64 protein-coding genes and 1 riboswitch (1 of these 65 only partly in view) are annotated in these 82,642 nt (G+C 73.3%); of the genes, 36 read left to right on the top strand and 28 right to left on the bottom strand.

Going from position 1 to position 82,642, the window contains the following annotated elements:
- Positions 1 to 50: 50 nt before the first annotated feature.
- Positions 51 to 1,604, bottom strand: a complete 1,554-nt coding sequence (locus AB0B01_RS08140) for an MFS transporter (protein WP_361714135.1) — start codon at positions 1,602 to 1,604, stop codon at positions 51 to 53.
- A 142-nt stretch (positions 1,605 to 1,746) separates the two neighbouring features.
- Between AB0B01_RS08140 and AB0B01_RS08135 the strand changes: the two genes are divergently transcribed.
- The 3 genes from AB0B01_RS08135 to AB0B01_RS08125 all read left to right on the top strand — a co-directional run bounded on the left by AB0B01_RS08135 (position 1,747) and on the right by AB0B01_RS08125 (position 3,818).
- Positions 1,747 to 2,349, top strand: a complete 603-nt coding sequence (locus tag AB0B01_RS08135) for a TetR/AcrR family transcriptional regulator (protein ID WP_361714120.1) — start codon at positions 1,747 to 1,749, stop codon at positions 2,347 to 2,349.
- Positions 2,350 to 2,418: 69 nt separating this feature from the next.
- On the top strand, positions 2,419 to 3,129 hold the full coding sequence (locus tag AB0B01_RS08130; RefSeq protein ID WP_361714117.1) for a ribonuclease HII: 711 nt from the start codon (positions 2,419 to 2,421) through the stop codon (positions 3,127 to 3,129).
- Positions 3,130 to 3,188: 59 nt separating this feature from the next.
- Positions 3,189 to 3,818: a hypothetical protein gene (locus tag AB0B01_RS08125; protein ID WP_361714114.1), complete on the top strand. Its 630-nt coding sequence runs from the start codon at positions 3,189 to 3,191 to the stop codon at positions 3,816 to 3,818.
- Positions 3,819 to 3,919: 101 nt separating this feature from the next.
- Here the strand turns inward: AB0B01_RS08125 and AB0B01_RS08120 are convergent, their stop codons facing one another.
- Together AB0B01_RS08120 and AB0B01_RS08115 are read right to left on the bottom strand one after the other, a co-directional pair.
- Positions 3,920 to 4,546 (bottom strand): hypothetical protein, encoded by a 627-nt coding sequence (locus AB0B01_RS08120; RefSeq protein WP_361714111.1) that lies wholly within the window; start codon positions 4,544 to 4,546, stop codon positions 3,920 to 3,922.
- 214 nt (positions 4,547 to 4,760) lie between these two features.
- Positions 4,761 to 6,920, bottom strand: a complete 2,160-nt coding sequence (locus tag AB0B01_RS08115; protein WP_361714109.1) for a RecQ family ATP-dependent DNA helicase — start codon at positions 6,918 to 6,920, stop codon at positions 4,761 to 4,763.
- A 122-nt stretch (positions 6,921 to 7,042) separates the two neighbouring features.
- On the opposite strand from AB0B01_RS08115, the gene AB0B01_RS08110 reads away from it, so the two are divergent.
- The 7 genes from AB0B01_RS08110 (at position 7,043) to AB0B01_RS08080 (ending at position 17,499) form a co-directional block, all read left to right on the top strand.
- Positions 7,043 to 8,320, top strand: a complete 1,278-nt coding sequence (locus tag AB0B01_RS08110) for a DUF4192 domain-containing protein (RefSeq protein WP_361714106.1) — start codon at positions 7,043 to 7,045, stop codon at positions 8,318 to 8,320.
- A 257-nt stretch (positions 8,321 to 8,577) separates the two neighbouring features.
- The gene (locus AB0B01_RS08105; RefSeq protein ID WP_361714103.1) at positions 8,578 to 10,545 is read left to right on the top strand and encodes a glycogen debranching N-terminal domain-containing protein; all 1,968 of its coding nucleotides are present in this window, start codon (positions 8,578 to 8,580) and stop codon (positions 10,543 to 10,545) included.
- A 68-nt stretch (positions 10,546 to 10,613) separates the two neighbouring features.
- The gene (locus tag AB0B01_RS08100; protein WP_361714100.1) at positions 10,614 to 11,360 is read left to right on the top strand and encodes an NUDIX domain-containing protein; all 747 of its coding nucleotides are present in this window, start codon (positions 10,614 to 10,616) and stop codon (positions 11,358 to 11,360) included.
- Between the two features lie 140 nt (positions 11,361 to 11,500).
- Complete coding sequence (locus AB0B01_RS08095; RefSeq protein WP_361714097.1) at positions 11,501 to 13,372, top strand: ABC transporter ATP-binding protein; 1,872 nt, start codon at positions 11,501 to 11,503, stop codon at positions 13,370 to 13,372.
- A 191-nt stretch (positions 13,373 to 13,563) separates the two neighbouring features.
- Positions 13,564 to 14,451, top strand: a complete 888-nt coding sequence (locus AB0B01_RS08090; RefSeq protein ID WP_361714094.1) for a FadR/GntR family transcriptional regulator — start codon at positions 13,564 to 13,566, stop codon at positions 14,449 to 14,451.
- 409 nt (positions 14,452 to 14,860) lie between these two features.
- On the top strand, positions 14,861 to 16,435 hold the full coding sequence (locus AB0B01_RS08085) for an RNA polymerase sigma factor (RefSeq protein WP_361714092.1): 1,575 nt from the start codon (positions 14,861 to 14,863) through the stop codon (positions 16,433 to 16,435).
- 98 nt (positions 16,436 to 16,533) lie between these two features.
- The gene (locus AB0B01_RS08080; RefSeq protein WP_361714089.1) at positions 16,534 to 17,499 is read left to right on the top strand and encodes a serine protease; all 966 of its coding nucleotides are present in this window, start codon (positions 16,534 to 16,536) and stop codon (positions 17,497 to 17,499) included.
- 148 nt (positions 17,500 to 17,647) lie between these two features.
- On the opposite strand, the gene AB0B01_RS08075 is transcribed toward AB0B01_RS08080, so the two are convergent.
- Positions 17,648 to 17,881: a hypothetical protein gene (locus AB0B01_RS08075; RefSeq protein WP_243631750.1), complete on the bottom strand. Its 234-nt coding sequence runs from the start codon at positions 17,879 to 17,881 to the stop codon at positions 17,648 to 17,650.
- 445 nt (positions 17,882 to 18,326) lie between these two features.
- On the opposite strand from AB0B01_RS08075, the gene AB0B01_RS08070 reads away from it, so the two are divergent.
- From AB0B01_RS08070 to AB0B01_RS08060, 3 genes are all read left to right on the top strand, one after another.
- On the top strand, positions 18,327 to 20,447 hold the full coding sequence (locus AB0B01_RS08070) for a DNA topoisomerase IV subunit B (protein ID WP_361714086.1): 2,121 nt from the start codon (positions 18,327 to 18,329) through the stop codon (positions 20,445 to 20,447).
- 148 nt (positions 20,448 to 20,595) lie between these two features.
- Positions 20,596 to 21,078, top strand: coding sequence for a DUF485 domain-containing protein (locus tag AB0B01_RS08065; RefSeq protein ID WP_361714083.1), 483 nt, complete (start codon positions 20,596 to 20,598; stop codon positions 21,076 to 21,078).
- The gene (locus AB0B01_RS08060) at positions 21,075 to 22,667 is read left to right on the top strand and encodes a cation acetate symporter (protein WP_361714080.1); all 1,593 of its coding nucleotides are present in this window, start codon (positions 21,075 to 21,077) and stop codon (positions 22,665 to 22,667) included. Before AB0B01_RS08065 ends, AB0B01_RS08060 begins: the two co-directional genes overlap by 4 nt.
- A gap of 32 nt (positions 22,668 to 22,699) precedes the next feature.
- Here AB0B01_RS08060 and AB0B01_RS08055 read toward each other — a convergent pair whose 3' ends face one another.
- The 3 genes from AB0B01_RS08055 to AB0B01_RS08045 all read right to left on the bottom strand — a co-directional run bounded on the left by AB0B01_RS08055 (position 22,700) and on the right by AB0B01_RS08045 (position 26,603).
- Entirely contained in the window at positions 22,700 to 23,398 is a 699-nt protein-coding gene (locus AB0B01_RS08055; protein ID WP_361714077.1) for a response regulator, read from the bottom strand.
- Positions 23,395 to 25,020 carry a sensor histidine kinase gene (locus tag AB0B01_RS08050; protein WP_361714074.1) on the bottom strand — a complete coding sequence of 542 codons (1,626 nt, stop codon included), beginning with the start codon at positions 25,018 to 25,020 and terminating at the stop codon, positions 23,395 to 23,397. The genes AB0B01_RS08055 and AB0B01_RS08050 overlap by 4 nt, the downstream gene beginning before the upstream one ends.
- A 323-nt stretch (positions 25,021 to 25,343) precedes the next feature.
- A complete protein-coding gene (locus AB0B01_RS08045) occupies positions 25,344 to 26,603 on the bottom strand; it encodes a citrate synthase (RefSeq protein ID WP_361714071.1) in 1,260 nt (419 codons plus the stop codon).
- 55 nt (positions 26,604 to 26,658) lie between these two features.
- Here AB0B01_RS08045 and AB0B01_RS08040 point away from each other — a divergent pair, with 55 nt between their 5' ends.
- The gene (locus AB0B01_RS08040) at positions 26,659 to 27,825 is read left to right on the top strand and encodes a citrate synthase/methylcitrate synthase (RefSeq protein WP_361714068.1); all 1,167 of its coding nucleotides are present in this window, start codon (positions 26,659 to 26,661) and stop codon (positions 27,823 to 27,825) included.
- A 14-nt stretch (positions 27,826 to 27,839) separates the two neighbouring features.
- Positions 27,840 to 28,991, top strand: a complete 1,152-nt coding sequence (locus tag AB0B01_RS08035) for a GTP-binding protein (protein WP_361714065.1) — start codon at positions 27,840 to 27,842, stop codon at positions 28,989 to 28,991.
- Here AB0B01_RS08035 and AB0B01_RS08030 read toward each other — a convergent pair.
- Together AB0B01_RS08030 and AB0B01_RS08025 are read right to left on the bottom strand one after the other, a co-directional pair.
- The gene (locus AB0B01_RS08030; RefSeq protein WP_361714132.1) at positions 28,988 to 31,060 is read right to left on the bottom strand and encodes a restriction endonuclease; all 2,073 of its coding nucleotides are present in this window, start codon (positions 31,058 to 31,060) and stop codon (positions 28,988 to 28,990) included. The two genes, AB0B01_RS08035 and AB0B01_RS08030, sit on opposite strands and share 4 nt — an antisense overlap.
- Before the next feature lie 123 nt (positions 31,061 to 31,183).
- Positions 31,184 to 33,637: a DNA topoisomerase IV subunit A gene (locus AB0B01_RS08025; protein WP_361714062.1), complete on the bottom strand. Its 2,454-nt coding sequence runs from the start codon at positions 33,635 to 33,637 to the stop codon at positions 31,184 to 31,186.
- Between the two features lie 220 nt (positions 33,638 to 33,857).
- Between AB0B01_RS08025 and AB0B01_RS08020 the strand changes: the two genes are divergently transcribed.
- From AB0B01_RS08020 to AB0B01_RS08005, 4 genes are all read left to right on the top strand, one after another.
- The gene (locus AB0B01_RS08020; protein ID WP_361714060.1) at positions 33,858 to 35,261 is read left to right on the top strand and encodes a pitrilysin family protein; all 1,404 of its coding nucleotides are present in this window, start codon (positions 33,858 to 33,860) and stop codon (positions 35,259 to 35,261) included.
- A 20-nt stretch (positions 35,262 to 35,281) separates the two neighbouring features.
- Entirely contained in the window at positions 35,282 to 36,649 is a 1,368-nt protein-coding gene (locus tag AB0B01_RS08015) for a pitrilysin family protein (RefSeq protein ID WP_361714129.1), read from the top strand.
- A 184-nt stretch (positions 36,650 to 36,833) separates the two neighbouring features.
- A riboswitch (cyclic di-AMP (ydaO/yuaA leader) is annotated at positions 36,834 to 36,992 on the top strand.
- Between the two features lie 13 nt (positions 36,993 to 37,005).
- Positions 37,006 to 37,800: a M23 family metallopeptidase gene (locus AB0B01_RS08010; RefSeq protein ID WP_361714057.1), complete on the top strand. Its 795-nt coding sequence runs from the start codon at positions 37,006 to 37,008 to the stop codon at positions 37,798 to 37,800.
- A gap of 214 nt (positions 37,801 to 38,014) precedes the next feature.
- Positions 38,015 to 38,680 carry a GntR family transcriptional regulator gene (locus tag AB0B01_RS08005; protein ID WP_361714054.1) on the top strand — a complete coding sequence of 222 codons (666 nt, stop codon included), beginning with the start codon at positions 38,015 to 38,017 and terminating at the stop codon, positions 38,678 to 38,680.
- A 281-nt stretch (positions 38,681 to 38,961) separates the two neighbouring features.
- On the opposite strand, the gene AB0B01_RS08000 is transcribed toward AB0B01_RS08005, so the two are convergent.
- Entirely contained in the window at positions 38,962 to 39,243 is a 282-nt protein-coding gene (locus tag AB0B01_RS08000; RefSeq protein ID WP_048477591.1) for an HPr family phosphocarrier protein, read from the bottom strand.
- Positions 39,244 to 39,427: 184 nt separating this feature from the next.
- On the opposite strand from AB0B01_RS08000, the gene AB0B01_RS07995 reads away from it, so the two are divergent.
- From AB0B01_RS07995 to AB0B01_RS07975, 5 genes are all read left to right on the top strand, one after another.
- Entirely contained in the window at positions 39,428 to 42,280 is a 2,853-nt protein-coding gene (locus AB0B01_RS07995) for a GNAT family N-acetyltransferase (RefSeq protein ID WP_361714051.1), read from the top strand.
- A 41-nt stretch (positions 42,281 to 42,321) separates the two neighbouring features.
- Positions 42,322 to 42,918 carry a DUF5998 family protein gene (locus AB0B01_RS07990; protein ID WP_356848460.1) on the top strand — a complete coding sequence of 199 codons (597 nt, stop codon included), beginning with the start codon at positions 42,322 to 42,324 and terminating at the stop codon, positions 42,916 to 42,918.
- Positions 42,918 to 44,120 (top strand): nucleotide pyrophosphatase/phosphodiesterase family protein, encoded by a 1,203-nt coding sequence (locus tag AB0B01_RS07985; RefSeq protein WP_361714048.1) that lies wholly within the window; start codon positions 42,918 to 42,920, stop codon positions 44,118 to 44,120. The genes AB0B01_RS07990 and AB0B01_RS07985 overlap by 1 nt, the downstream gene beginning before the upstream one ends.
- Before the next feature lie 65 nt (positions 44,121 to 44,185).
- Positions 44,186 to 44,836 (top strand): thymidine kinase, encoded by a 651-nt coding sequence (locus AB0B01_RS07980; protein WP_361714045.1) that lies wholly within the window; start codon positions 44,186 to 44,188, stop codon positions 44,834 to 44,836.
- 85 nt (positions 44,837 to 44,921) lie between these two features.
- Complete coding sequence (locus AB0B01_RS07975) at positions 44,922 to 45,494, top strand: GNAT family N-acetyltransferase (protein ID WP_361714043.1); 573 nt, start codon at positions 44,922 to 44,924, stop codon at positions 45,492 to 45,494.
- On the opposite strand, the gene AB0B01_RS07970 is transcribed toward AB0B01_RS07975, so the two are convergent.
- Genes AB0B01_RS07970 through AB0B01_RS07955 form a run of 4 tightly spaced genes read right to left on the bottom strand, consistent with a single transcriptional unit; the run spans position 45,470 to position 49,605 of the window.
- Positions 45,470 to 46,237 (bottom strand): nucleoside 2-deoxyribosyltransferase domain-containing protein, encoded by a 768-nt coding sequence (locus AB0B01_RS07970; protein WP_361714041.1) that lies wholly within the window; start codon positions 46,235 to 46,237, stop codon positions 45,470 to 45,472. The genes AB0B01_RS07975 and AB0B01_RS07970 overlap by 25 nt on opposite strands.
- The gene (locus tag AB0B01_RS07965) at positions 46,227 to 47,102 is read right to left on the bottom strand and encodes an alpha/beta hydrolase (RefSeq protein WP_361714039.1); all 876 of its coding nucleotides are present in this window, start codon (positions 47,100 to 47,102) and stop codon (positions 46,227 to 46,229) included. The genes AB0B01_RS07970 and AB0B01_RS07965 overlap by 11 nt, the downstream gene beginning before the upstream one ends.
- Entirely contained in the window at positions 47,099 to 48,094 is a 996-nt protein-coding gene (locus AB0B01_RS07960; RefSeq protein WP_361714037.1) for a macrolide 2'-phosphotransferase, read from the bottom strand. Before AB0B01_RS07960 ends, AB0B01_RS07965 begins: the two co-directional genes overlap by 4 nt.
- Positions 48,091 to 49,605: an AMP-binding protein gene (locus AB0B01_RS07955; RefSeq protein ID WP_361714035.1), complete on the bottom strand. Its 1,515-nt coding sequence runs from the start codon at positions 49,603 to 49,605 to the stop codon at positions 48,091 to 48,093. The genes AB0B01_RS07960 and AB0B01_RS07955 overlap by 4 nt, the downstream gene beginning before the upstream one ends.
- A gap of 70 nt (positions 49,606 to 49,675) precedes the next feature.
- Between AB0B01_RS07955 and AB0B01_RS07950 the strand changes: the two genes are divergently transcribed.
- Positions 49,676 to 51,259 (top strand): CocE/NonD family hydrolase, encoded by a 1,584-nt coding sequence (locus tag AB0B01_RS07950; protein WP_361714033.1) that lies wholly within the window; start codon positions 49,676 to 49,678, stop codon positions 51,257 to 51,259.
- Here the strand turns inward: AB0B01_RS07950 and AB0B01_RS07945 are convergent.
- The 9 genes from AB0B01_RS07945 to AB0B01_RS07905 form a co-directional block, all read right to left on the bottom strand.
- Entirely contained in the window at positions 51,224 to 52,303 is a 1,080-nt protein-coding gene (locus AB0B01_RS07945) for a glycosyltransferase (protein ID WP_361714031.1), read from the bottom strand. The two genes, AB0B01_RS07950 and AB0B01_RS07945, sit on opposite strands and share 36 nt — an antisense overlap.
- A gap of 56 nt (positions 52,304 to 52,359) precedes the next feature.
- A complete protein-coding gene (locus AB0B01_RS07940; RefSeq protein WP_361714029.1) occupies positions 52,360 to 53,592 on the bottom strand; it encodes an ATP-grasp domain-containing protein in 1,233 nt (410 codons plus the stop codon).
- Entirely contained in the window at positions 53,585 to 54,289 is a 705-nt protein-coding gene (locus AB0B01_RS07935) for a PIG-L deacetylase family protein (protein WP_361714027.1), read from the bottom strand. The genes AB0B01_RS07940 and AB0B01_RS07935 overlap by 8 nt, the downstream gene beginning before the upstream one ends.
- Positions 54,286 to 56,319 (bottom strand): NAD-dependent epimerase/dehydratase family protein, encoded by a 2,034-nt coding sequence (locus AB0B01_RS07930; RefSeq protein WP_361714025.1) that lies wholly within the window; start codon positions 56,317 to 56,319, stop codon positions 54,286 to 54,288. The genes AB0B01_RS07935 and AB0B01_RS07930 overlap by 4 nt, the downstream gene beginning before the upstream one ends.
- A 65-nt stretch (positions 56,320 to 56,384) precedes the next feature.
- Positions 56,385 to 57,134, bottom strand: coding sequence for a hypothetical protein (locus AB0B01_RS07925; protein WP_361714023.1), 750 nt, complete (start codon positions 57,132 to 57,134; stop codon positions 56,385 to 56,387).
- A 7-nt stretch (positions 57,135 to 57,141) separates the two neighbouring features.
- The gene (gene vioC / locus AB0B01_RS07920) at positions 57,142 to 58,176 is read right to left on the bottom strand and encodes an arginine beta-hydroxylase, Fe(II)/alpha-ketoglutarate-dependent (protein ID WP_361714021.1); all 1,035 of its coding nucleotides are present in this window, start codon (positions 58,174 to 58,176) and stop codon (positions 57,142 to 57,144) included.
- 128 nt (positions 58,177 to 58,304) lie between these two features.
- Positions 58,305 to 60,221 carry an amino acid adenylation domain-containing protein gene (locus tag AB0B01_RS07915; protein ID WP_361714019.1) on the bottom strand — a complete coding sequence of 639 codons (1,917 nt, stop codon included), beginning with the start codon at positions 60,219 to 60,221 and terminating at the stop codon, positions 58,305 to 58,307.
- The gene (vioD, locus tag AB0B01_RS07910; RefSeq protein WP_361714017.1) at positions 60,218 to 61,378 is read right to left on the bottom strand and encodes a capreomycidine synthase; all 1,161 of its coding nucleotides are present in this window, start codon (positions 61,376 to 61,378) and stop codon (positions 60,218 to 60,220) included. Before vioD ends, AB0B01_RS07915 begins: the two co-directional genes overlap by 4 nt.
- A gap of 21 nt (positions 61,379 to 61,399) precedes the next feature.
- The gene (locus AB0B01_RS07905; protein WP_361714015.1) at positions 61,400 to 62,791 is read right to left on the bottom strand and encodes a lysine 2,3-aminomutase; all 1,392 of its coding nucleotides are present in this window, start codon (positions 62,789 to 62,791) and stop codon (positions 61,400 to 61,402) included.
- Positions 62,792 to 63,275: 484 nt separating this feature from the next.
- Between AB0B01_RS07905 and AB0B01_RS07900 the strand changes: the two genes are divergently transcribed.
- The 6 genes from AB0B01_RS07900 to AB0B01_RS07875 all read left to right on the top strand — a co-directional run bounded on the left by AB0B01_RS07900 (position 63,276) and on the right by AB0B01_RS07875 (position 72,574).
- Positions 63,276 to 63,929, top strand: a complete 654-nt coding sequence (locus AB0B01_RS07900) for a helix-turn-helix transcriptional regulator (RefSeq protein WP_361714013.1) — start codon at positions 63,276 to 63,278, stop codon at positions 63,927 to 63,929.
- A gap of 69 nt (positions 63,930 to 63,998) precedes the next feature.
- Positions 63,999 to 65,732, top strand: coding sequence for a carbamoyltransferase C-terminal domain-containing protein (locus AB0B01_RS07895; RefSeq protein WP_361714011.1), 1,734 nt, complete (start codon positions 63,999 to 64,001; stop codon positions 65,730 to 65,732).
- A complete protein-coding gene (locus AB0B01_RS07890; RefSeq protein ID WP_361714009.1) occupies positions 65,729 to 67,465 on the top strand; it encodes a condensation domain-containing protein in 1,737 nt (578 codons plus the stop codon). Before AB0B01_RS07895 ends, AB0B01_RS07890 begins: the two co-directional genes overlap by 4 nt.
- 32 nt (positions 67,466 to 67,497) lie before the next feature.
- The gene (locus AB0B01_RS07885) at positions 67,498 to 69,030 is read left to right on the top strand and encodes an AMP-binding protein (RefSeq protein ID WP_361714007.1); all 1,533 of its coding nucleotides are present in this window, start codon (positions 67,498 to 67,500) and stop codon (positions 69,028 to 69,030) included.
- The gene (locus AB0B01_RS07880) at positions 69,027 to 70,718 is read left to right on the top strand and encodes an ABC transporter ATP-binding protein (protein WP_361714005.1); all 1,692 of its coding nucleotides are present in this window, start codon (positions 69,027 to 69,029) and stop codon (positions 70,716 to 70,718) included. Before AB0B01_RS07885 ends, AB0B01_RS07880 begins: the two co-directional genes overlap by 4 nt.
- Entirely contained in the window at positions 70,715 to 72,574 is a 1,860-nt protein-coding gene (locus tag AB0B01_RS07875; protein WP_361714003.1) for an ABC transporter ATP-binding protein, read from the top strand. The genes AB0B01_RS07880 and AB0B01_RS07875 overlap by 4 nt, the downstream gene beginning before the upstream one ends.
- A 91-nt stretch (positions 72,575 to 72,665) precedes the next feature.
- On the opposite strand, the gene AB0B01_RS07870 is transcribed toward AB0B01_RS07875, so the two are convergent.
- The gene (locus AB0B01_RS07870; protein WP_361714001.1) at positions 72,666 to 73,463 is read right to left on the bottom strand and encodes a VOC family protein; all 798 of its coding nucleotides are present in this window, start codon (positions 73,461 to 73,463) and stop codon (positions 72,666 to 72,668) included.
- A 178-nt stretch (positions 73,464 to 73,641) separates the two neighbouring features.
- Here AB0B01_RS07870 and AB0B01_RS07865 point away from each other — a divergent pair, with 178 nt between their 5' ends.
- Positions 73,642 to 74,505 carry a sulfurtransferase gene (locus AB0B01_RS07865; protein ID WP_361714000.1) on the top strand — a complete coding sequence of 288 codons (864 nt, stop codon included), beginning with the start codon at positions 73,642 to 73,644 and terminating at the stop codon, positions 74,503 to 74,505.
- A gap of 95 nt (positions 74,506 to 74,600) precedes the next feature.
- Here the strand turns inward: AB0B01_RS07865 and sepH are convergent, their stop codons facing one another.
- The 3 genes from sepH to AB0B01_RS07850 all read right to left on the bottom strand — a co-directional run bounded on the left by sepH (position 74,601) and on the right by AB0B01_RS07850 (position 78,696).
- On the bottom strand, positions 74,601 to 75,626 hold the full coding sequence (gene sepH / locus AB0B01_RS07860) for a septation protein SepH (protein WP_361713999.1): 1,026 nt from the start codon (positions 75,624 to 75,626) through the stop codon (positions 74,601 to 74,603).
- Positions 75,627 to 76,169: 543 nt separating this feature from the next.
- Positions 76,170 to 77,492 (bottom strand): D-arabinono-1,4-lactone oxidase, encoded by a 1,323-nt coding sequence (locus AB0B01_RS07855; protein WP_361713997.1) that lies wholly within the window; start codon positions 77,490 to 77,492, stop codon positions 76,170 to 76,172.
- Positions 77,449 to 78,696, bottom strand: a complete 1,248-nt coding sequence (locus tag AB0B01_RS07850) for an MFS transporter (protein WP_361713995.1) — start codon at positions 78,694 to 78,696, stop codon at positions 77,449 to 77,451. The genes AB0B01_RS07855 and AB0B01_RS07850 overlap by 44 nt, the downstream gene beginning before the upstream one ends.
- A gap of 174 nt (positions 78,697 to 78,870) precedes the next feature.
- Here AB0B01_RS07850 and AB0B01_RS07845 point away from each other — a divergent pair, with 174 nt between their 5' ends.
- Both AB0B01_RS07845 and AB0B01_RS07840 read left to right on the top strand, forming a co-directional pair.
- Complete coding sequence (locus AB0B01_RS07845) at positions 78,871 to 80,034, top strand: ferrochelatase (RefSeq protein WP_361713993.1); 1,164 nt, start codon at positions 78,871 to 78,873, stop codon at positions 80,032 to 80,034.
- Between the two features lie 16 nt (positions 80,035 to 80,050).
- Positions 80,051 to 80,854 carry an inositol monophosphatase family protein gene (locus AB0B01_RS07840; protein WP_361713991.1) on the top strand — a complete coding sequence of 268 codons (804 nt, stop codon included), beginning with the start codon at positions 80,051 to 80,053 and terminating at the stop codon, positions 80,852 to 80,854.
- A gap of 116 nt (positions 80,855 to 80,970) precedes the next feature.
- On the opposite strand, the gene AB0B01_RS07835 is transcribed toward AB0B01_RS07840, so the two are convergent.
- A complete protein-coding gene (locus AB0B01_RS07835) occupies positions 80,971 to 81,138 on the bottom strand; it encodes a hypothetical protein (protein ID WP_356848478.1) in 168 nt (55 codons plus the stop codon).
- 279 nt (positions 81,139 to 81,417) lie between these two features.
- Between AB0B01_RS07835 and AB0B01_RS07830 the strand changes: the two genes are divergently transcribed.
- Positions 81,418 to 82,071, top strand: coding sequence for a response regulator transcription factor (locus AB0B01_RS07830; protein ID WP_030036265.1), 654 nt, complete (start codon positions 81,418 to 81,420; stop codon positions 82,069 to 82,071).
- 5 nt (positions 82,072 to 82,076) lie between these two features.
- Positions 82,077 to 82,642, top strand: the 5' end (the start) of a protein-coding gene (locus AB0B01_RS07825) for a HAMP domain-containing sensor histidine kinase (RefSeq protein ID WP_361713989.1). The gene runs 682 nt beyond the window's last position; the window shows 566 of its 1,248 coding nt (coding positions 1-566); the start codon lies at positions 82,077 to 82,079; the stop codon falls past the right edge of the window.

Raw genomic sequence — 82,642 nt, 5'->3', positions numbered from 1 at the left:
GGCCGGGGGAGGGGATCCCGCGGCCGGGCCTGCCGTACGGGGCGCCCGGTTCAGGCCGGCGGACCGGCCTCGGCGGCGGCTCCGTTGAGCGCGGCCAGGTCGCTCTTGCGTACCCGGATCACGATCAGCGCGGTGGCCAGGGCGAGCCCGGCCATGGCCACGGCCGCCGTGAAGGCGGTGGAGATGCCCTGGGTCAGGACGAGGTCGCCCCAGGGGTCGGGCAGCCGTCCGGTCTGCTTGAAGGCCGCCAACTGATCCGGATCCGCGTGCTCCAGGAAGGCCGGTACCTGCTGGTGCGCCTCGTTGCGGCTCGACGTGCCGAAGACGGTGACCAGGATCGACAGCCCGAGCGAGCCGCCTACCTGCTGGCTGGCGTTGAGCAGCCCGGAGGCCGCGCCGGCTTCCCGCTGGGCCACTCCGGAGACGGCGGTGAGGGTCAGGGTCACGAAGTTCAGGCCCATGCCGAAGCCGAACAGCAGCATCGGCCCGAGGACTCCGGAGACGTAGGAGCTGTCGGTCCGGATGAGGGTCAGCCAGGCGAGGCCGACGCCGGTGAGCGCGGATCCGGCCACCATGAAGGGCTTGGGGCCGAGCCGCGGCAGGAAGCGCTGCGAGAGGCCGGCGGCGGTGATGATCGCCGCGGTTACCGGCAGGAAGCCGAGTCCCGACTGGATCGGCGAGAAGCCGAGCACGTTCTGCACGAACTGGACGATGAAGAAGAACATGCCGAACATCGCGGCGGCCAGGCCGAGCATGATCAGGTACGTTCCGGCCCGGTTGCGGTCGGCGAACATCCGCAGCGGGATGATCGGCTCGTGGGCCCGTGCCTCGATGGACACGAACAGCGCGAGCAGGACGACGGCCGCGGCGAACGAGACGAGGGTGAGCCCGTCGCGCCAGCCGTCCTCCGAGGCGCGGATGAACCCGTAGACCAGGGAGGCCATGCCTCCGGTGGAGGTGAGGGCGCCGGCGATGTCGAACCGGCCCGGGTGGCGCTCGGACTCGGTGATGTACAGCGGGGTGAGCACGGCGATCAGCAGGCCGATCGGCACGTTGACGAAGAGCACCCAGCGCCAGTCGAGCCATTCGGTCAGCATGCCGCCGGCCAGCAGGCCGATCGCGCCGCCGCCCGCGGAGACGGCGGCGAACACCCCGAAGGCACGGTTGCGGGCGGGCCCTTCGGCGAAGGTCGTGGTGATCAGGGCCAGCGAGGTCGGCGACGCGATCGCGCCGCCGACCCCCTGGAGGGCGCGGGCGGCCAGCAGCTGCCAGGGCTCCTGGGCGAAGCCGCCGAGCAGGGAGGCCAGGGTGAAGAGCAGGATGCCGGTGAGGAAGACCCGGCGGCGCCCGAGGATGTCGCCGGCCCGGCCCCCGAGCAGGAGCAGGCCTCCGAAGGCGAGCGTGTACGCGCTGATCACCCAGGAGAGGTCGGTGGTCGAGAAGGACAGCGCGGTCTGGATGTGCGGGAGTGCGATGTTCACGATCGTCGCGTCGAGGACGACCATGAGCTGACACGCGGCGATGACGGCGAGCGCCACGCCGGGGCGCCCTTCCCGGCGGGCGGCGCCCGGTATTCGGGACGGGGCGAGTGGAGAGCTTTTCACCGTGGTACCCCCCATAGTGAAATAGTGAACGCATCCGTTCACTGGGGGCTCCACGGTAGGAGACCGCAGTTAGTGAACGCAACCGTTCACTAAGGCTGAAAATGCGTGCGAGCGGCGCCGGGGCCGGTCGGAGGTAGGGGTGATGGTGGGTTCGCGCTGGTCGGTCACGCCAACGGGGCGCAGACGGGGTCCGGAACTCGAACGGGCCATCCTCGACGCCGCCTTGGAGCAGTTGAGCACCGTTGGCTGGAACGCGCTCACCATGGAGGGGGTCGCGGCGGCCGCCCACACCGGCAAGGCCGCCCTCTACCGGCGCTGGCCCTCGAAGGCGGACCTCGTGGCCGAGGTGCTGCGGACCGGGCTGCCGCCGGTCGGGGTGATACCCGACCTCGGATCGATCCGGGACGACCTCTTCCGGTTGTGTGTGCGGATGCGTGATGTGATGGAGTCCCGGGCAGGTCAGGCCCTGCGAGCAGTCCTTCACGAATGCGACCACGCCCATGCGGACCGCTTCCATGACGTGATCCGGGCAGGCCTTCACGAGCCCGCCCACAGGCTGATCGGCGAGCTCGTCCGGCGCGGCATCGCGCGGGGGGACGTCCGCTCGGACGCGACGGGTCCGCTTGTGGTCGACGTGATTCCGGCGATGCTGATGTACCGCGCGAAGGTGTGCGGGAGCGAATGGGCCGATCCGGACATCGCGGAATTGATCGACCAGGTGATGGTCCCGCTGCTCAGGGCGTGAGGCGTCGGGCGGACTGCGCCCGGGCCGGGGTGTGCAGGCGGCGCGGGGCGGCGTAACCTTGCTGGCGCCATGCCGTACGAAGCACCCACCCACACCGTCGAGCGCTCGATCCGCGCAACCACCGGCGCCAAGATCATCGCCGGGGTCGACGAAGTCGGACGCGGGGCCTGGGCCGGTCCGGTCACCGTGTGTGCGGCGATCACCGGTCTGCGCCGGCCGCCCGAAGGGCTGACCGACTCCAAGCTCCTCACCCACAAGCGACGCGACGCGCTCCTCGACGTCCTGGAGAAGTGGGTCACCGCCTACGCCCTGGGCCACGCCTCCCCGGAGGAGATCGACCAACTCGGGATGACCGCCGCACTGAGGCTCGCCGCGGAGCGCGCCCTGGGGGCGCTGCCGGTACGGCCCGACGCGGTGATACTCGACGGCAAGCACGACTACCTCGGCCGCCCCTGGCAGGTCCGTACGGTGATCAAGGGCGACCAGTCCTGCGTCGCGGTCGCGGCGGCCTCGGTGATCGCCAAGGTCAGGCGCGACCGGATGATGGCCCAACTCGGTGAACTCGGCGGCGGTTTCGAGGACTTCGCCTTCGCCGACAACGCCGGCTATCCCTCGCCGGTGCACCGGGCGGCGCTGGAGGAGCGGGGGCCCACGCCCTACCACCGGCTCTCCTGGGCCTACCTCGACGCGCTGCCCCGCTGGCGCCACTTGAAGAAGGTGCGCCGCAGCGAGGAAGCGTTGGAGCTGGAAAACGGAGGCCAACTCGGCTTCGATTTCTGATCGCACCCACGTGCCACCCGCCGGTACGTTTCGTACCGGTGTTTGATAGACATCAACTCATGCCTCTCACCCCCGAGGAGCCTCAGATTCACGAGAGTGCCCAGGGTCCCCGCGTCACCCCGGCCGCGAGCCGCACCGCGCAGACCCCCCGCCCCGTACCTGGTCCGCGTCCCGCCGCAGTTCCGCGGCCCGGGCGCCCCGGTCCCGCCCGGCCCGCACCGCCCGCGCAGCGCGCGCCGCAGGCCGCCACCCCGGGACCCGCTTCCGCAGCCACGACCGCACCGTCCGTCTCGGCGGCGGTGCCGCAGATCCAGCTGATCCCGGCCTCCGCCGAGGGTGCGCTGGACGCGGCCGAAGAGGCCGTCGACCTGCTGCTCGACACCGGGCGCGCGCCCGGTGACATCCTGGTGCTCACCACCGGCGACCCGCACCCGTGGGCCGCCCACGAACTGTCCTTCGGCGAGGCCGCGTACTGGGCCCAGCACGATGCCCGGGACGACGTCTTCTACGCGGATGCGGTGCAGGTCAAGCGCGCCGCCGGCCGTCCGGTCGTGGTCTTCGCGGCGAACGGTGGACCGGTCGAGGCGACAGCCACCGCACTGCCGGTCGCACTCGCCCGAGCGGGCGCGCTGCTCATCGTGTGCGGGGATCCCCAGCAGATCAACAGCGTGCTGGGCGCGGGCGTCTGACACCCCGTGACCCGGCGCGAGCACGGGACGGGGCATGGGGTGGGGCCGGCCGGGAGCCGGCCCCGCTGATGTCCCGGGCCGGACCGTCAGCGCGCCCGGGGTCAGCGTGCGGCGGTATGGCGAAGGGCCTCGCTCGCGCCGCCGCCGGTCCGCAGGGTCAGCGGGGCGAACTCGGCTCCGGCGTCGCCGAGCCGTCCGGGCCGCGAGTCCGAGCTCGGATGCCGGCCGCCCCGGCCTTCGCCGAGCACCTGCCAGCCGCCGCGGGTCAGCGTGATGTACGCGCCGCAGCGGAGTCCGTGCAGGGTGCAGGCGTCCCGCAGCCCCCACATCCAGGCGCCGTCCTCCTCGGTCCAGCGTTCGTCGCCCTCACGGCAGTACATCAGCACTGCCGTCCGTACCGGGGTACGGCGCCGCAGGTCGTGCGGGAGGACCCGGCGCAGCCGCGCCAGGAGGGCGTTGCGGTAGTCCCAGCCGTCGGCCGAGGCCGACCGCTGCACGAAGGAGGCGCTGGCGACGAGTCGCTCCTCCGGGCCGAGGACGGCGATCACCGCGGTGGAGGGCTCGGGGCTGTGCCGGGAGTGCAGCCCGCTGACGATCTCGCGGGGATTGCGCAGCAGCGGTATGCCGGCCGCCGTCCACTCGGCGGGTTCCAGCAGTCTGCCGTGTCGGCTTCTGCCACCGGCGGCCATGGTCAGTGACGTCGAGGGCGGGGCGAATCCGAAGGTCACGGTCCTCCCTTCGGGTACACGCCCGCGGACGGGCACAGCTGGAGTGCGGGCACGCCGCGGCAGGGCTCAGGAGAGCGCCGTCGAGCCGAGCGGGAGCACCCCAATTCTCGCGTGGCCCGAGAGCATGCGGCAACGAGCAATTGGCGCCGCCGACCGGAATTCGCCGGTATGCCGTTCATATCCTTGCCCCGCCACGCCGCTGACGACTCCTCGGCTACCCCTGGAGTGCCAGCACCAGCGGAAACACGCCCTCTGCTCCGGCCTTCCGCAGCAGCCGGGCGGCCACCGCGAGGGTCCATCCGCTCTCCGCGCGGTCGTCCACGAGGAAGACCGGGCCCTGCGCCCGGGCCAGTGCCTCCGCCAGCGCCGGAGGGACGGCCAGTGCCTGGTGGAGTCCACGCACCCGCTGGGCGCTGTTCGAGGAGGGCAGCCCGAACTCCGGGACCTGGTCCGTGTACGCGACCGAACCGAACAGCGGGATCCGCCCGACCTCGGCGATCCGCGCCGCGAGCGAGCCGACCAGCTGGGGACGGCTGCGCGAAGGCAGGCAGACCACACCCACCGGCCGGGCCGGTGCGTCCGGTGCCCCCGAGGCCCAACCGCCCGGTCCGCGCGCCCAGTCGGCGAGCACGGCCACCACGGCCTGCGCCACGTCGTCCGGCACCGGCTGATCCGGAGCATGGGGGTCGAGCATCGGCCGCAGCCGATTGCCCCAGCCGATGTCGGAGAGCCGGCCCAGCGCCCGCCCGGTTGCGGCCTGTTCTCCTGCGGGGATACGGCCTTTGAGGTCCACCCCGACGGCGGCGAGGCCGGTCGGCCACATCTTGCGCGGCTCCAGCTCGACGCCCGGCCGGCTCAGCTCGCCGCGGGCGGTGTCCAGCGCCGCGTCCGAGACCCCCGCAGTGAAGCGGGCGCCGGCGCAGTTGTCGCAGCGGCCGCAGGGCGCCGCCTCCTCGTCGTCCAACTGGCGGCGCAGGAACTCCATCCGGCAGCCGGTGGTCGCCGCGTAGTCGCGCATCGCCTGCTGCTCGGCGGCGCGCTGACGGGCCACCCAGGCGTAGCGCTCGGTGTCGTACACCCAGGGCTCGCCCGTCGAGGTCCAGCCGCCCTTGACCCTGTGCACGGCGCCGTCCACGTCGAGGACCTTGAGCATGGTCTCCAGCCTGGTGCGCCGCAGGTCGACCAGCGGCTCCATCGCAGGCAGCGACAGCGGTCGGCCCGCATGCGCCAGGACGTCCAGGGTGCGGCGCACCTGCTCCTCGGGCGGGAAGGCCACCGAGGCGAAGTACTGCCAGATCGCCTCGTCCTCACGGCCCGGCAGCAGCAGGACCTCCGCGTGCTCCACGCCGCGGCCGGCGCGGCCGACCTGCTGGTAGTAGGCGATGGGGGAGGAGGGCGAGCCCAAGTGCACCACGAAGCCCAGGTCCGGCTTGTCGAAGCCCATCCCGAGGGCCGAGGTGGCCACCAGCGCCTTGACCCGGTTGGCCTGGAGATCCTCCTCCGCCTGCTGGCGCTCCGCGTTCTCCGTCTTGCCGGTGTACGAGGACACGGTGTGCCCGCGGTGGCGCAGGTAGGTGGTGACCTCCTCGGCGGCGGCCACCGTCAGGGTGTAGATGATCCCGGAACCCGGAAGTTCCCCCAGGTGGTCGGCGAGCCAGGCGAGCCGGTGGGCCGCGTCGGGCAGGGTCAGCACCGCGAGGCTGAGGCTCTCGCGGTCCAGCGGGCCGCGCAGCACCAGCGCGTCCGTGCCGGCTCCGGTGCCCAGCTGCTCGGCGACGTCCGCGGTCACCCGGGCGTTCGCCGTGGCGGTCGTGGCCAGCACCGGAACGCCGGGCGGCAGATCGGCCAGCATCGTGCGCAGCCGCCGGTAGTCGGGGCGGAAGTCGTGGCCCCAGTCGGAGATGCAGTGGGCCTCGTCCACGACGAGCAGGCCGGTCACAGCGGAGAGCTTGGGCAGTACCTGATCGCGGAAGTCGGGGTTGTTGAGCCGCTCCGGGCTCACCAGCAGGACGTCGACCTCGCCCGCCGCGACCTCGTCCTGGATGGTCTCCCACTCCTCGGGGTTGGCCGAGTTGATGGTGCGGGCGTGGATGCCGGCGCGGGCGGCCGCCTCCACCTGATTGCGCATCAGCGCGAGCAGCGGCGAGACGATGACCGTGGGGCCGGCGCCGCTCGCCCGCAGCAGCGAGGTGGCGACGAAGTACACCGCGGACTTGCCCCAGCCGGTGCGCTGGACCACCAAGGCGCGCCGCTTGTGCGCGACGAGGGCCTCGATCGCCCGCCACTGGTCCTCGCGCAGTCGGGCGGCGCCCGTGGGGTCGCCCACGAGACGGGCCAGTACGGAGTCGGCCGAGGACCTCAGGTCTGCGTTCATGCCCCCATGCAACCCGATGCCTGTGACATCGCGCCAATGGCCGTCCAAATCTGTGGATGTTGAACAGTCAACACTTATCCACAGGGGTTTCCGGATCGGACCGTGCACGGGACCGTCGAGCCATGACGAAGAACCACGAACCGCGCACCCCGTCCGACCGGCCCTCCATCAGCCCGTCCGGGCCGTCCGGCCGGGCCGGCTCCACCACCGATCCGCAGATCACCCTGCGCAGCCCGGCCGAGCTGGCCGACGCGCTGCCCTACATGCTCGGCTTCCATCCCACCGACTCCCTCGTCATGGTCGCCGTGCACGGCGAGGGCGGGCGCTTCGGCGGCCGGCTCCGCGTCGGCATCCCCACCGCCCCCGCGGAATGGGAGGACACCGCCCGTCAGGCCGCCGAGTGCCTGGTGCGGGGCAGCGAGCGGCGCGCGGGCAAGCCCGACGGGATCGTCGTCTTCCTCTGCCAGGACCCGGCCGGCGGCGAGAGCGGCCAGCGGGTGATGACCCGGCTGAGGCCGCTCGCCCAGCGCATCCGGCTCGCCTGCGGGGCGCTCGACGTGCCCGTACTGGAGGCGCTCTGCCTCTCCGGCGGGCGGTACTGGTCGTACTGCTGCCCCGACGAGCGCTGCTGCCCGGCGGAGGGCAGGCCGCTGGCCGCGACCGGAACCTCCGTCATGGCGGCCACCGCGACCTTCGCCGGCCTGCGGGTCCGCGGCTCGCTGCGCGAGATCGAAGGCCGCCTGGCCCCCCTGTGCGGGCCGGTCGCCGCCGAAATGGAACGGGCCCTGGACCGGGCGGCCGCCGCCCTCGTGCCGAAGATCCTCGACGGGGCGACCCGCCAGGAGGTCGGCGCGGAGACGGTCACACTGGCCCGCACCCTGATGCAGCGGATGACCCTCGCGCCGCCCGTGGAGGCAGGCCCCCGGGCCGACGAGTGGGACGACGCCCTGCTCGGGCACGATGAGGCCGCCTCGCTGATCCTCGGACTCCAGGACCGGGAGATCCGGGACATCGCCGCCGAATGGATGGAGGACGAGGAGGCCGCCCCCGCCCTGCGCCTGTGGCGCGCCCTGGCCCGGCGCTGCGTCGGTGCCTACGGGGAGCACGCGGCCGCCCCGCTCACCCTCGCCGGATGGGTCTCCTGGTCCACCGGGGACGAGCCGACCGCCCGGATCGCCCTCGGGATGGCCCTGGAGGCCGATGCCGAATACCGCTTCGCCCAGCTCCTCCACCACGCCTGCAACGAAGGCATCGATCCGGAAGGGCTGCGGGCCTGCCTGCGCGAGGAGCGGCGGCGCAGGGAACCCCGCCGCAAGCGGGCCGCCGCCACCCGGCCGCCGGGCCACAGGGGTCGGCAGGGGCGCCGCGCGTCCCGCCGCACCGCGGGGAGCGAGCAGTGAGCCGGGGCCGGGCCGGGGCCGTGTGCCGGATCCTCGCGGACGCCACCCTGCGACGGCCGCTCCACCGGTGCTCCGCGCTCCGGCTGTGCCCGCGGCTTGCTCCACCGGGGGGCCGGGGGCTCCCCCGCACCGTGACCCGGGCGGGGGCGGGGGCGTTCCCCTGGAGGAGGGCGGTGGGGCCCCGTCCGCTCCGCCGCCCGGCGAAACCCACCGGAGCGAAGACAGCCCGAACGCACACAGCCCAGACAAGGCGACCCATGGCTCACCCCGTACCGCCCGCCCGCAGGCCCGAGTTGCCGCCGGTGCACGGCGCCGTCATCTGCGTCGCCGCGCCCTGCCTTGTCATCTCGCCCGAGCACGGCCAGCTCACGGGCCGGGGAATCGACGGGATCTACCGCTCGGGGCGCCGGCTGCTGTCGCGCTGCGTGCTGCGCGTCGGCGGGCGGGATCCCGTCGCCGTCCAGGGGCGCAGCCTCGGCGCGGACCGGGCCGCCTTCACCGCGACCGTCCGCACGGGAGCCGAAACGGGCCCCGATCCCGACATCGGGGTGGAGCGGGTCCGGCACGCTGACGGGACCGAGCGGATCACCCTGCGCAGTTTCACCACCCGTCCGGTACGGCTTCCTGTGGAGGTGTCGCTCGGCACCGACCTGGCCGAGCTGGCAGCGGTGGCCGCGGGCCGCTCGGGGCCGGAGCTGCCGGCCGGGGTCCACGCCGCAGGGCTGCGCTGGAGCACCGGGGAGGCCCAGGCCGTGGTCGCCGCCGAGCCCGCCCCGGACGACGCGCTCGCCTCGGCGGGGCTGCTGCGCTGGCAGCTGGAGCTCGGGCCCGGCGAGTCCCGCACCATCGAGCTGCGGACCAGCCAGGCCCGGGCCGGGCGGGCTCCGGCCGGCCAGGTGGCGAATCCGCTGGCGGACGCCCGCGCCGAGGGGGACGACCCGCGGGCCGAGGCATGGTTCCGGTCCAGCGTCGCGGACCTCGGAGCGCTGCTGCTGCGCGACCGGGACGAACCGGCCGACGCTTTCGCCGCGGCGGGGGTGCCGTGGCGGCTCGGACTGGCTCCGGCCGAATCCCTGTGGGCCGCCAGGATGGCGCTGCCGCTCGGGACCGGGCTGGCCGCGGCCACCCTGCGCACCCTGGCCCGGACCCAGACCGGAGGCAGCGGCCCCGACGCGGGCAGGATCCCGGGGCCGCTGCGCGGAGGGGGCCCGCACCTCCCGCCGGGGTGCACCGGCACGGAGGCGACCCTCGCCTTCCCGGCGGTGCTCGCCGAGGCCCGGCGCTGGGGACTGCCCGAGGAGGAGGTGGCGCGGCTGCTCCCGGCGGCGGAGCGGTGCCTGGGCTGGCTGCGGGCGGCGCTGGGGGAGGACGGGTTGCTCGCCGATCCCGACCCGGGGCCGCGGCGCTGTGAAACCCAGGCCCACGCCCACCGGGCCGCCCTGCTCGGCGCCGACCTGCTGGAGGGGTGCGGGCGGCCCGGCGCCGACGCGTGGCGGGAGTGGGCGGCGCAGCTGCGCGAGCGGTTCCGCGAGAGCTTCTGGCTCGACGGCCCGGACGGCGGACGGCCCGCCGCCGCCCTGCACCCCGACGGGCGGCCCCTGCCCCGCCTGACCGGGGCCGCCGCCCACCTGCTCGACACCGGACTGCTGGGCGGCGGCGCCCTCGCCCCGGGGCTGCTCGACCGGGTGCGCACCGAACAGCTCGCCCGCCTCCTCGGAGCGCCGGCCATGGATTCCGGGTGGGGGCTGCGGAGCATGGCCTCCCGGGAGCCGGGGCACAACCCGTTCGGCCACCGCTCGGGCGCGGTGCGTGCGTACGAGAGCGCGGTCGCCGTCGCCGGGCTCGCCCAAGCCGGCTTCGAGAAGGAGGCCGCCGGGCTGCTGCGCGGGCTGCTCGACGCGGCGGAGAGCTTCGGGTACCGGCTGCCAGAGATGTACGCCGCCGAGCAGCGCACCCTCGGCAGTGTGCCGCTCCCGCACCCGGCGGCCTGCCGCCCCGCCGCCGTGGCCGCGGCCGCCGGGGTGCACGCCTTGACGGCCCTCGCCGGGATCCGGCCGGATGCTCCCGCAGGCACGGTCGCCCTCGTCCCCCTGGCCGGTGCTCCGCTCGGCGCCCTGAGACTCTCGGGACTGCGGGTGGCGGGAGAACCCTTTGCCGTCCGGATCAGCCGGCTCGGCCTCGGGATGGTGGAGGAGGCGGCAGATGCGCTCCAGCTGGGCGGGTAACCCGTGGATTGCCGCCTTCAGGCTCCCAAAGCTCTGTTTATCGTCAGGCAGACGACTATGATCGCGGCATGTCGCCCTACGACCCGTCGGCCTATCCGCCCTTCGCTGTCACCGTCGACCTGGTCGTGCTCACCGTGCGGCGCCATGCGCTCTGTGCGCTGGTCGTCCGGCGGGGTGAGCAGCCGTTCCAGGGACGCTGGGCCCTGCCCGGCGGCTTCGTCCGCGAGGACGAGGACCTGGCGGCGGCCGCCGCCAGGGAGCTCTCCGAGGAAACCGGCCTGTGCGCGCACGACCCCGCCCAGCCCGGCGCGGGCAACGGGGCGCATCTGGAGCAGCTCGCCACGTACGGCGATCCGAAGCGCGATCCGCGGATGCGCGTCGTCAGCGTGGCGCACCTGGTGCTCGCTCCGGACCTGCCCGCGCCGCGCGCGGGCGGCGACGCCAACAGCGCGCGGTGGGCCCCGATCGACGAACTGCTGGCCGTGGAGGACCAGGAGGCCGCCGGGCTCGCCTTCGACCACGCCACCATCCTCGCCGACGGCGTGGAGCGGGCCCGCTCCAAGATCGAATACTCCTCCCTGGCCACCGCGTTCTGCCCCCCCGAGTTCACCGTCGGCGAGCTGCGGCGCGTCTACGAAGCGGTGTGGGGTGTGGCGCTCGACCCCCGCAACTTCCACCGCAAGGTCACCGGCACACCCGGGTTCCTGGTGCCGGCCGGGGGGACGACGACCCGTCAGGGCGGGCGGCCCGCACAGCTGTTCCGCGCCGGCGGGGCGACCCTGCTCAACCCGCCGATGCTGCGTCCGGAAGTCTGACGCGGCCACACCGGGGGCGGCTCCCGCGTCGACACGGGAGCGCATGTGGGCCCGGTGCCTCGAAAATCGGACATATCGCGTTATCTTGCTGCTGGTATTCACGCTGCCGCAGAGCGGTCTCACACCCCGCGAGAGAAGCGATGATCCAGGCCATCGGACTCACCAGCACCCCCCGTCGAGACCTCCCGCCCCTCGTGGACGACCTCAGCTTCGAGGCCCGCCCGGGAGCTGTGACCGCCCTGCTCGGCGAGCCGGGTTCGGGTAAGACCACCGCCTTGCGGCTCATGCTCGAACTCGAACCGGGCCGCGGCGTCACCTACTTCCGCGGTCGCCCGCTGCACCGGATCCCGTATCCCGTCCGTGAGGTCGGCGTGCTGCTCGGCGACGTCCCCGGCCATCCGTCGCGGACGGTGCGCAGCCAGCTGCGGATGCTGTGCGCCGCCGCCGGGGTCCCGGCCTCCCGGGCCGACACGATGCTCGAAGTCGTCGGCATCGCGGGCCTGCGGGACCAGCGGCTCGGTTCGCTCTCCCTCGGCATGGAACGCCGGGTGGGGCTGGCCGCGGCGCTGCTCGCCGACCCCTGCACCCTGCTGCTCGACGAGCCCGCTGCCGGAATCCCGCCCCGCGAACGCGGCTGGCTGCACGGGCTGCTGCGCGGGCACGCCTCGCTCGGCGGCGCGGTCCTCTTCACCACCGACGACGCGAAGGAGGCCGTCCGTGTGGCCGACCGGGTCGTCAGCATCGAGGCCGGTCGGCTCGTCGCCGACCAGGACGCGGCCGAGTTCGCCCGGACCCGGCTGCGGCCGCGGGTCGCCGTGCGCACCCCGCACGCCGCCCGGCTGGCCGACGTACTGGGCCGGGAGGCGCGGGCTGCCCAGCGCGCGGTCGAGATCGTCGAGGAGAGCGGGAGCCGCCTGTCGGTGTACGGCAGCACCTGCGCCGAGGTCGGTGAGGCGGCCTTCCGCAACGGCGTCCTGGTCCATCAGCTGGCCGACGAGACAGGGCCCACGGGAGACACCGGCGCGACGGGCCGCCCGGTACCCTCGGCCCGCACCGAACCGGGCGCCGCCGACCGCGCCGCCCCCGCCGACCGCAGTGCCCCCGCCATCCCCGCCGAGCGCGCCGCCCCTGCCGCCCCCGCCGACGCGTCCGCCACCGAAGCCGGGGACCCGCCCGCCCCGGGAAACCCGCGGCCGGCGGAAGCGCGCTCCGGCCGCCCGCCGTCGGCGGTGCGCAGGGTCGGCGGGCCGCTGCGGCCGCTGCGCTACGAGCTGCGCCGCGTCTCCAGCACGTCCGCCCCCGTGCTGACAGCGGCCGTGGTCGTCGCCGTCTCCGCCGTCACCTCCCTCGTGCTGGCCCGGGCCGGCCACACCCCGCAGAACCGGCTGCTCGCTGCCTGGCCCGAGCTGCTGCCCCTGCCGCCCGCCGCGCTCGGCGCCGGGCTGCTCGGTGCCCTGGCCTTCGGTGAGGAGTACCGCTACCCCGCGCTTGCCGCCGACCGCGGCACCGTGCCGCGCCGCCTGGGCCTGCTCGCCGCCAAGCTCTCCGTCGGCGCGGCCCTCGCCCTCCTGCTCGGTGCCCTCGCGGTCGCCGTCGACGCCGCTGCCCTGCGGCTCGTCTTCGACAGCGGCCCCCTGCGCACCCCCGCCGAGTGGGTTTCACCGGCCGTGAGTTGGGCCGGACTGCTCATCGGCTGCTCCTGGGCCGGTGTGCTCGCCTCGGGCGTCTTCCGGTCGGCGACCGCAGGGCTGGCCGCGGTGCTCGCCGTACCCGTGATGGTCGTCCCCCTCGTGCGCAAGGCCCTGGACGGGCCCTCCGCGTACCCCGTCACAGGGCTTGCGGCCCGGCTGCGCGGACTGGCCTGGGCGCAGTGGCCCCCGGAGGCGGACCGCCTGGTCCTGGGGGCCTTGCGGGTGATGGCCCAACCCGTCGGCACCGCACTGGTGTTGTCGCTGATGGTCCTGTTGTGCGCCTATGGGTTCACAGGACTGCGCAGTCGAGTCCGATGGTGATCGTTCAGGCACCGGTAAAGGCCCTCGCGGGACCGATCGTGCCCGCATCACGCGAAGCGGATCGCAACTCCGCGCAATAGGCCCGGTTCTTTACGATAAGTCGTCAATTGAGCAGGTGGCACCGATCACCCTTTCGTGTGCTTTTCACCAAAGACCTCAAGGGACATCGAGGCACGACCGACAAAGGATTCGTGAGTACCCTTGCGCACACCATGATGACCGCCGCCCGCCACGCCGATTCCGGCCTCGCCGGCCCGGGCGAACTCGACCGCTACCCCTACGCGGAGACCCCCGGGTCCGACCGCGCCGGAGCGCCCCACTGGGACGGCGCCGACGTCGAGTTGAGCCGCGTGGGCCGCCGCGCGGCAGGCAGCCGCGGCCGCGGACTGCACGGCCAACTCGTCCAGCAGCTCGGCCAGATGATCGTCGCCGGCGACCTCGGCGCGGACCGCCCGCTCGTCCCCGAGGAGATCGGCCAGCGCTTCGAGGTCTCCCGCACCGTGGTCCGCGAATCGCTGCGGGTCCTGGAGGCGAAGGGCCTCGTCAGCGCCCGCCCCAACGTCGGCACCCGCGTCCGCCCCGTCGCCGACTGGAACCTGCTCGATCCCGACATCATCGAGTGGCGCGCCTTCGGGCCCCAGCGCGAAGACCAGCGCCGCGAGCTCAACGAGCTCCGCTGGACGATCGAGCCCCTCGCCGCCCGTCTCGCCGCCGGCCACGGCCGCCCCGACATCCAGCAGCGCCTCGCCGACATGGTCGAGATCATGGGCCACGCGCTCGGCCAGGGCGACGCGATCACCTTCGTGCGCGCCGACAACGAGTTCCACGCGCTCCTCATCCAGGTCGCCGGCAACCGCATGCTGGAGCACCTCTCCGGCATCGTCTCCGCCGCCCTCCAGGTGTCCGGCAGCCCCGCCACCTCCTGTGACCGGCCCAGCGAGGCCTGCGTCGCCCACCATGCACGGATGGTCGAGGCCCTCGCCGCCGGCGACGCCACCGGGGCCGAGAGCGCCATGCGCCAGCTCCTGACGGTGCACCCGGAGGTCGAGCGCGTGGTGCCCGCCCCGCGCGAGCACTGAGGGCGGTCGGGCGGGTCGCGGGGGTACGCGTACGTGTCGCCGGGTCCGGTTCGGGCCCGGCGACAGGAGCGTCCGGGACCCTCTGGAGCCGCCCGGCACCGGCTCCGCGCCGTGCCCGCGGCCGGGCTGCGGGCGGGCCGCGCCGACCAGTGCGTACGAGCCGACCGGCATCCGCCCATCGGGGTGTGACTCGGGCCACGAAGATTGGGGCGTAACACTCCGCGAGGTCACGCGATGACCTAGAGAGGTGATGGCCGACGGAGGGAAGACAGCAGCCCTTGCGGGTGCTGTGCAGCTCCCCGGCCCCTGCCCGCGCCCCCGGCCCATTCCCAGTCGGTGGTCGTCGGCTCCGGTCCAGCACCACCAGGCCGGGGTCGAAAGCCGTTTCCATCGTTCCGAGAGGTTGTTCGTGTCGGCCAGCACATCCCGTACGCTCCCGCCGGAGATCGCCGAATCCGAGTCTGTGATGGCGCTCATCGAGCGGGGCAAGGCCGAGGGGCAGATCGCCGGCGATGACGTGCGTCGGGCCTTCGAGGCTGACCAGATTCCTGCGACCCAGTGGAAGAATGTCCTGCGCAGCCTCAACCAGATCCTTGAGGAAGAGGGTGTGACGCTGATGGTCAGTGCCGCGGAGTCGCCCAAGCGCGCCCCCCGCAAGAGCGTCGCAGCGAAGACCCCGGCGAAGCGGACGGCCACCAAGACCGTCGCGGCCAAGACGACGGCTGCGCGGACCGCCGCCGCCGAGGCCGCGGCTGCCGAGACGGCGGAGCCCGAGCCCCTGGACGCCCTCGCCGAGGAGCCGGGCACCGAGCCCGCCGCGAAGAAGGCGGCAGCGAAGAAGACGGCGGCCAAGAAGGCCGCACCCGCCAAGAAGACCGCCGCGAAGAAGACAGCGGCGAAGAAGACCGCCGCCAAGAAGGACGCCGACGAGGCCGGCGAGGAAGAGGTCCTTGAGGAGGGCCCCGGCCCGGTCAAGGCCGAAGCCGAGGACGAGGAGGACGGCGGCGAGAGCAAGGGCTTCGTCATCTCCGACGACGAGGACGACGCCCCGGCCCAGCAGGTCGCCGTGGCCGGCGCCACCGCCGACCCGGTCAAGGACTACCTCAAGCAGATCGGCAAGGTCCCCCTCCTCAACGCCGAGCAGGAGGTCGAGCTCGCCAAGCGGATCGAGGCGGGCCTGTTCGCCGAGGACAAGCTGGCCAACTCCGACAAGCTGGCGCCCAAGCTGAAGCGTGAGCTGGAGATCATCGCCGAGGACGGCCGGCGCGCCAAGAACCACCTGCTGGAGGCCAACCTCCGCCTCGTGGTCTCCCTGGCCAAGCGCTACACCGGCCGCGGCATGCTCTTCCTGGACCTGATCCAGGAGGGCAACCTGGGTCTGATCCGCGCGGTCGAGAAGTTCGACTACACCAAGGGCTACAAGTTCTCCACGTACGCGACCTGGTGGATCCGGCAGGCGATCACCCGGGCCATGGCCGACCAGGCCCGCACCATCCGCATCCCCGTGCACATGGTCGAGGTCATCAACAAGCTCGCCCGCGTGCAGCGCCAGATGCTCCAGGACCTGGGCCGCGAGCCCACCCCGGAGGAGCTGGCCAAGGAACTCGACATGACCCCGGAGAAGGTCATCGAGGTCCAGAAGTACGGCCGTGAGCCCATCTCCCTGCACACCCCGCTCGGCGAGGACGGCGACAGCGAGTTCGGCGACCTCATCGAGGACTCCGAGGCGGTCGTCCCGGCCGACGCCGTGAGCTTCACGCTCCTGCAGGAGCAGCTGCACTCGGTGCTCGACACGCTGAGCGAGCGCGAGGCCGGCGTGGTCTCCATGCGCTTCGGCCTCACGGACGGCCAGCCGAAGACCCTCGACGAGATCGGCAAGGTCTACGGCGTCACGCGCGAGCGGATCCGCCAGATCGAGTCCAAGACGATGTCGAAGCTGCGCCACCCGTCCCGCTCCCAAGTGCTGCGCGACTACCTGGACTGACCCGGCCGCAGAAGCGGCGGTGGCCGTGCGCGGGTGCGCACGGCCACTTGGCGTCCCACTCTGGGTGGAGTCATGCACACCCAGAGTCAGGAGGCCCCATGCGTCGTCCCTTTGCCCGTGTCCTGGCAGGCGCGCTGGCCCTGGTGGCGGGAGCGGCCGCAGTGCCCTTGGCGCAGCTGCCCGAGGCGGCCGCGGACAGTGTGGTGATCGGCGGGAAGCCGGTGAAAGCGGCCGACAGCCCCTGGGTCGTGGCCCTCGCCAGCCGTGACCGGTTCGGGGGTACGCGGGCCGGGCAGTTCTGCGGGGGCGTCGTCGTGGCGCCGACCAAGGTGCTGACCGCGGCCCACTGCCTGGCCCGCCAGGTGCTCGGCACCACGGTCGAGGCCGTTCCCGACCTGCGTGTGGTTGCGGGCCGTACCCAGCTGACCGCGGGTGACGGCCGTGAGATCGCGGTACGGGCCGCCCGGGTGAACCCCGGCTACGACCCCAGGACCAATGTCGGGGACCTGGCGGTCCTGGAGCTCGACGAGGCCGTGCCCGCGGGGTACGTGCTGCCCATGGCGGGGGAGGGGGATCCCCGCTACGCACCCGGCTCCGAGGCGGCCGTGTACGGCTGGGGCGACACCAGCGGGTTCGGTGACTACGCGTACGGCCTGCGTGCGGCACGGGTGACCGTGTTGGAGGACGAGGTCTGCCGCCGGGCGTATCCCGGAAGCGCGGAGGGCCAGTACCGGCCGGAGTCCATGGTGTGTGCCGGACACCTGGGGGGCGGCCGGGACGCCTGCCAGGGGGACAGCGGCGGGCCGCTGGTCGCCCAGGGCCGGCTCATCGGCCTGGTGTCCTGGGGGCGCGGCTGCGGCCGGGCCGACAGCCCGGGGGTCTACACCAAGATCGCTCCGCTGGCCGGCTTCGTGACGGCTGCGGAGACGGGCTCGCAGCCTGCGCAGGGTCCGGAGGCCTGGTGGGGGGCGCCCAGGGGCCTCGGACCGGCCGCACGGGCCGTACAGGGGCAGACGGCGGGCGTCTCCGACGGTTCCGCCCGGGAAGAGGGCGGCGCCCCCTGACCGTGGGCACGGTGACGGCGCGGTGACGACCTGCGGCGGAGTCGGAGGGCAGATGTGAGGACGGGCGGCGTCTCTGGGTCTCAGAGACGCCGCCCGTCGCCCGGCCTGGCCGGGCTGTGGCTCGTCGGATGCGAGGTGCAGGCCTGTGTCAGCGGTCCTCGGTGTCGGCGTTCGCCGCCGGAGCGGACGTGAGCCGCTCGGTCTCATCCTGTATTTCCGCGGCGATCTTCTTGAGTTCCGGCTCGAACTTACGCCCGTGGTGGGCGCAGAAGAGCAGTTCACCGCCGCTCAGCAGGACGACGCGCAGATATGCCTGGGCGCCGCAACGGTCGCATCGGTCAGCGGCCGTCAGCGGGGTCGCGGGTGTCAGAACAGTAGTCACGTCGCCTCTTCTCTAGCTCGACGAGCTGTCGTACCAGGGTCAACATCCAACCAGGCCGAAAACGTTCCCGCTCTCGGCTTTTCCTCGAAACTTCCTTCCGAAGCTGGCCGGCTGTTGCCGGTTGGCGGCGAAGGAGCCGTATTGCGTTGCTTTACGGTTTCGCGTTGTCAGTCGTTCGCTTGCTGCAGTCCGTCCTCGCCGGCGTGAGTGCCGGTTTGTTCATGAGGACGTGCCCGAACCCTAAATGGTTCATGCGCGGAAGGGAACGTGATGTTTGCTTCACCCCTGCGGGGGATCGAACATCCGTGCGGATCTGCACTAGGCTGATGAAGGGCGAGGGTGGCGTTGCATCCGCTCTACCAGGCCTCGGTACCCTTCGACGGGCAACCGAGCCACCCTGCGCCCAACCGGGCCAGAAAAAGAAATTCAGCGAGGAGCGAACTGCGTGACCGCCGACACGTCCGTGCCTTCCAGCGCGCTGCTGTCCGGAGCAGACCGGGACGGCTCCAACTACACCGCGCGGCACCTCCTCGTCCTCGAAGGCCTTGAGGCCGTCCGCAAGCGCCCCGGCATGTATATCGGCTCCACCGACAGCCGGGGCCTCATGCACTGCCTCTGGGAGATCATCGACAACGCCGTCGACGAGGCCCTGGGCGGGTACTGCGACCACATCGAGGTGATCCTCCACGAGGACGCCTCCGTCGAGGTCCGGGACAACGGCCGCGGCATCCCCGTGGACGTCGAGCCCAAGACCGGGCTGTCCGGCGTCGAGGTCGTGATGACCAAGCTGCACGCCGGCGGCAAGTTCGGCGGCGGCTCCTACGCGGCCTCCGGCGGCCTGCACGGCGTCGGCGCCTCCGTGGTCAACGCGCTCTCCGCCCGTCTCGACGTCGAGGTCGACCGGGGCAGCTCCACGCACGCGATCAGCTTCCGCCGCGGCGTCCCCGGGATGTTCACCGAGCAGGGCCCCGACAGCCCGTTCGACCCGTCCAACGGCCTCCACAAGATCAAGCGGATCCCCAAGGGCCGGACCGGCACCCGCATCCGCTACTGGGCGGACCGGCAGATCTTCCTCAAGGACGCCCGGCTCTCCCTGGAGACGCTCTACCAGCGCGCCCGCCAGACCGCCTTCCTCGTCCCGGGCCTGACGATCGTCGTCCGCGACGAGCGCGGCATCGACGGCGCCGGCAAGACCGAGGAGATCTTCCGCTTCGACGGGGGCATCAGCGAGTTCTGCGACTACCTGGCCCAGGACAAGGCCGTCTGCGACGTGCTGCGGCTGACCGGCCAGGGAACGTTCAAGGAGACCGTGCCCGTGCTCGACGAGCGCGGCCACATGACCCCCACCGAGGTCACCCGCGAGCTCGGCGTGGACATCGCCCTGCGCTGGGGTACCGGGTACGAGACCCAGGTCAAGTCCTTCGTCAACATCATCGCCACGCCCAAGGGCGGCACCCACATCACCGGCTTCGAGCGCTCGGTCACCAAGACCGTGAACGAGGTGCTGCGCTCCGCGAAGCTCCTGCGCGTCGCCGAGGACGACGTGGTCAAGGACGACGCGATGGAGGGCCTGACGGCGGTCGTCACCGTCCGGCTGGCCGAGCCGCAGTTCGAGGGTCAGACCAAGGAGGTGCTCGGCACCTCGGCCGCGACGCGCATCGTCGCCGCGGTGGTCGCCAAGGAGCTCAAGGCCTTCCTGACCTCCACCAAGCGCGACGACAAGCAGCAGGCCCGCGCCGTCCTGGAGAAGGTCGTCGCGGCCGCCCGGACCCGGATCGCAGCCCGCCAGCACAAGGAGGCGCAGCGTCGCAAGACCGCGCTGGAGTCCTCCTCCCTGCCCGCGAAGCTGGCGGACTGCCGCAGCGACGACGTGGAGCGCAGCGAGCTCTTCATCGTCGAGGGCGACTCGGCCCTCGGTACGGCCAAACTGGCCAGGAATTCGGAATTCCAGGCGCTCCTGCCGATCCGCGGCAAGATTTTGAACGTCCAGAAGTCGTCGGTCTCGGACATGCTCAAGAACGCCGAGTGCGGGGCGATCATCCAGGTCATAGGAGCCGGCTCGGGCCGGACCTTCGACATCGACGCCGCGCGCTACGGGAAGATCGTCCTGCTCGTCGACGCCGATGTCGACGGCGCGCACATCCGCTGCCTGCTCCTGACGCTCTTCCAGCGGTACATGCGGCCGATGGTGGAGGCGGGCCGTGTCTTCGCCGCCGTTCCGCCGCTGCACCGCATCGAGCTCGTGCAGCCCAAGAAGGGCCAGGACAAGTACGTCTACACGTACTCGGACAACGAACTGCGCCAGACCCTGCTGGAGTTCCAGCGCAAGAACATCCGGTACAAGGACTCGATCCAGCGGTACAAGGGCCTCGGTGAGATGGACGCCGACCAGCTGGCGGAGACCACCATGGACCCGCGCCACCGCACGCTGCGCCGGATCAACATCGGCGACCTGGACTCGGCCGAGCAGGTCTTCGACCTGCTGATGGGCAACGAGGTGGCGCCCCGCAAGGAGTTCATCACCGGCTCCGCGGCGACCCTGGACCGCTCGCGCATCGACGCCTGAGCGGAGGCGTCCCGGCCCACGGCACACCGGTGGTCTTCGCTCCATCACCTGAAGGAGTGAAGACCACCGGTACACAAGTCCGGAAACCGTCCATACCGCACATCCTTGTGGGCACGCAGCCAATGCGGCAGCGGACAAGGAGAGTTCGGTGGACAAGCACGAAGGTGACGCCGGAACGATCCGGCTGGACGATCCCTGGTACGACGCGCTCGCCGTCGGCTGGGGCGAAGGCGAGGACGCCCCTGTGCCGCGCCCGGCCACCGGCGGGCGGGCCGCCCCAGGGACATCCGAAATTTATCTGGAAGTGCAGCGCAGCGCCGCCTTCCAAGAGGTCCGCAGCCGCTACCGGAGGTTCGTCCTCCCCGCGACCGCCTGTTTCTTCCTCTGGTACGTCGCCTACGTGATCGCCGCCACCGCGGCGCCCGGGCTCATGGCCCGGCCCGTCGCCGGGGCGGTCAACGTGGCACTGCTCGCCGGCCTCGGCCAGTTCCTCAGCACCTTCCTGCTGACCTGGGCGTACGCCCGGCACGCGCGGCTGCGCCGGGACCGGGCGGCGCTGGACCTGCGCTGGACGGTCTTCGAGCAGGAGCGCGGCCAGGAGCGCAACAAGGGCCAGGAGGCGGGCCGGTGACCACCGAACACCAGATGCTGGCGCTGTTCCTGTTCAGCGTCTTCATCGCGGTCACCCTGGGCATCACCACCTGGGTGAGCCGCAACCGGCACGGCTCCGCCGAGGAGTTCTACGCCGGCGGCAGGCTCTTCTCGCCGCTGGAGAACGGGTTCGCCATCGCCGGGGACTACATGTCGGCCGCGTCCTTCCTCGGCATCTCCGGGCTGATCGCCCTGTTCGGCTACGACGGGCTGCTGTACTCGGTGGGCTTCCTCGTCGCCTGGCTGGTCGTGCTGTTCCTCGTCGCCGAACTGGTCCGCAACTGCGGGCGCTTCACCCTCGCCGACGTGATCGCGGCCCGGATGAGCGAGCGGCCCGTCCGGATCGCCGCCGGGATCTCCTCGGTCACGGTCTCGGTGCTCTACCTCGTGGCGCAGATGGTCGGTGCGGGGAGCCTGGTGGGGCTGCTGCTCGGCGATTCGGGCACCGCGGCCCGCACCCTGACCGTGGTCGGGGTCGGGGCGCTGATGGTGGTCTACGTGTCCTTCGGCGGGATGCGGGCCACCACCTGGATCCAGATCGTGAAAGCGGCGCTGCTGATGGGCGGGGCCGTCGCCCTCACCGTGCTGGTGCTGCTGCGCTTCCACGGCAACTTCGACCAGCTGCTCAGGAGCGCCGCCGAGCGCAGCGGCCACGGCCTGCGGTTCCTGAGCCCGGGGCTCAAGTACGGCGCGGACTGGACCGCCCGCTTCGACTTCATCAGCCTCGGCCTCGCACTGGTCCTGGGGACCGCCGGGCTGCCGCACATCCTGTCGCGCTTCTACACGGTGCCGACCGCCCGGGCGGCCCGCCGGTCGGTGGTGTGGGCGATCGGCCTGATCGGCGGCTTCTACCTCATGACCATCGTGCTCGGCTTCGGGGCGGCCGCGCTCGTGGGCCCCGACGCGGTGCGGGCGTCCAACGCCTCGGGGAACACGGCCGTGCCCCTGCTCGCCGCCTTCCTCGGGGGCGGCGCCGAATCCACCGGGGGCGCGGTGCTGTTCGCCCTCGTGGCCGCGATCGCCTTCGCCACGATCCTTGCCGTGGTCGCCGGGATCACCCTCGCGTCGTCCGCCTCCGTCGCGCATGACCTGTACGCCTCGCTGAAGCGCCGCCACGCCAGGCAGCGCAGCGAGGTCGCGGTGGCCAGGGTCGCGGCCGTCGGGGTCGGCGCGGTGGCGATCGCCCTCGGGCTGCTCGCCCAGGACCTGAATGTGGCGTTCCTGGTGGGGCTCGCCTTCGCCGTGGCGGCCTCGGCCAATCTGCCCGTGCTGCTCTACTCGCTGTTCTGGAGCGGCTTCACCACGCGGGGAGCCGTCTGGTCGGTGTACGGGGGGCTCGTGCCGGCCGTGGTGCTGGTGGTCCTGTCGCCGGTGGTGTCCGGCAGTGCCGAGTCCCTCTTCCCCGGTGTGGACTTCCAGTTCTTCCCCCTGCAGAATCCGGGGCTGATCTCGATCCCGCTGGGCTTCCTGGCGGGCTGGATGGGGACGGTCACCTCGGTGGAGGAGCCGGACGCCGCGAAGCACGCCGAAACGGAGGTCCGTTCGCTGACCGGCGCGGGAGCCGTGTGAGCCGCATGCCGTCGGCCGTCAGCCGCCTTCCGTCAGCCGCCTTCCGTCGGGCGCCAGGAGTAGCGGTGCTCGGGGCGGCCCGTCTCGCCGTAGCGCAGGGCCAGGGTGATCCGGTCGGCGCGTTCCAGGAGCTTCAGGTAGCGCTGGGCGGTCTGGCGGCTGATGCCGGCACGGTCGGCGATCTGCTGGGTGGACAGCGGCCCTTCCGCGGAGCGCAGGACCCGGCGGACCAGGTCCGCGGTGGTGGGGGAGTGGCCCTTGGGGAGCTCGTTCGGGGTGCCGGCGGCGGCGAGCGCACCGAAGATCCGGTCCACTTCGGCCTGTTCGGCCTCGCCGCCGGTCTCAAGGGTGCGGCGCAGGCCGGCGTACGCCTCCAGCCGGGCGCGCAGACCGGCGAACGTGAACGGCTTGACGAGGTACCGGAGGGCGCCGAGGCGCATGGCGGCCTGGACGGTGGCCAGGTCACGGGCGGCGGTGACCATGATCACATCGGTGTGGTGGCCGAGCTGGCGCAACCGGCGGACCAGGTCGAGGCCGTTCTCGTCGGGGAGGTAGTGGTCGAGCAGGACGAGGTCCACGGGGTGGGCGGCGAGGAAGTCCAGTGCCTCCGCCGCGGAATGGGCCCGGGCCGCGACGCGGAATCCGGGAACCTTCGCCACGTACGCCGCGTTGATCCGGGCAACACGCACGTCGTCGTCGACGACCAATACGTGCATCGGGGTCTCGTTCATCGCAGGGCCTCCGGGAGTACGACGGAGAACTCCGCCCCTCCGTCCGCTGCCTCGCCGGCCCGGACCGTGCCGCCCTGCCGCTCCGCGAGGCGGCGTACGAGCGCGAGCCCTAGCCCGCGCTCCCGGTGGCCGCGGGGCTGTTTGGTCGACCAGCCCTCGGTGAAGATCTCCTCGCGCCGGGCGGCCGGCACACCCGGGCCGCTGTCCCGGACCCGGAGGATCGCCGTACGGCCCTCGGAGCGCAGCTCGACCTCGACGAGGGGCGTGGCCGAGCCCACGGCCGCGTCCAGGGCGTTGTCCACCAGGTTGCCGGTGATGGTGACGACACCGCCGGGATCGACCAGGCGGTCGGGCAGGAGCGTGGCGTCGGCGAGGCGAAGCGGCACCCCGCGCTCGGCCGCCACGGTCGCCTTGCCTACCAGAAGGGCGGCCAGCAGGGGGTCGTGCACCCTCTCGGTGACCTGCTCGGCCGTGGTGCGGTGGACGCCGACGACCTCGGTCACGAAGGCCACGGCTTCCTCGTGCAAGCCGAGCTCCAGCAGCCCGAGGAGGGTGTGGAGGCGGTTGGCGTGCTCGTGGTCCTGGGCGCGCAGGGCGTCGATGAGGCCCCGGGTGGAGTCGAGCTCGCGGCTGAGGTGCTCCAGCTCCGTGCGGTCGCGCAGGGTGGCGACGGTCCCGCCGTCGTCGGTGGGCATCCGGTTGGCGATCAGCACCCGCGGGCCCTGGACGGTCAGCAGGTCGCGGCCGGTGACCCGGCCGGTGAGGACGTCGGTGGTGCGGCCCGCGCCGAGGACCTCGTCCAGCGGGCGGCCGGCAAGGGTGCCGGCGGTGTCGGCGCCCTCGGGGACGAGGCCGAGCAGCCGGGCGGCCTCGTCGTTCAGGAGGCGGATCCGGCCGTCGCGGTCGAGGGCGATCACGCCCTCGCGGATCGAGTGGAGCATGGCCTCGCGTTCGGCGAGCAGTTCGGCGATGTCCGAGAAGGCGAGGTCGCGGGTCTGTCGCTGGATCCTGCGGGAGAGCAGGTAGGCGGCGAGCGCGCCGGCCGCCAGGGCGCCACCCGCGTAGGCGAACAGGCCCGGGATGGCGCCGAGCAGCCGGTCGTGGACGCTGTCGTAGGCGATGCCCACGGAGACCGCCCCGATGATCTCGCCGTCGGCCGCGAGGAGGGGGACCTTGCCGCGGGCGGAGCGGCCCAGGGTGCCTTCGTCGATCTCCATGACCTCGCGGCCCGCGAGGGCCTGGCCGGGGTCGGTGGAGACGGGCCGGCCTATCCGGTCGGGACTGGGGTGGGAGCGGCGGATGCCGTCGAGGTCGACCACGACCACGTACTCGGCGCCGGTGGCGCGGCGGATCCGCTCGGCGGAGGCCTGTACGGGGCTGTCCGGCGTCGGCCCCGAGGCGAGGAGGCCGGTCGCTAGGGACGGGTCCGAGGCCGCGCTCTGGGCGATGGCCAGGGCGCGGCGCATGGCCTGGTCGTCGAGCTGCGCGCCCAGCGGTGCCAGGAACAGGCCGGTGGCCAGCACGACGACCCCGGCGGCGATGGCCAGCTGGGTCAGCAGGATCTGTGAGACGGCCCGTCTGGGCAGCCCGAGGCGCCGTGAGCGCGGGGGGAGGAACCGCATGGGCAGCAACGGTAGGCGGGCACGGCCCCAAGCGGAATGCCAAGCCGCTCCCCGCGGAGCCGATCCGGGGCTACGGCGGCACCGCCGGCGCCCGCGTCCGCCGGGGCTCCCCCTTGGCCGCCGAGGAGCCGGCCGACCCCCGGCCGGGCCTGGTGGGCCGCGGCTCGCAGGGCCGTGGCCGGGCCCGTGCGGGAGCGGCCTCACGGCGGTCTGGTGACCGGAGGGTGCGGGGCCCGGGCCGGGGAGGGCTTGGCATGCGGAAGCCGAGTTCGGCCTCCGGGGCCGCGGTGCGCGGGGCCTGCTTGCCGGGCCGGGGCGGCAGGTCAGGGGAGGGGCTGAGGCGGGCGGGGGCCGGTGTAGTGGCCGGTGGGGCGCATGCGGAGGGGACGCTCCTGGTACTCCTCCAGGGCGTGCGCGATCCAGCCCGCCGTGCGGGCCACCGCGAACACCGTCTCGCCCGCCTCGGCCGGCATCCCGAAGGCCGTGGTGACCACCGCCAGCGCCAGGTCCACATTGGCGTGCAGCCCGCGCCCGTCGCGGGCCGCCACCGCTGCCACCTCCCGGGCGGCGGCGAGCGCCGGCCCCGCCTGGGACAGTCCTTCGAGCCGGGCGAACAGGGCGGTGGCCCTCGGGTCCTCCCGCTGGTAGAGCCGGTGGCCGAAGCCGGGGAGTCGCCGCCCCGCCCGCAGGTACTCCGCCACCACAGGCGCGGCCCCGCCGCGTTCGAGGACCTCCGCCAGCATCCGGTGGGCGAGCCGGCCCGCAGCTCCGTGCAGGGGGCCTTCCAGTGCACCGAGGCCGGCCGACACCGCCGCGTACGGATGGGCGCGCGCCGAGGCGGCCACCCGTACGGCCAGGGTGGAAGCGGCCAGGTCGTGGTCGACCAGCAGCGCCAGCGCCAGGTCCAGTACGGCCAGGGTGTCCGGGTCCGGGTCCTGCGCCGTCAGCCGGGACCACAGCTGCCGGGCCAGCCTGCCGTCACCGCGCCACTGCGCCGGGGCGGCCTCGGGCAGGGCCCCGACCAGCGTGGGGATCAGGCCGCGCGCGGAACCCAGTACGGCCTGCTCGGACAGGTCGAAACGCAGCGGATCGACGACCGCTGCCGCGGCCACCGCCACCCGGAGCCGGTCGATCGGACCGCTGTGGTCCGGGAGTGCGGCCACCGCGCGCCGGGCGGCGGCCAGCAGCTCCGGGGGTGCCGTGAACCGGGCTCCGCGGTGCACGGTCCCGGTCCAGAGCCACTCGGCGACCTCCTCGTAGCGGAAGGCGGTGGCCAGCTCCACCGCGTCCACCCCGCGGAAGTAGTACCGGTCGGACTCGATGGCGGTGAGCGCGGTGCGGACGGAGAGCTCACCGGCGGGAGCGGCCGCCTCACGCCGGCTGCGCCGGGCCAGCGCCTCCACCTCGTGGGCGTCGAAGGTGCTGCCCCTTCCGACCGCGTCGCGGCGGCTCGTCAGCTGACCGCGGCTGACGTACGCGTAGACGGTGGCGGGCTTCACCCCGAGCTGCTCCGCCGCTTCCCGGGTGGTGAGCCGCCGCCCGCCCGCTGCCTGATCGTCCGCCCGGGGCGGGTGCTCGTTCATGAACACCACCCTATACACGTTGATTCAATCAACATTGACAAGTATCGAGTCAAGCATGGATGGTCAATCCATGAACACCATCGTCGATGTACCCCGCGGCCTCGCCGGAGTCGTGGTCACCGAGACCGAGCTCGGCGACGTCCGCGGCCGCGAAGGCTTCTACCACTACCGTCAGTACTCGGCCGTCGAGCTCGCCGCAGGGCGCACCTTCGAGGACGTGTGGCACCTGATGTTCCGGGGCGCCCTGCCCTGTGACGCCGCCGAGCAGGCGGCCTTCGCCGCCGAGATCACCCCGCTGCGCCGGCTGCCGGCAGAGGTCCGCGACGCCCTGCCCGCCCTGGCCAGGGCCACGGCGCTCTCCGGCCCCCTCGCCGGGCTGCGGACCGCGCTCTCGCTGCTCGGCGCCTCCGCCGGCTTCCGCCCCGTGTACGACATCGATCCCGCGCGCCGCGCCGCGGACGCGCTGGCCGCCTGTGCCGCCGTCCCGACCCTGCTCACCGCGCTCCACCGGCTGGGACAGGGCCTGGAGCCGGTCGAGCCGCGCGCCGACCTCCCGTACGCCGCCAACTACCTCTACATGCTCACCGGGCAGGAGCCCGACCCGGTCAAGGCGCGGGCCGTGGAGCAGTACCTGATCTCCACCGTCGACCACGGCTTCAACGCCTCCACCTTCACCGCCCGCGTGATCGCCTCCACGGGCGCCGACGTGGCGGCCTGCCTCACCGGGGCGATCGGAGCGCTGTCCGGGCCCCTGCACGGAGGCGCCCCCAGCCGGGCCCTGGACACGCTGGACGCGATCGGCACGACCGACCGCATCGCGCCGTGGATCCGCGAGCGCGTCCTGGCCGGCGACCGGATCATGGGCTTCGGACACCCCGTGTACCGCACCGAGGACCCCCGCTCCCGGATGCTGCGCGAGATCGCCCTCCGGTTCGGCGGCCCGCTGGTGGACTTCGCCGTCGAGGTGGAGCGGCAGGTCGAGGACATCCTCGCCGAGCTCAAGCCCGGGCGGGAGCTCCACACGAACGTGGAGTTCTACGCAGGCGTGGTCATGGAGCTGTGCGGGCTGCCACGAGAGATGTTCACCCCCACCTTCTGTGCGGCCCGCGTGGTCGGCTGGAGCGCGAACATCCTCGAACAGGCCGCCGATTCGAAAATCATCCGTCCGGCCGCCCGTTACACCGGCCCGACCCCGCCGCAGCCCGTCCCGTCCCTCGGCTGACTACGATCGGCGGGGTGAACAGCAGGCAGCCCGTCCCGAGCGTCCCGTCCGCCCAGCCCATTCCCGTCGTCGTCCTTGCCGGTTTCCTGGGATCCGGCAAAACGACCCTGCTCAACCACCTCCTCGGCAACCGCGGAGGCACCCGGATCGGTGTCGTCGTCAATGACTTCGGGTCGATCGAGGTCGATGCGATGTCGGTGGCCGGACAGGTCGGCGACTCGATGGTCTCGCTGGGCGGCGGCTGCCTGTGCTGCGCGGTCGACGGCAGCGAGCTCGACGCCTACCTGGAGAAGCTCTCCGCGCCCGTCCACCGCATCGATGTCATCATCATCGAGGCCAGCGGCCTGGCCGAGCCCCAGGAACTGATCCGGATGCTGGTCGCCAGCGAGAACCCCGCGATCCGGTACGGCGGGCTGGTGGAGGTCGTGGACGCGGCGGAGTTCGACGCCACCCGGGCGAAACACCCCGAGACGGACCGCCACCTCGCCGTGGCCGACCTGGTGGTCCTGAACAAGACCGACCGGGTGGATGCGGCCGAGCGGTCCCGTATCGAGGCCGAACTGGCCGCTCTGTGTCCCGGTGTGCCCCTCGTCACCGCCGATCACGGCAGGATCGACCCGGAACTGCTCTTCGACCGGCGCCCGTGGACCGAGACCAGGGGCCAGCTGTCCTTCGAGGACCTCCTGTCCCAAGCCGCGGAGGAGGAGGACCACACGGGCCACGTCCACACGGCGTACGAGAGCACGGAGTTCCACTCGGAGCAGGCCCTGAGCCCGCGCCGGTTCATCGACTTCCTGGACAGCCGCCCGGCCGGGCTGTACCGGGTCAAGGGCTTCGTCTACTTCGGCGTACCCGGCCACGAGGAGCGCTACGAGGTCCACGCCGTCGGCCGCTTCCTCCGCTTCGCCCCCGGCCCCTGGGCCGGAGGCGAATCCCGCCGGAGCCGACTGGTCCTGATCGGCTCCGGCACCGACGGCCCCGCGCTCCTGCGCGAGCTGGAGGCCTGCCGCGAACCGGCGCCGCAGCACGCCCCGCCCGAGAGCATGTGGGGCATCCTGCGCTACGTCGCCCGGCCGCCGGAGCCGGAGGACGGCGCCGAGGACCGCGCCGAGGCGGTCGCCGACCCCGAGGACCTCATGGGCGTCGGGGATCCGGCGGAGTTCTAGGCGACCTCGACGCCGTACTCGCGCAGGAGGTCCTCCAGCCCGCCGCGGTAACCCTTGCCGCCGATCACGAAATCCCAGTCTCCGTTGGAGCGGCGCCGGAATGAGCCGAGGACCAGAGCGGTTTCGCCGGCGCGGCCGTCGGAGACGTCCAGGCGGCCGAGTTCCTCACCCGAGGCCGACAGGAGGCGGATGCCGGCGTCGGTGAAGCCCGCCAGGTCGGCGTGCGGATCGGCCTCCGGGTCGATGGCGGCGACGAGGACGAGCCGGTCGGCGGGCTGCGGCAGGGCGTCGAAGGCGACCTCCAGTGCTGCCTTGTCGGGCGCGGTGTGCGGGCGGGTCCGGACCGAACCGTCGGGTGACCGCGGGTTGTTGTAGAAGACGAAGTGGTCCTCGCTCAGCACCCGCCCGCCCTCGCAGACGAGCGCGCACACGTCCAGCGCCACCGCCCCCGACCAGGACATGCCCAGCACGTTGTGCTCCGCCGAAGCCGAAGCCGAAGCCGAAGAGGCCGCGGGGGTCCTGCGGGCCGCCTCCGTGCCGCCGCCCAGCCGGCCGCGCAGTCCGTACCGGTGCAGCAGTTCCACGAGGTCGGCCCCGGGAACCAACTCCAGCGGCTTGCCGTTGGCAAAGGTGTACGACCCCGGTCCGAAGGACGCCGTGGTGACCAGCACGCCCTTGTTGGCCCCCTTGTCCTGGACCGTGCCGTACAGATCGCGCACGGCCGTCGGCGGCACCGTGTTCCGGTAGCGCTTGACCTGCACCACGATCCGCCCGCCACGGATCGGAGCGGGGTCCAGCGCTTCCACGTCCACCCCGCCGTCACCCGACCGCTGCGTGGTCACCGCCTCCATGCCCATCGCCCGGAAGAGCTCCGCCACCAGGTTCTCGAAGGCGATCGGGTCCATCTCGAAGAGGTCGGGCTCGTCCTCATCGCCGCCGGTGTGCCCGCCATGGCTGACGACGCCGCCGACCTCGCCCGGCCGGCGCCCGGGACGTACGGCGGTCAGTTGGTCCGGCCGCGCCGACAGCTGCCCGCGCAAACCCTCCACCAGGCAGTCCACCGCGCTGACCTGTTCCAGCCGCAGCCCCTGGAAGGCCGACCGGGTCACCGACACCGCGGCGAGCACGAGCTGCGCCTCCAGGCCCGTCACCGGATCGTGGGCGTCCACGAAGCCGTTGACCACGACCGAGTCGAGCACGCCGAACTCGTCCGCCGCGTACAGCTCGCGCACCACCAGCAGTACGCACTGCGCCAGCAGGTCCCGGTAGAGCGCCCGCCGCTGCGTGACCGGGCGGGCCGTCTCCTTGTCCTGGTCGATGCTCGGCATGTATCGCACCGACTTGGCCTCCGGCACCACCTCGTAGCGCGGCAGCTCCCAGTCGAGCACCAGCTGCCGCGCCGCCTGGTCGTACGCGGCCGACACCTGCCTCGGCAGCTGCTCGGGCCAGGCCGCGGAGGCGTACAGGGCGGCCGAGAAGTACTCCACCGCGGCCTCGGCATCACCCGCGCGCAGCCGATCGGCCAGCTCGTTCAACCCGCGGTTGTGCGCACGAATCCCGGCGAGCTGCTCGGCCGCCCACCGGTCGTACTGCTGCCGCTGTTCGGCGAGCTGCTGTTGGCGCCGGGTCTCGGCCGCGTGTGCCTTCTGCCGGGCCCGCGTGTACTGGGCGTGTGCCTCACGCTCCGCCTGGGCCCGCCGGTACGAACCCAGCGCCATGCCACTGCTCTGCTGCTGGAACTGCTCGATGCGGGGTATCGCCACCGGATGTGCCAGGGATCCGGGACGGAACGGTTCGAGCTCCTCGCTCCGTACCAGGGAGGCCATCCGGAACGCCACCGCCCGGCAGCCCGTGGCCAACATGTTCTGCAGCGCCGCGACCTCGGCTTCGATGCCTTCCGTACGACGCCGTGCCTCGTTCTCGCGATGCTGGCGGTAGGCGGCCTGCTGCTCGCGCTCGCCCCGGGCCACGTCGCGGTCCCATGCCCGTCGGCGGCGCTCCGCCTCGCGCTGCTGGATCAACTGCGTCCGCTGCTGCCGGCGCTGAGCCTCGGCCCAGTCCCCGATCATCCCGCTCGACTGACGGCTCACCAGTTTTCCCCCGCCCCCACCACAAGCACCAACGGGGAAAACACTAGTCGGCATTCGGGTGGTACGTCCCTCGGACGCACCACCCGAACGCCGCCGTACGTCCTACAGCGCGCCCCCCGCCAGAGCGGCGACGGATGCGGGCAGCGCGGCCCCCGAGCCGTCGCGGCGCGGGTCCACGGCCGGCAGTTCGGCCGGGCTTCCGTTCGCCGATGCCGCGCGGACCGGCGCGTTGCCCGTCCAGGCCAGCACCAGCAGCTCCTCGCCCTTCAGGAAACGCTGGCAGCGCACGCCGCCGGTGGCCCGGCCCTTGCGCGGGTACTGGTCGAACGGGGTGAGCTTGCCGGAGAGCATCGAATCGTCCAGCGTCCCGTGCGAGCCCGCCACCGTGAACACCAGTGCGTCCCGGGCCGGGTCCACCGCCGAGAAGTGGATCACCTTGGCGTTCTCGGAGAGCTTGATGCCCGCCATACCACCGGCCGGGCGGCCCTGCGGGCGCACCTGGGCCGCCGGGTAGCGCAGCAGCTGGGCGTCGTCCGTGATGAAGACGAGGTCCTCCTCACCGGTGCGGAGCTCGACCGCGCCGACGATCCGGTCGCCCTCCTTGAGGGTGATGACCTCCAGCTCGTCCTTGTTCGCCGGGTAGTCCGGCACGACCCGCTTGACCACCCCCTGCTCGGTGCCCAGCGCCAGGCCCTGGGAGGACTCGTCGAGCGAGGTCAGGCAGACCACCTTCTCGTCCGCCTCCAGCCCGGAGAGGAACTCCGAGACGGGGGCCCCTCCCGCCAGGTTCGGCGCGCTGTGGGTGTCCGGCAGCTGCGGCAGGTCGATCACGGGCAGCCGCAGCAGCCGCCCGTACGAGGTGACCACACCGACATCGGCCCGGGCGGTCGCCGCCACCTGCGAGACGATCAGGTCGTGCTTGGCGCGGGGCCCGTCCTCCTCGGGCAGCGGTTCAGCCGTCACCGTGCGCGCCAGCAGGCCCGTCGAGGACAGCAGCACCCGGCACGGGTCGTCCGCGACCTCCAGCGGCACCGCCCCGACCGTCGTGCCCGCCGACTCCAGCAGGACCGTACGCCGCTCGGTGCCGAACTTCTTGGCGACCGCCGCCAGTTCCGTGGAGACCAGCTTGCGCAGCTCCGTGTCGGACTCCAGGATCCCGGTCAGCTCGTCGATCTCGCCGGTCAGCCGGTCGCGCTCGGACTCCAGCTCGATCCGGTCGAAGCGGGTGAGCCGGCGCAGCGGGGTGTCCAGGATGTACTGGGTCTGGATCTCGCTGAGCGAGAAGTGCTCGATGAGCCGCTCCTTCGCCTGCGCCGAGTTGTCGCTGTCGCGGATGATCCGGATGACCTCGTCGATGTCGAGCAGGGCCACCAGCAGCCCCTCGACCAGGTGCAGCCGGTCGCGCCGCTTGCCGCGCCGGAACTCGCTGCGCCGGCGCACGACCTCGAAGCGGTGGTCGAGGTAGACCTCCAGCAGCTCCTTGAGGCCGAGCGTCAGCGGCTGGCCGTCGACCAGCGCCACGTTGTTGATGCCGAAGGACTCCTCCATCGGCGTCAGCTTGTAGAGCTGCTCCAGCACGGCCTCCGGGTGGAAGCCGTTCTTGATCTCGATGACCAGGCGCAGGCCGTGCGAGCGGTCGGTCAGGTCCTTGACGTCGGCGATGCCCTGGAGCTTCTTCGAGCCGACCAGGTCCTTGATCTTCGCGATGACCTTCTCGGGACCGACCGTGAAGGGCAGTTCCGTGACGACGAGGCCCTTGCGGCGCGCGGTCACGTTCTCCACGGTGACCGTCGCGCGGATCTTGAAGGTGCCGCGGCCGTTCTCGTAGGCGTCCTTGATCCCCGAGAGGCCCACGATCCGACCGCCGGTGGGCAGGTCGGGGCCCGGCACGAAGCGCATCAGCGCTTCCAGGTCCGCGTGCGGATAACGGATCAGGTGCCGGGCGGCCGCGATCACCTCGCCCAGATTGTGCGGGGGCATGTTGGTGGCCATGCCGACCGCGATCCCGGACGCGCCGTTGACCAGCAGGTTCGGGTAGGCCGCGGGCAGCGCGACGGGTTCCCGCTCCTGGCCGTCGTAGTTGGCGGCGAAGTCGACGGTGTCCTCGTCGATCGACTCCGTCATCAGTGACGTGGCGTCCGCCATCTTGCACTCGGTGTAGCGCATGGCGGCCGGCGGGTCGTCGTTGCCGAGCGAGCCGAAGTTGCCGTGCCCGTCGACCAGCGGGAGCCGCATGGAGAAGGGCTGGGCCATGCGCACGAGGGCGTCGTAGATCGACGCGTCGCCGTGCGGGTGGAGCTTGCCCATCACCTCGCCGACGACGCGGGCGCACTTCACGTACCCGCGGTCGGGGCGCAGGCCCATCTCGTTCATCTGGTACACGATGCGGCGGTGTACCGGCTTCATGCCGTCCCGGGCGTCGGGCAGGGCCCGGGAGTAGATCACCGAGTACGCGTACTCAAGGAAGGAGCCCTGCATTTCGTCGACGACGTCGATGTCGAGGATCCTCTCCTCGAACTCCTCCGGCGGCGGGGTCTTCGTGCTGCGGCGGGCCATCGCTGCGCGGCTCCTTAACCAAGAATGACGGTGTACGGGTGTGTGACAGGGGTTGACGCGGACCATTGTGGCCCGAGGCACGGACAACGCCCACTCCGACCCCGGGGCTCACCCGGGCGGAGTCCGGGGGAGTGACCCCGGGAACTTCTCCGGCCGCCGACGCGCTTGCATACAGTGGCAGGTCTGACGGAAATCTCTGCATCGCGATCGAAGGGACCACATGCCCATGGGTCACACGGCCACCGCCCAGGCCGGCTCCGGCGGCCTGACAGCGACCGAGCACCGGCTGGCCAACGGCCTGCGCGTGGTGCTCTCCGAGGATCACCTGACCCCGGTCGCCGCAGTCTGCCTCTGGTACGACGTCGGCTCGCGCCACGAAGTCAAGGGGCGGACCGGTCTGGCTCACCTCTTCGAGCACCTGATGTTCCAGGGCTCGGCGAGCGTACCGGGCAACGGGCACTTCGAGCTGATCCAGGGGGCCGGCGGTTCCCTGAACGGCACGACCAGCTTCGAGCGCACCAACTACTTCGAGACCATGCCGGCCCACCAGCTGGAGCTCGCGCTCTGGCTGGAGGCGGACCGCATGGGCTCGCTGCTGGCCGCCCTGGACGACGAGTCCATGGAGAACCAGCGCGACGTGGTCAAGAACGAGCGCCGGCAGCGGTACGACAACGTCCCGTACGGCACGGCCTTCGAGAAGCTGACGGCCCTCGCCTACCCCGAGGGCCACCCGTACCACCACACGCCGATCGGCTCCATGGCCGACCTGGACGCGGCGTCCCTGGAGGACGCCCGCACCTTCTTCCGTACGTACTACGCGCCCAACAACGCGGTGCTGTCGGTGGTCGGCGACATCGATCCCGAGCAGACGCTCGCCTGGATCGAGAAGTACTTCGGCACCATCCCCGGCCACGACGGCAAGCAGCCGCCGCGCGACGGCACGCTGCCGGAGATCATGGGCCGTGAGCTGCGGGAGGAGATCACCGAGGAGGTCCCGGCCCGCGCGCTGATGGCCGCCTACCGGCTCCCGCACGACGGCACCCGTGCGTGCGACGCAGCGGACGTCGCGCTGACCATCCTCGGCGGCGGGGAGTCCTCCCGGCTGCACAACCGCCTGGTACGCCGTGACCAGAGCGCCGTCGCGGCGGGGTTCGGCATGCTGCGGCTCGCCGGCGCCCCCTCGCTGGGCTGGCTGGACGTGAAGACCTCCAGCGGGGTCGAGGTGCCCGCCATCGAGGCGGCCGTCGACGAGGAGCTCGCGCGGTTCGCCGCTGAGGGTCCGACGGCCGAGGAGATGGAGCGCGCCCAGGCGCAGCTGGAGCGGGAGTGGCTGGACCGGCTGAGCACGGTGGCCGGCCGCGCCGACGAACTGTGCCGCTTCGCGGTGCTGTTCGGCGACCCGCAGCTCGCCCTGACCGCCGTCCAACGCGTCCTCGACATCACCCCCGAGGAGGTGCAGGCCGTGGCCGCGGCCCGACTGCGCCCCGACAACCGCGCGGTGCTGGTGTACGAGCCGCTCGCGGCCGACGAGGCCGACGAGGCCGACGAGGCCGACGAGGCCTACGAGGCCGGCGGCTCCGCGGCGACCGAGACCGAGAACGAGAACGAGGGGGCGGAGCAGTGAGCGACACCGCAGCCGTCACGATGACCTTCCACCCGCAGCCGCAGGCCGGGCAGCCCAAGCCGTGGGCCTTCCCCGCCCCCGAGCGCGGTGCGCTGCCGAGCGGCCTGACGGTGCTGCGCTGCCACCGGCCCGGCCAGAAGGTGATCGCGGTCGAGGTCAACCTCGCCGCCCCGCTGGACGCCGAGCCGCAGGGCCTGGACGGGGTGGCGACCATCATGGCCCGCGCGCTGTCCGAGGGCACCGACAAGCACTCCGCCGAGGAGTTCGCGGCCGAGCTGGAGCGCTGCGGCGCCACGCTCGACGCACATGCCGACCACCCCGGCCTGCGCCTCTCGCTGGAGGTCCCGGCCTCCCGGCTGGCGAAGGCGCTCGGTCTGCTCGCCGATGCCCTGCGCGCGCCGGCTTTCGCCGACAGCGAGGTCGACCGGCTGGTGCGCAACCGGCTCGACGAGATCCCGCACGAGCTGGCCAACCCGCAGCGCCGCGCCGCCAAGGAGCTGTCCCGGCAGCTCTTCCCGGCCTCCCTGCGGATGTCGAGGCCCCGCCAGGGCACCGAGGAGACGGTCGCCCGGATCGACTCCGCGGCCGTACGCGCCTTCTACGAGGCCCACGTACGCCCCGCCACCGCCACCGCGGTGGTCGTCGGCGACCTGACCGGAATCGACCTGGACGCCGTCCTCGCCGACACGCTGGGCGCCTGGACCGGCAACACCGCGGCCCCGCACCCGGTGCCCCCGGTGACCGCCGACGACACCGGCCGCGTGATCATCGTGGACCGGCCCGGCGCGGTCCAGACGCAGCTGCTCATCGGCCGGATCGGGCCGGACCGTCACGACCGGGTCTGGGCGGCGCAGGTGCTCGGCACGTACTGCCTGGGCGGCACCCTCACCTCCCGCCTGGACAAGGTGCTGCGCGAGGAGAAGGGCTACACCTACGGCGTGCGCGCCTTCGGCCAGGTGCTGCGCTCCACCGCCGACGGCAAGGGCGCCTCGATGCTCGCCATCAGCGGCTCGGTGGACACGCCCAACACCGGCCCGGCGCTGGACGACCTCTGGAAGGTGCTGCGCACCCTCGCCGAGGGCGGCCTCACCGACGCCGAACGGGACGTGGCCGTACAGAACTTGGTGGGGGTGGCCCCGCTGAAGTTCGAGACGGCGGCGGCCGTCGCGGGCACCCTGGCCGACCAGGTCGAGCAGGAGCTTCCGGACGACTACCAGGCGCAGTTGTACGCCCAGCTGGCCGAAACCGGCACGGTGGAGGCGACTTCGGCGGTCCTGGCGGCCTTCCCGGTGGACCGCCTGGTCACGGTGCTGGTCGGTGATGCGGCGCAGATCGAGGAGCCGGTGCGCGCCCTCGGGATCGGCGAGGTGACCGTCGTCGGCAACTGACCGACACTTCCGGGGCTCCGGCGGGCTTGTCCGCCGGAGCCCTTTTTGTCTGTTTGGCGGAGAGCGGGCTCGTATGGGCTGTGGCGTACGCAACAAAAGAGCGCGTCTGTTTGGCGATTGACTGATGATCCGCCTAGCGTCGGGCGTGCTGTCCGTCAGTTGTACGCGCCGCACCCGCGGCACCGGGCAGCGATCGCCGAGTCCCCGTCAGGCGCGAGCCTGGGGAGCCGGGGACCCACATGCGTCCCTGGGGTGAATCGGACCGCCTCGCCAGAGGGGGCCCGTAGGAGACCTTCCTGCTCCGAACCCGTCAGCTAACCCGGTAGGCGAGAAGGAAGGAAAGGATCAGCCCCTTCATGGCGTTTGGCAGTCGTGCCGCCGGTAAGCACCGTGGTTCCAGCCGTCTGAGCCGCAAGACCGCCGGTTACGCCGGCATCGCCGCCCTCGCCACCACCGGTGTCGTGGGCTCCCTGGCCGGACCGGCGTTCGCCGCCTCGGACAAGACCCCCTCGATGGAGGACACCGGCCTGAACGCCGTGGTCACCGCCGAGGACCTCGCGGGCGAGATCGAGGCCCAGGCCGAGGCGCAGCAGAACGCGGCCGATGCCGCCGCCGCCAAGGCGAAGGCCGAGGCCGACGCCAAGGCCCGGGCCGCCGAGGCCAAGCAGAAGGCCGAGGAGAAGGCCAAGGCGGAGCGCGAGGCCGCGGAGCGTGCGGCCCGCGAGGAGGAGCGCAAGCGCCTCAACACCTTCGTCTCCCCGCTCGACGAGTCGTACATCAGCACCCAGTACCACGCGGGTGGCGGCATGTGGTCCTCCGGCAGCCACACCGGCATCGACTTCCACGCGGCCTCCGGCACCTCGGTGCACGCGGTGGGCTTCGGCACCGTGGTCGAGGCCGGCTGGGGCGGCGCCTACGGCAACAACGTCGTCATCAAGCACAACGACGGCACGTACACCCAGTACGGCCACATGTCCTCGCTGAGCGTCTCCGTCGGCGAGCAGGTCACCCCGGGCCAGCAGATCGGCCTGTCGGGCTCCACCGGCAACTCCAGCGGTCCGCACCTGCACTTCGAGGCCCGTACCGGCGCCAAGTACGGCTCGGACATCGACCCGGTCGCCTACCTGCGCCAGCACGGCGTCGACGTCTGACGGACGGGCCGGGCCTGCAACGCCCGCCTGCCGCGCACCACATCCTTTCGCAGACCCCGGCTCACGAGCCGGGGTCTTGGCGTTGTGGCCATAAATATCCGGGGAATTTCTGCCCGTGCTCGGAAAATATCGCGTGTTGCAATAGAGTCGCAGTGCGGCCCACAAGGCCGCGCCAAAATGGCGTCGGCAGTCGGAAATAGGCGGAGGTCCGGTCTTGCGTATTCCTGCGCACGCGGTATGCACAGCGATCCGCGACGACATCGTCTCCGGGGTGTTCGAGCCGGGCGGCAGACTGACCGAGGAGGTCCTCGCCCGCCGCTACGGGGTCTCCCGCGTCCCGGTCCGCGAAGCGCTGCGCACCCTGGAGTCGGAGGGCTTCGTCACCACCCGGCGGCACGCCGGCGCGTGCGTCGCCGAGCCGACCGAGCAGGAGGCCGCCGACCTGCTGGAGGTGCGGATGCTGCTGGAGCCGCTCGCGGCCGCCCGGGCGGCCCGCCGGCGCACGGAGGCCCATCTCAAGGTGCTGCGCGGCCTGGTGCGGCTGGGTCAGGAGCGGGCCAGGCGGGGCCAGGGGGAGGACCTGCGGGCCCTGGGAGGCTGGTTCCACGAGACGCTGGCCCAGGCCTCGGGCAGCCCCGGGCTGATCGCGCTGCTCACCCAGATGCGGCACAAGATCGCCTGGATGTACGCCGTCCAGGCCCCGGCGCGGCCGGTGGAGTCCTGGGCGGAGCACGGGGCGATCGTCGACGCGGTCGCGCGCGGAGACGCGGAACGGGCCCGCGCGCTGACGGCGGTCCACGCCGACCGGGCGGCGGGGGCGCACCGGCTGCGGGTGAGGACTTCGCAACCTGTCGTAAACATGGCGAGCGGTCCTCATTAACAAAGCCCGTATAAAAAGGACGGATATCCGGGCGAGGGTTATGCGGGCGACGGATATTCGGGTGACGCATATCCGTGGACGCGTGTGAGCGGGTCGGATTATGAGCGGGACGGAAATGCGCGCGTCCGTACGTCTTTTCGCCGCGGAACGGCCGGCGCGGCGCCCCTGCGCACCACCCGGGCAAGCGGAATTCCCGAGGGCGGAACACGACGAAGCCGCGGCCACCGCACACCGGTGGCCGCGGCTTCGCCGCACGCGGACGCGAACCCGAAGGGCCGGGGTCAGACGGTCTCCGGGAGCTCCTCAAGGCCCTCGGCGACCAGCTTGGCGAGGCGGTCCAGCGCCGCCTCGGCACCCTCGGCGTCGGACGCGAGGACGATCTCCTCGCCGCCCTGGGCACCCAGGCCCAGCACCGCGAGCATGGACGCGGCGTTGACGGGGTTCCCGTCGGCCTTCGCGATGGTCACCGGGACCCCGGAGGCGGTCGTCGCGCGGACGAAGATCGAGGCGGGACGAGCGTGCAGGCCCTCGGCCCAGCCGACGTTGACGCGGCGCTCTGCCATGGTGATGCCCTTCAGGTTCTGGCGGTTGTCTAGACCAGTCTCTCACGACGCCCCGAATGCTCCGACCGACCTTCGGCCCCTTTCGCCCGCCGTTCGATGTTCCCCAGCTTGCACCGATTTGCCCTGGCTTGCCTCATGCGCCGCGCAGGAGCAGTTGGGCCGGCGCCGGCCTTAGGATCACCGCATGACCACCGCGTCGGATCCTTCGTACCCGGCCCACTGGGAGGCCGACGTCGTCTTGCGCGACGGCGGCACCGCCCGGATCAGGCCCATCACCACCGAGGACGCCGCCCGGTTGGTCAGCTTCTACGAGCAGGTCTCGGACGAGTCGAAGTACTACCGGTTCTTCGCCCCCTACCCGCGGCTCTCCGACCGGGACGTGCACCGCTTCACGCACCACGACTACGTGGACCGGGTCGGCCTTGCGGCGACCGTCGGCGAGGAGTTCATCGGCACCGTCCGCTACGACCGCATCGGCCCCGACGGCCGGCCCGCCTCCCTGCCCGCCGACGAAGCCGAGGTCGCGTTCCTGGTCCAGGACGCCCACCAGGGCCGCGGGGTCGCCTCGGCGCTCCTCGAACACATCGGCGCGGTGGCCCGGGAGCGGGGCATCCGCCGGTTCGCCGCCGAGGTGCTGCCCGCCAACACCAAGATGATCAAGGTGTTCACGGATGCGGGCTACCAGCAGAAGCGCAGCTTCGAGGACGGCTCCGTCCACCTCACCCTCGACCTCGAACCCACCGAGGAGTCCCTCGCCGTCCAGCGGGCCCGCGAACAGCGCGCCGAGGCCCGCTCGGTCCAGCGGCTGCTGACCCCCCGCTCGGTGGCGGTGATCGGAGTCAGCCGCTCCGGCGGCGGCATGGGCGCGGCGGCGCTGCGCAACCTCCGGGACAGCGGCTTCCACGGCCACCTCTACGCCGTGAACGAGGCCGTCACCACCGACCTGCTGGAGGGCGTGCGGGCCTACCGGGCACTCGCCCAGGTCGACGCCCCGGTCGACCTCGCCGTGATCGCCGTGCCCGCCGAGCGGGTCCCGGAGGCGGTGGCGGCCTGCGGTGAGCACGGGGTACAGGGGCTGGTGGTGCTGTCCGCCGGATACGGGGAGAGCGGCCCGGCCGGACTCGACCGGCAGCGCGAACTGGTGCGCCAGGTGCGCTCGTACGGGATGCGGCTGATCGGCCCCAACGCCTTCGGCGTGATCAACACCGCGCCGGACGTGGGGCTCAACGCCTCGCTGGCCCCGGCCCCGGCGCCGCTGCGCGGCCGGATCGGGCTGTTCACCCAGTCCGGGGCGATCGGCATCTCGCTGCTCTCGGCACTGCTCCGGCGCGGTGAGGGCCTCTCGTCGTTCGTTTCGGCGGGCAACCGGGCGGACGTCTCCGGCAACGACATCCTCCAGTTCTGGTACGACGACGAGGCCACGGACGTGGCGCTGATGTACCTCGAAACCCTGGGCAACCCGCGGAAGTTCACGCGGCTCGCCCGCCGGACGGCGGCCGTCAAGCCCGTGGTCGTCGCCAAGGGGGGCCGCCACACCCCGGCGGGGCACGTGGTGCCCGGGACCAGGCTCGCGGAGACCACCGTCTCGGCGCTGCTGCGGCAGGCGGGCGTGATCCGGGTCGACACGGTGACCGAGCTCGTGGACGTCGGACTGCTGCTGGCCTCGCAGCCGCTGCCCGGCGGGCCGCGCGTGGCGATCCTCGGGAACTCCGAGTCGCTCGGCGTCCTCACCTACGACGCCTGCCTCACGCAGGGGCTGCGGCCGGGTACCCCGCTGGACCTGACGACGGCGGCCGGTCCGGCCGAGTTCCGGGCGGCCCTGGCCGCCGCGCTGGCCTCGGACACCAACGACGCGGTCATCGTCACCGCGATCCCCTCCGTCAGCGAGCGCCCCCTGGTGGACGACCTGGCCGGTGCGCTGCGTGAAGCGGTGGCCGAGCACCCCGGGAAGCCGGTGGCGGTGGTCCACGTGGAACTCGCCGACCTCGCGGACGCCCTTTCCCCGGCAGGAGGCTTCGCCGCCACCCCGCCCGGGGACGAAGCCGGGAACAGGGCCGGGGACCCCCGGTCCGAAGCGGCGCCCCGGCCCCGCGCGGCGGCTGCGGTGCGCCTGCCCGCCTACCCGGCAGCCGAGCGGGCCGTACGGGCCGTGGCCGAAGCGGTGCGGTACGGGCAGTGGCGGCAGGCCAACGCCCACGCCGGCCAGGTGCCCGCGTACGAGGACATCGACGAGGCCGGAGCCGCGGCCCAGCTCGCCGGGCTGCTGGCCGACGTCGGGCCGGGCGGTGACCCCGGTGCCAGGGCCGGTACCGGTACCGGTCCCGGTGCCGGCACCGGGACCGACCCCGGCGTCCTCACCCTCGGCGAGGTCGACGCCGCCGAGCTGCTCGCGCGGTACGGCATCCGCGTGCTGCCCACCCTGCCCGCGCCCACCGCCGACGCCGCGGTACGGGCCGCCGAGACCCTCGGCTACCCCGTCGCGCTCAAGACCACCGCCCCGCACCTGCGCCACCGGGCGGACCTGGGCGGCGTACGCCTGGACCTGACGACCGAGGCGGAGCTGCGCCGCTCGTACGACGAACTGACCGACCTGCTCGGCACGCCCGCCGAGCTGCTCCCCGTCGTCCAGGCCATGGTGCCCCGCGGGGTCGACACCGTCGTGCGGTCCGTCATCGACCCGGCCGCGGGCGCCGTCCTCTCCTTCGGGCTCGCCGGGGTCGCCTCCGAGCTGCTCGGCGACACCGCCCACCGGCTCGTCCCGGCCACCGACCGGGATGTCGCCGGACTGATCCGGTCCATCCGGACCGCTCCCCTGCTCTTCGGCTGGCGCGGGAGCGAGCCCGTGGACACCCCGGCCCTGGAAGAGCTCCTCCTGCGCCTGTCCCGGCTCGTGGACGATCACCCGGAGGTCGTCGGCGTGACCCTGGAACCGGTCGTCGTCGCGACCGAGGGACTGTCCGTCCTCAGCGCCACCGTGCGCATCGCCCACCCCCCTGCCCGCACCGACCTGGGTCCTCGGATACTCCCCAGCTACTGAGGGCGGCCGGGGCGCCCGTCCAGGGCCTTAGGATGGACCCCATGGCGAAATCCGGTACGACGACCCAGGGGCTGCGCACGGCGATCGAGCGCAGCGGCTACTACCCGGCCCTCGTGGCCGAGGCCGTGGAGGCCGCGGTGGGCGGCGAGCCGATCTCGTCGTACCTGGTCCACCAGGAGACGACCTTCGACTCGAACGAGGTCCGCCGGCACGTCACGGTCCTCGTCCTGACCGGCAACCGCTTCATCGTGAGCCACACCGACGAGCAGGCCGCCGACGCCGGGTCCCCGTCCCCGTACGCGACCACCTCCACCGAGTCGGTCAAGCTCGCCAGCATCTCCTCGGTGGTGCTCAGCCGCGTCGTCGCCAACCCCGAGTCGTACACCCCCGGCACCCTGCCCCGCGAGGTCGTCCTGACCATCGGCTGGGGCGCGGTCTCCCGGATCGACCTGGAGCCCGCCGCCTGCGGCGACCCGAACTGCGACTCCGACCACGGCTACACCGGAAACTCCACCGCCGACGACCTCAGCCTGCGCGTCAGCGAGGCCGGCGACGGCCCGGAGGCGGTCCGCCAGACCCTCCTCTTCGCGCAGGCGCTCTCCGAGGCGACGGCGGCAACCGCCGCCGGCCCCCGCTGATGGCCTACTCCGCAGCGCAGGACTGGCAGGAGCCGGAGCTCCTGGAGCCCGCGGGCGCCCCCGTGCCCGAGTACGGAGCCGGCTCGCTCGCCGATCTGCTGCCGACGCTGGTGGCCGGTCAGGGCGTCCCCGGGTTCAGCGCCGCCATCGCCGAGCTGACCCCGGCCGACCGCAACTGCGTGTTCCTCGTCGACGGCATGGGCTGGGAGCAGATCAAGGCCCACCCGGACGAGGCCCCGTACCTGACCTCCCTGCTCGGCAGTTCACGCGGCGGCACCGGCCGCCCGCTCACCGCCGGGTTCCCGGCGACCACCGCGACCTCCCTGGCCTCGGTCGGCACCGGCCTCGCGCCCTCGCGGCACGGCCTGCCCGGCTACGCGGTCCGCAACCCGGCCACCGGCGAGCTGATGAACCAGCTCCGCTGGCAGCCGTGGACCCCGCCGGCGCCCTGGCAGCCGTACCCGACCGTCTTCCAGCAGGCCGACGCGGCCGGTGTGGCCACCGCCCAGGTGTCCTCGCCCGCCTTCCAGACCACCCCGCTCACCAAGATCGCACTGAGCGGCGGCACCTTCCTCGGCCGGATGACCGGCGAAGAGCGGATGGACCTCGCCGCCGAGCGGCTCGCGGCCGGCGACCGCTCGCTGGTGTACACGTACTACAGCGAGCTCGACGGAGCCGGACACCGGCACGGGGTGAACTCCGACGCCTGGCGCGGCCAGTTGATGTACGTCGACCGGCTGGTCCAGCGGCTGGCCGAGCAACTGCCGCCGCGCACCGCGCTGTACGTGACCGCCGACCACGGGATGGTGGACGTCCCGTTCGACGAGGACTCCCGGATCGACTTCGACGAGGACTGGGAGCTGGGCGCGGGCGTGGCCCTGCTCGGCGGCGAGGGCCGGGCCCGGCACGTGTACGCCGTACCGGGCGCCGAGGCCGACGTCCTCACGGTGTGGCGGGAGGTACTGGGCGACCGGTTCTGGGTCGCGGGCCGGCAAGAGGCCCTGGAACTGGGCTGGTTCGGTGCGCCGGGGGAGTGCGACGAGCGGGTGCTCGGCCGGATCGGCGACGTGGTCGCCGCGGCCCACGCCGACGTGGCGATCACCGCGTCCGACAACGAGCCCAACGAGTCGGCGCTCGTCGGCATGCACGGCTCGATGACCGCGGCCGAGCAGCTGGTCCCGCTGCTCGAAGTCCGCACCTGACCCGCCGACTTCCCGGCCGCCGTTCCCCTCCTGCTCCCCCTGACCCGAAAGGTCCCGTTCCCTCCATGCCTGAACTGGTGTTTTTCTCCGGCACGATGGATTGCGGGAAGAGTACGCTGGCGCTCCAGATCGGCCACAACCGGTCGGCGCGGGGCCTGCAAGGCGTGATCTTCACCCGTGACGACCGTGCGGGCGAGGGCAAGCTGTCCTCCCGCCTCGGCCTGGTCACGGAGGCGGTCGAGGCCGGCGAGGGCATGGACCTGTACGCCTACCTCGTGGACCAGCTGTCCAAGGGCGGCAAGGCGGACTACGTGATCGTGGACGAGGCGCAGTTCCTCGCCCCGGAGCAGATCGACCAGCTGGCCCGCATCGTCGACGACCTCGACATGGACGTCTTCGCCTTCGGCATCACCACGGACTTCCGCACCAAGCTGTTCCCCGGCTCCCAGCGCCTGATCGAGCTCGCCGACCGGATCGAGCAGCTCCAGGTCGAGGCCCTGTGCTGGTGCGGCGCCCGCGCCACCCACAACGCCCGTACGGTGGGCGGCGCGATGGTGGTCGAAGGCGCGCAGGTCGTGGTGGGTGACGTGAACCGCCCGGCGGAGGAGATCGGCTACGAGGTCCTCTGCCGCCGCCACCACCGCCGGCGGATGACGAGTGCCGCGTCGCGGGCGGGTTCGCTGTCGCCGGACGTGCTGCCGGTGGCTTCCGGCTGATTCCCGGTGCGGCCGGGGCCGGGCCGCCGGGCGCGTGCGGCTGAAACCCGCCCTCACCCGGGCACGTCGGTCATAGCCTCGTGGCATGACCGCGCTCAGTGACACGACGTACGAGTTCCGCATCGCCCGTCCCGAGGACGCCGAGGCCATCGAGGCCCTCGACGGGTCCTTCACCACCAGCACCGTATTCGATGTCGTCGCGACCGGCGACGGTTTCGCCCTCCGCGAGGTTCCGGTTGACCCGCCGCTGGTCAAGGTGTTCCCCGAGGACGAGGACGAGGACGGCGACGACGGGGAGACGGACGGCGAGGACGCCGACAGTCGCACCTTCGTCGCCGTCGGCGCCGACGGGGGCCTCGCCGGCTTCGCCGCCGTCTCCTACTCCGCGTGGAACCGGCGGCTGACCATCGAGGACATCGAGGTCGCCCCCGGCCACCGGGGCCGCGGCGTCGGCAGGGCGCTGATGGGGCACGCGGTGGACTTCGCCCGCGAGCGGGGCGCCGGGCACCTCTGGCTGGAGGTGACCAACGTCAACGCCCCGGCCATCCACGCCTACCGGAGGATGGGCTTCGCCCTCTGCGGCCTGGACACCGCCCTGTACCTGGGCACCGCATCCGAGGGCGAGCAGGCGCTCTACATGAGCATGCCCTGCCCCTGAGCCGCCAGCAGCCGGCCCACGGCGGGCCCGGAGCCGTCGCCCGGCGCGACGGTGACGGTCAGCAGCCAGGCGGCGGCCCCGTCAGGCGCCGCCGCCGGCGCGTACCACTCCACGCGCGCGTCCAGCAGCCGGTCCCCGGCCTCCCGGCAGGCGGCGTACCACGTGCGGAACGGACCGGTCCGCCACACCGTCAGCGGCACCGCCCGTTCGCCGGCGCTGCGCACGGAGCCCGGCCCGACCGCCCGCAGTGCGGCCTCGGCAGCACCCGCCGGCGTCCGCTCCACCGGGACCCCCAGGACGGCGGCGAAGTGGAGCAGGTACTCCATGCGTTCGGCCTCCGGCGGCGCCCCGAGCACGGCGCGGCCCGAATCGCACCACGCGCCCCACTTGATGTTGGACACCAGGCCCGGCAGCCGGGCCATGTCGCGCGGGATCCAGAACAGGACCACGTCGGACCGGTGCATGGCGTCCTCCTCCCATGCGATCTGGTCCCCGTACGCCGGGTAGCCGCCGCCGGGCGCCGGTTCAGGCAGGAACACCACCAGCCGTCCGGCACCGGACCACGCGGACCGCAGTGCCGCCACGGCGGCCGGCCGCCACGACGGCTCGGCGGGGTCGGTCGGGGTCGGGCCGCACAGGTACACGGCCGCCGCCCAGGAGTCCGGCGGCTCCTGGCCGACATGGACGACCTCGACCTCTCCAGGGGCGGGGGCGGGGGCGGGGGAGTGGGGCTCAGGGGACACGGGACACTCCTGGGTCGGTCGGGGCCAAGGCGGCGAGGAAGTCCAGCAGGACGGTGTTGAACGCCCCGGGCCGTTCCAGGAACCCGAGGTGGCCGGTGTCCGGCAGCTCCGTGTAGCGGGCGCCGGGGATCGCGGCGGCGACCTCCCGGCCCAGCGGGGCGGGCGCCAGCACGTCGTCGGCGAACCCCACCACCAGGACGGGCACGGCGATCCGGCCGTAGTCCGCGAGCCGGTCGCGGACCGGGGGGCCCGGCTGGTACGCGGCCGACCCGCCGGTCAGCGCAGCGAATTCGAACAAGTCGAGCCATTCTGCGGTCGCGCCCTCGTCGGCCAGCGTCCTGGGAGAGAGGTGCTGCACCAGCCGGACGAAGGCCTCGTACTCCGCCGGCAGCCGGGTGCCCGCCCCGGCGAAGGCGGCCTCCGCACGGGCCACGGCCTCCCCCACCGCGTCGGGCCGGCCACGGGTCGCCACGAGCAGCGCCCCGCTTGCCAGGTGCGCATCGGTCAGGAGCAGCTCCTGGACGGCGAGCGCGCCGAGGGAGTGGCCGACCAGCGGGCAGGGCGGCAGGTCGAGGGCCCTCAGCACCTCCCGCGTACGAGCGGCCAGTTCGGCCGGCCCGGTGGCCGGCGCAGGCCCGTGGTCGAAGGTGACCACCCGCCGGCCGGCGGCGGTCAGTGCCGGCACCTGGTGGTGTTCCCAGATCCGTCCGGTGCCGCCCGCGCCCGCGACCAGCACCACCGGCAGGTTCCCGGTCCCGTGCAGGGCGTACGCCGTCCCGCCGGGCGTGTGCCCCGTCGTACGGGCGGAGCCCGCCGCGCCCTCCGTGCCGTCCGCCCCCTGAGGGCGCCGCCCCGTGCCCCTCACGGCGCCATCCTGCGCAGTGCCGTCTGCACCCATGCGGGGCGGCCGGTGTCCAGACCCCGCAGCGCCACGTGGACCCACAGGAAGGAGGCGCGTGCCAGGATGTGCGCCCGCATGCCGTCGCGCACCTCGCCGCCCGCCGCCCGGTAGGCCTCCAGGAGCCGGTCGAGGACGGCGGTGCCGCCGGCGTACAGCATGTCTACGAAGTCGGCCGCGGGATCGCCGACATCGGCGTTGGCCCAGTCCAGCAGGCCCGACAGGGCCGGCGGACCGGACCGCGGGCGCACCACCAGGGTGTGCCCGGGGTGCACGTCGCCGTGGACGAGCGTCAGCCGGCCGGGCCACAGCCGGTCGTCGTCCAGCCAAGCCCGCCAGCGCCGCAGCCCGGCGGCGGGCAGGGGGAGTTCGGCGCGGGCCCGCGTGAGCCGGTCCGCGATCCGGGCGCGCACGGCGCCAGGGTCCGCCTGCCCCCGGCCCGCCGGGAGGGCGGGGCTGTCCAGCGGCGTCGTGTGCACCGCGACCAGCGCCCGGGCGAGGGGCTCCAGGTAGTGGCCGGGGTGCGCCAGCGGGTCCAGGGACCAGCCGTAGACCAGGGTGTCGGGATCCTCGGTGCCCGCCGCCTCACCGGGCAGGCGGGGGTAGGCGACCAGGTCCGGGGTGTGCAGGCGCCAGTCGGGTACCGGCACGGGCGTCCGGTCGCGTACGGCGGCCAGCACCGCGCCCTCGAAGGCCAGTTGCTCCGAGGCTTCCGGCCGGCGCGGCTGCCGCAGGATCCACCAGGTGCGGTCCACCGCCCGGATGTGCGTGACCCGGAAGTCCCATCCGCTCTCGTCGGCGCGAGCGGTCGCCGGGTCGAGGACCACGCCGAGGCGGCGGGAGGCGTACGCGGCCAGGCCGGCCGGGCCGGACTCCCCGGCGGGTTGTGGCGCCCCCGCCGGCGCCTGCGACGGCCCCCCGGGCACCGCGGCCCGTGCGGCGCCCGCCGCGGCCCTCATCGGTTCGCCCCCGTCGTGACCAGGTACCGGTCCCTGGTGGCGTTGCGGTCCACCTTCCCGGTGTGGGTGCGTTCCAGCTCCGCGACCGGCACCAGCAGGCTGGGCACCAGGTGCGGGGCCGCCGTGCCGGCCAGCCGGGCGCGGACGCCCGTCGCCACCTCGCCGGGGTCGTGGTCGGGCAGCGGTACGAAGAAGGCGGCCAGTGTGCTGTGCTCGGCCCGGTCCACCCGCGCGGCCGCCACCTCCAGGACCCCCTCGCAGCTCCCGACGAGAGCCTCGACGTCCACCAGGTCCACCCGGTGACCGCGGATCTTGACCTGGTGGTCGGAGCGGCCCCGGAACACCAGGCCGCCTCCGGGCACCGTGGAGACCAGGTCCCCGGTGCGGTACCAGCGGGTCCCTCCGTGTTCGGTGAAGCTGGCCGCCGTCTCCTCCGGCGCGGCGTGGTAGCCGAGGGCCAGTCCTGGCCCCGACACGTACAGCTCGCCCGTGTCGGCCACGCGCTGGCCCACGTGCGGCAGGGGCAGCCCGATGGGCAGGTCGCCGCCGGAGTCCGGCAGTTCGGGTGCGCCCGGCCCGGCCAGCTGCACGGCGTGGGTGACCAGGGCCGTCTCGGTGGATCCGTACGTGTTGAGCAGCCGCACCCCTCCGGTGCCGAGCCGCCGCCAGCGCTCCAGCATGTCGGCCCGCACCGCCTCCCCGCCGATCACGACCGTACGCAGGGACGCGGGGAGGCCGGTGCCCTGCTGCAGCAGGTCACCGGCCAGACTGTGCCAGAAGCCGGTCGGCAGCACCGCGACGGTGACCTCCTGGTCCTCGGCGACCTGCGTGAAACCCTCGCGCGCCGCGTCGTCGACGACGAGGGTGGCGCCGCCGGTCAGGGTGGGGAGGATCTCCTCCAGGCTCGTGTCGCCGCCGGCGCCGTGGAAGTGCAGCACCGTGGAGTGCGGGCCGATGCCGTACAGGTCGCGCAGCACCGGCACCACGGCGGCGAGGGCCCGGTGTGGCACCACCACTCCCTTGGGCTCGCCGGTGGAACCGGAGGTGAACAGCACGTACGCCGGGTCCTCGGGCCCCACGCCCGAGTCGTGCAGCACGGTGGCCGCGGGGGGCGGCTCCGCCGCGGGCGCCCAGCGGGGACGGACCGTCCGCGCGACCGCGGGCTGCCAGCCGGTGTCCGCGGTCGCCACGGCCTCGCGGACCCCCAGCCGGGCCAGGACGGACTCCAGCCGGGCCGAGGGGTGGCCTGCCTCCAGCGGCACGTAGGCGCGCCCCGCAGCGAGCACGCCCAGGAGGGCCGCCACGTCCCGGGCCGAGTGGTGCACGACGACCCCGACCGGCGGCTGGGGCCGCTCCGTCCGTGGCGCGACGGCGCCGGCCACCTCCCGTACCCAGGCGGCGAGGGTGCCGTAGCCGACCACGAGCCCGTTGTCGACCACGGCCGGGCGAGCCGGATCCGTACGCGCCGTCTCGAAGAACGGTTCCAGGAAATGGATTCCGGAGGACTGCATTGTGAATTCCCTCGTCCTGATGGAATATGGGCGGGTGCGTATTGTTGTGGAACACGATCTGAAAATACCCGTGCGTGACGGCACTTTATTGAGTGCCGACCTCTACCGTCCCGATTCAGGCTGCCCGGTGCCGGTGCTGGTGCGCCGGACGCCCTACGGGAAATCCGGCAGCCCGGGCGGGGCCTCCGTCGACGGCCTGCGCCTGGTGCGCTCCGGTTACGCCCTGCTGGTGCAGGACGTACGCGGCCGGTTCGGCTCCGGCGGCACCTTCGAGCCGTACTGGCACGAGGCGGCGGACGGCGCGGACACCGTCGCCTGGGCGGTGGAGCAGCCCTGGTGCGACGGATCGGCCGGCCTGTTCGGCCGCTCCTACGAGGCGATGGCCGCACTGCTCGCCGCGGCCGAGCGCCCGCCCGGCCTGGGTGCGATCGTCCCGCACGTGGCCGGATCTGGCTTCGATGAGGGCTGGACCCGCCAGGGCGGCGCCTTCCAGTGGGGCTTCGTCCTGTACTGGGTGCTCTACGACCTGCTGCTGGAGGGGGCCGGACTGACCGGGGCCGACCTGGACGAGGTGGCCCGTGCCGTCGACCGGATCGACGAGCTCTACCGGGACCCGGAGGCCGCCGCGGACCTGCTGGACCGGCTGGCCCCCTACTACCGGCAGTGGCGCGCCCACCCGGGCGGCCACCCGTACTGGCGGCGCGCCGCCCCCCGGGAGTCGTATCCGTCGATCGGCGTCCCGGTGCTCCACCTCACCGGCTGGTACGACATTTTCCTCGCCGGCGCCCTGGAGAATTACCGGGGAATTCGGGAATGTGGAACTCCGTCGCACTTGGTGGTCGGTCCGTGGTCCCACTGCGTCACCGGCGGGATATTCCCACAGCGTCGTTACGGGCTGGCGGCCGACGAACGCAGCATCGATGTCACCGGTCTCCATCTGGATCATTTCGACCGCCACCTGCGGCGGCGGGCCGGCGGTCCGCAACCCGAACCGGTACGGCTGTTCGTCACCGGCGCCGACGCATGGCGCGCCTTCCCCGACTGGCCCGTCCCCGGCGCCCGGGACCTCGTCCTGCACCTGCACGGCCGCGGCCTGACGCCCGGCCCCCCTCCGGAGGCCCCCGGCTGGGACCGGCTCCGCCACGACCCGGCCGACCCCGTGCCCACGACCGGGGGCGCCACCGCCCTCCCCGGCCAGTTCACCGGCGGCGACTGCGGTCCGATGGACCAGCGGGAGGTCGAACGGCGCGCCGACGTGCTGTGCTTCACGAGCGAGCCGCTCGCGGAGCCGCTGACCGTCGTCGGCGACACCGTCCTGACGGTGTACGTGACCCCGGACGCGGCGGGCGCCGACGTGACCGGCAAGCTCGTCGACGTGCACCCAGGCGGCCGGGCCGAGCTGCTGTGCGACGGCGTGCGCCGCCTGGAGCCGGGGGCGGACGCGGCATCCGTCCCCGACGAGCCGGTCGAGGTCACCGTCGCGCTGGGTGCGGTCGGTCACCGGTTCGGCGCCGGCCACCGGATCCGTCTGGAGATCGCGGCCAGCAACGCGCCGCGCTTCGATGTCCATCCGCGGGTCCTCGCCCACCACACCGTCCACCACGGCGGCGACCATCCCTCACGCCTGCTGCTGCCGTGCCTGCCCGGCGGCTGACGCCGTACCCGGGTCGGCGGCGTCCGGGTGGAAGACCGACAGGTCGGCCACCTTCTCGATCCGCCGGCCCGCTTCCCAGTGCGCCCGCCGCAGCCGTCGCAGCTGGGCGCCGGTCAGCTTGGTGCTGTGCTGCGGGATGGACCGCACCATCCGCGCCCGTTTCGCCGAGGCGGGGTAGCGATCGCGCACCCGGTACGGGTCGTTGAGCAGGTGGTGGGCGGTGCCCGTGTGGAAGGCCGCTTTCAGCAGCGCGTAGTAGGCCGCCGCGCCCGGCCCCTTGTCGCGGGCGCAGTGCACCAGCGTCCGTGACGCCTCGAACAGCCGCCACGCCACCGGCACCGCCGGAGTGGTGAACACCCCGGTCTCCTGGCCGATGCCCTCGCCGACGCCGTAGCGGAAGTAGCTGCGCATGTTGGCGAAGCCGTGCTGGGCGTCGTGGAAGATGCGCGCCTCGGGCAGGTACACCACGGGGATGCCCGCCAGCTGGAGCCGGAAGTCGAACTCGCGGTCCTCGCACCAGTGGATCAGCTCATCGAAGTGGTAGCCGCCGATGTGGTCGACTATGTCGCGGTTGTAGATCAGCGGCGGGGACAGCGCGCTGACGTAGTCCCCCTCGTCGAACTCGCGGACCCGTGCGGTGAGCTTGCTGAGGAGCCCGTCCGACTCCCCGTACACCACCTGCCCTTTGACCACCGGATCGGTGAGCACCGCGCGGACCATGGCGCGGACCACCCCGGGGGCGAAGGTGCAGTCGGAGTCCATCAGTAGCAGGTACTGCCGGTCGGTGGCGGCGGCCCCCGCGTTGTAGGCGGCGCCCAGGTTGCCGACGTCCTCGATCTCGGTGACGGTCAGCGGGCGGGGGTGCTCGGCGATCAGTTCCAGCACCGCGTCACTCGGTCCGTTGAGCGCGAGGACGATCTCGACGTCCTCGTCGATCGAAGCGATGCAGTCGGCGATCCGCAGGTCGTCACGCAGGGCGATGATCACGCTGGTCCGGGCGATGCCCCTGTCGACCGCCGCCTCGTCCACCGGGTCGGTGGCCATCTCTGTTCTCCCTCGTCAGGCTCGTGTGCGTACGGGTGCCCGCTGAACGGGCGCTGTCATGGAGACCCGGCCTTGAAGCGCAAGGGCAGGGCGCGCAGGGTGCGCTCGGCGATGGCCTCGGCCTCCGCCGGCTGCGCGGCGTGGGCGATCACCCCGGCCAGTACGTCGGCGCCGCCGCGGTAGGGCGGCACCACGGTGCCGGGCTTCAGGTCGAGGCCCCAGAACACGTCGTGCACCCCGGCCCGGCGGGATACGTCCCGCGGGTCGCCGACCCACTCGACGACGCCGCCATCCGCCGGGACGAACCGCTGGACCGCGGCGCGGCTGTGCCGGGGCACCAGTTCGGCCGGCTCCAGGGGGCGGCCCAGGGCCAGCCGGACCACGTTGGGCAGCGGGTCCACCCCGGTCGCCAGCCGCATCACCTCGGTGGCGATCCGGGCACCGGTCAGCCGGCAGGTGATCTCCAGGAGGACCACCCGGCCGTCGTGTGTGCGCAGGATGTCGGTGTTGATCACCGCCGGGTCCAGGCGGAGGGCGCGCGCCCCGCGCCGCACCGTGTCGGTGACCTCCTCGATCTGCTCGGCGGTCAACCGGCTGGGAAGAGTGTCGCCGCCCTCGAAGAAGTGGGGGGCGAACTCCTCCTTGCGCCCGTACTCCCGGTCGGCGAACCCGAAGCGGTGCAGCTCGCCGTCGACCATGAAGGCCGCCAGGGTGTGCTCGGTGCCCTCCAGGAACTCCTCCACCACGATCCGCCCGCCGGGGCTGAGCCGCAGCGCTTCCTCCGCCAGCGCCCGTACCTGCCCGGCCGACTCCGCCTTCAGCACCCCCAGCGACCCCGTCTGGTCGCTGGGCTTGACGACCGCCGGCAGGCCGACGTCGGCGACCGCCCGCACCGCCTCGCCGACGCTCTCGGCGGTGGCGAAGCGGGGCAGGTCCAGCCCGGCCGCACGCAGGATCCTCAGGCGCCGGTCCTTGAGCGTGCAGTCGAGGGCCGTCTCCAGCGGCAGGCCCGGGCAGCCGAAGCGCTGCGCGATCGTGCTGATCACCGGCGGGTTGTCCGCGCCGAGGGAGAACACCCCGTCGATCCGGTCGATGCCGGCCGCCGACAGCTCCGCGAGGACCGCCACGGCGTCGTTCGGGTCGCACACGAGCAGGACGTCCGCAGCCGCCTGCGCCCGGTCCGTCGGGTGGTCCGTCGCCACCACCAGTTCCCGCCGGGGCGAGCGCAGTTCGGACAGGGACCGGTCCATGCCCGAGCCGAGCCCGCAGACCAGGAGGCGGTCAGTCATGGCCGCCGCCCGCCCCGACGGAGGAGGGCAGGGAACCCAGGCTCAGCACCTGGAACACCTCCGCGTACCCGGAGCCGGCCGAGACCGCGCCGCGGTAGCGGGCCAGGCCGCGGATGCCCTCGTCCCATGCGGCGTGCCGCAGCTGGGAGGCGTACGCGCGCATCGCCTCGACCTTGGTCTCGATCTGCCCGTCGATGGCCTCGGCGTACTGGAAGCGCGCCATGGGCGCCCACACCTCGTAGCCGAGCACCAGCCGGGGTGCGGGCATCGGCCGGCCGCCCGTCTCCTGGAAGAACTCCGACTGGGCCATCCACAGCGCTTCGAGGGTGAGCTGGTGCACCATGCGGTGCTCGACATCGTCGTCGTTGTCGTGCGGCAGGTACACCACCTGCGGACGCACCTCCCGCAGGACCCGGACGAGGTCCAGATGGACCCGGCGGTCGAGGACGAAGTCCCGCGAGGGTTCCTCCAGGCGGATGCAGCGGTGCACGCCCAGGGCCTTCGCGGCGCCCTCCGTCTCGGCGGCGAACTCGGCGTCGCTGACCGAGTCGTCGAGCGCGCTGCGTTCGCGGCCGATGACGATGACGACCGTCACCCGTGCGCCGTCGCGCACGTGCTTGGCGATGGACCCGCCGCAGCCGATGACGTCGTCGTCGGGGTGCGGCGCGACGACCAGGACGTCGGTGACCCCCGTCATGCGCCGGCCCCCGGCAGTTCCCCGGCCCAGCGGGCCCACTGCCCGGTCAGGGCGGCTCCCTCGGCGAACGGGGTGCGTGCCGTGAAGCCCAGGATGCGGCGGGCCTTGCCGTAGTCGGCGCGGGCGGTCGATCGGTACAGCTCCAGCTCCCAGTCCGCGACCGGCTCCCCGGCGGGCAGCACCGAAGGACCGCCCAGGCCGCGAAGCGTGCGGAACGCGTCGAAGAAGGTGCCCCAGCGAAGTTCCTCGGCACGGCCGACGAGGAACCGCTCGCCGGCGGCGGCCGCGGTTCCGACGGCCAGGAGGACGGCGTCGGCCAGGTCGTCGACGTACACGGCGTTGCACACACCACCCTCGGCGCCCGCCGGAAGCTGCGTGAAATCGGTTGCCGCACGCCGCAGTTGGGCGGTGGTCCACTGGCCGCCCCACGGGCCGTAGACGACACCCGGCTGGAGGACGACCGTTTCCAGGCCGTCACCGTGGGCCTCCAGGGCCAGCTGCTCGGCGGCGAGCTTCTGCTGCTCGTACTCCCGGTCGGCGGGGTCGGCCGGGCGGGCGGGGGAGTCCTCGGTCAGGGCGCCGGTGACGGCCGGGTCGTAGACGTCGACGGTGCTCAGGTGCACCACGCGGCGGACGCCGGCGGCGCGCGCCGCGGCCAGGACGGCCGCGGTGCCGTCGACGGAGGCCGCCCAGCGGCCGGCCTCGTCACCGGTGCTGCCGAACGCGCAGTGGACGACGGTGTCGCAGCCCTCGAACGCCACGCGCAGCGAGGCGGGGTCCAGCAGGTCGCCCTGGCGGAACCCCAGCCGGTCCTGCGGCAGGACGGACAGCCGCGCGGCCCGTCCGAAGCCGCGGACCACGGGCCGGACCTGCGCCCCGGTGCCCAGGACCAGACGCTCGACGATCCTGCCGCCGATGAACCCGCTCGCGCCGGTGACCGCCACGGTGCGGCCGGTGAGCGTGAGGCCCGGGCCGGGCAGGCCCTCGCTGCCGCGCGTGGTCCACGGCTGGGCGGAGCGCCGGTGGGCGGGGCCGCCGTAGCACTCCTGGATCAGCTCGACGACGCGTACGCCGTCCTGCGGGGTGGAGTGGGCCGGCGCCGTACCGCGTACGGCGGCGGCGAAGTTGCCGAGCTGCTCGGTGAAGAGCAGTTCCCACTCGCCCTGGGCCGGGGCGACGGCCTCCACGTCGCCGCGGTGCAGTTCCACCCCGTCCGCGGTGACCAGGGTGCACTCCCCGGCCGGGAAGTCGGTGCCGATGGTGGCGGTCGCCCGGGTGCCGGTGATCGTGCAGCCCGTGCCGAGACCGCGCAGCCGGCTGAAGTCGCAGTGCACATCGGTGGCGCCGAAGCGCAGGTGGGCCGAGGCGTCGCTCTCCACCCCGCCGAGGGAGTCGTCCTCGTAGTGGACCACCTCCGCGCCGGGACCGAGCCACCACAGCAGGGTGTCGAAGACGTGGGAGGCGGTGTCCGTGAGCACGCCGCCGCCGGCGAGCCGCCGGTCGAACATCGACCAGGAGACCGGCTCATGGGCGTAGGGGTGGCCCTCCGACCAGTCGATGCGCACCACCTCGCCGAGGTCTCCGCCGTCGATGAGCCGCTTGACCCAGGCGTAGGCGGGGAAGAGCCGCCGCGGGTGGGCCATCGCCAGCACCGGCGCGCCCTCGGCCGCGGCGGTGGCGGCCAGGTCCCTGGCCTCCTCGACGGAGGTGGTCATCGGCTTCTCCAGCAGGACGTGCTTGCCGGCCGCCAGCAGCGCCCGCACGATCGGCGCGTGCAGGGTGTGCGGCGCGACCACCACGGCGGCGTCGAACGCGTCGGCGGCTTCGGCAGGGTCCGTGGCGAGCACCACCTGGTCGGCGTCGGTGCCGCCCAGCTCCCGGTACAGGGCGAGGGCGGCCTCGGCCTTGGGCGGGTCACGGTCGATGAGCGCGGTCAGCTGCACGTCCCCCTTGAGCGGGGGCAGGGCCGGCAGGTGACAGCCGCGTGCTGCGGCGCCGCACCCGATGATGGCGAGGCGTACGGGAGGCATGGTTCTCTCCAGGGTTCGTCGAAGAAGGGAATGGCACGGGGGGCGGGCCGGGGAGGCGGCCCCGGCTACGGCGTATCCCGTCCGGCAGGGTGGTGGACCCACACGTTGGGCTCGGCGTACGTGCCGTAGCCGTCCTCGGAGACGCGCAGCGGTACCAGGGCCCCGGGCAGGGGGTGGTCGCCGGGGCCCGGCAGCGCGTGCCCGAGGAACTCCTCCCAGCGGGCAACCGGCTGGCGGATCACCAAGGACCGCTCGGCGATGCCGAGTTGCCGGGCGCCCAGCTCCAGATGGGTGCGCAGCCAGGGGTCGAAGCAGCGCCCGTCGGGCCGGAGCCAGGCTGCGTACTCGCCGATCGGGATCAGCGGGTAACGCGCCTTGCGGGTGGGCCGGACCGGGATGATCACCCCTCGGGGGGCCGTCCCGGCGGCCCGCCGCCGCACCTCGGTGAGCAGCCGCTCGGCGTGGCCGGCCGCCCGGTGCCCGGGATCCACGGACACCGACAGCATGCACACGGCGTCCGGCTGGTCCGGCGGGCCGTGGTCGACGGCCTCCACCAGGACCTCGTCACTGCCGGACGGCAGCGAGGAGGCGCTGCCGTCCCAGCGGACCGGCAGCCCGTTGGCCGCCGCGACCAGGCGCCCGGCCCCGTCCACCAGACACAGCTGGTGGGCGGCGTAGCGGTCGTACATGCCGTGCCAGCGCCAGTTCCCGGGGGACTCCCAGCTCATGAACGCGGGCATGTTGGCGCCGATCAGGGCGTCCACGTCGGGCAGCAGCCACGGGTCCCGGGACAGGTCGGTCAGGGTGAGGGACACCGGCGCGTCAGCCCAGCAGCCGCGTCTGGGCCGTGGCCCGCATCTCGCGGGAGCGGCGCAGGTCGGCCGTCACACAGACCCGCTTGAGCCAGCGGTCGGTGCCGTCGTAGCGGGCCTGGAACGGCAGCCGGCCGTGCACCGCGCGGTGGTTGTCGATGAACAGCACGTCGCCCTCGTTCGCGACGACCTCCCGCATCCCGGCGTCCACCACCTTGAACAGCGCGTCGTAGGCGCGCCGGGCGTCGGTGTCGTCCTCCGGCACGGAGGTGAAATACGGGTCCAGCCGCATGTACGGGTCCAGGCGCGAGCCGTAGAGCAGCGGGCCGAGCGGCCGTTCGTCGATCATCCGCTGGATGGTGGCGAACCGGGCCGCCTCCTCCTCGGACGCGAGCGTGTTGTTCTTCGGCAGGTGTGACTCGTCGGGTGCGATGTGGAAGCGCGGCTCGAAGAGGATGTCGATGTCCTCGGCGGACAGCGAGGACAGGTCCAGGTCGCCGACCGTCGTGGGCACGTGGTCGGGGTTGCGCAACGCGCCCAGGATCAGGTAGTCGCTGCGGTACGGGTGGAAGGCGTCCTCGGTGTGCCAGGTCAGCAACTCCTTGCTGCCCATCCCGAGCTGGTCGTGCTCGTGCTGGCGGATCGGGAAGATGTCGTGCACGAGGTGGCCGTCCTGCTGCGTGGCCCATCCGAAGGGCTCGCCGAGCAGCGCCGAGTACAGCATCAGCAGCAGCTCCTCGGGGAATTCCGGGCCGGGCCGGCTGCGGCCCCGCCAGTGGTCGGGGGTGGGGCCGATGCGCTGCTGGTCGAAGTCGTGCCCGCGGATCACCGTGTGGCCGTGGCGGTCGGCCAGCTTGAACTCGCGCAGGAAGTCCTGCACGCCCTCGGGGAGGCGGGCCGCGAGCCGCGGCAGGTCGCGCAGCAGTACGGGATCGCCGAAGGAGGGGTAGGAGACGGCCAGTTCGAGGCTCAGCTCCGCGATGGCGGAGGCCTCGTCGGCCGTCAGGGTGTAGCTGGGTGCGGACTGGTCGGTGAGGTTCGACATGCCAACTCTCGCTGAGTGGTCGGGGATGGTTGCTGCCCGCGGGCGGCCGGAGCCGGGTCTGCGGGCCCTCGGGTGACGCAAGTGCACGGGGACCGGAGCTGGGTGGCACCCCGTCGGTGGTGCGGTGGTCAGGGCCGGGCGGTCGCACGCTCGCCGAGCGCTCCGGCGAGCAGCCGGGGGGTCGGGGAGGTGAAGAGGGCGCTCGCCCGCAGGCCGGCTGCGGCGGGGTGGGACTCGCGCAGCCGCGCGAGGAGGCGCATGGCGAGCAGGGACTGGCCGCCGTGGTCGAAGAAGTTGTCGTCGGGGCCGAGCCACGGGGCGCCCAGGACCTCGCGGAAGAGGACCAGCACGCTGTCCAGGGGCTCCCCCGGGGAGGGTTCGGCGACGCCCTGGGAGAGCGGTGCTCCCGGGGTCCGGCCGGCCGGGGAGCCGGCCTGGACCGGGGCCTGGACCGGAGCGGCCGCCCAGGTGGCCAGCTGCCGCTTGTCGACCTTGCCGTGCGGGTTCTTCGGCAGGACGGCGACCCGGTACAGCACCCGGGGCACCGCCCAGTCCGGAAGCTGTGCCTCCAGCGGCGCCACCAGGGCGTCCCGGTCGGCGCCCGTCAGCCGCACCGCCTCGCCGGGCAGCGGCGCTGCCGCCGGGTCGGCCGGCACGACGAACGCCCACAGGACGGTGCCGGTGTCCGGATCGGGGAAGACCACGGTCTGGTCGACGCCGGCGACGTCGCACAGGGCGCGCTCCACCCGGGCCGGCTCCAGGCGGTGTCCGCGGATCTTGACCTGGTCGTCGACCCGGCCGATGAAGACCAGCTGCCCGTCGGCGTCGATCCGCCCGAGGTCGCCCGTGGCGTACAGGCGTGCACCGGGCTCGGCGGCGTACGGGTCGGGTACGAAGCGGCGGGCGGTGGCATCCTCGTCGTCGAGGAAGCCGCGGGCGAGCAGAGGACCGCCGATGTGGATCTCACCGCTCTCGCCGTCCGGCACCGGGCGGCCTTCCCGCCGGACGGTGACGTCGACGCCCTGAAGGGGTGTGCCGAGCGGCACCTCCTCGGCGTCGGAGGGCAGCAGCCCGGTGTAGAAGGTGGAGCTCACGGTGCATTCCGTGAGCCCGTACACGTGGGCGAGGCCGGCGGGCTGCCGGGCCTGCCACGCGCGGTAGGGCCCCGGATCCATCCGTTCGCCGCCCACCACCACCGTGCGCAGGGCCGCCGGAGTGGTCGTGCCGCTGGCGTCGAGCCAGCGGGCGTACTCCAGCCAGTACTGGGTGGACAGCTCGACCACAGTGGTCCGGGTCCGGGCCATGGCGACGTGCAGTTCCTCGGCGTCCAGGGCCCGGGTGTCCTTCCGGCAGACCACGGCCGCGCCGGCGGCGAAGGCCGGGAAGACCTCCTCGATCAGCACGTCGAAACCGAGCGATGCCACCTGGAGCCAGCGGTCGCGCGGTGTCAGCTCCAGCCGGGCGGCGACCGCGGCGGCGAACCGGCCCAGTGCATCCCGCTCGACGACGGTGCCCTTGGGCCGGCCGGTGGAGCCGGAGGTGAACAGCACGTACGCCACGTCGGACCCGCCGGCCCGCTGGGCGGGACGCGCCGGCCCCGTACCGTCCGTGCCGCGGACCACAGCGCCGCCGTGGTCGGGGCCGGCCGGTACGTACGCCGCCCGGGGCGCGTGGCTTCCGTCGCCCAGCCACACCACCGCCGCGGTACGGCGCACCAGTTCCGCGCGGGCAGCGGGGGGCAGCCGGTCGTCCAGGACGGTGAACCCCGCTCCGGCCTTCAGCGCCGCGAGCATGCCGAGCACGGTGCGGGCAGGGTCGCCGAAGGCCAGGCCCACCAGCTCCCCCGGGCCGGCGCCGCGCTCCGCGAGGTCGGCGGCCCAGGCGTCGGTGAGCCGGTCCGCCTCCCCGTACGACAGCACCCGGTCCGGGGTCACGAGCGCGGGCCCCGTGGCCAGGTCGCGGACCGACCGGTCCCAGAGGTCGAGCACGTCGGGCCCCTCGGGCCCGCTCACGTCGGGCCCCTCGGGCCCGCTCACGTCGGTCACCGCCCGGCCTCCCGTGCCCGCAGGAACTCGGACAGCCCCGCGAGGCCGGCCCGGAAGCCCTCCTCCGGGCCGCCGAAGCCGAGCCGCGCGCCGTGCGGCATGCCGAAGGCCGTACCGGGCACCAGCAGGGTGCGGTGGCGGGCGAGCAGCTCCAGGCAGAAGCGTTCCACCGCCTCCGGTCCGGCCGCCGCCCGCTCCAGCTCACGGAAGACCGGCAGCGCGCACACGCCTCCCTCCGGCGGGGTCCAGCGGACCAGGTCTTCGTGCTCGGCCATCCATGCCGTGAGGTAGGCGAGGTTGCGCCGCGCCTCGGCCGCCCGTATCCCGATCAGCTCGTCGGCGTGGCGCATGGCCCGCTCGGCGACCAGCTCGACCAGCGGGGAGAGGAACAGCGTGGTCCGGTCACGCAGCGGGAAGGTGGCGGTGATGAGCTCCTTCGGTGCGACGGCCCAGCCCACCCGCAGGCCGGGCAGGCCGAAGGTCTTGGAGAAGGTGCCGTAGGACACCGTGTCGCCCCCGTCGGCGCCGGGGTCGGGAAGCACCTCCCAGCGGTGCGCGAACTCGGCGGTGGCGGCGTCCCAGACGAGCACGGCGCCGGTCACCGCGGTCCGCTCCCTCAGCGCCTTGAGGCCCTGCGGGGACAGGGTGACTCCGGTGGGGTTGTGCGGGAAGTTGACGATCACGGCCGCGGTGCCGGGAGCGATCGCGTCAGCCAGGACACCGGGGTCGATCTCGCCCTCGTGCAGCGCCTGCGCCGGCAGCTCGACCACGTCGCAGCCCGCTGCCCGCGGGTAGTGGCCGAGTGAGTGGTAGATGCCCTCCTGGACGACCACCCGGTCACCCGGGTGCAGCAGGGTGCCCAGGGTCAGCGCGATGGCCTCGCTGGAACCGTGGGTGACCAGCACCCGCTCGGCATCGCCGCCGGCGTAGCGGTCGGCGATGGCCTGACGGATGCCCGCCCCGCCCTGCGAGACGCTGTCGTCCATGACGATCCCGTCGAGGTCCGCGGCTCGGATCCGGCACAGATCGCGTATCTCGGCGAAGGTGTACGGGTGGACCCCGCTGGAGCTGATGTCGTGGATGTCCGGGCCGAGGTGCCGGCGGTACCACTCCTCCAGCACCGGAGGGTCTTCACGCCGTGGACGGAGACTGCTCATGACTGTGCAACTGTCCCTTCTCTACCCTTGACGGGTTTCCCGCCACCAGCGCTGTCCGGAGAGCGGAAGCGTGTCGATCGGGTCGTAGTAGTGGTAGGAGCCGCTGTGGTTGTCCGGGTCCGCCGCTTCCAGCGGGGTGAGGTAGCTCTTGCTCCAGTGCGACACCCCGAGCTCGCGGTCGTAGGAGTCGGCCTGGTCCACCCACCGCTTGCCGGCCATCGGTACGTCGCACACGATGCGCGGCGTGGCGAACCCCGGCAGGTAGCCCATGATCTGACGCTGAATCACCTGGGCTCGATGCAGCGGCACCCGCCAGTGCTCGGCGTTCGGGATCATGTCGCACATGTAGAAGTAGTACGGAGTGATGCCGGCATGGTCGGCGAGCGCGAAGCACAGGTCGAGCAGGTCGTGAGCGCTGTCGTTGATCCCGCGCATCAGCACGCCCTGGTTGCGTACGTCGTGCAGACCGGCGTCCAGCAGGGCCCGGGCTGCCCGGGCCACCCCGGGCGTCACCTGCTGCGCAGCGTTGGCGTGGGTGTGGAGCGCGATGCGCACACCGCGGGACCGGGCCGTGCGGGCGATGCGCTCGACGCCCTGGAGTACCGGGCCCGAATTCCAGTGCTGGGGCAGTCCGATCAGGCCCTTGCTGGCGAGCCGGATGTCGCGGATCGAGTCGATGTCCAGCAGCCCGTCCACGAAGCGTTCGAGCCGCGGCCAGGGCATGTTCGCCAGGTCGCCGCCGGAGACGACCACGTCCCGGATGCCGGGGGAGGAGCGCAAGTGCTCCAGGATGCGCTCGGCGCGGTCGACCGGTTTGAGCCGGAGCCTGTTCTTGGCGACCTGGGGCGTGGAGTTGCCCACCAGGTCCATGCGGGTGCAGTGCCCGCAGTACTGGGGGCAGGTCGACAGCAGCTCCGCCAGCACCTTGGTCGGGTAGCGGTGGGTGAGACCCTCCACCACCCACATGTCCTGCTCGTGCAGCGAGTCCCGACTGGCCATCGGGTGTGAGGGCCAGTGCGAGTGCCGGTCGGAGAACACCGGCAGCATGTACCGGCGTACCGGGTCGTCGTAGAAGGCCTTGGTGAGCTCGCCCGGGCGGGCCGCCGCTGCCTCCGGGGCGATGGTGTTGACCATCTGGGGCGGCAGGAGCACCGACATGGTGGCACGCTGCAGCCGGTCCTGTTCCCAGTCCTCGTAGAACCCCTCGTCGAGCAGGTCGCCGACGACCGCGCGCAGACCCTTCGCGTCCTTGACGCAGTGGGCGCGCTGCCACTGCGGATCCGCCCATTCGGCCTCGGTGACTCCGCGCCAACCGGGGAAGCGTCGCCAGTCCGGCTCCACGAGCGGACTGCTCCGGTATGCGTAGACGCCCTCCAGTGCCGCTGATTCCGTCTGGCTGCGTGCTGTGTCCACCAACCCGCCACCCATTCCCGTCGGTTTCGGCCGTATCGCCTGACAGGAACCGATCTTGCAGAGCGCCGGCGTTGTACACGAGGCCAGGTTGTACGGGGCACCGGGGGCTGGCGCCCCTATACAATCCGGCGCCGAAGGCGGAGAGTTGTACGGGGCGCCGGGCGGAAGTGACCTTGTACGCACCGAGAGGGCGTGACGGGAACCGGAACAACCGGGGAACGGGCCCCGGCGCGGGCCCGACGGGTGAAGTTAGGTGAACCTAATTCGGACTTTCCCGCACCGCAAGTGGCCGGAATCCTCGGCTGGTGATTGATGGATATGTCACTGGCATGTACCAATGTCCGAGAGGTCCGGTGCGGCGATTTCTCGCCGTCTCCGGGCCCCCACGTCCGGACGTCATGCCGGACCGTGCGCCACTGACCAGGTTGTACGGCACTACGGAACATGCGCTTCGCTCGACACCATCCATCCCCAGGGGAGAAGCATGCCCAGGCCAGAGCGGTTGTTGGACCCCACAGCCGGACCGCTGGAAGAATTCGCCCACGCGCTGCGCGGACTACGAAGGCAGGCCGGGAACCCCTCGTACCGCACCATGGCGAAACGTGCCCACTACTCCGTGGCCACGCTCTCGGAGGCGGCCCGCGGACTGCACAAACCATCGTTGAAGGTGACGCTCGCCTACGTGGCCGCGTGCGGCGGCGACCCCGAGCCGTGGACCCGCCGCTGGTACCGCCTCAGCAGTGAACTGGAAGGACGCGACAGACCCGCCCGGGGACAGCCGGGAGGCTCCCGGCGGGTGCCCTCCCAGCCGACCGCCGACCGCCGCCCCGTTTCCGGCGCCCCCGCAACGGCGGCCCGGACGGGCGGCCCCCGTGCCGCCGGGCCCGGTGCCGCAGGGCCCCGCCGGGCAGCCGCCCCCGGCCCCGCCGCGCCGGCCGCCGCCGCCGCGCGCCGCCCCGCCGCGGACGCGCTGACCGGCGACGAGCGGGCGGAACTGCGGCGGCTGCGCAGCGAGGTCGAGCAACTGCGGCACGCCAACGCGGTGCTGAAAGCCGCGTCGGCGATTTTTGCCGCGGATCTCCGCACAAACTCCCAGGTCGTGTACAACCCGGCCGACCGACAAGATCCGTTGGCGTGACCGGACGCTGAGCGCCCCACGGGCCCGAGGCGGAACCGGAAGATCCCGACCGACCTTTGGGGACTGACCATGCGTGTGCTCGGAGTCAACGGCTGGCCCGGCGCCAGCCACGACGGTGCAGCCTGCCTCGTGGTGGACGGCGAAGTCGTCGCCCTGGCCGAGGAGGAACGTTTCACCCGTCACAAGCACGCCTACGGGGAGGCACCTCTCCACGCGGCCGCCTCCTGCCTGGCGGAGGGTGGTCTCACCCTGGACGACATCGACGTGGTCGCCCACGGGTGGGACCTTCCCACCCTCTTCGCGGACCGCGGCCTGGACTGGTTCGACAGCGACGCCGCCGCCCTGGAACACCTGCTGCCCAAGGCGCTGTTCCCGCGCACCCGCGACCCCCGGCTGACGTTCGTCGGACACCACATCGCCCACGCCGCCAGCGCCTACCACCTCTCCGGACGCGACCGCGGCGCGATCCTCGTCCTGGACGGTCAGGGCGAGAACGAGAGCACCACCCTCGCCGTCGGCATCGACGGCGAGATCAAGACGCTGCGGGCGCATACCCCCGGCTGGTCGCTGGGCTACTTCTACGCCGCGGTCTGCGAGTACGCCGGCCTCGGGGCCGACGCCGCCGGCAAGATGATGGGCCTGGCCTCCTACGGCACCCCCGGCGACCTCACCTTCGGGGGCGCCCTCGGCTTCACCGACGAGGACTTCACCGTCGGCGTCGTCCCACCCGACCTGCGGTCCACGGGCAGCACGGACGAGGAGACGGCCACCATCCGGTACTGGCTGGAGCACCTGGAGAAGACCCTCCCGGACGCCCCCAACCGCAGCGTGCGCCGCTTCGACCCGCGCGCCGGCCGCTACACCAAGGTCAGCGACCGGGACCCCTTCGAGTACCGCGACATCGCCGCCACCGCACAGGCAGCCCTTGAGCGGGCCGTCATGGGCCTGGTCCGCGGCCTCCTCCGGGAGACCGGTGAGACCACGCTCCTCATCGCCGGCGGCGTGGGCTTCAACGCCACCCTCAACGGCAAGATCATGCGGATGCCCGAGGTCCGGGATCTCTTCGTCCAGCCGCTCGCCGGCGACCAGGGAGTCTCGCTCGGTGCGGCGGTCTGGGTCGCCGCGCAGGAGGGCGACCGGATCAAACCCATGAACGGCTCGGTCGCCTGGGGCCCGCAGTGGTCCCCCGACGCGATCCGCCACGTCCTGGACGCCTCCGGCACCGCCTACACGGAGCCCGCCGACATCGCCGCCGCCACCGCCGAGGTGCTGGCCGCCGGCGGGGTGTCCGGCTGGTTCCAGGGCCGCGCCGAGGGCGGACCCCGCGCGCTGGGCCACCGCAGCATGGTCGCCGTGCCCGACCCCGAGTCCACCCGCGACCGGGTCAACGTACGCATCAAGGACCGCGAGGCGTGGCGCCCGTTCGCCCCCAGCATGCAGGAGGAGGCCGCCGAGGCCCTCATCGGCACCGCCACCCCGCTGCCCTACATGATCGTCACGACTCCCGTGACCGAGGCCGGCGCCGCGGCCATGCCGGCCGTCGTGCACAGCGACCGCACCACCCGGCCGCAGACCGTCTCCGCCACCGTCGACCCGCTCTACCACCGCCTCATCGGCGAGGTCGGCCGGCACACCGGTACCGCCGTCGTCATGAACACCTCCTTCAACGGTCGCGACGAACCGGTCGTGTGCAGCCCCCGCGACGCCCTCGCCACCTTCCACCGGCTGCCCCTCGACGCCCTCGCCCTCGGCCCGTTCCTGGTACGGCGTTCCGCCGGACACCCCGGGGAGGCCGACGCGTGACCGCCCCGGTACGACCGGAGACCGCCGGGGCGGCCCCGGGAGCCGCCCCGGCCGCCCTGTCCGTTCCGTCCGAAGAGGAGATCCACTCCCGGCTCGTGGGCTGGCTCGCCGAAGCGGTCCTCGCCCCGGACACGGCCCCCGCTTCCCCCCTGCGCGATCTCGGCGTGGACTCCCTCGACCTGATCCGCACCGCCCGCCGCATCGAAGCGGCCTTCGGCGTACGGGTGCAGCTGCGCGAGCTGTTCGCCCCCGAGCTGACCACGGCCCGCCTCGCCGGGCTCGTCGCCGAGCGGGCCGCCCTGCGCGGCGACGGCTCTGCGGCCGCACCGCCCGGCACCGCCCACGGCCCGGTCGTCCTCACCCCGTCCCAGGAACAGGCCTGGGAGGAGCAGACGGGCGAGCGCGGCCACTGGAACCAGGCCATGCTCTTCACCACCCGGCCGGGAATCGACCCCGAGCTGTTCGCCGAGGCCGTCCGGCGGCTGGTCGCCGGCCACGCGTCGCTGCGCCTGGCCGTCGAGGAGCGCCCGGCCCGGCGGCCCCGGCAGCAGACGTGGGCCCTGGCCACCGACGGCCCGCCCGGTGCGGCGCTCGGCGCCGTGCTCGACACCGTCGACGTCTCGGAGCTCGCCGACGCGGACCTGTCGGCCGCTGTCACCCTGCGCTGCGCGGTCGAGCAGCGCTCCCTGGACCCGCATGCCGGCCGCGTGGCCCGTTTCGTCCGCTTCGACGCCGGCCCGTCCCGGTCCGGACGGCTGCTGATCGTCGTCCATCAGCTCGCCGTCGACATGGTCTCGTGGTCCGTCCTGCTCGCAGACCTGGAGGAGGTGTACACAGCGCTGGAGGAGGGCCGGCGCGACGTGTGGCCGGCCGAGGGCACCTCCTATCCGGAGTGGGCACAGGCCCTCGCGGCCCACGCCCGCACCCCCGAGGCGGAAGAGCAGGCGCAGTGGTGGACGGAGGTGGCCCGCACCCGGGCCGCCCTGCCGCCGGACCGCCCCGTAGCCGACCCGCGGGCCGTGAACACCGCCGCCACCGCGGCCACCCACCGCGAGGAGTTCCCCGCCGAACTCACCCCGCGCCTCCACGCGGCGGCCCGCGCCCACCGGGCCCACCCGGGCGACCTCGTCCTCCATGCCCTCGGCGAGGTGCTGGCCGAACGGCTCGGCGAGTCGGCGGTCCGCGTGGACGTACTGCGCCACGGCCGCGAGGAGAGCGTCGGGAGCACGCATCTGGCCCGCACCACCGGTTGGTTCACCACGACGGTCCCGGTCCGCCTGGACCTGACCCCCGGCACCCCGGCCGAACGCCTCGCGCGGACCGTGGGCCACCTCGCGGCCCTCCCCGGCGGCGGCGTGGGCCAGGGCGCGCTCGCCCGGCACGGCCGGCCGGGCATCGCCGCCGTCCTGCGCGCCGCCCCGCCCAGCGACGTCTCGTTCGACTACGAGGGCGGCGACGCCGACGCCCTGCCCCTGGGTACCCTCCTGCCGGACGTGGCCCCGGAACCGGTCGGCGACATCACGGCTCCGCACTGGACGCGCCCGCACCCGGTCGAGGTGATCGCGACCACCGAGGACGGGACGCTGCGCGTCGAGTGGTGGTACTCCACCGCCCTGCACGAGGAGGCGACCGTGCGCGCGCTCGCCGCCCGCCACCGGGCCGTCCTCACCGCCCTCCTCCATGCTCTCACCGGGTGCGACGCACCCGGTGCTCCCGAGACGCCCACCCGCTGAACGCCCCACGGACAGACCGGAAGACGCCTGCCATGACCTTGCCCAGCGTGCTGGACCCCTTCTTCGCCCTCGCCCGCTCGGACCCGGACCGGCCCGCCGTCGTCGACAATGGCGTGACCGTCGGATACGGCCAACTGGCGCGCTGGGCAGGGGCGGTGGCCGACCTGGTGGCCACCCGAGCCCCGGCGGGCGCACCACCGGTGGTGGCCGTCCACACGCACCACAGCGTCCGCGACATCGCGGCGATCCTAGGCGTCCTCGCCGCCGGCCGGGGCTACGTCCCGGTCGCCGACGGGCCGGCCGGCCACGCAGACCCAGCCTTGCACGCCCTCGGCTGCCGGGAGCTGATCGCCACCGCCGATACCGGCCGGCTGCCCGCCGTCGACCGGGTGCTGCGGCCCAACTGGGGCCGCTCGCACGCCCCTCTGCCCGACGCCGGCCAACCCGTCCGGGCGCAGGACCCCGCCTACGTCCTGTTCACCTCGGGCTCCACCGGCGCGCCCAAGGCGGCCGTCGTCCCGCACGGCGCGCTGCAGGCCGTCCTGCCGCACCTGCGCCGGCGGTACGGCGTCGGACCCGGCACCGTCGCTCTCAACTTCCACCGCGCGGACGGCGACACCAGCCTGGAGGAGACCCTGCCGGTCCTGCTCTCGGGCGGGCTCGTCGTTCTCGACGAGGACAGTGAGGCGGACCTCGACCGGGTCCTGACCGATCACGAGGTCACCCTCGTCAACCTGCCCGTCGACTACTGGCACCTCTACACCGGCCATCTGCTGGACACCGGCCGTGCCCTGCCCCGCTCCGTCGAGACCGTCGTGATCGGTGGCGAGGCCGTCCGGCCCGACATGCTGAACCGCTGGCGGCGGCTCGGCGCCGACCACGTCGTCCTGCTCAACACCTACGGGTCCACCGAAACCGCGCTGGTCACCCACAGCGCCGTCCTCGCCGGCCCGGGCGCGCCGGCGGACTTCCCGGACGGGGTGCCGATCGGCCGCCCGCTGCCCTCCGTACGGCAGGCCGTGGTGCCCAGGCCCGACGTGCCGCACGGCCCCGGGGAACTCCTCGTGGCCGGACCCCAGCTGGCCACCGGGTACGCCGACGACCCGGAGCGCACCGCCGACCGGTTCGTCGAGACGACTCACGGCGGAGTCACCGACCGGTGGTACCGCACCGGGGACCTCGTCACCGAGGGCGCCGACGGTGCGCTCGTCTTCCACGGCCGCCTCGACCACCAGGTCAAGATCCGCGGGCACCGCGTGGACCTGATGGACGTCGAGGGGGCCTTGGGCCGGCTCCCGGGTGTGACGGCCGTCGCCGCCGCGGCGCACACCAAGGGCGAACACACGGTCCTGGTGGCCTTCGTCGTCCTCGCGAACACGGCGTCCGAGGCGTCCCGAGCCTCCCGCGGATCCGGCGCCGACACCGCCGCCGCGGCCCTGCGCGAGCGGCTGCGGGCCATCCTCCCGGGCCCCCTCGTCCCCGACCGGGTCGTCGCCGTGCCCGAGCTGGTGCACACCCGCACCGGCAAGGTCGACCGCGCGAAGACCCGGGACCGGTACCTGTGACCAACCGACTCTTCGACGCCTCGGTCGCCCCCGCCGCCGTACCCGAGGCGGACGCCCGCGGCCCCTGGGCGTACTTGTGGTGGCTGGCACGGATCCGCCCGTGGCCGCTGGTCCTCGCCGCCGTGCTCGGCGCCCTCTGGATGGTCCCGCTGGCGCTGATCCCACTGGTCCTCGGACGGGCCGTCGACGAAGCCGGGCAGGCCACCGGCCAGGCCGGGCTCTACCTGTGGTCGCTGCTCGCCCTCGGCCTCGGCCTCGTCCAGGGCCTCGCCGGCGCCGGCCTCATCCAGGCCGCCGTCGGCGCCGAGGCCCACGCCCTGTCGGTCACGCACCGCGTGCTGCTGCGGCAGGTCGTGCGGCTCGGCGCCACCCTGCGCGGCAAGGCCCGTGCAGGGGACGTGGCGGCCTCCGCGACGGCCGACGTGGAGAGCATCGGCAACGCCTTCGAGGTCGTCGGCCGCACCATCGGGGCGGTCGTCGCCGCCGTACTGGTGGCCGTGGCCCTCACCCTCACCTCGCCCGTCCTCGGGCTGGCCGTGCTCATCGGCGTCCCCGCCGCCGTCTTCGGCATCGGCCCCCTGCTGCGGCCCCTCCAGGAACGCGACGAGGCCCAGCGCGAGAAGATGGGCATCGCCACGTCCCAGGCCGGCGACATCGTGGCGGGGCTGCGCATCCTGCGCGGCATCGGCGGCGAGGCCGTCTTCGCCGAGCGCTTCCGCCGTACCAGCCAGCAGGTGCGCCGGGCCGGTGAGTCCGCCGGCCGGATGGAGGCCTGGCTCCAGGCCGCCGGGGTCTTCCTGCCCGGACTGGTCACCGTCGGCATCGTCTGGCTCGGTGCCCGCCTCGCGCTGAACGGCACCATCACCGCCGGTGAACTCGTCGCGTTCTACGGCGCCTCGGCCTTCCTCACCCTGCCCGTCAGCACGGCCACCGAAGCCGCCGAGACCCTCAGCCTCGCCAAGGTCGCCGCCGGCCGCGTCTGCACCCTGCTGCGCCTGGCCCCGGAGACCGTCCGCCCCACCCACCCCGAACCGCTGCCGGCCGGAGCCCTCGCCGTGGCCGACGCCGGCACCGGCATCACCGCCGCCGCGGGCCGCCTCACCGTGGTCACCGCCCCCGCCGACCGCATCGGCGACCTCGCCGACCGCCTCAGCCGCCCCGGCGCCGGCGGCGGCACCGCGGCCGTCCGGCTCGGCGGCGTACCCCTGGACCGGGCGGATCCCGGCGAGGTGTCCGACCGGCTGCTGCGTTCCGGACCCGCCGACATCCTCTTCAGCGGCACCGTGCGGGAGGAGCTCACCACCGGGTCCGCCCGGTCCCAGGCAGCCCTGGACCGGGCCCTGTTCGCGGCCGACGCGGCCGATGTCGTCGACGCCCTGCCCGGCGGCCTGGACGCCTGGCTGGACGAGGGGGGCCGCGCCCTGTCCGGCGGTCAGCGCCAGCGGCTGGTCCTCGCCCGCGCCCTGGCCGCGGCCCCCGACGTGCTGGTCCTGGAGGACCCCACCGCCTCGGTCGACGCCCATACCGAGGCCCGCATCGTCAACAGGGTCGCCGCCCTGCGCGCCGGCCGGACCACGGTGGTCTTCAGTGACAGCCCGCTGTGGCGGGCCGCCGCCGACCATGTGGTCCGCATCGGCGCGGAGCCCGTCCCCGGCAGCACCGACCGCTCCGCAGGAGTGCCCTCATGACCACCGCCCCCACCCAGGCCCCCGCGGCGGGTCCGGGCACCCCACCGGACCCCGGACCCGCCGGACCGTCCGCCGCCGGCCGGCTGCCGCTGGCCGACGGGGCCGAGGTCCGCGCCTGGACCGGTCTCTTCCTCCGCGGCGAGGCCCGCCGACTGGCCCTGACCTTCGGGCTGTTCGCCGCCGCTCTGGCTGCGAGCCTGGTCGGCCCCCGACTGCTGGGACACCTGGTCGAGTCGGTCAAGGACGGCACCACCGCCGGCCACGTCGACGTGCTCGCCCTCGCCTTCGTCGCCATCCTCGTCGGTCACGCCCTCCTCGCCCGTGCCGCCCGCACCCAGGCCACGCTGCTCGGCGAACGCGTCCTCGCCCGCACCCGCGAGGACTTCGTCCACCGGGTACTCGGACTGCCCCTGTCCGAGGTGGAGGCGGTCGGCACGGGCGACCTGCTCAGCCGCGCCACCACCGACGCCGACCGGCTGAACGAGAGCATCCGGCAGGCCGTCCCCCGCATCGCGCTGGCAGCCGTCACCCTCGTGTTCACCTTCGCGGCCATCCTGCTCACCTCACCGCTGCTCGCCCTCGGCCTGCTGGCCGGCGCACCGTTCGCGGTCCTCTCCACGTGGTGGTACCGGCCGCGCGCCACCCGCGCGTACGAGCTGCTCCTCGCGCAGGAGGCCGACGTGCTGGCCGTCACCCACGAGACCACGCGCGGCGCCGCCACCGTCGAGGCCCTCGGGCTCGGACCGCGGCAGCTCCGGCGCCACGGCACGGCCGTGGACCGGGTGGTGCGCACCCGGCAGCGCACCACCTGGCTGCAGACCATCTGGTTCCCGAGCCTGGACCTGGCCACGATGGTCCCGATGGCGCTCACCCTCCTCATCGGCGGACTCGCCTACCAGCGCGGCGAGGTGGGGCTGGCAGAGCTGACCGCCGTCGTGCTCTACGTCCAGGCCCTCGGTGAGCCCCTGAACGACCTGCTGACCTGGACCGATGAACTCCAGATCGGCAACGCTGCACTGCGCCGGATCCTCGGTGTCGAGCGGTTGCCCCGCGAGGAGCCGCGGCCACCGGCCCCCACCGACGGGCACGCCATCCGCCTCGAAGGGGTCTGCTTCGGCTACGGGCCGGGCCGCGAGGTCCTCACCGGCATCGACCTCGACATCGCCGTCGGCGAGCGGCTGGTGGTCGTCGGCGCCTCCGGCGCGGGCAAGTCCACCCTCGGCAAGCTGCTCGCGGGCGTGCACCACCCCAGCCGGGGGACCGTGCGGATCGGCGGCGCCGACGTCACCACACTGCCGGTGGGACAGCTGCGGCGGGAGATCGTACTCGTCACCCAGGAACAGCACGTGTTCACCGGCACGGTACGGGAGAACCTGCTGCTGGCCCACGACGGCGCCGGGGGCCGTGCCGAGGACGACATCGGGGGTCGTGCGGCGGACGCGGGGTTGTGGGAGGTGCTGGAGACCGTCCTCCTCGCGGACTGGGTGCGGTCGCTGCCCGACGGCCTGGACAGCGGGATCGGGCCGGGCGCGGCCCCGGTCGCCCCCTCGCACGCCCAGCAACTGGCCCTCGCCCGGCTGCTGCTGTCGGACCCGTACGCGCTGGTCCTCGACGAGGCCACCGCGCTGCTGGACTCCACGGCGTCGCGCCGGGTCGAACGCTCGCTCGCCGCGCTCATCGAGGGGCGTACGGTCATCTCGATCGTGCACCGCCTGGACGCCGTACGCGACGCGGACCGGATCGCGGTCATGGACGGCGGACGGATCGTCGAGCTCGGCAGCCACGCCGAACTCCTGGCGGCCGACGGGGCCTACGCGAGCTTGTGGCACTCCTGGGACTCGGCACGCCGCGCCTGAGCGGCGCGTGCGGAACCGAGCCGGCCGCCGGGGCGGTGCATGCGGCGCCCGGCCCGGCGGCCCCGTGCGGGAAGGCCGCGTCGGACGGGTTTCAGACGACGTCGCCCGGCCGTGACTGGAGCAGGGTGAGGACCGCGCCCTCCGGGTCCGCGACCGTGACCAGCCGGCCCGTGAGGGCCTCCCGGGGCGGCTGGACGATGCGTCCGCCGAGCAGCTGGACCTGTACGGCGGCGGCGTCGGCGTCCGCGACCTCGAAGTACGTCATCCAGTGCGGCCCCCGGTCGTGCGGGAGCGAACGGCCGACCCCGTGCACGGCGGCGACCGGCCGGTCGTCCAGTACGAGGGTGAGGTAGTCGAAGTCCGCGCCGGCCGCGTCGTGGCTGCGGGCCTCGTGGCCGAAGACGTGCTCGTAGAACTTGCCGACCGTGGAGGTGTCCTGGGTGACCAGTTCGTTCCAGACCGGCGTCCCGGGCACGCCCGACAGCTGGGTCCTGATGTGGTCACCGGCCTGCCAGAGTCCGAAGATCGCCCCCAGCGGGTCGGAGCAGATCGCCACCCGCCCGGCGCTGCCCGCATCGAGGGGGCCGACGGCGACCGTGCCGCCGCAGGAGCGGATCGTCTCGGCCGTGGCGTCGGCGTCGTCCGTCGCGAAGTACGTCGTCCAGGCCACCGGCAGGTGCCGGTCCGGCGGCATCTCGCCGATACCGGCCACCTCCTGGCCGCCGAGCAGCGCGCGGACGTACGGGCCGAAGGGCTCGGGGCCGGGCACGTACTCCCAGCCGAACAGGTCGCCGTAGAACGCCTCGGTGCTCCCGAGGCCGTGCACCATCAGACTCGCCCAGCACGGGGTGCCGGGCGGGCGCCGTGTCGGTTCCACTGCCTCGGTCATGTCAGCCGTCTCCTCCGTCGTCGGGCGCGCGCGTCCCGCAGGAGATGCTGTCACTCCGGCGGGTCCGGCGCGCCCCGACCGGGCCGATCCGGGGGAGCGGCGCGCAGATGACCGAATCAGCGCGGCCTGTCGGAGCCGGGCGGGCCCGCAGCCGCGAGGTGGGAGGAAGATGGACCGTATGACTGAGAACCCTGCGCGCTCCCCGATCCTCTCCGCGTCCGAACTGATGGCCGAGCTGGCCGGTGGGCGGCCGCCGGTGCTGCTGGACGTCCGCTGGCAGCTCGGCGGCCCCGACCTGCGGCCCGCGTACGAGGCCGGCCACCTGCCGGGGGCGGTGTACGTCGACCTCGATCGCGAACTGGCAGGTCCGGTGCGTCCGGACGGGCGGGGCGGGCGCCACCCGCTGCCCGATCCGGAGGAGTTCGGGGCGGTGATGCGCCGGGCCGGGGTCCGCGCCGACGTGCCGGTGGTGGCGTACGACGGGGGTCAGGGCTGGGGAGCGGCGCGGGCCTGGTGGCTGCTGCGCTGGACGGGGCACCGGGACGTGCGGGTGCTGGACGGGGGCCTGACCGCGTGGACGGAGGCGGGCGGCACGGTGTCCGCCGACGCCGTCTCCGCAGCGGAAGGGGATTTCAAGCCAACTCCGGGGGCGGTCGGGCTGCTGGACGCGGACGCGGCAGCTGCGCTCGCCCGCCAGGGCATCCTCCTGGACGCCCGCGCGGGGGAGCGCTACCGCGGCGAGGTCGAGCCGATCGACCCGGTGGGCGGGCACATCCCGGGTGCGGTGTCGGCCCCGACCACCGAGAACCTGGGCCCGGACGGGCGGTTCCTCGCACCGCAGGCCCTGCGGGCGCGCTTCACCGCGCTCGGGGTCACGGGGCAGGCCCCGGTCGGCGTGTACTGCGGTTCGGGGGTCTCCGGCGCGCAGGAGGTACTCGCGCTGGAGGTGGCGGGGATCCCGTCGGCCCTCTACGCGGGCAGCTGGTCGGACTGGTCCTCGGACCCGCGGCGCCCGGTCGCCACGGGAGCGGACCCGCGGTAACGGCGCCCGCAGCGGGCGGGTGGGTCGGGTGGGCGGAGCGGGCGGGTGGATCGGGTGGGCGGCGCCGAGGGGCGCCCGCCCGCCCGAGCCTCCTGCTACTCCTGTTTCTTGCGGCGGGTGCCGAAGACGATCTCGTCCCAGCTGGGAACCGCCGCGCGGCGGCCGGGGCGGACCCCGTCGGCCTCCGCCTGGCGGTCGGTGGTGCCGGTCAGGCGTTCCCGGTGGCCCGCCACCGTGCGCGGCATGAGCACGTCCGCGTACGCGGCTCCGGCGCTCGCCGACGCCGCCGGCGGCTCCTCCGCCTCCGGCTCCTCCGCGGGGACGTCGGTGCGTTCCGGAACCACCAGGTCGCCGCGGAAGCTCGGGACCGCTTCCAGCAGGCTGGTCAGGGAGTCCCGCTCCTCCTCCGGCTCGGGTGCCGGAGCCGGGGCCGTGTGGTTGGCGGCCCGCTCCAACTGCCGGTCGAGGGCGCGGTCCAGCGGCCGGTCCCGCGGCAGCCGCGCGATCCTCGGCACGAAGGGGAAGCTCGGCTCCGGGGTCGCGGGCAGGTCGTCCGCCTCGCCGATCAGGGAGCGGGCCTCGTCGTCCACGGCGACGACCAGCCGGCGCGGCGGGTCGTACGTCCAGCTCGCCGAGTGCGGTTCCCCCGCGACCCGGTAGACCAGCAGTACTTCCCAGGTGCCGTCGTCGCGGCGCCAGGAGTCCCACTGGACCGACTCCTTCTCCGCGCCGCGCAGCGTGAGCCGCTCCTGCACGGCCTCGCCGAGCTGCGGTCCGGTGTTCTCGCCGGGACGGCGTACGGGAGTCTTGCGCGCCCGCTCCGCCATGAACGCGCGCTCGGCGAGCACGGGGCCCTCGAAGCGGCGTACGCGCTCGACGGGGATGCCGGCGAACTGGGCGACCTCCTCCGCGGAGGCACCGGCCCGTATGCGGGCCTGGATGTCGCGGGGGCGGAGGTGGCTCTCCACCTCGATCTCGATCTGGTTGAGGCGTGCGCGGTCGTTGCGCACGGCAGCCCGCAGCCGTTCGTCGATCGGAAGCGTGTACTCCGTGCTGTCCGCAGCCTTGAGCACCAGTCGTGTGCCGTCATTTGAGACGGCCACGACACGCAGTTCGGGCATGGGGACCTCCCGGGTGGTGCCTGCCGACGTCACGTGCGTCGCTGCTTCCGCTAGTCGAGTGTGGCCTGCCCGGGTGCAGCCTGCCACAACCTTGCCGAGTTCAACCGGCGTGTCGGGCATGCGCCCTTGATCGCCGTTATGGCACGGTTACCTGTTGGGCACACACAGTGACCGAATGATTACTGTGCGCAGCAGGATCCGTGCAATGCCGCGGCATCACCGGTCTTGAGTGCCGTTTCTCCATCAGCCGGCTCCCTCTCCCGGGTCCGGACATCCGGAAGGAAGGACGGCCCCAGGGCTCGCCACAGTACTCCATTCGGGCCACCTGGGTGGACCGCCGCGCCGCCGAACTTGTCCGGGGCGGCGGCAGTTGGGCTGCCCCGGATCGGGCCGGACCTGCGGACCTGCCCGTTTTCGGGTGGTGTGCTTCACAGAATCCGCAGAAATGGAACTTTGGCTTCGCCGGGTCGGCGGGGAGAGCGGCCGGACACCCCGCTGCCCGGCTGCTCCTGAGTCCGGGTCAGTCCCCGGGCCCGCCTCCGGTCAGTCCCCGAGGACGCGCCGCAGGTAGTCGTTGCCGAACAGCCGGTCCGGGTCCAGCCGGTCCCGCAGTGCGGTGAACTCGCCGAAGCGCGGGTAGGCGCGGGAGAGGTACTCCGCGTCCCGCGTGTGCACCTTGCCCCAGTGCGGCCGGCCGCCGTGCGCCGTGAAGATCTGCTCGGCGGCCGTGAAGTAGTCCTGGTACGGGGTGCCCCGGTACATGTGCACCGCGATGTACGCCGTGTCGCGCCCCGAGGCCGTCGACAGCGCGATGTCGTCCGCCGGAGCCGTCCGCACCTCCACCGGGAAGCTGATCCGCAGCCCGGAGCGGTCCACCATCGCCCGCAGCTCCCGCAGGGCCTCGACCACCTGCTCGCGCGGAAGGGCGTACTCCATCTCCACGAAGCGCACGCGGCGCGGACTGGTGAACACCTTGTACGGGATGTCCGTGTAGGTCCGGGCCGACAGCGCCCGGCTGGCGATCCGGGCGATGGACGGGATGGTGGCGGGGACGGCGCGGCCCAGCGAGTTGACGGCCTGGAAGACGCCGTTGGACAGCAGCTCGTCCTCGACCCAGGCGCTCAGCGCCCCGGGCGGGGCGGCGGGGCCCTGGCTGCGGTTGTTGCGCTTGGTGTTGCAGTTGCCGGTGTGCGGGAACCAGTAGAACTCGAAGTGCTCGTTCTCCGCGAAGTGCTGCTCGAACTCCCCGGTCACCCGGTCGAAGCCCATGGGCTCCTCACGGGCGGTCAGGAAGAACAGCGGCTCCACGGCGAAGGTGAGCGCGGTGACGATGCCGAGGGCCCCGATGCCGATCCGGGCGGCCGCGAAGACCTCGGGATTCTCCTTCTCGGAGCAGGTCAGCAGCCGGCCGTCGGCGGTGACCAGCTCCAGGCCGCGGATCTGGGCGGCGATGGAGGCGGAATCGCGGCCCGTGCCGTGGGTGCCGGTGCTGGTGGCGCCGGAGACGGTCTGCTCCATGATGTCGCCCATGTTGGTGAGCGAGAGGCCCTCGCGCGCCAGGGCCCGGTTGAGGTCCTTGAGCGCGGTGCCCGCCGCCACGGTGACGGTGCCGGCCTCCCGGTCGATCGCGCGGATCCCGGCCAGCGCCTGCGGGCGTACGAGCACCCCGTCCGTCGCGGCGGCCGCGGTGAAGGAGTGGCCGGTGCCCACCGCCTTCACCCTCAGGCCGTCCTCGGCGGCCCGCCGGACCGCCTCCTGAAGCTCCCCGACCGAGGCCGGGGTCACCACCCGGGCCGGATTGGCCGAGACGTTGCCCGCCCAGTTACGCCACGCGGTCCCGTAGTTCGCTGCTGTCGCCGTCCCCATCGGTGGAGCGCTCCTCCCCTTGCGCCGGCCTCGTCAGCCGGCGGAATCCCGCGAACGCCACCGCCGCCGCGGCCGCCCCCGCCGAGATGGAGACGACGTACCCGGTCCTGGCGCCGGCCGCGTCGATCACCCAGCCGGCCACCGAGGAGCCGATCGCGACGCCGACCGCGAGCCCGGTGCTGGTCCAGGTCATGCCCTCGGTCAGCTTTTCGCGTGGTACGTGCGCCTCGATCAGGGCCATCGTGGTGACCATCGTGGGAGCGATGGCGAGGCCCGAGACGAAGAGCGCCACCGACAGAAACGGAAGGTTCCCGGCCAGTAGGAGGGGGATCATACTCACGGCCATCGCACAGATGCCCAGGACCCAGCGGATTTCCACCCGGCCCTTGAAGCGCAGCAGTCCGAAGACGATGCCCGCCAGGCAGGACCCGAGGGCCCAGACGGAGAGGACGAAGCCGGTGGCGGACTTGTGGCCGTGCTCCTCGGCGAAGGCCAGTGTCGCCACGTCGATGGAGCCGAAGATCGCTCCGGTCGCCACGAAGGTCGCCACCAGGACCTGGAGCCCGCGCGAGCGCAGGGCCGAGGAGGCGTCGGGCTGTTCGTGGCGCGGATGCGGCTTCGGCTCGGTGCCGCGCAGGGCGGTGAGCCACCAGACGCCGACGAGCAGGCAGACGGTCGCGACGAGCGGACCGGCCTCGGGGAACCAGCTCGCGGACAGCGTCGTGGCCACGGGCGGGCCCAGGATGAAGCAGACCTCGTCCAGGACCGACTCGAAGGAGTACGCCGTGTGGAGTTGGGGGGTGTCGCGGTAGAGGGCGCTCCAGCGCGCGCGGACCATCGATCCCACGCTCGGCACGCAGCCCGCGACGGCGGAGAAGACGAACAGGGTCCAGTCGGGCCAGCCGTTGGCAGCTGCGACGAGCAGGGCCGACACGGCGGCCACGGCCACCAGGGTCACCGGCCGCAGCACCCGCCGCTGGCCGTACTGGTCCACGAGGCGGGATATCTGCGGGCCCAGGACGGCGGCGGAGAGCGCGATGGTGGCCGTGAGTGCGCCGGCCAGGGCGTAGCGGCCGTCGATCTCGGTGATCATCGTCAGGACGCCCACGCCGACCATGGCGATCGGCATCCGCCCGATGAGTCCGGCGGCGCTGAACCCCTTGGTTCCGGGGGCGGCGAAAATCGCGCGGTAGGGGCTCGGCAAGGAGGGCTCCGTAAGGGACGTGAACAGCCCGTACAGATTACGTCCGCTCTGCGGCGCCCGCACGGGTGGAGGGGAGGGAAGAGGGAAGTAAGGGTCACCTTACCTGCGGGAACGGGGTGTCCGGCCGGTGAGGCCGGTTACCGGCGGTCGGCGGCGGGTGGCAGGATTCGGGACATGTCTGACCAGCTCCCGAACCGCGCCCCGGGCGAGGGCGGCACGGCCCGCCCGTACGACGCCCTGCTCCTGCTCTCCTTCGGCGGTCCCGAGGGACCCGACGACGTCGTGCCCTTCCTGGAGAACGTCACGCGCGGGCGCGGCATCCCGCGCGAACGCCTCAAGGAGGTCGGGCAGCACTACTTCGGCTTCGGCGGCGTCAGCCCGATCAACGCGCAGAACCGCGAACTGCTGGACGCGCTGCGCAAGGACTTCGCCGAGCACGGGCTGGACCTGCCCGTGTACTGGGGGAACCGGAACTGGTCGCCGTACCTGACCGATGTCCTGCGTGAGATGGTCCAGGACGGCCGCCGCCGGATCGCGGTGCTCGCCACCAGCGCGTACGCCTCGTACTCCGGATGCCGGCAGTACCGGGAGAACCTCGCCGACGCACTGGCAACCCTCGAAGGGGAAGGCCTGGCGCTGCCGCGGGTGGACAAGCTGCGGCACTACTTCAACCACCCCGGCTTCGTGGAGCCCATGATCGACGGGGTGCTCGGCGCACTGGAGTCGCTGCCCGAGAAGGTCCGGGACGGCGCGCACCTCGCCTTCACCACCCACTCGATCCCGACCGCCGCGGCCGACACCTCCGGCCCCGTCGAGGACCACACCGAGGACGGCGAGGGCGGGGCGTACGTCAAGCAGCACCTCGACGTCGCCCGGGTGATCGCCGAGGCGGTCGCGCAGCGGACCGGCCGGGCCCACCCCTGGCAGCTCGTCTACCAGTCCCGCAGCGGCGCCCCGCACATCCCCTGGCTGGAACCCGACATCTGCGACCACCTGGAGGCCCTCCACGGGGACGGCGCACCGGCCGTCGTCATGGTGCCGATCGGCTTCGTGTCGGACCACATGGAGGTCCTCTACGACCTCGACACCGAGGCCACCGCCAAGGCGGCCGAGCTGGGCCTGCCGGCTGAGCGCTCCGCGACCGTCGGCGCCGATCCGCGCTTCGCCGAAGCCGTACGGGAACTGGTCCTGGAGCGCGCCGCGAAGGAACGCGGGGAGTCGCCCGAGGAATGCTGGGTGGGGCTGCTGGGCGCGTCCCACGACCTGTGCGCCGTGGGCTGCTGCCCCTCGCGCAGCCCGCGTCCGGCCGCCGCGGGCGCCGACAGCCCCTACGCGTAGGAGGGTGGGACCGATCGTGATCCCAGAGGAACTGAAGGCCGAGCTGCTCGACGTGGGCCTGGAGGCCGCCCGGCGGGCCGGAGAGCTCCTCCGGGACGGCCGGCCCGCCGACCTGGCGGTGGCGAAGACGAAGAGCAGCCCGATCGACGTGGTGACCGAGATGGACATCGCGGCGGAGAAGCTGATCACCTCCGTCCTCGCGGAGCGGCGGCCCGAGGACGGGCTGCTGGGCGAGGAGGGCGCGGACAGCCCGGGGACGAGCGGCGTGCGCTGGGTCGTGGACCCGCTGGACGGCACCGTCAACTACCTGTACGGGCTGCCGAGCTGGAGCGTCTCGGTGGCGGCCGAGTACCGGGGCGAGACGGTGGTGGGAGTCGTGGCCGCGCCGATGCGCGGGGAGACGTACCACGCGGTGCTCGGGGGCGGCGCGTGGAGCGGCGGGGTCCGGCTGGCCTGCCGGGCGGCCGCACCGCTGGACCAGGCGCTGGTGGGGACCGGCTTCGCGTACCTCCAGGCCCGCAAGGAGCAGCAGGCCGAGGTCGCACGGGTGGTGATCCCCCGGGTACGGGACATCCGCCGGGGCGGCTCGGCGGCGCTGGACCTCAGCGACGTGGCCGCGGGGCGGCTGGACGCGTACTACGAGCGCGGCCTGAACCCCTGGGACCTGGCCGCCGGCGAGCTGATCGCCCGGGAGGCCGGGGCGCTGACGGGCGGGCGCCCGGGGCGGCCCGCCTCGGGGGAGCTGGCGCTGGCCGCCACCCCCGCGGTGTTCGCCTCGCTCCAGCCGCTGCTGGAGGAGGCCGGGGCCTGGCACGACTAGGCCGCCGGCCCCCGGCCCCCGGCCCCCGGCCCCCGGCCGCGGAGCCCGGACCCCGGACAGGAAGGAACCCCGGCTGCCGGGCGGGCGGCCGGGGTCCGGGGGGTGGAGTTCGGTGATCAGCAGGCGGAAACCGGCACTCCGTGCTCGGCTGCGAGGCGCTGGAGGTCTTCCAGTTCCGCCTGCTCCACTTCCACGAGGAAGTCGTCGCCCGTCTCACGGGCGTGCCTGAGGTCCGACTGCGTGGTCCTGATGCGCTGCAGGAGACCTGCGGTGAATGCGTCCATGTGGGTGCGCCCCCTCTGCGTGGGTCGGCGGCGGTCGGCACGCGGCAGTCCGCCGTCAGGGAGTGGATGGGGTGTGCTCTCGTCCTCCCCGGCACCCTGGGCGCAGAAACCTCGCAAGACGAGGGAATCCTCACTTCCATGGGACCCAGGGGGCCTGAGCGGCGTCTTACAGCCGGTTTACGGCTGAAAAGGGCAGGATGGACGACGCCCATACACGTGTGTGCCCTGATGGGGGCACGTCCCAGCGGTAGCTGGGGGAGCTCGGAGGAAGGAAGCGACGTGCGCGTACTCGTCGTCGAGGACGAGCAGCTGCTCGCCGATGCGGTGGCCACCGGACTGCGCCGGGAGGCCATGGCGGTGGACGTCGTGTACGACGGCGCCGCGGCCCTGGAGCGCGTCGGGGTGAACGACTACGACGTGGTCGTCCTCGACCGGGACCTTCCGCTCGTGCACGGCGACGACGTCTGCCGGAAGATCGTCGAGCTCGGCATGCCCACCCGGGTGCTGATGCTGACCGCCTCCGGCGACGTGAGCGACCGGGTCGAGGGGCTGGAGCTCGGCGCCGACGACTACCTGCCGAAGCCCTTCGCGTTCACCGAGCTGACCGCCCGCGTGCGGGCCCTCGGGCGGCGCACCACCGTCGCGCTGCCGCCGGTCCTGGAGCGGGCCGGCATCAAGCTGGACCCGAACCGCCGTGAGGTGTTCCGCGAGGGCCGGGAGGTGCAGCTGGCACCCAAGGAGTTCGCGGTTCTGGAGGTCCTCATGCGGAGCGAGGGGACCGTGGTCTCCGCCGAGCAGCTGCTGGAGAAGGCATGGGACGAGAACACCGACCCCTTCACCAACGTGGTCCGGGTGACGGTCATGACACTGCGGCGCAAGCTGGGGGAGCCGCCGGTCATCGTGACCGTGCCCGGCTCCGGCTACCGGATCTGACGCGGGTGGCAACGACCCCGGCGCCACCGGCGGCGCCGCCGAAACCGACGTGGGACCCCGGCCAGCCCGAGGGTCCCTTCCCTTGGCTGCGGCCGACCATCCGCATACGCCTCACCCTGCTGTACGGCGGGATGTTCCTGATCGCCGGCATCCTGCTGCTGTCGATCATCTACCTGCTCGCGGCCCAGGCCCTGCGGGAGGGCAACGCCCTGCCGTTCAAGATCGTGGGTGGCCAGAAGGTCCAGGTCACCAGCAGCACGTGTCCCGGGGTGGTGGGGCTTGAGCAGTCGTACGACCAGTTCAACGCCGCCATCAGCCAGTGCGTCCTCGAACAGCGCCGGCACGCGCTCGACGACCTGCTCAGCCGCTCGCTGATGGCCCTGCTGGGCCTGAGCATCATCGCGTTCGCCTTCGGCTACGCGATGGCCGGACGGGTGCTGTCGCCGCTCGGCAAGATCACCCGCACCGCCCGCCGGGTGGTGGGCTCCGATCTGACCCGGCGGATCGAGCTGGACGGGCCGGACGACGAGCTCAAGGAGCTCGCCGACACCTTCGACGAGATGCTCGACCG

Source organism: Streptomyces sp. NPDC044571, assembly GCF_040647115.1.
Taxonomy (GTDB): Bacteria; Actinomycetota; Actinomycetes; order Streptomycetales; family Streptomycetaceae; genus Streptomyces.
Note: the sequence above shows the minus strand (reverse complement) of the source record. Positions and strands in the feature narration are given on the sequence as shown.

Coding starts and splice junctions, on each gene's coding strand:
- AB0B01_RS08135 (WP_361714120.1), top strand. CDS start 1,747: ATGGTGGGTTCGCGCTGGTCGGTCACGCCAACGGGGCGCAGACGGGGT.
- AB0B01_RS08130 (WP_361714117.1), top strand. CDS start 2,419: ATGCCGTACGAAGCACCCACCCACACCGTCGAGCGCTCGATCCGCGCA.
- AB0B01_RS08125 (WP_361714114.1), top strand. CDS start 3,189: ATGCCTCTCACCCCCGAGGAGCCTCAGATTCACGAGAGTGCCCAGGGT.
- AB0B01_RS08115 (WP_361714109.1), bottom strand. CDS start 6,920: ATGAACGCAGACCTGAGGTCCTCGGCCGACTCCGTACTGGCCCGTCTC.
- AB0B01_RS08110 (WP_361714106.1), top strand. CDS start 7,043: ATGACGAAGAACCACGAACCGCGCACCCCGTCCGACCGGCCCTCCATC.
- AB0B01_RS08105 (WP_361714103.1), top strand. CDS start 8,578: ATGGCTCACCCCGTACCGCCCGCCCGCAGGCCCGAGTTGCCGCCGGTG.
- AB0B01_RS08100 (WP_361714100.1), top strand. CDS start 10,614: ATGTCGCCCTACGACCCGTCGGCCTATCCGCCCTTCGCTGTCACCGTC.
- AB0B01_RS08095 (WP_361714097.1), top strand. CDS start 11,501: ATGATCCAGGCCATCGGACTCACCAGCACCCCCCGTCGAGACCTCCCG.
- AB0B01_RS08080 (WP_361714089.1), top strand. CDS start 16,534: ATGCGTCGTCCCTTTGCCCGTGTCCTGGCAGGCGCGCTGGCCCTGGTG.
- AB0B01_RS08055 (WP_361714077.1), bottom strand. CDS start 23,398: ATGAACGAGACCCCGATGCACGTATTGGTCGTCGACGACGACGTGCGT.
- AB0B01_RS08050 (WP_361714074.1), bottom strand. CDS start 25,020: ATGCGGTTCCTCCCCCCGCGCTCACGGCGCCTCGGGCTGCCCAGACGG.
- AB0B01_RS08045 (WP_361714071.1), bottom strand. CDS start 26,603: ATGAACGAGCACCCGCCCCGGGCGGACGATCAGGCAGCGGGCGGGCGG.
- AB0B01_RS08040 (WP_361714068.1), top strand. CDS start 26,659: ATGGATGGTCAATCCATGAACACCATCGTCGATGTACCCCGCGGCCTC.
- AB0B01_RS08030 (WP_361714132.1), bottom strand. CDS start 31,060: ATGATCGGGGACTGGGCCGAGGCTCAGCGCCGGCAGCAGCGGACGCAG.
- AB0B01_RS08025 (WP_361714062.1), bottom strand. CDS start 33,637: ATGGCCCGCCGCAGCACGAAGACCCCGCCGCCGGAGGAGTTCGAGGAG.
- AB0B01_RS08020 (WP_361714060.1), top strand. CDS start 33,858: ATGCCCATGGGTCACACGGCCACCGCCCAGGCCGGCTCCGGCGGCCTG.
- AB0B01_RS08015 (WP_361714129.1), top strand. CDS start 35,282: ATGACCTTCCACCCGCAGCCGCAGGCCGGGCAGCCCAAGCCGTGGGCC.
- AB0B01_RS08010 (WP_361714057.1), top strand. CDS start 37,006: ATGGCGTTTGGCAGTCGTGCCGCCGGTAAGCACCGTGGTTCCAGCCGT.
- AB0B01_RS08000 (WP_048477591.1), bottom strand. CDS start 39,243: ATGGCAGAGCGCCGCGTCAACGTCGGCTGGGCCGAGGGCCTGCACGCT.
- AB0B01_RS07995 (WP_361714051.1), top strand. CDS start 39,428: ATGACCACCGCGTCGGATCCTTCGTACCCGGCCCACTGGGAGGCCGAC.
- AB0B01_RS07990 (WP_356848460.1), top strand. CDS start 42,322: ATGGCGAAATCCGGTACGACGACCCAGGGGCTGCGCACGGCGATCGAG.
- AB0B01_RS07985 (WP_361714048.1), top strand. CDS start 42,918: ATGGCCTACTCCGCAGCGCAGGACTGGCAGGAGCCGGAGCTCCTGGAG.
- AB0B01_RS07980 (WP_361714045.1), top strand. CDS start 44,186: ATGCCTGAACTGGTGTTTTTCTCCGGCACGATGGATTGCGGGAAGAGT.
- AB0B01_RS07975 (WP_361714043.1), top strand. CDS start 44,922: ATGACCGCGCTCAGTGACACGACGTACGAGTTCCGCATCGCCCGTCCC.
- AB0B01_RS07960 (WP_361714037.1), bottom strand. CDS start 48,094: ATGAGGGCCGCGGCGGGCGCCGCACGGGCCGCGGTGCCCGGGGGGCCG.
- AB0B01_RS07955 (WP_361714035.1), bottom strand. CDS start 49,605: ATGCAGTCCTCCGGAATCCATTTCCTGGAACCGTTCTTCGAGACGGCG.
- AB0B01_RS07945 (WP_361714031.1), bottom strand. CDS start 52,303: ATGGCCACCGACCCGGTGGACGAGGCGGCGGTCGACAGGGGCATCGCC.
- AB0B01_RS07940 (WP_361714029.1), bottom strand. CDS start 53,592: ATGACTGACCGCCTCCTGGTCTGCGGGCTCGGCTCGGGCATGGACCGG.
- AB0B01_RS07935 (WP_361714027.1), bottom strand. CDS start 54,289: ATGACGGGGGTCACCGACGTCCTGGTCGTCGCGCCGCACCCCGACGAC.
- AB0B01_RS07930 (WP_361714025.1), bottom strand. CDS start 56,319: ATGCCTCCCGTACGCCTCGCCATCATCGGGTGCGGCGCCGCAGCACGC.
- vioC (WP_361714021.1), bottom strand. CDS start 58,176: ATGTCGAACCTCACCGACCAGTCCGCACCCAGCTACACCCTGACGGCC.
- vioD (WP_361714017.1), bottom strand. CDS start 61,378: ATGAGCAGTCTCCGTCCACGGCGTGAAGACCCTCCGGTGCTGGAGGAG.
- AB0B01_RS07900 (WP_361714013.1), top strand. CDS start 63,276: ATGCCCAGGCCAGAGCGGTTGTTGGACCCCACAGCCGGACCGCTGGAA.
- AB0B01_RS07895 (WP_361714011.1), top strand. CDS start 63,999: ATGCGTGTGCTCGGAGTCAACGGCTGGCCCGGCGCCAGCCACGACGGT.
- AB0B01_RS07885 (WP_361714007.1), top strand. CDS start 67,498: ATGACCTTGCCCAGCGTGCTGGACCCCTTCTTCGCCCTCGCCCGCTCG.
- AB0B01_RS07875 (WP_361714003.1), top strand. CDS start 70,715: ATGACCACCGCCCCCACCCAGGCCCCCGCGGCGGGTCCGGGCACCCCA.
- AB0B01_RS07870 (WP_361714001.1), bottom strand. CDS start 73,463: ATGACCGAGGCAGTGGAACCGACACGGCGCCCGCCCGGCACCCCGTGC.
- AB0B01_RS07865 (WP_361714000.1), top strand. CDS start 73,642: ATGACTGAGAACCCTGCGCGCTCCCCGATCCTCTCCGCGTCCGAACTG.
- sepH (WP_361713999.1), bottom strand. CDS start 75,626: ATGCCCGAACTGCGTGTCGTGGCCGTCTCAAATGACGGCACACGACTG.
- AB0B01_RS07855 (WP_361713997.1), bottom strand. CDS start 77,492: ATGGGGACGGCGACAGCAGCGAACTACGGGACCGCGTGGCGTAACTGG.
- AB0B01_RS07845 (WP_361713993.1), top strand. CDS start 78,871: ATGTCTGACCAGCTCCCGAACCGCGCCCCGGGCGAGGGCGGCACGGCC.
- AB0B01_RS07835 (WP_356848478.1), bottom strand. CDS start 81,138: ATGGACGCATTCACCGCAGGTCTCCTGCAGCGCATCAGGACCACGCAG.